Origin of the sequence: Thioalkalivibrio sp. AKL7 (assembly GCF_000381705.1) — a bacterium.
GTDB lineage: Bacteria > Pseudomonadota > Gammaproteobacteria > Ectothiorhodospirales > Ectothiorhodospiraceae > Thioalkalivibrio > Thioalkalivibrio versutus.
On the sequence record NZ_KB906950.1, the window covers coordinates 1 to 111,726 of the forward strand.

The following is a 111,726-nucleotide window of genomic DNA, read 5'->3' on the forward strand; positions in this document are numbered from 1 at the left end:
CTCCGTGTTCGGCAGGCTTAGCAGAAACTCGATCGCCTTCAGATCCGTGGCCCCGAGGTACGAGGTCGTCGCGATCCGCAGCCTGGGTGCGCCATCAGCGGTCGGGGTTTCGGTAAAGCGCTTCAGCGTTTCGCGCAGGGCGCGAATCCCGCTCCACTTGATGAAGGACACCAGCCAATCGGCCCGCTCCGCACTGGCCAGCTCCTTCTCGATCTGCGTCACCAGACTCGGCGTGCGATCGGACCCGGTGAGCAGGCTGGACAGCGCCAACGGTATGTCCGGCCGCGGTGTCTCCTGTTGCCCCACCTGGTCGGCAGCCGGAGAGCGCACCTCCAACAACTGCCGAAACGGCGGCCGGGGAAGGTCTTCCTCGATCCCGGATAGCGGATGCCCCGCCGCAGCCAGCGCATCCGCCAGCCCCTGCACGGCCCGGGTCCAGTCCTCGTGTCCCTTCTCGCGCAGCTCACCCGCGCGCTCCCCGAGCCGCTGGGCCAGCTCGGCGACCAGGCTCATCGCGAGATCGTCGCCCTCCAGGCCCTGGCTCCAGCGGGCGTGCTCCTCCAGCCCCAAGGCCTCCAGCGCCTGCCGTACCCGAGGCGTATCCAACCGTTCATGCAGACCGACCCATTGGGCACCGGACAGGGATTTGGCGGCGTTATCTCGGCTCATCCGGAACGTGCGGCAATAAAGGCTTCGAGCAATGGGATGTCCGCAGGCGCAAGCTCGAGCCCTTGAGCCTCCAATGGCGACAACCAGCACCAGTGATCGTGCACCGTCAGCACCGGGCTCTCATCTTCCGTCCACGCCCGCAGCGCCACCAGCTCAAGGCCCCCATTACCCGGAATCGGTGTGCGCCCGACCTCTTCCCCCACCCGTATCTCCATCGCGAGCTCTTCACGGAATTCGCGGCACAACGCAGCCTCCAGGCTTTCGCCCGGCTCTGCCTTGCCCCCGGGGAATTCCCAACATCCCGCCAGCGCCTGATCGGCCCCGCGACGCGCCAGAAAGATACGCCCCTGTGCATCCTCCAGAATGCCGCAGACCACCACCGCCTGATTCACTTCCGTGAGCGTTTCCAACACCGGCTCTCCGTTTACTCTAGCCGGATCGTACCAGGGAACGCCGCCACGGCTACTGCAGAACCCCCAACTCCCAGAGACCGCCTGCTCTCTCTTCCCGGTTACGCCAATTCCGGGATAACGGTGATATCCCGTTTCTGTCTAGGACCGTGCTATCTAACGCCCGTACCGCGGATATCCCCGTCTCGAGCCGAACCATTCCACCCGCAAACCTTCCCCTGAGTCTCACCCACGTTCGACCGACAGACCGATGTAAGACATCACCAAACGCCGATTAATCCTGGTCCGAGCGTGTGTGGCGCGCTACCACTCGACGCGACACTTACTACCATGATAAAAGAATGGTTTACCAATAACGCTTTACCTGAAACACGAGACCCCCGGGGCAACATGCAGAACCCGCATATCACCAATATGACTGACGCCCTCGAATCTAATGTTAGGGCGATAATCAGAGAATGAAAGGATACGCTCGAAAACATTGGAAGGACTTTAGAGACGAAGTCATTGAGCTAGATGGCAGCGTTTGTAGTGTCTGTGGGCGCGGCGAGCCAGACGTTTACTTGCAAGTTCATAACAAGCGCTATATTCCAAACAAACTCCCGTGGGAATATGCATACACGGACTGCGCTACGCTATGCAAGGGATGCCATGCGGCAGAGCATGGGATAATACCTCCTAGGTTCGGCTGGGAATACGTTGGTTATGATGATCTGGGCGATCTTATTGGCACCTGTGAGTTATGTGGCAGTAGTTTACGTCACCAATTCTTTGTGTTTCATGACAGATGGGGCACTATGAAGGTCGGAACATACTGTTGTGACTCCTCGACGGACACAGAGGTCGCTTCGAACCTCGCCGACTCAAAAAAACGCCATGAAGACAGAAAAAGACGATTCATTCAATCAAGCAGATGGAAATTAAGCGGAAATATACACAAAATCAAACAAAAAAGATTTCCGTCGTTATAATGTCAAGTGATGGCTCATATCGTATTGCGATGAATGGCGCCAAAGGAAAATTGGTTTTCTCCACTATTGACGAAGCGAAAGAACACATATTTGAGGCGATTGAGAGTGGCAAAGCCGGTGAGTATCTTGCGAAGCATAAACAATTGCCCCAACACGGCACTTCAGGTGACCGCTGGCGCAGCGCGACGATAGGAGCGACGCGCCAGCGGTCACCTGAGTTCGGACGTTAGGCCCAGACAGACGCGTTATCAAACATTTTCGGCAAGCTGTTCCGTGAAGTTTTGGACAGGCCCAGTCGTCCCTTTTATAGAAGGAAGGAAGCCATGGCAGATTCGACTGTCTGTGGGAATTGTGGTGAAACGCTCACTGAGCTGGGTAGCACTTCTGTCGAGAAGCGTCAGCCCTGTCCCAGGTGCGGCTCGACTCGCAGGAATTTTTCAGTTGAGATAACGGATTCGGTCACCGCTTCAGCTAGCGTTACCGCTACCGTCGTCACGTACCCAAACGCGCTGCTGACCATTGCTCGGAGCCTGATTGATCAGGGGCACTTCAACATTTCGATCGTGACGTTGCTAATGGCTTGTGAGGTTGCTGCCGAACGCGCTTTCGACGCTGCGTACTCGGCCAAGAATCTGGAGACCCTGGGCGAAGCCGTAGATGGCCTGATGAACGGACATAACCTTGCGAACGATAAGCACCGAAAGCTCTACAACGCGCTCACCGGTGTGGAACTCGAGGGACAGTACTTCTGGCCGCGGTTCAAAAGCGCTTCCGAGAAACGGAACTCTATAGTCCACAGGGGCGGACACGCGAACAAAGACGAGGCTGAGGCCGCCTTGCAGGCGGCCAGAGAGTTGATAACGTATCTGAAGCAGATCTGAACTTCGTGAACTTCGGGGTCGAACCTTGCCTTTTGCCCTTAGTGACAGTGCACTCTTCCCGTCGAATGATTTTTATGACAGCACTGGCCGGGCGGTGAACTCTTCCGACAACCGCCACCATGAAACACGGTGTCAGTCTGATAGCCAGACCCCATGGTTACAGGGCCAGACCCAGCCAATGCTGGAAGACTCATAAACACTGCTACAGCGGCTAGAATCAAGATCCTCATACTCATTCCCCCTTGAAATTCAATTTAACTGCCTTCGGCGGCCTACCTAGGGCTCTCCCCCCCTACGCGATAAACCAACCGTTAACCAGCATAAACCAAAACAGCCTCGTCATCTCGCTCTTTCGTCGTGCCAATCTGGTCTTCACGCCCTCGACGTGGCGCAGATCGAGGGCAACATCGGCCCGTCGGTGCAGCCGAATGTGGCCGCGCGCTTCACCTGGTAGCCCTGCGGCGCCTAAACGAGGGACGGTTGCGTATGCCAGTGAAGCCGCCCGATGGGGCGGTAACGGCGGGGATTCTTAGCATGGGCCCCGGCATCATCTGGAGGGAGGCCAGAGGAAGTCGCGGGTAACCTCCCGCTGGGCCGTCCCGGGGAGACTTCTTTGGACCTTTCTCACTGCCCGTAGCTAATCCCCTCCCTCAAGGTCCACAACTTAGTACCTCGAAAGACAAATCCCGTTCGGCCGCCAAACATCCCGGGGCTATCAGTGACGGTTACTTTTTGGCCTCCCTGCATGACCACGCAGCGCCCCTGTTCTATGTAGGCCTCGAAGCTGCCCATATCGTCTGCACCTACGAATGACACCATATCTTGGATCCATTGCTCCTGAAGGCATGCAACGTAACCTTCATTCGTAGTTCCTTGCATTCCCCAAGCAGGAAGTGCGGTAACCGAAAAAGAAAATACCACCAATGTCATTATACGCTTCACTTTTACCCCCCCCTTTGAAACTCAACAACCTGCTAGCGCGTGCACCCCTGGACGCTGCTACCGTGCTTCACACGTACAATCGATGCGTCACGAATCTCATAATCCACTGTAATCCCGATAGCCGGGTATTTGTTCGACTGAATGCAGTATCCTCTTTTCTGCATCATGCTCCCCGGGTAAAGCTCATCGGCTCTCGTCTTAAAGTCCGCATCACGATGCGAGTACCAGCGAGAAATGATGTTATTGATCATCATCAGATTAGTATCCATCCCCACGTCGTGTTCTGACATGCACCCCGGATCGTCAAAGGTAATTGTGCCAACTCGACCCGTTAATGTTTCGTGAAAGTATCTACTCTTGTGGTCGGTCGTCTGAATGTAGGTGCAGTTCTGACCACGATCGTTTTGTATATGACCTCTCGACTGAAACTCGTTTGCCGCGTGCAGTGGAGCTGACGCAGCAAGAAGCAAGGCGAGACCAACTGCTACAGGGGCCCGGTTTTTCATGCGATCTCCTAGGTTCTTTATGTGGGTCTCAATGGATGAACTCTCCATGAGAAAGCATACGCGTTGAAGCTAGAAAACCCGAGCAACCCGGTCTGCATGGAACTGATCCAGTCGTGCAACGGGTGTCCCGCCCAATGAACACTCGTGAACTGCCCGACAACGGGGAGCAGGAGCGACCGCCGTGGTGGACATGCTACCTATGGGGCTATGAGTGTGCCTTCGAGCTGGAATAGGGGCTGAGCGCATACGTGGACCACGGGGTCAAACCTTGCCTTTTGCCCTGCGGCGTCCCTCTCTGAAGCATCCCACCACGCCGTTCCCGGCTAATAGGGTCGGACCACAATAAGCTGCTGATCCATGAACGCAATCCATCCTTATCCCTTATTTCGGGCTTGCCAGCGATTTTAACCGCTTAAACGCCACGTCCTGGCTGACGGGTCACTCTCGCCGCATCTTGCGCGAAAAAACGGTCTTTCACCGGCTCCAGACCAGATTGTTAAGCCTTTTTGAGCGGCAAATCAGTTGCGTATAGAGATTCGTCCCGGAATCCAGGACGGAGTGGATGGTTCGCCTGGAAGTGCGAACGTAAAGCGGTAGCAGTTCATCATCCGCACCGTCAGTCAGCGGCGTGGAATTCGCGGTATTCGTCGAGGAAGGCGAGGCGCGTGGTGTCGGTGAGGCGGTCGATGTAGAGCTTGCCGTCGAGGTGGTCGATCTCGTGCTGGAAGACGGTGGCGAGAAAGCCTTCGGGCTCCAGATGGCACGGCGTTCCGTCCGGCTCGCGGTAGTCCACGGCAATGTGCCGCGGTCGCGCAACTTCGCCACGCAGGCCGGGTACGGAGAGGCAGCCTTCCCAGTAGCGCTGCGGCGTCGGGTCGAGCACGGTCACGGCCGGGTTGACGAGAACCAGGCGGCCGGTGGGCACAGCATCGGGGTAGCGGCTGTTACCGGGCTCGATCTCGATCACGGCAACGCGTTGAGGCACACCGATCTGGGCGGCGGCCAGGCCGAGCCCTTCGTTGGCGTGCATGGTGTCGACGAGGTCGTCCACCAGGGCGTGCAGGTCGGGCCTGTCAAAATCGGATTCGGGTACCGGGTCGCAGACGCGACGCAGGTCGGGGTGTCCCATGCGCAGGATATGGCGAACGCTCATGGGAAAGATGGTGCCACAAGGGGGAAATAATGGTGGCCGGGGACGGAATCGAACCGCCGACACGGGGATTTTCAATCCCCTGCTCTACCGACTGAGCTACCCGGCCATACTTCGGGGGAATCGTCCTGCGGACGAAGGGCGGTATTAAAGCCGTCCGGCGGCCCCACGTCAAGCGCGCGGGACCGCCAGATCGATACGAGCCGCGGAAAACTGCGACTCAGGAGGCGTTCGGGTCGACGAAACCTTCCGGCTTTTCCGAACCGTCGCCGAACAGGAACTTCTCCATTTCCTCTTCGAGGAACTTGCGCGCCTTGGGGTCGACCGGGGTCAGGCGGTATTCGTTGATCAGCATGGTCTGGTGGCTCAGCCAGGCCTGCCAGGCCTCCTTGGACACGTTCAGGTAGATCTTCTTGCCCATCTCGCCGGGATAGGGCGGGAAGTCGAGCCCGTCCGCCTCTTTGCCGAGTTTCACGCAGTTAACGGTTCGTGCCATTGCCGGGATCCTTGTCGTCGTGCAGATAACGCTGGATGGGGGCCGGGATGCCGACCGCCCGTGATGTGCCGGGTTTATACCAAATCACCCTGTTCCCTTCCATGATCCCACACGCGCCAGCCGGGAGGTCGAAGGGCCGGATGCGCAGATCCAGGCGGTAGTGGCTGAAGCTGTGCTGGAGCCCGTGATCGGCACCGGACGGGGTAGCACCGGGCCACTGAACGAGCACCCAGTCTTCCAGGGCCTCGGCGGTTTCGGCCTCGGGCAGGCTGTAGAGCCCGCCCCAGATACCGTCCTGTTCGCGCTGGATCAACGCGATACCCTCCGGCGCCCGCAGACAGGCGGCCCAACGCGTGCGTGTGGGCAGATCGCGGCGCGGCCGGGGCGAAGGCAGCATGCCGGTCAGGCCCTGCTGCGCGGCGCCGCAGTCCGCGTGCACCGGGCAGGCCTCACAGGCGGGGCGGCTGCGAGAACAGAGCAGGGCGCCCAGGTCCATGATCGCCTGGGTGTAATCCGCGCAGCGTGTGGCAGGGGTACGCGCCTCGGCCTCGGCCCACAGTTCGCGCTGGACGGCGGTACTGCCCGGCCAGCCGTGGATCGCCGCGTGACGGGCGAGTACGCGCTTGGCATTGCCATCCAGGATGGCCTCGGGCACGTCGTGCGCCTGGGCGATGATGGCGGCGGCGGTGGAGCGCCCGATGCCCGGCAGTTGTTCCAGGCCCGCGCGCTCGGCGGGGAATACGCCCCCGTGTTCCTCGACCACCACCTGTGCGGCGCGGTGCAGGTTGCGCGCACGGGCGTAATAGCCAAGCCCCGACCACTGGTGCAGCACAGCGTCCTGCGGGGCCGTGGCAAGGCTTTGCACGTCGGGGAACTGCTCCATGAAGCGCAGGAAGTAGGGGACGACGGTCTCCACCCGGGTCTGCTGCAGCATGATCTCGGAGACCCACACCCGATAGGGCGTGCGCGGATGCTGCCACGGCAGGTCCTGGCGGCCGTGGCGATCGAACCAGGCGAGCAGCCGCTCGGCGAAGGCGTTCATGGGCGAATCGACCATGGCGGCACCCGCACCGGGGGCGGGCGCCGCGGGTGATCAGCGACTGCGGAAGCGATCCAGGAGCCGGTCGGACTCCTGCTCAATGCGCTCGCGGGCGCGCTCTTCTTCCTCGTCCAGGCGTTCGCGGACACGATCCTCTTCCTCTTGCACGCGTTCGCGGACCTCGCCCTCGTAACGGTCCCGCAGGGCGTCCTCCAGGTCGAGACGGAAGCTCGGGTCGGTGAACGTGCCGCTGATGCGGATCGGCAGCGTCACGCCGCGTAGATCGTCGAGTTCCCGGCCACCCTGGCCCTCCAGCGTGCCGACCACGGTGCTGTTCACGCGGTAGTCGAGGGTGTCGTCGTTCAGGTCGGCCTGGCCTTCGCCGCTCACCCGCAGCAGGGGCGAGCTGGCCGCCAGGTCCTCGTTGCGCACGATGCCGTCGCGAATGGTGAAGCTGCCGGTCAGTTCGCTGAAATCGGTCTGGTTGGGTTCTTCCTCCTCCAGCGACTCCCCGCGCAGACGGGCCTCGGCCCGGCGGATGATCTGGGCCACGTTGATGCCGCGAACGGCGCCATCCTCGAAGCGCATGTTGCCGGAGCCGTTCAGGGCACCCTTCAGCTCGCTCAGAAGCTCGCCCCGGGTGGCAATGTCCAGCTCCAGGTTGCCAGTACCCATCAGGCGCGCATCGTCGCCCTGAAAGTCTTCCAGCAGGGCCCCGATATCCAGGGCCTGCAGGTCGGCTGCCAGCTCGTAGCGCGGGGCATCGTGGCGCGCGTCCAGGCGCAGGCGGCTGCTCAGCTCGCCGTCGTAGGCCGCGGCATTCAGGGGCTGGATATTCCAGTCGCCCGCCTCGGCGCGGATCTGCAGCTCGATGTTGCGCAGGACCATGCCCATCACGTCGAGGCGGCCCAGCGCCGCGCTGCCATCCACATCGACGCTGCGCAGGGCCTCCAGCGGCAACTCGATGGCGATATCCTCGTCGGCTTCGCCATTGCCATTGCCGTTTTCCGTGCGCGCCTCTTCCACTTCCGGCGGCAGGTAGCGGTCGAGATTCAGGCGCTCGCCGGAGACATCGAAGGTAATCAGCGGACGTTCGCCGCGGCCATCCCAGCCCGCGGAACCGCTCAGCATGGCGTCATCCACGGTGATCAGGAACGGGTCCATGTTCAACGCCTGGAAGCTGCCGTGGGCGGACAGGTCCAGGGCAACCCGGGCCAGGGCATCCGGATCGCTGGTTCTGGGGGCGTCCATTCCCAGGTCGGTCAACACGTCCTTGAGGTTGAAGGTGTTGGTGCGCATCTCGCTCCGGATCTGCGGCTGCTCGCCATCCAGCTCGGACAGCTCGGCAAACCCGGTCATGCGCACGCCGGCGACACCCAGCGTCAGACGCTCCAGGCGCAGGGACATCGCGTCGGCCATTTCCAGGGCGACATCGGTTTCCAGGGTCATGCCCACGGCGCGCGGCAAGCCACCACCGTCGAGGCCCAGGGTGGCGTTCAGACGACGCACGGAGTAGCGCTCGTTGAGCAGGTCGACGTTCATCAGCCCGCCGAGGTCGAGCGCGAGCTCCACGGGTTCGGCCAGATCGCCGCCCTCGGCGCGCACGACCGCTTCCAGATCCAGCCGCGTCTCGACGCCCGGGCGGAAGCGCCCAATCTGCAGCTCGAACGGGTCCAGGGTGGCCTGCATGCCGGTCTCGCGATCATCCCAGTGCACCCGGGCATTGGTCAGGGAGATTCCGGCCACGTCGATGCGCTGCAGGGCCAGCCGGGTCTCGGTCGTGGTGCGCTCGTCGTCATCCGCACCCACGGCCTCGTCGCGGGCGGCGCCCGCGTGATCCAGCAGGTCGTCCCAGTTGTTGCGGCCCTGTTCGTCACGCGCCAGGTTCAGACGCACGCCGTCGGCCTGCACGCGCTGGACCTCCAGCTCGCGGCGCAGCAGCGGCATCACCGCCACCGCGACATCCACCACGTCGACCTCGGCGAACGGCTCGTCGCCAAAGCCCTCGGCATTGCCGAAGCGCACCTCTTCCAGACGCAGCCCAAGGCTGGGGAACAGGGTCAGGCCGATCGGCCCGGAGAGGGTCAGCTCGCGCCCGGTCGCTTCCTGCACCTCCGCTTCGATGCGCTCCTTGTAATCATTGGCATCGAAGGTGATCAGCAGGTAGGCGGCCACGATGATGGCCAGCAGGATCAGTACGGCGATCAGGCCCAGCAGGCGCTTGATCCATTTCATTCGGAATCTCCTTTCGGTTCGGCCCGCCAGGTGCCACTGCGGCCCCCGCGTTTCTCGAGCAGGCGAACACCATCAATTTGCATGCCGCGATCCACGGCCTTGCACATGTCATAAACCGTCAGCAGCGCAGTGGATACGGCGGTCAGCGCCTCCATCTCCACCCCGGTCTGGGCGTGCACCTCGCAGGTGGCCTGCACGCGCACGGCGGTGTCTTCCGTCTCCAGATCCAGGGCCACCCGGGTCAGGCCGATCGGGTGGCAAAGCGGGATCAGGTCGCCGGTCTTCTTGGCCCCCATGATGCCAGCCACGCGGGCAATACCCAGGACGTCCCCTTTCGCATGGCGGCCTTCGCGGATGCGCTGCAGGGTGTCCGGCTGCATGTGGATCCGGCCCTCGGCGATCGCCACGCGATGGGTGACGGACTTTTCGCCAACATCGACCATGTGCGCATGGCCTTCGGCATCGAAGTGAGTGAATTCGTTCATGCCGGCTATAATGCTTGACTCGCAGTCATGTTTACAGGGGCCGGAATGACCGTAAGCGTTCACTATTTCGCGCGATTGCGCGAGGAACTGGGCCGCCAGGGCGAAGAAGTGGCCCTGCCCGGAGAAGGCCTGACCGTCGGCGAGCTGTGGCGGCACCTGCACCAGGATGCCCCCCCGGAACGCCTGATGGCCGCGGTCAACCAGGAACAGGCGAGCCTGGAGACCCCGGTGCGCGATGGCGACGAGGTCGCCTACTTCCCGCCGGTGACCGGGGGCTAGGGTGGCGGTCGAGATCCACACCCGCGACTTCGACCCCTGGGAGGTCGTCCGCCAGGCCGAGCAATCCATCCCGGCGAACGCCCGCGGCGCGGCCAGCGTTTTCGTCGGCCGCATGCGCGACTTCAACGAGGACGAGGACGTGACCGGCCTGTTCCTGGAGCACTATCCGGGGATGACCGAGCGCGAGCTGGAGCGCATCGTCGCCGAGGCCGAGGCGCGCTGGCCGCTGCTGGGCTGCCATGTGGCCCACCGCGTCGGCGATGTGCGTCCCGGCGATGCCCTGGTGCTGGTGGCCACCTGGTCCGCCCACCGCATCGCCGCCCGCGACGCCTGCAGTGACATCCTCGAACGCCTGAAGCACGAGGCCCCGTTCTGGAAACGCGAGACCCTCACCGACGGCAGCAGCCGCTGGGTGGAGAAAAACACCCCGGGCTTCTGACCCCACCGCCCTGTTCGCATCCCCGGTAGGAGCCTGCTTGCAGGCGAACGCCCCTGCCCGCGTCCGACTTTGGCAGGAGCATTCGCCTGCAAGCAGGCTCCCACGGGGCCCAGCTCAGGACATGGGGCATCCCGGCCACCCCCACATCGTCATCCCGGAAACCGCACAGCGGTTATCCGGGATCTCCACCGCCGGAGATGACCCGGGCGTCCGCGGAGGCTCCAGCGCGGGAGATCCCGCGCTCTCCGCTTCGCTCCGGCCGGGATGACGGGGGTGAGCCGGAGGATCAGGCCGGCTTAACAGTGGACACGGCGGTGTGCCGGGTGACGGAGCTGCGCGCGGGCGCACTGGAACACGGCCGGTCTTCAGCGCAGGGTGAGGAAGAGGGTCTGGTTGCCGCGACGCAGTTGCAGCTCCAGGGTCTGGTGTGCGGCCAGTTGTTGCGGCAGGTCGGACAGGCGCTGGATGCGATGGCGGTTGATGGCCAGCAGCACGTCGCCCGCGCGCAGGCCGGCGCGCGCCCCCGGGGTGCCGGGCTCGACCGCGATCACCGCCACGCGACTGCCCCCGTCGCGCCCGGTGGCCTCGGACAAGCGAACACCCTCCAGCCGCGGGTGCACGGCCGCGCCCTCGATGCGCCGCTCTTCGGGGCGATCCAGGCGGGCGACGATCCGCTGTTCGGCCCCGTCGCGCAGGACATCCAGGCGCACATCGGAACCGGCGCGCAGCAGGCCGAGCCGGTTGCGCAGGTCGCCGGCGCTGCGCACCGGCTGGTCGTCCGCCCGCAGCACGATATCTCCGCTCTGGAGGCCGGCGCGTTCGGCGGCGGATCCACGCACCACCCGCGTGATCACGGCGCCCTGGGAAATATCCAACTCAAAGGCCTGGGCCAGCGCCGGGGTCAGATCCTGCATCTCCACGCCCAGCGCGCCGCGTTCGACACGACCCTCCGCCAGCAAATGGTCGCGAATCTGGCTGGCCATGTTGGCGGGGATCGCGAAGCCGATGCCAATGTTGCCCCCGCCGCGCGCGAGAATGGCGGTATTGATTCCGACCAGCTCGCCACGCAGGTTGACCAGCGCCCCGCCGGAGTTGCCAGGGTTGATGGAGGCATCGGTCTGGATGAAGTCCTCGAAGCCGTCACCACCCAGTCCGCTGCGGCCCAGGGCACTGACGATGCCGCTGGTCACCGTCTGGCCGAGGCCGAAGGGGTTGCCGATGGCGACCACGAAGTCGCCCACGCGCAGGGCGTCGGAGTCCGCCAGCGGGATCGCCTGCAGGTCCTCCGCGTCGATGCGGATCACGGCGACGTCGGTGGCCGGGTCGGTGCCCACCACCTCGGCCTCGTACTGGCGGCCATCGAAGAGGGTGACCAGGATCGCGTCGGCGCGCGCGATCACGTGGCTGTTGGTCAGGATGGTGCCGGCCTCGGCGTCCACGATCACGCCGGAGCCCAGACCCTGGCGTTCCCGCTCACGCGAACGCTCGGGGACATCGAAGAACCGGCGGAAGAAGGGGTCGTCGAAGAGCGGGCTGACCGACTCCACCACCCGCGCGCGGGTGGCAATGTTCACCACCCCGGGGATGGTGCGCTCGAGCATGGGCGCCAGGGAGGGCAGGGGCTGACCGTCCACCGCGGCCGGGAGCTGGGCGGCGGCCGGTGCGGCCCCGAGCAGGGCCAGGGCCAGGATCAGAAGGGGAACCAGCCGACGCATGGGCGATCCTCGATCAGGGCGCCAGGTTGGCACGCGGGGCGAAGGACGACTCCTTGGCCATCTTGCGGTACCAGTCACCGGCCTCGTCCTCCGGCGGGACCTGCACCAGCAGCTTCAGGTAGAGATCACCCGGTGGCTTGCCCGGCAGTCCCTTGCCCTTCAGGCGCATCTGCTTGCCCGACTGGGTGCCGGCCGGGACCTTCAGGTTGACCCAGCCATGCGGCGTGGGCACCTCGATCGTCGCGCCCAGCGCGGCCTCCCAAGGGGTGATCGGGATGTCGCGGTAGAGGTTGCGACCGTCCAGCGTGTAGCGATTATCCGGCTTGACCCGGATCTCCAGCAGCAGGTCGCCGGCGCCACCACTGCCAACGCCCGGGTCGCCCTGGCCGCGCACCCGCAGGCGCGAGCCATCCTTGGCCCCGGCGGGGATGCGCACGCGCTGCACCCGACCCTCGGCATCCTGAACCGAGACCTCGGTGCCCTTGAGCGCCTGATCCAGGCTGATGTCCACGCGCCCCTCGCGGTCGGCGCCGCGCATGTTGAAGCCGGCCCCACCACGGCGACGCCCCCCACCCATGCCGCCACCGCCGAAGATCGAGTCGAAGAAGTCCGAGAAGCCACCGGCATCGGCGCCCCCACGGGCACCGCCGTATTGCGCCCGGCCGTCCCAGCCGGGCGGCGGACGAAAGTCCTGTCCCTGGCGCCAGTTAGAGCCCAGCTGGTCGTAGGCCTTGCGCTTTTCCGCGTCGCCCAGGGCCTCGTAGGCCTCGTTGACCTCCTTGATGCGGGTCTCGGCGTCCGGGTCCTTGCTGACATCCGGGTGGTACTTGCGCGCCAGCTTGCGGTAGGCCTTCTTGATCTCGTCCTGGCTCGCGTCGCGGCTCACACCGAGGACCTTGTAGTAGTCCTTGTATTCCATTGCTTTCCTCGAGCGGTTGCGGCTGCGTCCTCGGGTGACACCCGGATCCCGCCAGTGGGCATGATAGCCGGGATGCGGCTGTCACCCCGGGAGACAGGAGCCGCAGAAAAAGATCCGTGCCTCCCTAGGGAAACACTGATCAATGTACACGTTCGCGCTCGAGTCGCTTTTGCGTGCGAACAAGGCGCGGCGACTGCCGTGCAGTCATTCTGCACAAGGGAGCCGCAACGCCGTGCGCGCGCAAAAGCGGCCGAGCCCCGTCTTTCAATAGCTTGTGGGGTTGGCACCCCAGGTTCCCCGATCCTGCGTTGCGCCGCTTGCGGGTAGAACCACTACCCGCTGCACGACGCGCCTTGTCTCGGAAAACCTGGGGTGCCAACGCGAACGTGTACATTGATCAGTGTTTCCCTAGGTTCAAAAAAACGGGCGCCACCGCGGGTGGAACCCGGGGCAGCGCCCGTGTCTCGCCCGGTGGGCGAGCATCCCCACCGGGCACGTGAGGCCGGATCAGTTCTCGATCTGGATCCGACGCGGCTGCACGCGGGCCTGCTTCGGGATGCGCACCTCCAGCACGCCGTTCTCGCTGCGCGCGGAGATGTTTTCGGCATCCGCCGTATCCGGCAGCGAGAAGCGGCGGAAGAACGAGCCACGCACGCGTTCGATGCGCTTGTAGCCATCCTTCTCTTCCTCGCTTTCGTGCTTGCGCTCGCCGCGCAGGGTCAGCACGCCATTTTCCATGTGCAGTTCGATGTCCTTCGGGTCCACCCCGGGGATATCGGCATGCAGCACGTAGGCATCGGTCTCTTCGCGGATGTCCACTGCGGGGGCCCAGTCGGAGGTCGCGGCGGAGTCCTCGGTGCCGGGCATGTCCGGCATGCGCCCAAGTTCGCGCGACAGTTGACCGAGCAGGCTGAACGGTTCGTAGCGGGTCATGGTCATGGTGTTCCCTCCTGTGTGGGTGTCATCTGACTCACCCTTACAGTTAGGGGACACTTCCCGCGTTTTCAAGGGCCTGAGGGAGACGGCGCTCACTGTACTCGCCCGCACTCGCGCCGATTGTGCAGGCTGATGAACGCCTCCCTTACACACGGCGAAACTCCCTCAGCTTGTAGTCATCGTCGGTGATCAGTTCGAACACGCCATGCACGCCGCGCTGATCCAGATGGCTGCGCAGCAGCCGCGCCGGGAATTGCACGCTTTCGCCGCTGTCGGCCTGCGCAAAGACCACCGCGGCGCGGCCAGTGTAGTAGTCCTCCATCTCCTGGCGCGAGATCGCCAGGCGCAGGCGAAACCGGCGCATGGGCTATTCCAGGTTTTGCACCTGCTCGCGCAGCTGCTCGATCAGGACCTTCATTTCCACTGTGGCACGAGTGATCTCCAGATCGTGCGACTTGGAGGAGATGGTGTTGGCCTCGCGGTTGAACTCCTGCATCAGGAAGTCGAGCCGCCGACCGCTGGGCCCGCCCTGGTCCAGGATCTCGCGCACGGCCGCCACGTGACCGTCGATGCGATCCAGCTCCTCGGCGATATCCATGCGCTGGGCCAGCAACGCGACCTCCTGTTCCAGGCGTTTCGGGTCCAGGTGCAGGTCCAGTTCACGGATGCGCGCCAGGATGCGTTCGCGCTGCTCGTCGAGCATCGGCTGACGCCGCGAGTGGACCGTCCGGGCATGCTCCGCCAGGGCCTCCAGGCGCGTGCGCATGCCATCGGCCAGGGCCGCCCCCTCCGTCGTGCGCATCGCGACCAGGGCCTCCAGCGCGGTGTCGAAGCCGGCCAGTAGTGGCTCCGCCAGGACCTCGCCGGCATCCGAGGCGCCCTGCAGGACGCCGGGCCAGCTCAGCACGTCCAGTGGCGAGACCGGGGCCGGATCGCGCATCCTTCGCTCGATCGCCGCGCAGGCATCGATCAGCGCCTGCGCGCGCTCCTGATCGAAGGCCTCCGGGGCGTTGTCCGCCTGGCCCCGGTCACGCAGCACCACGTCCACCTTGCCGCGTGCCAGGTGGCCCTTGAGGCGTTTACGCACCTCGGCCTCCAGCGAGCGCAGGTGATCCGGCAGGTGGATCCGCAGCTCCAGGTAGCGGTGATTGACGCTCTTGAGCTCCCAGTCGAACACGCCCCCATCCAGGGTGATGGCGTGCCGGGAAAATCCGGTCATGCTGGTAATCATTATTCCCCCGTTGCGGTCCCTGCTGCGCAAGGCATGAGTGTAGTGCGTCGCCCCATCGGGCGACGCACTACACTCATGCCCGTATACTGCGCCCCTCTCAAATCTAGCAAGGATCACAGCATGCGACCCAGTGGCCGAGCAGCCGACGCGATGCGCCCCGTGCGTTTTACCCGCCATTTCACCCGTCACGCGGAGGGTTCCGTACTGGTGGAATTCGGGGACACGCGCGTGCTGTGCAACGCCACGGTGGAGTCGCGCGTGCCGCCGTGGTTGAAGAACAAGGGCCGCGGCTGGGTCACCGCCGAATACAGCATGCTGCCGCGCTCCACCCACGAGCGCATGGTGCGCGAGGCCGCCCGGGGCAAGCTGGGCGGTCGCACCATGGAGATCCAGCGCCTGATCGGCCGCTCGCTGCGTGCCGCGGTCGATCTCGAGGCCCTCGGCGAACGCCAGATCATCGTCGACTGCGACGTGATCCAGGCCGATGGCGGCACCCGCACGGCCGCGATTAGCGGGGCCTACGTCGCGCTGCGCGATGCCATCCGCAAGGCACGCGAACAGGGCCTGATCCGCAAGGACCCGCTGCACGGGCACCTGGCAGCGGTCTCGGTGGGCATCTTCAATGGCACGCCGGTGCTGGACCTCGATTACGACGAGGACTCCCAGGCCGAGACCGACCTGAACCTGGTGATGAACGAGGCCGGCGGGGTGATCGAGATCCAGGGCACGGCCGAGGGCCACGCCTTCCGCCGCGACGAGCTGGACCAGATGCTGGATCTGGGCGAGAAGGGCATCCGCGAGATCTGCGAGGCCCAGAGCGCCGTTTTGGCCGAAGGCTGATTTAGGCCATGGTCGGCGAACCCCGACGCGTGGTGCTGGCCACCGGCAACCCCGGCAAGCTGCGCGAGATCCGCGCCTTGCTGGAGCCACTGGGCCTGGCGATCGAGCCACAATCGGAGCATGGCGTGCCGGAGGCCGAAGAGACCGGCCTGACGTTTGTGGAGAACGCCATCCTGAAGGCGCGCAACGCCGCCCGGCATACCGGACTGCCGGCGATCGCCGACGACTCCGGGCTGGAGGTGGAGGCCCTGCGCGGCCAGCCGGGGATCTACTCCTCGCGCTACGCCGGTACGGACGCCGACGATGCCGCCAACAACGCGCGGCTGATGGAGGCGTTGCAAGGCGTGCCACCGGAACAGCGGGGTGCGCGTTTCCGCGCCGTGGTGGTGTACCTGGAACACGCCGAGGACCCGGCCCCGCTCATCGTCGAGGGCGTGTGGCCCGGACGCATCGCCGAGCAGGCCAGCGGCGCCGAGGGCTTCGGCTACGACCCGTTGTTCTTCGTTCCGGAGGAAGGCTGCACCTCGGCCGAACTGGACCCGGCAACCAAGAACCGCCTGAGCCACCGCGGCCAGGCCCTGCAACAGCTCGTGGCCAGCCTGCGCAACCGTATGGGCAACCCGACGGCCTGACACCCGGTCCTGCCTGGCTCCCGGGCCTGGCCCCGATGCGGGCCCGAACATGCGCCGGGGTGTCGTTGGGAGGTTACTCGCTGCGCTCGCCCTGCGGGCCGGCCTGCGGCCGTTCAACGCGCTTCGCGCTTTTGTGCCACGGCCCCTACGGAGCCTCGCAACGACGGGGACAAAAAACACCGTCATCGCGAGGCGCGCAGCGCCGTGGCGATCGGCGCGAAAACCCAGACGTCGGAGGCCGCAATGACGGGACTGGGTGCTTTCGACGCCACCCGGGGGCTCGCCTATGCTCCGCACATGAACTCCGCCCTGATCCATCCGCCGCCACTGGCGCTGTACGTCCACCTGCCCTGGTGCGTGCGCAAGTGCCCGTACTGCGACTTCAACTCCCACGAGCCCCGCGGCGAGGCGCCGTTCGACGACTACGTGGCGGCGCTGCTGCGGGATCTGGAGGGCCAGCTCCCGGATGTATGGGGGCGACGGCTGGAGAGTGTGTTCATCGGTGGCGGGACCCCGAGCCTGTTCCCGCCGGAGGCGCTGGACGCTCTCATGTCCGGTCTGCGTGCCCGGCTGCCGCTGCGCCCGGACTGCGAGGTGACCCTGGAGGCCAACCCTGGCACCGCCGATCGCGCCTACTTTCGCGGCTACCGCGAGGCCGGGGTCAATCGGCTGTCGCTGGGTGTCCAGAGCTTCGACGATGCGATGCTCGCCCGGCTGGGCCGCATCCACGGCGCCACCGAGGCCCGCGACGCGGTGGAACATGCCCGGGCCGCCGGCTTCGAGGCGATCAATCTGGATCTGATGTTCGGCCTGCCGGGTCAGTCGGTGGCGGCCGGGCTGGCGGACCTGCAGGCGGCCATCGAACAGGACCCGGGGCACATCTCCTGGTATCAGCTGACCCTCGAGCCGAACACCCTGTTCGCGGCGCGCCCACCCGAACTGCCGGAGGACGTCACAATCGAGGAATTGTTTACTCGCGGCCAGTCCTATCTGGCGGCGGCTGGCTATACTCGATACGAGATATCCGCCTATGCACGCGCGGGGCAGGAATGTCGCCACAACCGCAATTACTGGACCTTCGGCGACTATCTCGGCATTGGCGCCGGGGCCCACGGCAAGCTGACGCAGGTGCACGATGGCACAATCCTGCGGCGGATGAAGCCACGCCAGCCGGAGGCCTATCTCGCCGGGCCGCAGCAGCACAACGATCAGACCGTGCCGACGGCGGAGCGCCCCTTCGAGTTCATGCTGAACGCGCTGCGACTGGTGGAAGGTGTTCCGGCCGCGAGCTTCGAGGCGCATTGCCGCCTGCCGCTGGCGGCGCTCGAGCCGGCGCTTTCCGAACTGCGCGCGGACGGGCTGCTGGGGGCGGATACGGAGCGCCTGCAGGCCACGGAACGGGGCCTGGCGTTTCTCAATGACGTGCTGGAGCGTTTTCTTCCGGAAGGGACTCCGCAGGACTCGATCGCCACGCCGATAGCCTGGCCCGCGGGCCGGGAGGAGGGTCGATAATGCGTCCCGTCGAGTTTGTTGGTTTCGCCTGCCCCTGGTGCGGCGAGCCCGGCGAGATCACGGTGGACATGGTCAGCAATGACCGCGAATGGGTCGAGGACTGCGCGGTGTGCTGTGCCCCCATCGTGTTCCGCCGCGTGGATGCCGGCGACGAGGAGATTCCGCGCGTCGCTGCCCAGCGGGAGGGCGAGTGAGCGCGGCGCCACCGTATACCCCGATCGACTGCGAGCGCTATTCCGAGCTGGAGCTGGCCATCCTGCACGGTCAGTCCCTGCGCACGCACTGGCGCCGCGGGGAGATGGACCGCATCGCGATCGTGCGGCCGCTGGACTTGCGCACCCGGCGCAGCGCGGAGTACCTGATCCTGCGTGACGCCGAGGGCCGGCGGCAATGGTGGCGCCTGGACCGGCTGATCAGCTTCGAGCCGGTCCCGGGCTGAACGCCATCCGGGCTGCGGCCGGTGAGGTGGCTCGTCTGCTTGCGGCACCCCAGAAAACACGGGGGAAGGCGAAGAACCCCTTGGGGGGCATCTGTGACCGGTTCTTTCGGCGACTCGCCACCCCCGAGAACCCAATTCCGCTGAGCCAGAATAGCCTTCTCTATGCTCCCCGTGCCTTCTGTGGGGCAATCAGAAGGGCTCGCAGCGCCAGCCCGGGAAGGGGCCGGCTGCGTGGGGCGATCGCTTCGCTGACTCTCGCGATGACAGGGGCCGGGCGTAGCCCGGCCCCTGTCAGCTGCGCTTCATCTGGTCGAAGAACTCGGAATTGGTCTTGGACGACTGCATGCGGCCAAGCAGGAATTCCATGGCCTCGATGTCGTCCATGCCGTGGAGGAACTTGCGCAGGATCCAGAGCTTTTGCAGCTCGTCGGGTGCGGTCAGCAGCTCCTCGCGGCGGGTGCCGGAACGGTTCACGTTGATCGCCGGGTAGATACGCTTCTCCGCGATGCGCCGCTCCAGCTGGAGCTCCATGTTGCCGGTGCCCTTGAACTCCTCGTAGATCACCTCGTCCATCTTCGACCCGGTCTCGACCAGCGCGGTGGCGATGATGGTCAGGCTGCCGCCCTCTTCCACGTTGCGCGCGGCACCGAAGAAGCGCTTCGGGCGGTGCAGGGCGTTGGCATCCACACCACCGGTGAGCACCTTGCCGGAGCTGGGGGAGACGGTGTTGTAGGCACGCGCCAGGCGGGTGATGGAATCCAGCAGGATCACCACGTCGCGCTTGTGCTCGACCAGGCGCTTGGCCTTCTCGATCACCATCTCGGCGACCTGCACGTGGCGCTGGGCCGGCTCGTCGAAGGTGGAGGAGACGACCTCGCCCTGGACCATGCGGTCCATCTCGGTCACCTCTTCCGGGCGCTCGTCGATCAGCAGGACGATCAGATAGCACTCGGGGTAGTTGCCGGCGATGCTCTGGGCGATGTTCTGCAGCATCAGCGTCTTGCCCGCCTTGGGCGGGGAGACGATCAGGCCGCGCTGGCCCTTGCCGAACGGCGAGACGATGTCGATGATCCGCGCGGTGATGTCCTCGGTGGAGCCATTGCCGCGCTCCATGCGCATGCGCTTGTTGGCATGCAGCGGGGTGAGGTTCTCGAACAGCACCTTGTGCTTGGCGTTCTCCGGCGGCTCGAAGTTGATCTCCGAGACCTTCAACAGCGCGAAATAGCGCTCGTTGTCCTTGGGCGGGCGGATCTTGCCGGAGATGGTATCGCCGGTGCGCAATCCGAAGCGTCGGATCTGGCTGGGCGAGACATAGACGTCGTCCGGCCCGGCCTGATAGGAGCTGTCGGCACTGCGGAGAAAGCCAAAGCCGTCGGAGAGGATCTCGAGGACACCGTCGCCAAAGATGGCTTCGCCGCTCTTCGCGTGAGCCTTGAGCAGGGCGAAGATGATCTCCTGCTTGCGGGCACGGGACGTGTTCTCGATGCCTTGTTCTTCGGCAAAGGCCACGAGATCGGCAGCGGACATCCGCTTCAATTCGGTCAGATTCATGCGTGGGATGCTGTGTTCAACGTGGATGATCGGCGACCGGGGGTGGTCACTCGGATTGACTAGAAGGAGGCAGGGAATGGCCTGGCGGCCACTCGAACTGGTTCGATGGTAAGCGAGGCGGCGGCGCGGGGCAACCCCGGTGAAGCCGGGCGCCTGCGAGGCCTGGCGGTTAACCGCCAGGCCCAAGCATTAAAGGTGTTGGTCCAGGAACGCGGTCAGCTGCGACTTGGACAGGGCACCGACCTTGGTGGCCTCGACATCGCCGTTCTTGAACAGCATCAGCGTCGGGATCCCGCGGATGCCGTATTTCGGCGGCGTGGACGGGTTTTCGTCGATGTTCAGCTTGGCGACCTTGACCTTGCCGGCGTATTCTTCGGCGATTTCGTCCAGAATGGGGGCGATCATCTTGCAGGGCCCGCACCACTCGGCCCAGTAGTCCACCAGGACCGGCTGATCCGCCTTCAGGACGTCCTCGTCGAAACCGGCGTCCGATGTGTACACAATTTTCTCGCTCACTCCGAGCCCTCATGACTTGGGTTGGGGGAGCAGCCCGCACCGCCGGCTGCACGGCCCTTACTATCGACGATCAACGCCGGACAGTTCAAGTAATACGCAGGAACCGAGGAACCCCATGACCGAAACCGTGCAGGACACCCCCCGTTTCGACCAGCTCGATCTGCCCGAACCCGTCCAGGCGGGCATCCGCGCCACCGGTTTCGCAACCTGCACCCCGATCCAGGCACAGACCCTGCCGATCGCCCTGGCCGGCCACGACGTCGCCGGCCAGGCCCAGACCGGGACCGGCAAGACGGCCGCCTTCCTGATCGCGACCTTCAACCGCCTGCTGCGCCAGCAGCCGTCGCCCAACCGGCGGCCGACGGACGTGCGCGCCCTGATCCTGGCCCCGACCCGCGAACTGGCGATCCAGATCCACAAGGATGCCGAATCGCTGGGCGCCGAGACCGGGCTGAAGCTCGCGCTGGCCTACGGCGGCACCGGCTACGACAGCCAGCGCGAACAGCTGGAGGCCGGCGCCGACATCCTGATCGGCACGCCCGGACGCATCATCGACTACTTCAAGCAGAAGGTCTTCGGGCTCAAGCATACGGAGGTGGTGGTGCTGGACGAGGCGGATCGCATGTTCGATCTCGGCTTCATCAAGGATGTGCGCTTTCTGATGCGTGGCTGCGCGCCGGCCAGCGAACGCCTGTCGATGCTGTTCTCCGCCACACTGTCCTTCCGCGTGATGGAGCTGGCCTACGAGCACATGAACAATCCGGAAAAGGTCCAGGTCGAGGCCGAGACCCTGACTGCCGACCGCGTGCGCCAGGTGATTTACTACCCGGCCAATGACGAAAAGATCCCGCTGCTCCTCGGGCTCGCACGCGACCTCAAGCCGGAGCGCGCCATCGTGTTCGTGAACACCAAGCATGGCGCCGAGAAGGTCTGCGACTGGCTGAACGTGAACGACCAGAAGGCCGCGCTGCTGTCCGGCGACGTGCCGCAGAACAAGCGCTCGCAGCTGCTGGAACACTTCGCCGCTGGCGAATACACCTACCTGGTGGCGACCGACGTGGCCGCCCGCGGGCTGCACATCCCGGCGGTCACGCATGTCTTCAACTTCGATCTGCCGCAGTCCGGCGAGGACTACGTGCACCGTATCGGGCGCACCGCACGTGCGGGCGCCGAAGGTGACGCGATCAGCTTCGGCTGCGAGGACTCGGCCTTCTACCTGCCGGATATCGAGAGCTACCTGGGCGAGCGCATCCCCACCGCGAGCGTGGACCCGGCACGCCTGTTCCAGGATGCGGTCAAGCCGAAGCCACGCCCGCGCAAGCCGCGCGACGATCGCCGCGGTGGCCCGCGCTCCGGCGGAGGCGGCCGCCCCGGAGGCAGCCGCCCGCAGCGCAGCGGCAACCGGGGCTGAGCGGACGCGGGAAAACCACAGAAAAAGATGGTGCCGGCGAGAGGAGTCGAACCTCCGACCTATCGATTACGAATCGATTGCTCTACCAACTGAGCTACACCGGCGAAGCGCGACATGATAGCGAGGGCCGGTGCCGACCACAATCCGGCGAGCCCGGACAATCGACCGATCACCGGCTCAGGAGCGGCGGCGGCCCACGCGGAAGACGACGTCCACACCCTCGAGCTCCTTGCCTTCCGGCAGGGCGGGCAGATCGGAGATGTCGATCCGCGCCGGATCCACGTCTTCCAGTTGCCCGGTATCGGTATGGAACAGGTGGTGATGCGGATTCAGGTTGGAGTCGTAGAACAGCTTGGCCGGATCAATCACGACCTCGCGCACCAGCCCCTTCTCGGCGAACAGGTTCAGGGTGTTGTACACCGTGGCCTTGGACACCCGCGAGGCATGCCGCATTAGCTGCCCGAGGATTTGCTCGGCGCTGAGGTGCTGATGGCGGGCAAACATCACGCGGGCAATCTCGACGCGCTGCTCGGTCGGGGAGATCGCGTGCTCGCGCAGCATTTCGCGCGCGGCGTGGACCGAGAGCAGATCCGGGTTGTTGGAGTCGATGTTCATGATTCCGACGATATAACAGGGATCTGGAGCAAGTCCATATCCCGCTTTCCGGGGACCGGTGAGGCCGGGAAGCCTGATAGAATGGAGCGGGTGATGGGAATCGAACCCACATTAAGAGCTTGGGAAGCTCCCGTTCTACCATTGAACTACACCCGCTTGCGGCGCCGATTGTAGGCCTTGTCGGCCTCCGGCTCAACGGTAAACTGAGCAGTCGAAGAACCATGCAGATTCAGCTGAACGGCGAACCCATTGAACTCCCCGATGATCGCGAGGCCACCCTGGCCGCGCTGATCGAGGCACGCGGCCTTGGCGGCCGCCGTCTGGCGGTGGAGGTGAACGAAGAGCTGGTCCCGCGCAGCGAGCACGCGGCCCATCCTCTGAAACCCGGGGATCGCGTGGAGATCGTGCAGGCAATCGGGGGCGGCTAGATTGCCCAGCCGCCCGGCCTGCGACCACTTTTCAACGAAGGAATGACCATGACCGAATCGGCCGCGTCCGGCGACGACCTGTTCCGCGTAGGCACGCGCGAGTTCACCTCCCGCCTGCTCGTTGGGACCGGCAAGTACCGCGATCTTGACCAGACCCGCGACGCCATCGAGGCGAGCGGCGCGGAGATCGTGACCGTCGCCATCCGCCGCACCAACATCGGCCAGAACCCGGACGAACCCAACCTGCTGGACGTGATCTCGCCGGAGCGCTACACGCTGCTGCCGAATACTGCCGGCTGCTTCAATGCCGAGGATGCGATCCGCACCTGCCGCCTGGCGCGCGAGCTGCTCGACGGCCACAACCTGGTGAAGCTGGAGGTCCTGGGCGACGAGAAGACCCTGTACCCGGACGTCTTCGAGACCGTGAAGGCCGCCGAGACGCTGGTGGCCGAGGGCTTCGACGTGATGGTCTACACCACCGACGACCCGCTGCTGGCGAAGCGCCTGGAAGACATCGGCTGCCTGGCGATCATGCCGCTGGCCGCGCCGATCGGCTCGGGCCTGGGCATCCAGAATCGCTACAACATCCGCGAGATCGTGGAGAACGCCTCGGTTCCGGTGCTGGTGGATGCCGGAGTCGGCACCGCCTCGGACGCCGCGATCGCAATGGAGCTGGGCTGCGACGGCGTGCTGATGAACACCGCCATCGCCGCGGCCGATGACCCGGTGCTGATGGCCTCGGCCATGCGCCACGCGATCATCGGCGGGCGTCAGGCCTTCCGCGCCGGGCGCATGGCGCCGCGGCGCTACGCCTCGGCCTCCTCGCCGCAGACTGGCCTGTTCTTCAGCTGAGCATGAGCGACCACGCCAACGCCGAGACGGACGACAAGCCGTTCTACCGCCGCATCCGCAGCTTCGTGCGCCGCGAGGGCCGGCTGACGCCGGGCCAGCAGCGGGCCCTGGACGAACTGTCCCCGCGCTTTGGCCTGCAGCTACCGGAACCCGCGGCACCGCTGGACCTGACTTCCGTTTTCGGGCGCACGGCACCCGTGACGCTGGAGATCGGCTTCGGGGACGGCGAGAGCCTGGCCGAGCAGGCGGAAAACCAGCCGGAACGCGACTTCATCGGTACCGAGGTCCATCGACCGGGGGTCGGGCATCTGCTGCGCGAGGTGGAGCAGCTCGGCCTGACCAATGTGCGCGTCAGCGACGTCGATGCGGTGGAACTACTGGAGCACTACCTGACGCCCGCCAGCCTGGACTGCGTGCAGGTGTTCTTCCCCGACCCTTGGCACAAGAAGCGCCACCACAAGCGGCGCCTGATCCAGCCGGCCTTCGTGCGCCACCTGGCGACGCGCATCCGGCCGGGCGGGCGGCTGCATCTGGCAACCGACTGGGCCGAATATGCCGAACACATGATGGTGGTGCTGGAGGAATGCCGGCCATGGTTCGTGCCGGACGGCCCGATCCCGGCTCCCGGCCGGCCACCGGAGCGCCCGGTGACCAAGTTCGAACGGCGCGGGGAGCAACGCGGCCACCAGGTCGCCGATCTGCTCTACCGACGCACCGACGAACCCGCCTGATGATACCCGGCGCGATGCCGGGTCGGATCAGACGTTCTTGACCACCAGGACCGGGCAGTCAGCCCCGCCAATCACGCGCTCGGACACGCTGCCCATCAGCAGGCGCTTGAGCCCGGTACGCCCGTGGCTGCCGACCACCACCAGATCGCGATGGTCGCGCGCAGCGACCTCCAGCAGGGTAACCTCGGGGCGCCCCTCCTCGAAGGTCGCATCGGCCTCCAGCCCATTCTCGCGGGCCTCGCCCTGCAGACGCTGGATGGCCTGAACGCCCTCCTGACGCCGCTCCTCGTTCTGCCCCGGGACCGCCACGGACACGATCGTGATCGGAAGCTTGCAATAGCCGGCCAGCTCGATTGCGGCGCGCGCGGCCTGGTCCCCAAGGTCGGAGCCGTCGGTCCCCACCAGAAGCCCGCGATGCGGCGCCTGGGCGCCGCGCGGGACAATCATCACGTTGCAGGGTGCGAGTCCCACGACCTTGCGCGTGGCGTCACCCACCATCAGGCGCGAGAGGTCACCGCGATCGCGTCGGCCGATGACGATCAGCCCGGCCTTGAACTCCTCGGCAATGGCGACGATCTCCTGGTGCCGGTCGACCCCGTGGCGCAGGATCATGGAGGCATCGATGCCCACCTCGCGGGCGCGCTTTTCCAGTGCATCCAGATCGGTCTGGCCGGCAACGCTCGCCTCGTGGCTGCGCGGCGGAGACAACGCATCGTGCTGGGTATCGGTGCGGATAATCCGTGCGACGATCAGGCGCGCACCACAGCGCTGCGCCAGATCCAGCGCCACATTCTCGGCGGATTCGCTGAACTCGGAGCCATCCGTCGCCAGGACGATGGTCTCGAAACGGCACAGCGGGGCATCGGATTCGGACATGCTGGGGTCTCCACCTGGACTTTTTCCCAAGCATAACCGACATGCCGGCAAACGCCAGCACTCGGGGCCGCGCCGACCGAACCGCCAACCCGACGCCGGCGCATTTTTTGCGTCCGTGCCCGCGGGATGAAATAATCCCGCGCTTTCAAGGGAAAGGCGGAATCTGTTTCCTCCGACCCGCCTCGGCGCCTGCGCCCGGCGCGAGTCCCCTTTTTCGGCTTCTGGCCACGCGCCGTCCGGCGCGGGTCCTCAGGACACGACTGGAACATGGAAAACCTTACGCTGACCACCGAGATGATCGTGGTGCTTGCGCTGCTCGCGTTCACGATCTTCCTGTTTGTCTCCGAGATCATCCGGGTCGACCTGGCAGCGATCTCGGTGATGGTCCTGCTCGGCCTGCTGACGCTGGTGCCCGGACTCGGGATGCTGGTCGGCCAGGAAGAGCTGTTCAGCGGCTTCGCCTCCAATGCGGTGATCTCGATCATCGCGGTGATGATTATCGGCGCCGGCCTGGACAAGACCGGCGTGATGCACAAGGTGGCGGCGTTCATCATGCGCGTGGGTGGCACCACCGAAAAAAGCATCATCCCGACCGTCTCCGGAACCGTCGGCGTAATCTCCAGCTTCATGCAGAACATCGGCGCAGCCGCGCTGTTCATGCCGGTGATGAGCCGCATCTCCAATCGTCTGAACATCCCGCTGTCGCGCCTGCTGATGCCGATGGGCTTCGCCGCGATCGTCGGCGGCACCATCACCCTGGTCGGGTCCAGCCCGCTGATCCTGCTGAACGACCTGCTGCCGTCGGACATGGAACCGTTCCAGCTGTTCGACGTGACCCCGATCGGCCTGGCCCTACTGGCGACCGCCATCGTCTACTTCGTGCTGCTGGGCCGCTTCGTACTGCCGTCGGTCAAGAGCAAGGCCACCCAGCGCGAAAGTGCACAGGACTACTTCCAACGCGTGTACGGCCTGTCCTACGAGATCCATGAGCTGTTCGTCCCGGAGAACGACCCGATGGTTGGGCGCACGGTGGCCGAGATTGAGCGCGAGACCGGGATCGCGATCGTCGGCACCTACATGCGCGACGAGTTGCGCATGGCACCGTGGACCGGCTACGAGATCCAGGCCAACTCGCACCTGGCCGTGCTGGCCAGCCCGTCACGCATGGAAAAGCTGTGCGAGGGCACGCGCAAGCGTCCCAGCACCCATCTCGACGTGTTCGCCAACGCCCTGGACAGTGGGCGTTCCGGCGTCGCCGAGGTCGCCATCGCGCCGGGCTCGAACCTCGCCGGCAAGACGGTCACCGAACTGGCGATGCGCCAGACCTACGGCCTGTCGGTGATGCGCATCCAGCGCGGCAACGAGACCTACGGCGAGGGGCTGCGCGACATCCCCCTGGAACCGGGCGATATCCTGGTGGTGCACTGCACCTGGGAATCGCTGGCCCGGCTGGAGCAGGACCGCGATTTCGTGGTGATCACGTCGGACTATCCGCGCGAGGAACTGGTACCGTCCAAGGTGCCGCATGCACTGTTCTTCCTGGCGCTGACCGTGGGCCTGATCGTGTTCACCGACCTGATGCTCTCGGTCGCGCTACTGACCGGCGCACTGGGCATGATCCTGACCGGCGTCATCAGCCTCGACAACGCCTATCGCGCCGTCAGCTGGAAGACCGTCTTCCTGCTGGCGTCACTGATCCCGCTGGGCATGGCGGTGGAGAACACCGGAACCGCCGCCTGGATCGCGCAGAACACGCTGGAGATGCTGGGGACCGTACCGCCCTGGGTGCTGCAGGCGACGATCTTTGCCCTGGCCACGTTCTTCACGCTGGTCATGTCCAACGTCGGCGCGACCGTGCTGCTGGTGCCGCTGGCGATCAACTTCGCGATCGCCGCGCAGGCCGCGGGCATGGATGCCGACCCGCGCGTGTTCGCGCTGACCGTGGCGATCGCCACCTCGAATTCCTTCCTGATCCCGACCCACCAGGTGAACGCCCTGATCATGGGCCCCGGCGGCTATCGGGTGAAGGATTTCATGAAGGCGGGCGGCATCATGACCATCCTGTTCGCCGTGGTCGCCATGTTCATGCTCAACCTGATTTTCTAGTCTGTTAAACGCAACCTTTAGCAACCCGTTTGCAAGGAGAAATCCCATGTCCCAGAAGCATCCCGTGATTGCGGTGACCGGTTCCTCGGGTGCCGGCACCTCCACCGTCAAGCGCTCCTTCGAGTCCATCTTCCGTCGCGAGCAGATCAGCCCGGTTGTGATCGAGGGCGACAGCTTCCATCGCTATGACCGCAAGGCAATGAAGGAGGCGATGCAGAAGGCCGCCGCCGACGGCAACGATCACTTCTCGCACTTCGGCCCCGAAGCCAACCTGTTCGATCGCATCGAGGGGCTGTTCAAGACCTACGGCGAGACCGGCCAGGGCGAGAAGCGCTACTACCTGCACTCCGACGAAGAGGCCGCCGAGCACAACGAGCGCCTTGGCACCAACCTTGGACCGGGCGAGTTCACCCCCTGGGAAGAGATCCAGCCGGGCACCGATCTGATGTTCTACGAAGGCCTGCACGGCCTGGTCGTGAACGGCGAAGTCGACGCCGCGCAGCACGTGGACCTGGGTATCGGCGTGGTGCCGATCGTGAACCTCGAGTGGATCCAGAAGATCTTCCGCGACAACGCCGAGCGCGGCTATTCCGCCGAGGCGATCGTCGACACGATCCTGCGGCGCATGCCGGACTACGTGAACTACATCACCCCACAGTTCGGCTACACCGACATCAACTTCCAGCGCGTGCCGACGGTGGACACCTCCAACCCGTTCATCGCCCGCGCGGTGCCGACCCCAGACGAGTCGATGGTGGTGATCAGCTTCAAGGATCCGGCGAAGCTCGGCATCGACTTCCCGTACCTGCAGAACATGATCCCGGACTCCTTCATGTCCGATCCCAAGACCCTGGTGGTCCCGGGCGGCAAGATGAGCTTCGCGATGGAGGTCATTCTGGCCCCGATCATCCACGAGATGCTGTCGCGTCGCGGCTGATCCGCAAGCCCAAGAGAAGTTCCCAAGCCCCGCTCCGGCGGGGCTTTTTTCGTTCAAGGCCGGGCATTCCGCTAGGATTCGGGCTTTAACCAACAGGACGGAGTTGGCGTGTTCGGACTCTTCGGGCCACGGCCGGCCCAGCAAATGGAGCGCTTTCGCAGCCGTTACGACGGACGCTCGCTGATCGTGCACCAGGGTTTCAACGGAGACTGGCTGGAGGAGCTGATCAAGCAGCCGGGTGGCGGCGGGCACTTCCGCATGGACAGCCGGCCACTGCCGCGGCGGCGACCCACCCCGGTGGAATGGCTGGTACAGACCTACATCCTGCCGCTGGAGCTACCCCAGCCATTGTTTCTGGACGTACGCGAGGACGCCATCCTCGTGCGCCACCTGACGCGCGGGCAGCATGCCGTGCACCCCTCCGAGATCGCCTGGTTTCTGGAGGAACTGGACACTCGCCACCACGCCCGCCTGGTCTTCGCCGAAGACGGCGGCCTGCACGTGCACACCGGCCTGCCGGTCGACGACAACGAGGCCCTCAGCATGCTGGAGCATCTCGGTTTATGACCACACCCTTTCGCAGCGCGACCGCCCGTGGCGACGAGCCCGGGGCCCTGGCCACCACCCTGATCGCCGAGCTCGGCGAACAGCCGGTACGTGGCGATGATCAGGTACGCGTCGGCTTCATCTATCTCTCCGACCCCCTGAGCCGCCACGCCCGCAGCCTGCTGAAACACCTGCGCGAAGGCCTCGGGATCGATCACTTCGTCGGCGGCATGGCCATGGCGATCATCGGCCCGCGCGACGAGCTCTACGAGCAACCCGGTGTGACCCTGATGATCGGCGAGTTCCCGGCATCCAGTGTTCGGGTCATCTACCATCCGGTCCGTCGCTTCGAGGATCTGGTACAGGAACTGGACGGCTTCCTCGACCCGCAGACCCCGGGGCGTCTGATCCTGAATGCCGACCCCCAAACGGAGGGCCTGGAAGGCATACTGACCGAGATCGGCGAGCGGAGCGCCTGGTTCGCCACCGGGGGTGTCAACTCCGGCGAGCCCGGCGTGGTACAGATCGCCGACGGGGTCTCCGCCTCGGGCATCACCGGCCTGGCGCTGCGCGACGATGTCGCCATCGCCGCGCGCCACAGCCAGGGCTGCACACCATTGCCCGGCCAGCACGAGCTGACCGAGACCTGGCGCAACATCATCGTGCGCCTGGACGGGCAGCAGGCGCTGCCGGCATTCAAGGGCATCATCGGCGATGTCCTGTCGCGCGATCTGGAACGCGCGCTGGGCTACATCCTGGTCGGCTTTCCCATCGCCGGCTCGGATACCGGCGACTATCGCGTGCGCAACATCATCGGGGTGGACCTGGACCAGGAGGTCCTCGCGATCGGCGAGATGCTGGAACCGGGGTCGCAGATCCTGTTCGTGCGCCGCGACGGCCAGGCCGCCCGCGACGACCTCGAACGCATGCTGGAACAGGTGCGCGCCCAGGCACCCAACGGGATTCGCGGGGCGCTCTACGTCTCCTGTGTCGGGCGCGGACGCCACCAGTTCGGGCAGGAAGGCGCGGAGTTGGCTATCGTGCAAAAGGGACTGGGGGACGTACCCCTGGTCGGTTTCTTCGCCAATGGCGAGATCTTCGCCAACCGCCTGTACGGCTACACCGGGGTCCTGACCCTGTTCACCTGAAACGCACCCCACCACACCCCGGGAGAAGGCATGCAGTACCGCAAGCTGGGACATACCGATATCGAAGTCAGCCTGATCGGCCTGGGCACCATGACCTGGGGCGAGCAGAACACCGAGCGCGAGGCGCACGAGCAGCTCGACTACGCGCTGGGGCAGGGCGTGAACTTCATCGACGCCGCCGAAATGTACCCGGTGCCGCCGCGCGAAGACACCCAGGGCCTGACCGAGACCTATATTGGCAACTGGCTGGCGCAGCGCAAGAATCGCGGCCAGGTCGTGCTGGCCAGCAAGGTCGCCGGCCCCGGCATGATCGACTACCTGCGCGGCGGCCCCCAGCTGAACCGCGAGCACATCGAACAGGCCCTGAGCGACAGCCTCAAACGGCTGCAGACCGACTATCTGGACCTCTACCAGGTGCACTGGCCGGCGCGCGCGACCAACTTCTTCGGCCAGCTCGGTTACAGCCACCAGCCCGACGATAACGCCACGCCGATCGAGGAGACCGCCGCCGCCCTGAAGGCCATGGTCGACAGCGGCCGGGTGCGGACGATCGGCATCTCCAACGAGACCCCGTGGGGCTTCATGGAATGGATCCGCGCACATGACCGCGGCCTGTCCGAGCGCATTGTCTCCATCCAGAACCCCTACAACCTGCTCAACCGCAGTTTCGAGGCGGGCCTGGCCGAGATGGCCATCCGCGAGGACGCGGGGCTGCTGGCCTATTCGCCGCTGGCCTTCGGCATGCTCTCCGGCAAGTACCTGGACGGCGCCAAACCCGAGGGCGCGCGCCTGACCCTGTTCGAGCGCTTCCAGCGCTACAGCAACGAATCCGGCCTGGCCGCCACCGCCGAGTACGCCAGGCTCGCCGCCGAACACGGGCTGACCCCAACCCAGCTGGCACTGGCGTTCGTCAACCAGCAACCGTTCGTGACCAGCAACCTGGTCGGCGCGACCACTATGGAACAGCTGCGCGAGAACATCGCCACCGTCGACATCACCCTGTCCGACGCCGTGCTGGAGGCCATCGAGGCGATCCACGCCCGCTATACCTACCCCTGTCCGTAGGTCGGATCCGTTGCACCTGATCGATACGCACGTCCACCTGGACCTCGACGCGTTCGATCCGGACCGCCCGGCGGTGCTGGACCGGGCCCGCGCCGCCGGCGTGCGGGAGCTGGTCCTGCCCGGCGTCACGCGTGCCCGCTGGCCGGATCTGGACGCCCTGCACCGGCACTACGATGGTCTGCATGTCGCCTACGGTCTGCACCCAATCTTCCTGCAGGATCATGCCGATGACGACCTCGACGCGCTGGAGCCCTGGCTGGACGCGCACCCGGAGACCGTCGCCGTCGGCGAGATCGGACTGGACGGCTATCACCAGGAGCTCGACTGGGACCGTCAGTGGCGCTTCTATACGCGGCAACTGGCCATCGCCCGGGAACGCGAGCTGCCGGTGATCATCCACAGCCGCCGCGCGCTCGACGAGGTCCTGAAGGGCCTGCGCCAGCACCCGGGTATTACCGGCATCCTGCATGCCTTCATCGGGAGTCCGCAGCAGGCTCGGCAGGCGGCGGATCTCGGCTTTGCACTCGGGATCGGCGGACCCGTGACCTACGAGCGCGCGAAGAAACTGCACCGCGTGGTGCGCGACGCACCGCTGGAGGCGCTGGTGGTGGAGACGGACGCCCCGGACCAACCGCTGGCCGGACACCAGGGCGAGCGCAACGAACCGGCCATGACGGCCGAGGTCAACCGCCAGCTCGCGGCCCTGCGAGACATGGATCCGGCCGAGATGGCTATAATCACGTCACAAAACGCACGCCGGGTCCTCCGGCTCCCGACCGGTTCCGCTGCATGAGCTCGCCCGCCGACGCCCCGCACAATCCCTATACCGAACGCACGGATCTGCTGCTGGGGCATGACGTCACCGCGCGCCTGCGCGATCGGCATGTCTTCATCGCCGGACTGGGCGGTGTGGGCAGCTACGCGGCCGAGGCGATCGCGCGGGCCGGGGTCGGACGCATGACCTTGGCCGATCACGACGTGGTCGGGGCCTCCAACCTGAACCGCCAGCTCGTTGCGCTGCGCTCCACCGTGGACCGGCCCAAGACCGAGATCATGGCGAACCGCATCCGCGACATCGATCCCGGCATCGAGGTCACCATCCGCCAGGACTTCCTCCAGCCCGACACCATCGGCGACCTGGTCCCGGAGGATGCCGACTTCGTGCTGGACGCGATCGACTCCATCGTCTGCAAGGCCGCGCTGGTCGCGACCGCCCAGGCGCGCGGGCAGGGTGTGATCTCGAGCATGGGCGCGGGCGGGCGCATCGACCCGACGGCCGTGCGCGTGGGGCCGCTGGCCGATACCCGCGTGTGCCCGCTCGCGCGGCAGATGCGCAAGCGCCTGCGACGCCTGGGCGCGCACCTGGACTACCCCGTGGTGTTTTCCATCGAGCAGCCGCGCAAGGGCACCGAACACCGGCCGGTCGGCGACGGCGGGCGCCCGCGCTCGGTCAACGGCACCATCTCCTACCTGCCCGCGATCTTCGGCCTGACCGCCGCCGGCCACGTGATCCAGACCCTAATCACCCGCAGCTGACGCACACGAATCGAGTACAGCAACCCGTATCGACTCGTCATTGCGAGGCGCAACGCGCCGCGGCAACCGGCGAGGGGTACCCCCCCAGCCGCACCGCACCCGCAAGCCCTGGACAGCACCGCTACTCGTCGAACACGGCCTCGATGCGGGCCTGGATGTGCTGGTCAGCGTCCGGGCCGAACTGCGTAGTGGCGGGATCAAAGCGGTCGCAGAAGGCGTAGGCAAACTTCAGGTCTTTCACTCCGAGGGCACCGAACAGGCGTGCCTCGAAGGAATGATCCTCAGGGTTCTGGATCAGCGTAGGCCAGCCGTCCGCGCCCGGGGCCAGGGCAGGGCCGAAGAAGACCACGCCGGGCAGATTCTTCAGGCGCAGTGCACAGGTGCCATCGGTTACGCCGGCCATCGGGAGGAAGTCGATGGTGCGCGACAGGCGCTGCTTGCGGTTGAAGGCGATGTCGATCTCGCCCCCCGCCGCGCGGATCGCCGGGGCCTCGGCCTCGAACGTGAGGGTCTCCAGCCCCGCAGCGCGCCAGGCATCCAGATCCTGCGCCCCATGCCGGCTGGGCAGGAACAGGTACGCGGGCTTGCTGATGGCCCGGATCGCCTCCAGGAGCGACTCGGAATAGATCGGCGCGTTCACCAGGATGCCGCCGAGCTCGAGGTCGTCGATCAGCCACACGGCCGGTTCCGAATCGCCGATCCGGTAGATGGTCCGGTCACGCAGTTCGACCAGTGGGGCACTGATCACGGGTTCACTGGCCATCGGGCTTCTCCTTCGACAGGGTGGCGGGGCGAGGTTCGATCTCGGTCATGGTGGTCTCGATCCAGCTCTCGGCCTCGGACAGCACCTCGACCGGCTTGCGACCGGCGGTCTCGATTGGCGCCCCGATCACTACCTCGACGGTGCCGGGATAGCGCCGCAGACCCTTTTTCGGCCAGAAGCTCCCGCTGTTCAGCGCCACCGGCAGGACCGGGTAGCCGGTGCGCACTGCGAGCATCGCGCCGCCCTGACGGTAGCGCCCGTGTTCGCCCGGGGCCACGCGCGTGCCCTCGGGAAACACGATCACCCAGCGGCCCTGGTCCAGGCGCTGCTTGCCTTCGGCCACCAGGTTCTCCAGGGCCTGGCGTCCGCCCTCGCGATCAATCGGTACCGGATCGAGCATGGACAACGTCCAGCCGAACAGGGGGATCCGCATCAGTTCACGCTTGAGCACCCAGGTCTGCATGGGAAAGATCGCGACGAAGGCCACCGTCTCCCAGGCCGACTGGTGCTTGGACAGCACCACATGCGGGCGCGAGGGGTCGATGTGCTCGCGCCCGTGCACCCGGTAATCGATGCCGCAACTGACACGCAGCCACCAGATGTTGAACCGGCCCCACAGGGTCAGGACACGGTAGCGGACGGGGCGGGAAAACGGCCAGATCAGCGGCGGTACCAGCAGCCCGAAGACCAGGATGGAGCCGACGAGCCCCAGCTGGAACAGCAGACCTCGGATCAGGGGCAGCATCGCCCGGCCCTACCCCGTCGCCAGGCGGCCGATGTCGGCCACGGTCTCGAACGCGCGACGCAGTTCACGCAGCAGGGCCAGGCGGTTGCGCCGCTCGGCGGCGTCCTCGGCCATCACCATCACCTGGTCGAAAAAGGTGTCCACCCGATCGCGCAGGCCTGCCAGTTCGCCGAGGGCATGCAGGTAGTCACCATCGGCCACCGCCTGCTCGACCCCCGGGCGCACGGCCTGCAGGCCCTGGTACAGCTGACGCTCCTCGTCCAGCGCCAGGGCCTCCGGATCGAGTTCCGCCTCGGCCTCCTCGCCGGCCTTGCGCAGCAGGTTGTGGATCCGCTTGTTCGCGGCGGCCAGGGCCTCGGCCTCCGGGCGCTCGCGGAACAGGCTGACCGCGCGCACGCGGCGCACGAAATCCAGCGGGGCATCCGGCGCGACCGCGGCCACCGCCTCGATGGTCTCGTGCGCCTGCCCCTGTTCCAGCAGGTACCCGCGCAGGCGCTCGAGGATGTACTCGCGTACCGGTTCCACGGCCTGATCGGCCTCCGGAACGCGTTCGCGGATGGGCTCGGCGGCGGCCTGCAGCAAAGGGGTCAGGGCCAGCGGCAGTTCGCGCTCGACCAGGATGCGCACCAGCCCCAGCGCGGCGCGGCGCAGGGCGAACGGGTCCTTGGTGCCACTGGGCTGCTTGCCGATGGCGAAGATGCCGACCAGGGTGTCGAGACGATCGGCCAGCGCCAGCGCCTGGGCGAGCGGGGCGTCCGGCAGCTCGGAACCGGACTGACGCGGCCAGTAGTGCTGCTCGATCGCGGCGGCGACGGTCTCGTCCTCGCGATCGTGCAGGGCGTAATAGCGCCCCATGGTGCCCTGCAACTCGGTGAACTCGAACACCATCTGGGTGACCAGGTCGCACTTGGCCAGACGTGCGGCGCGCGCCGCGAGGGGCGCGTCCAGGCCCATCAGGCCGGCCAGGCGCTGCATCAGGGCCTCCAGCCGCATGGACTTGTCGCGCAGCGTACCCAGGCGCTTCTCGAACACGACCGAGTCCAGCGCCTCCAGGCGTTCCTCCAGGCGCTTCTTGCGGTCCTGCTGCCAGAAGAATTCGGCATCCGCGAAGCGCGGGCGCAACACGCGCTCGTTGCCGTCGCGCACCGCGTGCGGGTCGCGCGACTCGATGTTGCTGATCACGATGAAGTGCGGCTGCATGCGGCCGGCCTCGTCGACCACCGGGAAGTATTTCTGGTTGTCCTGCATGGTGGAGATCAGCGCCTCCTGCGGGACATCCAGGAAACGCGGATCAAAGCCGCCGGTCAGCGCCACCGGCCACTCGACCAGCGCGGTCACCTCGTCCAGCAGGTCCGCATCCACCAGCGCGCGCCCCCCCAGGGCCTTCGCCTGCTCGTGGACCTGCTCGAGGATGCGCTCGCGGCGCGCCTCGAAAGACGGCTCGACAAACCCCGGGCGACGCAGCCGCTCGGCGTAGTCGTTCCCGCGCTTGAGCTCCAGGGCGCCGGGCTGATGGAAGCGGTGGCCGTGGGTCTCCCGACCCGCTGTTTGTTCCAGCACGGTCATCTCCAGCACCTCGGGCCCGTGCAGTACGACCAGCCAGTGTGCGGGCCGCACGAACTCGGTACGGCTGCTGCCCCAGCGCATGCGCTTGGGTGTGGGCAGGGCGTCCAGCGCGGCCTCCAGCATCTCCGGCAGCAGTTCGCCGAGGGCGCGCCCCGGCTGCAGCTGGCGAAACACCAGGTAATCGCCCTTGTCGGTGGTCTCGCGCTCCAGGCGCTCGACCTCGACACCACAGGATCGGGCAAAGCCCAGTACCGCCTTGGTCGGCTCGCCGGCGTCGTCGAAGGCCGCGGCCACGGCCGGGCCGCGGCGCTCCTGCAGCTGGTCCGGCTGGCGCGCGGGTACGCTCGGGAACAACACGGCCAGGCGCCGCGGGGTGGCGAAGGCCTCGGGCTCGCCCGGCTCCAGCCCGGCCTCGCGCAGGCGGGTGGTCAGGCCCTCGGCCAGGGCGTCGCGCAGGCGCGCGAGGGCGGTCGGGGGCAGCTCCTCGGTGCCAAGTTCGATCAGGAGTTCGCGGGCTTCGGCCATGTCGGGTCCAGGTTGGGTCCAGTACGCGCCGCGCGGCCCAGGGGGCCCCCCGGCGCGGGATTGCGGGATTCAGGCGGCGTCGGGCTTGTTCGCGTCGTCTTCGGCACACAGCGGGAAGCCCAGGGCCTCGCGCGACTCGTAGTATTTCCGGGCGACGTTCCGCGACAGCTCACGCACGCGCAGGATATAGCGCTGGCGCTCGGTGACCGAGATCGCGCCACGCGCATCCAGCAGGTTGAAGCTGTGCGAGGCGCGCAGCATCTGCTCGTAGGCCGGCAATGGCAGGCCCAGCTCGATCATGCGATCGCTCTCGGTCGCGTGCTGATCGAACGCGGCGAACAGGGCGTCGCGGTCGGCGTGCTCGAAGTTGTAGGTGGACTGCTCCACCTCGTTCTGGTGGTAGACGTCACCATAGGTGATCGCGCGGCCGTCCGGGCCGTTGGTCCAGACCAGGTCGTAGACGCTCTCCACACCCTGCAGGTACATCGCCAGGCGCTCGAGGCCGTAGGTGATCTCGCCGGAGACCGGGTGGCAGTCGAGCCCGCCGACCTGCTGGAAGTAGGTGAACTGGGTCACCTCCATGCCGTTGAGCCAGACCTCCCAGCCCAGCCCCCAGGCGCCCAGCGTCGGGGACTCCCAGTTGTCCTCGACGAAGCGGACGTCGTGGGTCAGGGTGTCGAACCCGAGCGCCTCCAGCGAGCCCAGGTAGAGCGCCTGGATGTCCGGCGGCGAGGGCTTCAGCAGGACCTGAAACTGGTAGTAGTGCTGCAGACGGTTGGGGTTGTCGCCGTAGCGCCCGTCGGTCGGGCGGCGGCTCGGCTGCACGTAGGCCGCACGCCACGGCTCCGGCCCGATGGAGCGCAGGAAGGTTGCCGGATGGAAGGTCCCCGCGCCCATCTCCATGTCGTAGGGCTGCAGGACCACGCAGCCATGATCGTTCCAGTAGTCCTGCAGGCGGCGGATCAGGTCCTGGAAGGTCGGACTGCTGGGCGGGGTGCGTTCTTGCGACATGCGGGATCCCGGGTCAGGGCAAAGCCGACAGTATATCGGCCCGGCTTCGGCCACGGCCACCGCTCGCGTTGGCGCGGGCGTTTTGCATGCAGCCGAAGCGCGCCCATACTGGGGCCTTGATTCTGTTCGGGAGAGCGGCCCTGAGCGACCCCCTCGCCAATTCCGGACCTTCGGACACGCCGGAGAACGACCAACGCTATCGCGATACCCGCCGGGTCACGCTAGTGGGCGCGGCCGTGAACGGCTTCCTCGCCGTGGCGCAGCTCGTCAGTGGCTGGCTGCTGAACTCGCAGGCCCTGGTGGCGGACGGCGTGCATACCCTGTCGGACCTGATCACCGACGGGGTGGTGCTGTTCGCGGCGAGCAAGGCGGCCGCCTCCCCCGATCAGGAACACCCCTACGGTCACGCGCGGATCGAGACCCTGGCCACGGTGATCGTCGGGGTCTTTCTGGCGCTCGCGGGTCTGGCGATTGCCTGGGCTGCCGGCAACCGCCTGGTCGAGCCCGAGGCCATGACCGGCCCCGCAAACATGGCGATCGCCTTTGCCCTGCTGACCCTGGTGGCCAAGGAAGGCCTGTATCAGTACACCCACCGGGTGGCCAAGCGCCTGCGCTCGCGGATGCTGGATGCCAATGCCTGGCACCATCGCACGGACGCGATCTCGTCGCTGTTCGTGCTGGTCGGGGTCGGTGCGGCGGTAGCCGGGTTCCCGTGGGCGGATGCCCTGGCCGCGCTGATCGTCGCGCTGTTCATCCTGCATATCGCCGGGCGCCTGATCGTGCGTAGCGCGGCGGAGCTGATCGACACGGCCCTGGAGCCGGAGAAGGTCGAGCGCATCCACCGCACGATCATGGATGTGCCCGGGGTCAAGGATGCGCACATGCTGCGCACCCGCCGCCACGGCAGCGAAGTCGTCGTGGACGTGCATATCCAGGTCGCGCCGATGATCTCGGTCTCCGAGGGTCATCGGATCGCCGATGCGGTGTTCCACGCGGTGACCGACGAACACGAGCGGGTGAACGACATCACCGTGCACGTGGATCCGGAAAACGACGCGGAACAGGCCCGGAGTTCCATGCTGCCGCTGCGCCCGACGCTGGTGGAGGCCCTGCGCGAGGCCTGGGCCGATACCCCGGAGCTGGATGCGGTGGAGCACATGTCGCTGCATTATCTCGGCGGTCGGGTACACATGACGCTGACCCTGCGCCTTGACGGGGCAGCCGCCCCGGCAGACCTCGAGGCCCGCGCCCAGGCCCTGGCCGACCGGCTACACCGCCATCCCGGGGTAGGCGACATGCTGGGCGAGGTCACGCTACTCTATCGGCCCTGCACCCATTAGGTGCGCGCCAACAACAATGCGCACGAAACTTGTGCAGACAAAGCACCAGATTGGTGCACCCAGGATGCGGCGGGGCGCCCCGGGTGCCCGTTTTTCGCGCGCCCGGGCCAAACAGGACCGGATGGCATGATGCCTGCATAATGAACCGCGACGCCGCGCAAGCGCCCGACGGGCCGGCCGGCCACCTTTGAATACCCAAGTAAAGACCAAGGAGATCCCCATGTCCGCAGCCGACGTGCTGAACCAGATCAAGGAAAAGGAAGTTCGCTTCATCGACTTCCGTTTTACCGACTCCAAGGGCAAGGAACAGCATGTGACCGTGCCGGCCCACGACATCGACGAAGAGACCTTCGAGGAAGGCAAGATGTTCGACGGCTCGTCGATCGCCGGCTGGAAGGGGATCAACGAGTCCGACATGATCCTGATGCCGGACGCCGAGTCCGCGGTCCTCGATCCGTTCTTCGAAGACATGACCATGAACATCCGCTGCGACGTGGTCGAACCGGCCACCATGCAGGGCTACGACCGCTGCCCGCGCTCCCTGGCGCGCCGCGCCGAGGCCTACCTGCAGAGCACCGGCATCGCCGACACCGCGCTGTTCGGACCGGAGAACGAATTCTTCATCTTTGACGATGTGAAGTGGGGCACCACCCTGTCCGGCTCCTACTGCCGCGTGGATTCCCAGGAGGCCTCCTGGAACTCCGAGCGTGTCTACGAGGACGGCAACATCGGTCACCGCCCGGGCGTGAAGGGCGGCTACTTCCCGGTCCCGCCGGTCGACAGCCTGCACGACATCCGCTCCACCATGTGCGAAGTGATGACCGAGATGGGCCTCGAGACCGAGGTGCACCACCACGAGGTGGCGACCGCCGGCCAGTGCGAGATTGGCGTGGGTCCCGCGACCCTGACGCAGAAGGCCGACGAGGTGCAGATCCTGAAGTACGTGATCCAGAACGTGGCCCACGTCCACGGCAAGACCGCGACCTTCATGCCCAAGCCGATCGTCGGTGACAACGGCTCCGGCATGCACGTGCACCAGTCGCTGTCCAAGGACGGCAAGAATCTGTTCTCCGGTGACCTGTATGGCGGCCTGTCCGAGACCGCGCTGTACTACATCGGCGGGATCATCAAGCACGCCCGCTCGCTGAATGCCTTCACCAACCCGTCCACCAACAGCTACAAGCGTCTGGTACCGGGCTTCGAGGCGCCGGTCATGCTGGCCTACTCCGCCCGCAACCGCTCCGCCTCGCTGCGTATCCCGTTCGTGATGAACCCGAAGGGCCGTCGCGTCGAGCTGCGCTTCCCGGACTCCACCGCCAACCCGTATCTCGCCTTCGCGGCGATGCTGATGGCCGGCCTGGATGGCATCCAGAACAAGATCCACCCGGGCGACGCGATGGACAAGAACCTCTACGACCTGCCGCCGGAAGAAGAGAAGGGCATCCCGCAGGTCTGCCATTCGCTGGACCAGGCGCTGGAAGCCCTGAACCAGGATCGCGAGTACCTGACCCAGGGTGGCGTGTTCACCGACGACATGATCGATGCCTACATCGACCTGAAGATGGAAGACGTCACGCAGATGCGCATGACCACCCATCCGATCGAGTTCGACATGTACTACAGCCTGTAAGGCCGCCGCTTCCGGCCCCTCGGGGCCGCGAAGCTATCAGCCGCCCCCGGCCCCTGGCCGCGGGCGGCTTTTTTGTGGCTGTCGCGCACGATCCGTGCGCAGCCGGTAACGGATGAGGGCGTCCACCGCCTGTCGAGACCCCGACCGGCCCTGTTGGCCAGAACGAAAAAGGCCCCACGGATCCTGGTCCGCGGGGCCTTCTGGGTCACTCGAGGCTTGCGCCCGTGATCAGGCGTGCCAGCCGAACTCCTCGGCCTTTTGCCGCGCCAGCGCCGGGATGTCGGTGGCGACGAACTGGGCGTGCAGCACCTGGACCCCGATCATGTGGTTGATCACCGCGTCCAGCTGAACCTGGGTGGCGGCCGGCGTGTCCTCGGACTCGTGCAGCTCGAACACCTGACGCACGCCCTCCGGGTCCAGCAACCCGGCCTCGGCGACCTTCTCCGGGGACAGATAGCGATCGGCCAGGGCCTTCATCGCCGCCCACTTGACCGGGTCGGTGTGCGCGGGCGGCGCCATGAAGGCGAACTTCTCGCGCTCGTAGAGCACCTTCGGCAACAGGCCCTTCATCGATTCGCGCAACACGTACTTCTCGGTGGAGCCCTTGATGCGCATGGTCGGCGGCAGGTGGGCGGCGAACTCGGCCAGGTGGTGATCGAGGAACGGCGGACGCGCCTCCATCGAATTGGCCATGTCCATGCGGTCGCCGCCCCAGGTCAGGATCTGGCCCTCCAGCATGGTCTTGATCCAGACGTACTGAGCCTTGTCCAGCGGATGCCGGCCTTCCAGCATGTCGTCATCCAGGGCGTTGGCGATCGCCTTGCCCGGCTTGTAGTCCTGCATGCGCTCGCGGCGCTTCGGGTGCAGCAGGCCCGGCACGTGGTCGGCCGCGGCCAGCCACGGCTGCAGGCAGGACGGGGTGAAGCCCATCATCTGCGTGAAGTCGGGGTCGTTGACCTCGTCCTCGGCCAGCATCGCACCAGAGACCAGCTCGTTGGACTCGTTCAGCATCTGCTGCCAGGCCTGGCGGTCGGCCTCCGGCAGGGTATCCAGGCCGTGCAGGAACATGTCGCGGCGGAAGGCCGGATAGCCGCCGAACAGCTCGTCCGAACCCTCGCCGGTGACGACGACCTTGTAGCCGGCCTTGTTCACGTGGCGGCTCATCAGCAACTTGGCGACACCCAGGGTGTTGTAGATGGTGCGCTCGGCGTGCCAGAGGGCCTCTTCGAAGTTGTCGTAGAGGTGGTTGGCGTCCAGGGTCATGATGTCCTGGTCGGCACCCACGCTCTCGGCCATCTCGCGGGCGATCGCGGTCTCGTCATAGTCGTCGTTGTCGAAGCCGATGGTGAAGGCCTTGACCGGCGCCTGCTGGCTGGCCGAGGCCAGCCCCAGGGTGATGCAGGAGTCGATCCCGCCGGAGAGGTAACAGGCGACCGGCACGTCGGCCTCCAGGCGCAACTGCACCGCCTCCATGAGCTGGTCGCGCACGCCCTCGATCCAGTACGCCTCGTCGGTCTCGCTCTCGGGCGGGCGCTCGGAGGCCAGCGGGAAGTCCATGTCCCAGTACTTCTCCTGGCGGATCTTCAGCTTCCCGTGGGCGCGCTCGACGATCACCATGTGGCCGGGCTTCACCTGCTGGATGTCCTCGAAGGCGGTGGTGCCGGGCACCATGGTCTGCATCAGCTGGTGGTAGAGGCCGTCATCGGAAAACTGGCGCGGCACATCGGGGTTGGCGAACAGCACCTTCAGCTCGGAGCCAAACACGAAGCTGCCGTTGGCCTCGGTGAAGTACAGCGGCTTGATGCCGAAGCGGTCGCGGATCAGTATCAGCCGGTCGTGCTTGCGGTCGTACAGCGAGATCGCGAACTCGCCACGGAAATGCTTGACCGCGTCCTCCAGCCCTTCGCGCTGGTACAGGTGCATGACCATCTCGGAGTCGCTCTTGGTGCGGAACTTCACCCCGCGCGAGGTGAGATCGGTGCGGATGCGCTTGTAGTCGTACAGCTCGCCGTTGACCGCGGTCATGATCTCGCCGCTGTCCATGCAGAACGGCTGACGGCCGCGGTTCTCGTCCAGGTCGATGATCGACAGACGCGCATGGGAAAAGCCCACACCGCGGTCATCCTGGGTGCGGTAACCGAAGCCGTCGGGGCCGCGGTGATACTGGATCGCGGCCATGTTGACCAGGGTTTGCGGGTCGACCTTGCGGGTCGGGTCGGCGTGAAAGATTCCTGCAATGCCACACATGGCATGTCTCCTTGGTTATCCGTTCGGGGCGAGCGGGGCGCGGGCCGGGCAGGCCCGGCGCGCCACGCCGCTCGCGGTTCAACTAAAAGGCGGCGTCAGCCGTCCGGGGTATCCATCACCGCGCTGATGCGGCGTACCACCGTGGTCAGCAGCGCCATGCGCACGAATACGGCCCCGCGGGCCTGGGCGAAATACCAGTTGTGCGGGGTGGCATCGAGGTCGGTGGAGAGCTCTTCACCTCGCGCCAGCGGATGCAGAACCACTGCGCCCTCCTTCAGCGGGGAGTGGCGATCCAACTTCAGCCCCTCGCCCATCGCCTCGAAGGTGTCACCCACCCAGGCGATCGCGTTGATGTACACGACATCCAGATCCGGCAGCGCCGGGTCCAGGTCGTGCACCACGCGTAGCGAGATCCCGGCCTCTTCCAGTTCCTCGCGCTGACCCGGATCGAAATTCTCGTCCTCGCGCGAGACGAGCACGATCTCGTCGATCGCCTGCGGGAACAGGCTCAACAGGCGCAGCAGGGAGCGCACCGTGCGCATGCGCGAGGGCACCCCGATGATGCCGACCTTGATGCGCTGCTCCGGGGCCACCTCGCCGGTGAACAGCTCCGGGCGCCACTTGGCCAGGGCGTAGACGTCCGCCAGCGCCTGGGTCGGGTGTTCGTCGATCCCGTTGCCGGCGTTCACCAGCGGGATGCGCAGGTTCTCCAGCATGTTGTGCGCGGCCTCGCCGTCGGAGGAGCGCAGGACCAGCACATCACCGTAGTTGTTGAACATCTCGGCGATGTCCGCCAGCGATTCGCCCTTGGCAATACCGGTGCTCTTGGGGTCGGTAATCGACATGACCGAGCCGCCCAGGCGGTGCCAGGCACTCTCGAACGACAGCCGCGTGCGCGTGGACGGCTCGTAGAACGCGCTGATCAGGATCTTGCCCGCCAGCGGCAGGTGCATCAGCGCCGGCGTGGTCTCGTACTGCGCCGCCAGGCGGAACAGCTGCAGCAGCTCGTCGCGCGAGAACTGCTGGCTGGAGACCACATGCGAGGCCGCCAGCTTGAGAAGCGGGTCCGGGTCTTCCTCCACCGCCGCCAGCAACGCCTTCGGCCGGTCGGTACCGGCGGCGCCGTCTTTCGGGTGGAGCACATGCAGGGGATCTTCGGTGTAGTTCACCAGAGGCATCCTTTTTTCCAGTCGCGGATAAACAGGGCAATCAGCAGGATCGGGGTCAGCGTCGCCACCAGTGTGGCGATGATCACGATCACGGACAGGGCTGTAATGGAGATCGTCATGCGACCACCTCGCCGTCCGGACGGGCCAGGCGGCCCCAGTCGAATGGCCGCGGCATCAACCAGGTGCTCAGCACCATCACGGCCAGCGAGACAGCGGCCCCGACCAGCGCGGCCACATAGAACCCAATCAGGAAGTAGCTGGCCAGGCCAATGCCCGACCCCAGTATCATCGACCAGGCCGCGCCCTGCGGGTTCGCCCGCTGCCAGTACAGCCCGGCAACGATCGGCCAGATCGCGGAGGCCACGAAGGCGCCGGTGAAGTACAGAAGCTCGGCCAGCGAGCCGACGATCGGCAGCTCGCCGCGGTAACTGGCCGCCAGCCAGGTCACGAGGCCCAGGAGCACCACGATCACCTTGGTCGCGTGGAACTGGTGCTGTTCGCTGGCCTGCGGGCGGATGTGGCCGCGGTAAATGTCGCGGGTCACCAGGTCCGAGGTGGCCGCCAGCAGCGAGTCGAGACTGGAAGCGAGCGCGGCGAACACCACGATGAACACCACGATCGCCCCGGTCAGGCCCAGCACCTCGGCGGCCACCAGCGGCCCGACCATGTCCGCGGCGGGCACGTTGAGGCCCAGCGCTGGCGTGGCCAGGGCGATGAAGCCGGCCACGATCGGGATTGGCAGCCACAGCAGGCCGCCAAAGAGGTAGGCCCGGAAGCCCACGTTGCGGCCGAAGGCGAAGGCGCGCGACCACCAGACATTGGAGTGGAAGATCTCGCCGACGCCAAACAGCAGATTGTTGAACAGGAACATGATCGCGGCCGGGAACAGCAGGTTCAGCAGCTCCGGGCGCTCTTCCATCAGGTTGAAGTGGATCGCCTCGAAGCCGACCTTGTCGATGGTCAGCCAGGCGATGAACGCCGCACCGGCGATGATGATGACGGTCTGGATGAAGTCGGTCCCGATCACCGCGCGCAGGCCGCCCAGCAGGGTGTAGAGCACGCAGACGGTCAAAATCACGGTCATGCCCACGCGGTAGTCGATGCCGGCCAGGGCGTTGATCAGCACCCCGCCAGCCATCGCCATCGAGACCAGCCAGCCGAAGGCGTAGATCAGTGACACCACCAGGAACACCCGCCAGGTGAATTTGCCGTAGCGCAGCCGGATGAAGTCGCCGGAGGTAAAGCCCTCGGGCATCAGTTCGCGGATGCGCCGCGCCAGCGGCGCGAACAGGATCAGGCCCAGCGCACCCAGCGAGTAGCCGAGCATGCCCCAGACGCCCAGTTGCAGCGCCAGCTGCGGGGCCGTCATCGTGGTGTTGGCGGTGACCCAGGTGGCCATCGCGGTGGCGGTGGCCAGCGCCAGGCCAACGTTGCGCCCCGCCAGCATGTGATCCTCGGCGGTCTTGTTGCGACGACCCAACCACCAGCCCAGCACCACCCAGAGGACGCTGAACGCCGCCAGCAGCCCCCAGGCGATGGAGGTCGGGAGGATCGGGTCGTCGAGACCGGTCACGAAGCCTCCTGCACCTTCTTGATCTCGCGGATCGCCTCGTCGGTGGTCATCACGCGGGCGTAGCGGTCCTTGATGGTCGTGAGCGTGGCCTTCTGCATCTCCGGCGTCACCGTGGCCGTGGCGTCGTCCATCAGGGTGACATAAAAGCCCAGGTCGCAGGCATCCCGCACGGCGGTGGAGACGCACTCGTTGGAATACACGCCCACGATGAACAGCGCGCTGATGTTCAGGTTGCGCAGGATGTAGTGGAGGTTGGTGGAGTTGAAGACCCCGCTGGCGGTCTTGTCCAGCACGATCTCGTCCCCGACCGGGGCCACCTGCTCGACGAACTCGGCATCCTTGGAGCCGGGGGCCGCATGCAGGTTCAGGCGCTTGTGGCCCGGGCTGCGGTCGCGGCCATCATGCGTCAGCGAGCGGATGCGGGTATGGATCACCTCCAGCCCCTCTTCGCGGAAGGCGTCCTGCAGGCGGCGCACATTGGGCAGCACCGTCTGCTCCAGGCGATTGAAGTAATACTCCTGGGCCTCCAGCGGCACGCCAGAGTCGGCGGAGTTCGCGAACACGCCGTGGCCGCGCGCGGCATCCAGATACTGCAAGTCGATGCACAGCAGGGCGACATGGTGCTCCCGCAACTCCTGACGCAGCACCGGCGTGGTGATCAGGCTTTCCTGGTACTGCTCGCGCAGCGGATCCAGGGAGTCGTAGTCGGTCAACTGGGTGACGTTGTCGTGTTCGGCCATTCCGGGCGCTTCCTCTCGTCGCGATTTATTGCCGAGCGGCCAACGCCAGGGCACTTTGCAGGGTCAGATTGGCGCCGGTCTCGATGTCTTCCCAGTTTGTCCATTCCGCGGCGGAATGGCTACGCCCCTGCAGGCTCGGCACGAAGATCATGCCGGTGCGGGTGATGCGGCTCATGCTCTGGGTATCGTGGGCTGCACCGCTGGGCATGGTGATGTACTCCAGCCCCATGCGTTCGGCCTGCGCCTCGATGGTCTGCACAACGCCGGGGTCACAGCGCACCGGATCGATCTCGGAGAGGACGTCGAACTCGAACATCAGGTCGCGTCGGCGCGCCAGACTGGACAGGGTGCGCCGGGCCGCATGGGCCAGCGCGGTCAGGACCTTCTCGTCGGTGTCGCGCACCTCGAAGGAGAAGGTCGCCATGCCCGGCACGGTATTCGCCGCCCCCGGTGCCAGCTCCACGCGGCCGATGGTGGCGCGCGAGTTCGGGCTGCCGTGCTCCTCGATCAGGCGATTGATCTCGCCGCCGAACTCCGCCAGGCCCTGGAAGGGATCGATACGCATGTCCATCGGCGTGGTGCCGGCGTGGTTGGGCTGGCCCTTCAGGCGCACCTCCCACTTGAACAAGCCGGTGATCGCCTCGACCACCCCGACACTGAGGCCGCGCCGGTCCAGCACCGGGCCCTGCTCGATGTGGGTCTCGATGAAGGCATGCAGGCTGTGCGGATCGCGCCGCGCGGCCAGCGCGTCGTCGGCGTTCAGCCCCCAGTTGGCCATGGCCTCGACCAGGGTCACGCCTTCGAGATCCCGCGCATGGCTGATGCTCTCCGGGGTCAGCTTGCCGGCCATTGCCTGCGAGCCGAACATGCCGCCGAAACGGCCCTCCTCGTCGGTGAAGTCGATCACCTCGAGCGGGTACGCGAGGTCGACCGCGTTCTCCTTGGCGGTGCGCAGCACCTCCAGCCCGATCAGCACGCCCAGCGCCCCGTCCAGCGGACCCCCACCGGGCACCGTATCCAGGTGCGAACCCATGGCCACTACCGGGCGCTTGCCGTCGTAGTCGAGGCGCCCGTGCAGGTTGGCGGCACCGTCCTGCCAGACATCCAGGCCGGCGGCCTCGAGGCGCCCGCGAAACCACTCGCGCCCGGCGCGGTCGCCGTCGCTGAACGCGCGACGATGCAGGCCCCGGTCGGCATCGCGGCCGATCTGCGCGAGATCGTTGATGTCCTGCTGCAGGCGCTGCATGTTGATCTTGAGATCCGTCATGGATACCTCCGAAAGCGGGCCCACCCCGGATCACGCGAGAACGTTAGCTCGACACGGATCGGCAGGGCTGGACCAAGTGAATCAGCTGCGCGGACGCCCGCGCAGGATGGCCCCGATCAGGACCAGAAAGACGACCGCGCCCACGGCAAAAAAACCGAAGGCTCGGGCCAGGCTGTGATGCTCCACCGACACCATGGCTTGATCGGCCCAGGCGTCCGGATCGGCATCCGCGGCGCGCAGGCGAAACCGGTAGTCACCATCGGGCAGGCCGCTGATGACCGTGCTGCTATCGCCGCCCTGATAGAGGATGCGCGCATCCGCGTGGTCGGGACCCGAGGCCTGCTCCAGTACCACGGGCGCATCTGCCTCCCACGCCAGGGTGAAGCCGCCATCCGTTGAGCGCTCGGGTGGCGCATCAAACGTGGGCTGCGCACCCGCCGCCAGTGGAAGGCAGAGAAGAAACGGCAGCAGCACGCGAAACAATCGCATCAGGGCCTCCGCGGCAGACGGTTCAGGACTTGCCGTCGAACGGCTGCAGGCCGGCCTTGGGCTCGGTGGTATTCATCGCCTCGACCAGCAGGTCCAGGCCCTGGTCCAGGTCCACGAGACGTCCCTTCGGCAACGACTGCAGGGCGCGGTTCAGTTCGCCCTGCGGGGCGGCCGGCGCCCTCTCCAGCAGTTCCAGCCCGGCATCGGTGACGTAGAGCCGGACGATGCGCTGGTCCTTTTCCGGGCGCCGGCGCTCGATCAGACCCCGGTGTTCCAGCTTGTCCAGAAGATTGGACGTGGTGGAGGCATGCACCGATAGCCGGCGCGACAGGTCGCTGACGTTCAGTCCCGGCGTGCGCTGCAACTCCCACAACGCCCACAGCTGCGAGGCGCTGATGCCACAGGCGCGCTCCACCGACCGCGAATGCCCCTGCAGGGCGCGGATGATCACGCGCAGCTGGCGGATCACCGACCGCGCGACATCCGGCTCGGCCGGCGCACCGGCAGGGGTGCCGGATTCATCCTGGGGTGCCTGGTGCACGGCTTGGGTGGAGGTCATGAAAACTTCTCGCAATAAATCATTCGTCTATTTATTTTTGTACAAAAATAGTTTTATTGCAACTCGAGGTCGAACTGGCGAAATCGCGCCACGGGCTCTAAACAAGTGAGTTGGGGTGCCTGCCCCGGCGAGAAACCCGCCTCCCCGCCGGGTGCGAGACGCGCGACCGAAGGGCCCCGAACCCTCGGGGCCACAAGGAGGAACACGGGACGGGTGTGGTGGTCACACCACAGTGCGCCGAGCTCGCGTATCTTGTTTACAACGAATTAGAAACTGCTTATAAACGTTGCCGGCTACGATCAAGACGCACAAACGCGCATTCCGTGTCCGCCCAGGATGGCCTCTGGCGCCACCCGAACCGCCCGACCAGAGAGGATCGCAATGAAGAAGACGATGAGCTGGACCCTGGCACCCCTTTCCGGTGCCGTCGCCCTGGCCCTGTTCCTGGGCCCGAATGTCGCTGCCGCGGAATACGACAGCATCCAGGTCGGCAACCTGTCGATCGGCGGCGCCCTGCGCGCAAACTATGTGGTCGGTGACTACCCCGACTCTGATCGCCGCTCGTGGGACAAGGGCGGCAACTTCCTGCTGGACACCGCCCGGATCAATCTCGATTACGAAAATGGCCCCTGGCTCGGGAAACTGGAGTACCGCTGGTACGACGGCTACAACATGCTGCACACCGGCTGGGCGGGCTACAACTTCGAGAACGAGAGCCAGCTGCAGGTCGGCGTGAACCGCGTCCCCTTCGGCCCGGGGCCCTACGGTGTCTCCCAGAGCTGGTTCTTCGACCAGCATTACTATGTCGGCCTGTCCGATGACATGGACCTCGGCGTGAAGTACTCCATGCCGATGGGTGACTGGACCTGGGACTTCGGCTACTACGCACGGGATGAAGGAAACTATTCCGGCGATACCGAGGACAGCTCGCGGTACTCCTACGATGTCGTCAACGAATCCGGTGACGGCTACGAAGAACGCAACCAGTTCAATGTCCGCGGTATCTACAGCATCCCGAACGCCAATGCCGATGTCGGCTTCTCGGCGCAGTACGGCGAGCTGAAGAGCAGGGGCCCGCAAAGTGACGGGGACCACTACGCAGTCTCCGGCCATATGGTCAACAACTGGGGCAACTGGACCCTGGCCAGCCAGCTGACCTATTACAAGTTTGACGTCGACGAGAACCAGCCGCTGGGCACAGACAAGCTCGTTCAGATGGGCGCCTACGACTTCCCTAACACCGTGGCTGCCGAGGGCTGGATTCCGGCCGTTTCGCTCAGCTACTACAAGGAAACCAGCAACATCCCATGGCTGGATTACGTGATCCCCTACGCCGAGGTCTCCTCCATCGTGAAGAGCGAGAGCGACTTCAACAACAGCGATCTACTGGTTCTAGGGGCGGCCTGGGCGCGGGGTAACTGGTACATCTACACCGACCTGGCCTACTCCAACGGTAACGAGTTCGTGGGCGGTAACCGTCGCGGCGACAACCCGTTTGGCGATCGCCTTGGGGCCAACGAGGAAGACAACTGGGAAGCCCGAGTGAACATCAACTTTGGTTACTACTTCTAAGCCGTACGGGCAAGGCCGTCACCAGGCGGCCATCCGCCGAACCCGAGCCCGTGCCGTCTGGTGCGGGCTTTTTTGTGCCCGCCGAAAGCCACTCGGATCAGGTGCGGCTACTCGCGAGCGGACGCCGGCGAGGTGTCTGGTCGACCGGGCTGGGGCATACGGTCGGGGTTGGCCCAGCGCATCAGGGCGAAGGCGAGCAGGATGGTGGGGATGCCGATCAGGGCGGAGCTGGCGAAGAACCAGACCCAGCCGATGTGTTCGGCCAGCACCCCGGTGAAGCCGGCGAGGAATTGCCCCGGCAGGGTCATGATGGAGCTGAACAGGGCGTACTGGGTGGCGGTGTAGGCGCTATTGGTCAGACTGGAGAGATAGGCGATGAACACCGAAATCGCCATGCCACCGGAGAGGTTGTCGGCCATGATCGCGAACACCAGCCCATAGGTCTCGGGCCCGAGCGTCGCCAGCCAGGAGAAGGTGAGGTTGGTCAGCGGCGCCAGGATCGCGGTCGCGATCAGCATGCGCATGATGCCGAAGCGCACCACCAGCAATCCGCCCAGGGCCGCACCGGCCAGGGTCATGGCCAGGCCGAAGGCGGCGGCAATATTGGCGATCTCTTCCTTGGTGAATCCGATGTCCAGATAGAACGGGTTGGCCATCACCCCCATGAAGATGTCGCTGATGCGAAAGACCGCGATAAACGCGATAACAACGAGGGCGATGCGGCCGAAACGCTGCCAGAACTCGACAAAGGGGCAGACCACCGCGCCGATGACCCAGGCCTTGAGGTCCCGCCACCAGCCGGTATCCGAGGTGTTGTTGAGGTAATGGACCACGCGATCCTCGAGCCGGGCCGTGGCAGCATCGCGTTTCGCGACCTCGGGCTCGCGCACGATCAACGTGCAGACGACACCTACCAGCATCAACGCGGCCATGGCGGCATAGGACAGGCTCCAGCTACCGACGGCGGCGATGTGCAGCGCCCCGGCCCCCGCGGTCAGCAGTGCGACGCGATAGCCGAACACGTAGGCCGCCGCCATGGCGCCCTGGCGCTCCTGGCTGACGGCCTCGATGCGATAGGCGTCGATGGCGATGTCCTGGGTGGCGGCGCCAAAGGCGGTGAGCACGGCCAGGACCGCAACCAGCCAGAGCTGTTCGACCGGGTCGGTCAGGGCGATGCCGACCAGCCCGAGGATGATCACGGCCTGGGCGAACAGCATCCACGCGCGGCGGCGCCCGAATACGCGGGTCAGGAGCGGCAGGGCCAGGCGGTCGACCACCGGTGCCCAGAACACCTTGATACTGTAGGCCATGCCGACCCAGGACAGGAAGCCGATGGAGGCCAGCTCCACCCCGAGATCGCGCAGCCAGGCGGTGAAGGTCCCGCCGGTCAGCAGCAGCGGCAACCCCGCGGCGAAGCCGAGGAACAGCATCCCGATGACCCGTGGGTGGCGGTAGACCGCCAGCGCCGCGCGCCAGTCGCGGCTCGGGGGACGCTGCGCTTCAGCGACTCCGGTCATGCGCGAACGTCACCGAATGCGAGGAACATGCCCCGATCAGGGCTGGTAGTCATAGTCGATCCAGAACGGCGCGTGGTCGGAGAAGCGATCGTCGGTATGGATGTACGGGTGATGCGCGGTGGCCGCGATGCCCGGCGTGGCGATCTGATAGTCGATGCGCCAGCCCACGTTCTTGGCCCAGGCCTGGCCGCGGTTGGACCACCAGGTGTACTGCTCCGGGCGTTCGTCCAGCCGGCGGAACACGTCCACCATGCCAATCTCGTCGAACAGGTGGTCCAGCCAGGCGCGCTCTTCCGGCAGGAAGCCCGAATTCTTGCGGTTCGACTTGTAGTTGGTCAGGTCAATCTCGCGGTGGGCGATGTTCCAGTCGCCGCAGATGACCCATTCGCGCCCGTCGTGCATGCGCTCGGTCAGCCAGGGCCGGAAGAACTCCAGGAAACGCCACTTGGAATCCTGGCGATGATCGCCGGAGGAGCCGGACGGCAGGTACAACGAGACCACCGACAGATTGCCGAAACGCATCTCGGCATAACGGCCCTCGTTGTCCGCCTCCTCGAAGCCGATACGCGTAATGACCTCGTCCGGCTGGCGGCGGCTGTACAGGGCCACGCCGCTGTAGCCGGGCTTTACGGCATCGACATAGACACTGTGGTACCCGGGTGGATGGAAGGGCTCGCCCTGGATCTGGTGGATCTGGGCCTTGGTCTCCTGGATGCAGACCACGTCGGCCTCGGTCCCCGGGAGCCAGTCGAAGAAACCCTTGCGGGCGGCGGCGCGGATGCCGTTGGCGTTCATCGAGAGTATGCGCATGGCGAGGAACGATACCGGCGCGCGCACGCGCAGGAAAGGGCCTGGCTGCGGAATCCAGGTGTCCCTGTGTCAGAATACGGCGTTTTACGACCGGAGCACCCCGATGACCGCCCACGCCTTCCTGGAATACGCCCTGCAACGCGACGTCCTGCGCTTTGGCGAGTTCACGCTGAAGTCCGGGCGGACCAGTCCGTACTTCTTCAACGCGGGCCTGTTCAACCGCGGCTCCGACCTGGCCCGCCTGGGCGAGTTCTACGCCCGTGCGATCGTGGACTCCGGCATCGAATTCGACCTGGTGTTCGGCCCGGCCTACAAGGGCATCCCGCTGGCGGCGGCGGTCACCGAAGCGCTGTTCCGCGACCACGGCATGGACCGCCCCTGGGCCTTCAACCGCAAGGAGGCGAAGGACCACGGCGAGGGCGGGAACATCGTCGGCGCGCCGCTGCAGGGCCGGGTGCTGATCGTGGACGACGTGATCACCGCCGGCACCGCCATCCGCGAATCGGTGGACCTGATCCGCGCGGCCGGGGCAACGCCTGTGGGCGTGGCGATTGCGCTGGACCGCGAGGAGCGCGGACGCGGCGAGCGCTCGGCGATCCAGGAGGTCGAGGCCGACCTGGGCCTGCAGGTCATCCGCGTCGCGCGGCTGACCGATCTCGTGACCATGCTGGAGGATACGGGCCGCGCGCCCGAACACCTGGAGGCCCTGCGCGCGTACCGCGCCGAGTACGGCGTTTAGGGGACACGTACCGCAGCATCGACCCCTGCCCCGTCATTGCTTCGTCGGCTACGCCTCCTCGCAATGACGGGGCAGGGGTTTACGCGGGGTGGCGGCATGTGCGCCGAGCGGCGCTACAGCAGTTCGGTATCGTCGTGCGAGTAAGCCGGGGAGCAGCTGCAGAGGATGTGCAGCGGCTCGGTGCCCGTATTGAGGATGTTGTGCGGCGTGCCGGGATGGATACAGACGGTGTCACCCACGGCCACCGAGAAGGTCTCCTCACCCAGACGCATCTCGCCCTGCCCGCGGGTCACGTGATAGATCTCCTCGGTGCGGGCATGGCGATGCAGGCGCGTGACGGCACCCGGCTCGACCACCGCCTCGGCCAGGCTCTGGGCCGCATTGCCGTGCACGTCAGGGTGCATCAGCTCGCGGATCTCGGAGCCGTCCTTCGTATCGTAGGCCGGTGTGTCGCTGTAGCGTGTGTGCATTGCGCGCTCCCTCAGGCCGAGGCCGGCACTTCCTCGAACAGGAGGCTGCGCCCGCCCATTGCAGAGGGCTTGGGCACGCCCATCAGCTCCAGCACGGTCGGGGCCACATCGGCCAGGCCGCCGCCGGTGCGCAGACGCCAGCGCTGCGAGTCGGTAATCATGCACATCACCGGATAGATGGTGTGCTGGGTGTGCGGGGCCCCGGTCACCGGATCCACGTATTCGTCGCAGTTGCCATGGTCCGCGGTGACGATCGCCGAATATTCGAGCCTCTTCGCCGCATCCAGCACCCGCCCGACCTCACGATCCAGGACCTGGACGGCCTCGATCAGGGCCTCGCGCTTGGCCGTATGGCCCACCATGTCGCCATTGGCGAAGTTGACCAGGACGAACCCGTAGCGCCCGCTCTCCATCGCCTGGATGGTCTGGTCGGCGACCTCGGCCGCGCTCATCTCCGGCTGCTCGTCGTAGGTATCCACCGACGGCGAGGGGACCATCACGCGCTGCTCGCCGGCGTAGGGCTCTTCCTTGCCGCCGTTGAAAAAGAAGGTCACGTGGGCGTACTTCTCGGTCTCCGCACAGTGGAACTGCGGGATGCCGGCGGAGGCGATGGTGCTGCCCAGAGTCGTCGACGGGCGTTCCGGCGGGAACGCGATCGGCGACAGGAAGCGCGGGTCGTACTCGGTCAGGCAGGTCTCGGACACCGGGTGAAAGTCACCGCGGTCGAAGCCGTCGAAGTCGTCCATGCCCAGGGCCGCGGTCAGCTGACGCGGACGGTCATTACGGAAATTGAACAGCACGCAGACCGCATCCTGTCCCAGCGGCTCGCCACCGTTGATGATGCGCGGGTTGATGAACTCATCGTCCTCGCCCGCCGCATAGGCCGCCTCGATCGCCTCGCGCGCGGAACCGGCGGCCTCCCCCTCGGCGTAGGCCATCGCGCGGAAGGCCTTTTCCGTGCGCTTCCAGCGCTTGTCACGGTCCATCGCATAGTAACGCCCGCACACGGTGGCGATGGCGCCGCCAGCGTTCGCCAGCTCTTCCTCCAGCGGATCGAGGTAGTGGAGCGCGGAACGGGGTGCGGTATCGCGGCCGTCGGTGATCATGTGCACCATCGGGCGCGCGCCCTCGCGCTGGCAGATCTCCACCAGGGCGCGCAGGTGGCGGATATGCGAGTGCACGCCACCATCGGACACCAGACCAATCAAATGCAGCGGCTGATCCTTCGCGGCCGCGGCGCGCGCAGCACTGACCAGGGCGTCGTTCTCGTAGAAGCTGCCATCGGTGATCGAGTCGTCGATACGCACCAGGTCCTGGTTGATCACGGTACCCGCACCCAGGGTCAGATGCCCGACCTCGGAGTTGCCCATCTGCCCATCCGGCAGCCCGACGGCGCGACCACAGGCGTCCAGTGTCGTGTGGGTATGAGTGGAGAGGTACTCGTCGAGGCGCGGCGTATCGGCCTCGGCGTAGGCATTGTTCAGCTTGGACGGGTTCACGCCCACCCCGTCCATGATGATCAGCAGGACAGGGCGGCGGGGGGTGGGACGCGGGTGTGCCATCGCGGGATCATTACCTGGGTCAATGGGTTACCCGGGTATTTTAGCAACTTCCGATGCTTGGCGGGGGCGCAGGCCTGCACAAATACGGCCGCCGGCGCGGTGACTCAGCGATCGCGCCCCGTATTGCCATCCTCCTGCGATGCTTCCGCGTCGGGCTGGCCGTCGTCAGCTGGGCCCTCGCCACCCTGGCCCTCGGCCACCTCGGGCGCCGGCTCGGCGGGGGTGTCAGTGGCGAGTGTGCTCGCGGACCCGCGCTGGCGACGCAGTTCGGCCTGCTCTTCCTCGATGCGGTCGAGCTCGGCGTCCATCTCGTCGTCGGTCAATGGCGTGTACCCGGTGCGCGCGGCGGCGCTGGCGCCCCCGCCGGCGGATGCGGCCGCCGTGGACGAGGCGGCCCGCGTGGTGCCGGACGCCTTGCCCGAACCACCGGGTCCACCGCGCGGCGTACCACCGCCGCCACCCGGTCCATCGTCGTCCGGACCATCATCGGCGTCGGCCGCATCGTCACCGCCCGCAGTCGCGCGGCGTTGCGCCTTCTTGCGCTCCATGATGCGCGACAGGATCAGGCCAATCTCGAACAGCAGCCACATCGGTAGCGCCAGCAGCGTCTGCGAGATGATGTCCGGCGGGGTCAGCACCATGCCGACCAGAAACACGCCGACGATCACATAGGGGCGCTTCTGCGACAGCTTGGCCGGGGTCGTGGCCCCCATGGAGACCAGCAGGATCGTTGCCACCGGCACCTCGAAGGCAATGCCAAAGGCGATGAACAGCATGATGACGAACGACAGATAGCGCGAGATATCGGTCATCACGGCCACGCCCTCGGGCGCCGTGGCCGTGAAGAACGCGAAAATCAGCGGGAAGACCACGAAGTAGGCGAACGCCATCCCCAGATAGAACAGCGCGGTGGACGACGCCACCAGCGGCAGCGCCATGCTCTTTTCGTGCGAGTAAAGCCCGGGTGCCACGAAGGACCAGACCTGATACAGCAGGTAGGGGATGCTGAGCACCACCGCCAGCAGCAGGGTCAGCTTGAACGGGATCAGGAACGGCGCGGCCACGTCGATCGCGATCATGCTGGTGCCTTCCGGCAGGTGCTGCATCAGCGGGCCGGCCAGCCAGGTGTAGATCGGGTTGGCGAACGGGAACAGGATCAGGAACATCACCAGGATGGCGATGAACATCCTGAGGATACGGTCGCGCAGCTCGATCAGGTGCGTGAGCAGGGTCTCGGTCGCTTCCGGACTCGGCTCGACCCCCGGTTTGGTCTTGCTCATGAGTGCTTGTCAGGGGTCGGGTCGTTGTGGGTGGTATCCGCTTCGGGATCAGAGGCCTCGCCCCCCCGTGACTCGGCAGGGTCCGGGGTGCGCCGTTCGCGCACCGCCGGTTTCGTCCGCTCCGGACGCGGGCCATCGGAGGCGCGCGCCTTTTGCTCGGCGGCCAGCGCCGGGTCGTCGGTCATCAAGTTGCCATCCAGATCGCCCTGGGTGGGTACCCGCCGAACCTCGGGCGCATCCGCGTCGTCGGGTGCCTCCGGCGCACCCGGGTCCGAAGCACGCGCCGCCGCATCCGGGCTGCGCATGGATGGCTTGTCCCGCACCGCGGGCTTGGCCTGGTTCTCGGCCAGGGCCTTTTGCTCCTTGCCGGAGAGATCCTTGCGGGTCTTCGGCTTGCCCTCGATATCTTCGCGCAGGTCCCGCTCGGTATCCTCGATATCCTCGCGCAGACTGGTCTCGGTCTCGTCCATCATGTTCTTGAGCTGGCGGATCTCGCGATCCTGGCTCTTCAGCATGTTGCGCAGTTCGTCGGTCTGCAGCTCCTGCTCGAAGTCCGATCGCACGCTATGGACGAAACGCCGGGTCTTGCCGACCCAGCGCCCGATCTCGCGCGCAAGCCCGGGCAGACGCTCCGGCCCCACGACCAGAAGCGCCACCAGCACGATGATGATGATTTCCCAGAAGCCGATGTCGAACATGGGCTATCGCTCGAGCCTGGCCGCCGCGCAGGGCGCGAGGCTCAGGACTTCTTGTCCGATTGCGAGGCGTCGGAATCCTTTTCGCTGCTCTTCTTCACCTCGGCGTCGACCACCCGGCCTTCGCTGTCGGTCTGGTTCTCGACCTCGCGCGGCTCTTCGTCTTCTTCGCCTTCCTTCTTCTCGGCGTCGGGATCCTTGACCGCCTGGCGGAAGTTTTTCATCGCCGAGCCGATATCCCCACCCATGTTGCGCAGCTTCTTCGTGCCGAACAGCAGCACGACGATGAGCAGGACGATGAGGAGCTGCCAAATGCTGATACCACCAATACCCATGGACTCTGTTCTCCAGTCATACAACTTTGGGGTTAGCCTGAACGGCGCCAGGCCCATAATCAACTCTGGGGCACACCGGCCACTGTGGGCGTTCGTGCTGGAGTCGCTGTTTCTTCGCGGACAGGGCGCGGTGATTGCAGTGTAGCCGCGCCACATGAACGAACGCTTTACAGCCGGCGACTCAATGCGGCCCCCGGGGAAAGACCGATCAATGTACACGCTACGAGTGGTCGGACCGGCGACCACTGATTTCGCGCGCGGCCTTCTCGGCGACGCCCGACAGACCGAAACGCCGACCCAGTTCATCGAGGACATCGTCCGGGTGCCGTCCGCGGGCCGCGAGCACCACCAGGGCATGAAACCACAGGTCGGCCATTTCCGACACAAGGGCGTCGGTATCGTCGTTCTTGGCGGCAATCAGCGTCTCCGCCGATTCCTCGCCCAGTTTCTTGAGCATCTCGTCCAGCCCGCGCGCGTGAAGCCTGGCCACGTAGGACTGCTCCGGGTCGGCCTGGCGGCGCTGCTCGATCACCTCGGCGAGCGCGGAAAGCACCTCGGCACCACCCGGACGAGCGGGAGTCGAATCGGTCATTGCGCGGCCACCTCGGCATCGTTCGGCCGCACCGGGACACCGGCCGCCGCCATCGCGTCCTTGGCCTCGCCCACCGTGTGCTGACCAAAGTGAAAGATACTGGCCGCCAGCACGGCATCGGCATGGCCCTCGGTCACGCCCTCCACCAGATGCTGCAGCTCACCGACCCCGCCCGAAGCAATCACCGGCACGCCGACCGCATCGCTGACCGCGCGGGTCAGGGGCAGGTCGAAGCCGATACGGGTGCCGTCACGATCCATGCTCGTCAGCAGAATCTCGCCGGCCCCCAGGGACTCCATGCGCTGCGCCCACTCGACCACGTCCAGCCCGGTCTCGCGGCGGCCTCCGTGGGTAAAGACCTCCCAGCGCGGTGGTTCATTCCCCGTGCTGACCTGCTTGGCGTCGATCGCGACCACGATGCACTGGCTGCCGACCCAGTCGGCGGCCTCGCGCACCAGCTCGGGCCGGTGCACCGCGGCGGTGTTGATGGAGACCTTGTCGGCCCCGGCGTTCAGCAGGCGGCGGATGTCTTCGACCGCGCGCACGCCACCACCCACAGTCAGCGGGATGAACACCTCGCGCGCGACGGCCTCGACCACGTGCACGATGGTCTCGCGGTCGTCGCTGGAGGCGGTGATGTCGAGGAAGGTGATCTCGTCCGCACCCTGGGTGTTGTAGCGCCGGGCGATCTCCACCGGGTCCCCGGCATCGCGGATGCCGACGAAGTTGACACCCTTGACCACGCGGCCGGCGTCGACATCCAGACAGGGAATGATGCGCTTGGCGAGCATCTCAGGTTGCGAGGGCCTTGCGGGCCTCCTCCAGGGTAAAGGCGCCGTCGTACAAGGCCCGGCCGACGATGGCGCCGGTAATGCCCTCGTCCTCGCGGGCGGCGAGGTTGCGCAGGTCGTCCAGCGAACTGATGCCGCCGGAGGCGATCACCGGCACGCGCACGTTGCTCGCCAGGCGCGCGGTAGCCTCCACGTTGGGGCCCTTCATCATCCCGTCGCGGGCGATGTCGGTGTAGACGAAGGCCACCACGCCGTCCGCCTCGAAGTGCTGGGCCAGGTCGATCACGTCGTGGTGCGACAGCTTGGACCAGCCATCCACCGCCAGCTTGCCGTCCTTGGCATCCAGCCCGACGATGATACGGCCGGGGAATTCCAGACACAGGTCGTTCACGAAGTGCGGCGCGCTGACCGCGCGGGTACCGATGATCACGTATTCGACCCCGGCATCCAGATAGGCCTGAACCGTGTCCTCGTCGCGCACGCCACCGCCGATCTGGATCGGCAGGTCGGGGAAGGCCTTGGCAATCGCGTGCACCGCCTTGGCATTGCGCGGCTGACCGGCAAAGGCGCCGTCGAGATCAACGATATGCAACCGCTCGGCCCCGGCATCGACCCAGCGCTTCGCCATCTCCACCGGGTCCTCGCCGAACACGGTGGAATCGTCCATGTTCCCCTGGCGCAGGCGAACGCACTTGCCTTCCTTCAGATCGATTGCGGGAATGACCAGCATCTTCGACTCCTCACGACGCCCCGGGACCGTCACCGTCCCAGCGCAGAAAGTTATGCAGCAGACGCAGCCCGCAGGCGGCGCTCTTCTCCGGATGGCACTGCATGGTGAACAACGAGCCCCGCGCCAGTGCCGAGGCAAAGGTCTCGCCATAATCGGTGCGCCCGGCGACATCGGCCTCGCGCTCGGGCTGCACCCGGTAACTATGGACGAAATAAAACCACGGGGTCTCCGGCAGGCCGTGCCACAGGGGATGCTCCTGCGCCGGCAGCACGCGGTTCCAGCCCATGTGCGGGATCTTCAGGCGCCGGCCATCCGGGCCCTGCATGGCGGGAAAGCGCGCGACCCGGCCCGGCAGGATGCCCAGCAGGTCGACGCCGCCGCTCTCCTCGCTGGCGTCCATCAGGATCTGCTGGCCCAAGCAGAGGCCCAGGAACGGGCGGTCGGCCGCCAGCTCCGGCAGCAGCCGGTCGAGCCCGCGATTCGACAGCGCCTGCATGGCGTCCCCGGCCGCGCCCTGGCCGGGAAACACCAACCGGTCGGCCTCGCGCAAGGTCTCGGGGTCGTCGGTCAGCAGTACGCGCTGGTCGCCCGCGGCCTCGTGCTCCAGTGCACGCACGACCGAGTGCAGATTCCCCATGCCGTAATCGATGACGGCAACAGTTTCCATGGCCGGGTCTCGTCCGTTGGTCCGTTACAGACTGCCCTTGGTGGACGGCGTGATCCCCGCGGAGCGCGGATCGAACTCCGCCGCCACACGCAGGGCGCGCCCGAAGGCCTTGAAGATGGTCTCGGCGACATGATGCGCGTTGTCGCCACGCAGGCAGTCGATGTGCAGGGTCATCCAGCTGTGGTTGACCAGGCCCTGGAAGAACTCGTGGAACAAGTCCACATCAAATTCGCCGATGTGCGAACGGCGGAAATCCGCGTGCATCTCCAGCCCCGGACGCCCGGAGAAGTCGATGACCACCCGTGAAAGGGCCTCGTCCAGCGGGACATAGGCATGGCCATAGCGGCGGATACCCTTCTTGTCCCCCAGGGCCTTGGCCAGCGCCTGCCCCAGGGTGATCCCGACGTCCTCCACCGTGTGATGGGCATCGATATGCAGATCGCCCTCGGCGCGCACGTCGAGATCCACCAGGCCGTGACGGGCCACCTGGTCCAGCATGTGGTCGAGGAACGGGATGCCGGTCTCAAGATGGCTTTGGCCGGTGCCGTCGAGGTTCAACTCGACGGCGATCCGGGTCTCCAGGGTGTCGCGGCGGACAGATGCAGTACGTTCAGTCATGTTCCGGTTCGGGCACGGTAAAAGGTCAGTGTAGCAAGGCTGGCCGTCGCCCGGTATGACACAGGGAAACACGGGCCTATTCACGCTAGGGAAACACTGATCAATGTACACACTCGCGTTGGCACCCCAGGTTTTCCGAGACAAGGCGCGCCGTGCAACGGGTAGGGTTCTACCCGCAAGCGGTGCAACGCAGGATCGGGGAACCTGGGGTGCCAACCCCACAAGCCATTGAAAGCAGGGGCTCGGCCGCTTTTGCGCGCGCACAGCGTTACGGCTCCCTTGTGCAGAATGACTGCACGGCAGTCACCGCGCCTTGTTCGCACGCAAAAGCGACTCGAGCGCGAGCGTGCACATTAATCAGTGTTTCCCTAGAGCAGCGTCGGGGCGGACAGCGGCCTCACCCCCGCCACTACATGCCGGAGGTCAGCTTCGGCCCCACCAATAACGCCTCGGGCACCACCGCCTGGATCGCCCCCGGCACTTCAGTGCAAAGCCCTGGCCGCGCGGTCAACGAGACCCACAGGGTGTTCAGCTTCAGGTTCAGCTCGACGAACGCGATATCGTCCCCATAGCTGTTCAGCACGCGCTCGATGGCGCGCGCCCGGGCATGGAGTTCGGAGCGCGGACGCTGGCGCAGCCCGGGGATCAGCATCATGAAGTCCGCCAGCCGGCGGCCTGCGGCGTCGCGCCGGGGCAGGCGTTGCCACAGGGGCTGGTGGGGCTCGAGGAGCAGCGCCGGGCGCAGGGCCGGATCGGCTTCACGGGGCGCGGGGATATCCGGGGACATGGCGGTGCGCTCGGCATGGACCTGTCTGGAGTGTAGTCCACGCCAGAGAGACGCTGACCACAGACACCCGATGACCGGACACAAAAAAGCCGGGGACCAGCCCCGGCTTCTTCAAAGAGAGTGGGAACCCTCTTTTTACCGCACTTCGACGTCGGTCGAGTCGGATTCACCCTTGTTGTCCGTCCAGGAGACGGTCACGGTGTCACCGGCGGCGCCGTCGATCTCGCACTGCAGGAACGGGTTGCGGGAGACGGTGTAGTTCCAGTTGGCGGTAATGGCGGTGTCGCCATTGCGCGCAATTTCCACGGTTTCGATGAAGTGCGGGCCACCGTCGTCGTCGGGGACGAGCATGTCGTGGCTCATCAGCGCACGGATGTTGATAACGCCGTTGCTTTCTTGGGCGCGAACTCGGATAGACATATCTTAAACCTCCAGTAGTGTTCGGATCAGCGGTTGGGGGTCGGCGTTAGCCGCCGCAGCCACCGACCGTGACCTTCACTTCTTGAACCGTCTTGTACCAGGTGTCGCCGGACTTCACGGCGGCGATCACGTTGGAGGACTCGCCCATGCGGATACGGCCAGAGATGTTCGCATGCGCGCCATCGGCCAGCACGTAATGTGCGACCAGCGGCAGGTTGTTCAGCTCGACGAACACGGCCATTTCGGTCACGTTGTCCAGGCTGGATTCGACCGACACCGGAACCACGGCGCCGTTCTCGGCGATTTCCGGGGCGCTCAGGGTGACGTCGCCATCGGCAATGTCGCTGGAGCCGGTGACGGCTTCAAAGGCGGCTTCGAGGCCTTCGGCGCCGAAGGCCTCGGACGGCCAGGCGGCGAGCAGCTTGCTCGGGGCGAGCAGACCGGCCCCGACGGCGACACCGACAGTACCGGCGGCGAGAGTGCCTTTCAGGAAGACACGGCGCTTGGTGCTAATCATGGATGATCTCCTCTCATCTTGTGGGTCAGATCCGGATTATCCGGGACGTCTTGGCGGCGAACCGCGGTGACGCCTGTTGCTTTGGACGGCGAGCGGCAGGTCTCTATTCCCTGCGGATCGGGCTCCGCCCCCTGACCAGCTTCAGTGGTCTTTTGCTGGTCTCGCAGATGCATCGTCCCAAACCTGGCTGAATCATTGATGAACGAATCATCGCCGTTCACGATCGGGTAAATTTCGTCGGACAGATACCGCAGCATCTATCGCTAGCACCTGAAGCCAGGGGCGTATCAATGGCACACTATCGCCTCTTGATGCAACGAACCCCGGATCCGACCATGTTCTCCTGCAAGGCCCAGTGGCTCCTGATTGCCGTGATCGTCGTGCTCGGCACGATGCAGATGCTCTCCGCCTGTGGTCAGAAGGGCGATCTCTATCTGCCCGATGACGACGAAACCGAGGAGCGGCGCTGAATGGACTACTTCGATTACCACCGCGGCACCCTGTTCTGCGAAGGCGTAGCAATGGACCGCCTTGCAGAGCTGGTCGGCACCCCCGCGTACGTGTATTCCCGCGCCACGCTGGAGCGCCACTTCCGCGCATTCAGCGAGGCCCTGATCGGCACCCCGCACCAGGTCTGCTTCGCGGTCAAGGCGAACTCCGCGCTGGGCGTACTGAATGTGCTGGCGCGCATGGGCGCCGGTTTCGACATCGTCTCCGGCGGCGAACTGGAGCGCGTGCTGCGCGCCGGGGGCGATCCGGCGAAGATCGTGTTCTCCGGGGTCGGCAAGACCGCCGCCGAGATGCGCCGGGCGCTGGAGGTCGGCATCCACTGTTTCAATGTCGAATCCGCCCCGGAGCTGGACCGGCTGGAGGCCGTCGCCATGGAGATGGGTGTCCAGGCCCCGGTGTCGATCCGGGTAAACCCGGACGTCGACGCCGAGACCCATCCCTATATCGCCACCGGGCTGCGCGAGAACAAGTTCGGCGTCGCCATCGAGGAGGCACCGGCGCTGTATGCCCGGGTGCGCGACAGCCAGCACCTGGAAGCAACCGGCGTCGACTTCCACATCGGCTCGCAGCTGACCCGCATCGACCCATTCACCGACGCGCTCAAGCGCGTACTGGCACTGGTCGACGAACTGGCCGCAGACGGCGTCGAGCTGGAACATATCGATGTCGGCGGCGGGCTGGGCGTGCGCTACCGCGACGAGACCCCGCCGGAACCGGATGCCTGGGCCAGCGCCCTGCGCGAGGTCCTGGGCGATCGCCCGCTGAAGGTCCTGCTGGAACCGGGGCGCGCAATCGCCGCGAATGCCGGCGTGTTCCTGACCCGGGTGGAATACCTGAAACACACCGAGGCCCATGACTTCGCGATCGTCGACGGCGCGATGAACGACCTGCTGCGCCCGGCCCTGTACGGCGCCTGGCAGGAAATCGTCCCGGTGGTACCGCGCAGCGACACCGAAACCCGCACCTACGACATCGTCGGCCCGGTCTGCGAGACCGGCGACTTCCTCGGCCGCGAACGCGAGCTTGCGCTGGCTGCCGGCGACCTGCTCGCGGTGCGCTCGGCCGGCGCCTACGGCTACGTGATGTCCGGCAACTACAACTCGCGCCCGCGCCCGCCGGAGGTAATGGTCGACGGCGACCACTTCCAGATCATCAACCGCCGCGAGCAGGTCGATCACCTGATGATGCGCGAAAGCATGCTGCCCCGGGATCCGGAGGACCAGGACCCGTCAGGGAGCGTCGAGCCGTGATCCCGCGGCGCCCGGAGCCGGAGTTGATGCTGGAGCCGGAGCAGGCCCGTGCCTATGCCGAGGCCGACTTCGCCGCCCCGCACGAGGGCTTCGTCGACGCCTTCGCCGAGGCCTTCCCCGGGCCCGTGACCGGGCCGGTGCTGGACCTGGGCTGCGGCCCGGGCGATGTCTCGCTGCGCTTCGCCACGCGCTACCCCGACTGCGAGGTCGACGGCCTCGACGGCGCCCCGGCAATGCTGGCGGCCGGCGACGCGCTGATGGCCGGGCACCCAGCCGCGGACCGGGTGCATCTGGCCGCAGGATGCCTGCCAGAGGCGCGCGGACCGCGCGCGCCATATGCCACGATCATCAGCAACTCCCTGCTGCATCACCTGCATGACCCGGCCGCTCTGTGGCAAACCATTGCGCGTGACGGCGCGCCCGGCGCGGCGGTGTTCATCATGGACCTGCGACGGCCGGATACGACCGAGACCGTCCGGGCCCTGGTCGCGGAGTACGCCGCCGACGCGCCGCCGGTGCTGCGCCACGACTTCGAGCACTCCCTGCATGCCGCCTTCACCCCGGATGAGGTGCAGCAACAACTGGCCGCGGCCGAGCTCGAGGGCTTCACAGTAACCGTCACCTCGGATCGCCACATGACCATTTTCGGCCGGCTGCCGGAGACCTCCTGATGCGCCTGGAATTCACCAAGATGCACGGCCTGGGCAATGACTTCGTGGTCATCGACGGCATACGTCAGAACGTGCGGTTCGACGAGCCAACGCTGCGTCACCTGGCCGATCGCCACTTCGGCATCGGCTGCGATCAGATCCTGCTGGTGGAGCCACCGGGCGATCCGGCGCAGGCGCTGTTCCGCTACCGCATCTTCAATGCCGATGGCTCCGAGGTGGAGCAGTGCGGCAACGGCGCGCGCTGCTTCGCCCGCTTCGTCCGCGAGCAGGGCCTGACCGAGGCCCGCGAGATCCCGGTCGAGACCCTCGGCGGGCGCATCGTGCTGCATGTCGAGGACGACGAGCAGGTGCGCGTGGATATGGGGCGGCCGGAGTTCGCACCGGCGCGCATCCCGCTGCTCGCCGAGGCCGAGGCCGATGCCTACACGCTGGATGTGCAGGGCCACTCGATCACCCTGGGCGCGGTCTCCATGGGCAACCCGCATGCGGTGATCCTGGTCGACGACGTGGCCAGCGCACCGGTCCACGAGATCGGCCCGATCATCGAACGCCACGCAAGCTTCCCGCGCCGCGTCAATGTCGGGTTCGCCGCACTGCGCGACCGCGGACATGTCGACCTGCGGGTGTTCGAACGCGGGGTCGGCGAGACACTCGCCTGTGGCAGCGGCGCGGCCGCCGCGATGGCCGTATTGCGCCGCCGCGGACTGGTCGACGACAACCTCGAAGTGACCCTGCCGGGCGGGACCCTTGTGCTAAGCTGGACCGGACAGGCCGAGGCTCCGGTTTGGCTGACCGGGCCGGCCACCACGGTATTCAACGGCTGGATCGATCTATGACTGGGCAGCAATCCTCCAACGCCTCTGCGGCAAAAACCAAGACCCCCAAGACCCGGGCCCCGGAAGACCGCACGATCAGCGCGGCCGACGTCGAGGCCTACCTGCGCGAGCATCCCGACTTCTTCCAGGGCCACCTGCCGCTGCTGGACATCCTGCGCCTGCCGCACCCGACCGGTGGCGCGGTGTCCCTGCTGGAACGCCAGGTCGCTCTGCTGCGCGAGAAGCACCGCGCCATGGAACAGCACATGGGCGAGCTGGTCGAGCGTGCCCGCGACAACGAGCGCATGGGCCAGCACCTGCACGAACTGGCCAAGACCCTGATGCGCGCCGAGAACCTGGACGCCGTGCTGGCGCTGACCCAGGACGCCCTGCGCAACGAGCTGGGCGCGGAACGCGTCAGCATCCGCCTGGCCCACCGCGAGGTCGACGACCTGCATGCGCTAACCACCAGCGAGCTGGCCACCTTCGACCCGCTGTTCAGCCGCGGCAAGGCCCAATGCGGTCGCGTCCCGGCCGAGATGCTCGACGTGCTGTTCGACGACGCCGAGGAGATCGGTTCGGCCATCCTGATGCCATTGGGCAATGAATCCGACCATATCGGGGTACTCGGCCTGGCCAGCGAATCCGCGGACCGTTTCGAGCCCGACATGGGCACCTACTTCGTCACCCACATCGGCGACCTGCTGGCCGAATCGATCCGCTGCCATGTCGAGCGGGCCCACGCCGCTGCCTGACGCACCCGAGCAGGATGCGGATATCGCGGCCTTTCTGGCCCATTTGAGCGATATTCGCGGCCATTCGCCGCATACCGTACAGGCCTATCGACGCGACCTGGCCCGCCTGCGCGGGCTGCATAACGGCCCCTGGGGTGCCCTCAAGGCAGCCGACATGCGGCGCATCGCCGGACAGCTGGCCCGCCAGGGCCGCCACCCGCGCTCGATCCAGCGCTTCCTGTCCGCCGTGCGCGGCTTCTTCGCCTATCAGGTCGAACAGCGGCGCATGCCGGCCAATCCGGCCGCCGGCATGCGCGGCCCGCGTGCCGGGCGCCCCCTGCCGCGCGATCTCGATGTCGATCAGACCCAGCGGGCGCTGACCCCGGCGGAGGGCATCGAGCCGAATCTGGCGGCACGCGACCAGGCGATGCTGGAGCTGCTGTATTCGTCCGGGCTGCGCCTGTCGGAACTGACCGGACTGGATCTGACGGACCTTGACCTGGATTCCGGGCTGGTGCGCGTGCTCGGCAAGGGCCGGCGCGAGCGCAGCGTCCCGGTGGGACATGTGGCGCGCGATGCGCTGCGCACCTGGCTGAGATGCCGGGGCGACTGGGCCACAGCGGACGAGCGCGCCGTGTTCGTCAGCGGACGAGGCCAGCGCCTCGGCAACCGCGCGGTGCAACGCCGGGTCGCCGAGGCCGGCCGTCGCGCCGGGCTGGATGTGCGCCTGCACCCGCACCGTCTGCGCCATGCCTTCGCCAGTCACCTGCTGGAGTCGAGTGGCGATCTGCGGGCGATCCAGGAACTTCTCGGCCACGCCAACCTTGAAACCACCCAGATCTATACCCATCTCGACTATCAGCACCTGGCACAGGTGTATGATGCCGCCCATCCGCGGGCCCGCCGGAGAGACTGATTCGGCGACGATCGCACCCACCAGGTGAACGATCCCGGGCCATCGCAACCCAACACCGTGCCCCATGACACTCAGCCGTAACAGGAGAGATCCGTGGAACAGTTTCGCGGCACCACCATCGTATGCGTCCGCAAGGGCGGCGCCGTCACCCTCGGGGGCGACGGCCAGGTTTCCCTTGGCAACACCGTGATGAAGGGCAACGCGCGCAAGGTGCGCCGCGTCTACCATGATCGCATCCTCGCCGGTTTTGCCGGCGGCACCGCCGATGCCTTCACCCTGTTCGAACGCTTCGAAGGGATGCTGGAGAAACACTCCGGCAACATTACCCGCGCCGCCGTCGAGCTGGCCAAGGACTGGCGTACCGACCGCGCCCTGCGCAAGCTGGAGGCATTGCTGGCGGTCTCCGACCGCGAAAACTCCTTCGTGATCTCCGGCAATGGCGACGTGATCGAGCCCGAGCATGCACTGATCGCAATCGGGTCCGGCGGCCCCTACGCCCAGGCCTCCGCCCAGGCCCTGCTGCAGAACACGGATCTGCCAGCCCGCGATATCGTGGAGAAGTCCCTGAACATCGCCGCCGATATCTGCGTGTACACCAATCACAACATCACCCTGGAGAGCCTGGACGCGGAGTAACGCGACCCGGCGCCAAGCGATTCGACCAAGGCCCATTTGCCATGACCGACATGACCCCCCGCGAGATCGTCCAGGAACTGGACCGCTACATCATCGGCCAGGACGACGCCAAGCGCTCCGTCGCCGTTGCCCTGCGCAACCGCTGGCGCCGCCGCCAGCTGCCGCCGGAGCTGCAACCGGAGGTCACACCCAAGAACATCCTGATGATCGGCCCGACCGGTGTGGGCAAGACCGAGATCGCCCGGCGTCTGGCGAAGCTGGCCCACGCCCCGTTCATCAAGATCGAGGCGACCAAGTTCACCGAAGTCGGTTATGTCGGGCGCGATGTCGAGTCGATCATCCGCGATCTTGCCGAGGCCGCGGTGAAGCAGCTGCGCGACGAGGCGATCAAGGAAAACCGCCTGAAGGCCGAGGACGCCGCCGAGGAGCGCATCCTCGACGCCCTGCTGCCAAGCCCGCGCAATGCCGGCTTCACCGAGTCCGAGCCGGACCACGGCAACAGCGAGACCCGCCAGAAGCTGCGCAAGCGCCTGCGCGAGGGGGACATGGACGAACGCGAGATCGACATCGAGGTCTCGCAGAACCCGCAGGGCGTGGAGATCATGACCCCCCCGGGCATGGAAGAGATGGCCAGCCAGTTGCAGTCGATGTTCCAGAATCTCGGCGGGCAGAAGACCCGCTCGCGGCGGCTGAAGATCGCCGAGGCGCGCAAGCTGCTGATCGAGGAAGAGGCCGCGCGCCTGGTCAATGAAGAAGAGCTGAAGCTGAAGGCGATCGAACGCGTGGAACAAAGCGGCATCGTGTTCCTCGACGAGATCGACAAGGTCGCCAAGGGCAGCGAGAAGACCGGCGGTGGCGAGGTCTCCCGCGAGGGCGTGCAGCGCGACCTGCTGCCGCTGATCGAGGGCACCACCGTCTCCACCAAGCTGGGCATGGTGCGCACCGACCACATCCTGTTCATCGCCTCCGGCGCCTTCCACCTGTCCAAGCCGTCCGACCTGGTGCCGGAGCTGCAGGGCCGGCTGCCCATCCGCGTGGAGCTGGACGCCCTGTCGGCCGATGCCTTCGTGCGCATCCTGACCGAGCCCACCGCCTCGCTGACCGAGCAGTACACCGCGCTGATGAAGACCGAGGGCGTGGAGCTGCGCTTCGAGGAAGAAGGCGTGCGCCGTCTGGCCGAAATCGCCTTTGACGTGAACGCACGTACCGAGAATATCGGCGCCCGCCGTCTGCATACCGTGCTGGAGCGCCTGCTGCAGGACGTCGCCTACCGCGCCCCGGATGTCGAAGGCCCGGTGATTGTGGACCGCGCCTTCGTCGACGAACGCCTCGGCGACCTGGCGGAAGACGAGGACCTGTCCCGCTACATCCTCTGACGCGACCCGCCCAGCGGGCCGGCCATGCGCGGGGAGGTACCGCGCGGGAGGTTACTCGGGCGCCCTCCGGCGATAGGGATCGGGCCAGCCCTCGGGCGGTGGGTTGAAGCGCTTGTAGGCCCAGTTGTATTGCTCGGGGCAGCGCCGGACCAGGGTCTCCACATGGAGGTTGATCGCCGCGGCCGCCCGGGCAAAATCGCGATCGGCCACCTCCGGGCCGGCCACGACCTCGTGATAGCGATAGCCCCGCCCCCCGGGCAGACGCTCGGCAAACAGGAATACCACGTGATCCGCGCGCCCGCGCAGCAGACGCGGGAGCAGGGTCATGGTCAGGGCCGGACGCCCGAAAAACGAGGCGTGCTGGCCCGAGGCGCCCTTGGGGCTCTGGTCCGGCAGGATGCCGATGATCTCGCCGCGGTCGCGGGCCTGCTGCAGGATGCGCAGGCCACTGCGATCGGCCGGTGCCAGCTCGGCCCCGGTGGAGGCACGGGCCTCGCGCACCCAGCGGTCCACCTCCGGCGTCTTGAACGGGCTGTACAGCGTGGCCATCGGCCCGTGGCAAGCGGCATGCAGTCCGGCGAATTCCCAGGAACCGAGATGCGGGGCGCACAGGAACAACGCCCGACCGGCGGAGCGCTCGCGCAGGCGCGCGTACTGCGGCGGCTGGACGGCCAGGGTCTCGAGGCTCTCCGGAGGCGACTGCCACAGCCAGGGGGACTCGGTCAGGGCCCGGCCCATCGCCATCAGGGAGCGCCGCCCCACCCGCCGCCGCCACGCCGGGTCCTTTTCCGGAAAGCACAGCGCCAGGTTGACGCGGGTGATGCGGGCCGCGCGGGTGGGCAGGTACCACACCAGCGCCCCGACCGCGCCGCCCAGGGCGTGGTTCACGCGCAGCGGGAGGCGCGCGAGCAGGCGCAGGCCCACCCCGATCAGGCGATCACGCAGATGCCGACGTCGGGCCATGTTCGGACACTGCGGATTCGGTGGTTGCGGACGCGCTCGGCGGTGGATCGCGCGGAGGAATGCCACCCTCGGTCATCAGGGGCTTGAGGGTGGTGCGCAGGTTACGGAACAGTCGCGGGTGCTGCGCCTCCTCCTGCGCCAGCAGCTGTTTCATGTGCTCGCGCTGGGTGGGCATGGCGAAGCAGGCGGGGCAGTTGTCGAGGATCACCGGGAGCCCCGCGGCGTCGGCAAAGTCGCGGGTCTGGCGTTCGCGCACGTAGACCAGCGGGCGAATGACCCGCAGGTCGCCGGCGTCGATCGCGTAGTGGGCCTTCATGGTGCGCAGCTGGCCACCGTGAAAGGCACTCATCATGAAGCTCTCGGCCAGGTCGTCCAGGTGCTGGCCCAGCGCCAGTACGTTGTAGCCGTGTTCGCGCGCCGTGCGATACATCAGGCCGCGCTTCATGCGCGAGCAGAAGGAGCAGAACGAGTCGTTGTCCATGTGCGCATCGGCCAGCTCGGCGATGGGCTCGGACACGAAGTGATAGGGGATGCCATACGCGGCGAGGTAGTCCATCAGCCGCTGCGGCTCGAATCCCTCGATCTCGGGGTTGATGGTGACCGCCCCCACCTCGAAGCGTACCGGGGCCCGCCGAGCGAGGTTGTGCAGCAGCCACAGCAGGGTCAGCGAATCCTTGCCACCGGACAGGCCGACCAGGATGCGGTCGCCCTCGCGGACCATGTCGAAGTCGGCGATGGCACGCCCGGCGAGGCGGCGGATCGAGGCGGGAACGGCGGGTGTCTCCATGGGCCCGCAACATAGGCCGGCGGTCGGCTGCACGCAAGCCCAACCCGCAATGGTGGAGCAGGATTTCGGTGCACACCGCGCCTCCCGTGCACCAGAGATGAACACCCATCGCTCTCGCACAGGGCAGGGGTTGCGACCTGGGGGCACCGGGGCAGCGAATGGCGGGCGTGTCTCGCCGTGGCACCCCGCTTGCATGAAGCCGGAGAAACCTACGTCCACCCGGGGGACCCGATGCACGACCGCAAGAGCCTCAGCCTGGCCGCCGAACTTCGGCGAAACCTGCGCGCCGAATTCCCCGCGGTAGCACGGCTGTCGGTCAGCGACCCGGATTTCATGGAGGCCATCCTTGATTACGCGGCCCGCTCGCAGTCGAGCATGGTCGAGGCGGCGGCGCTGACCCTGCGCAGTCAGCTGGAGGGAACGGGATATCTGCGAACACCCTCACCCGCGAAGACACAACCGGAAGACGGGGCGCAGGGAGAACACCGGCCTGGGCACAAGCGGCGTGTCTATCGCGGGCGGGTAATCGAGGACCCGGAGTAGGGCCGGATCGGCGATTGCGGGAAGAGCCCGAAGGGTTTCGCCCACGCTGCGTTTTGGCGACACTCGGGGTTTTGCCCGGAGGGCTTCCATGGACGCGCTGTATCCCGAGATCGAGCCCCACGGTATGGGGCGCCTGCAGGTTGGCGACGGCCACGAACTGTACTTCGAGGAATGCGGCAATCCGGAGGGGATACCCGTTGTGTTTCTGCATGGCGGGCCCGGCTCGGGTTGCGAAAGCTGGCACCGCCGCTTCTACGATCCGGAGCGCTACCGCATCGTGTTGTTCGACCAGCGCGGCTGCGGACGCTCGACCCCGCACGCAAGCCTCGAGGCGAACACGACCTGGCACGCGGTCGCGGACATCGAGCGCCTGCGCGAGCACCTGGGGGTCGAACGCTGGGTGGTGTTCGGCGGATCCTGGGGCTCCACGCTCGGACTGGCGTATGCGCAGACACATCCGGAGCGGGTCCTGGGCCTGGTGCTGCGCGGGATCTTCCTTTGCCGTCCGCAGGATATCCAGTGGTTTTACCAGTCGGGGGCCGATCGGTTGTTTCCGGAGGCCTGGGCCGACTACGAAGCGCAGATCCCCGCAGGCGAGCGGGACGACATGGTAGGTGCCTATTACCAGCGGCTGACCGCCGACGACCGGGCGGTGCGCGAGGCGGCGGCCCGGGCCTGGTCCGGCTGGGAGGGGCACACGTCCTGTCTGATTCCGAACGACGACGTGATCGCGCACTTCGAGGAGCCGGATGTGGCCGTGAGCCTGGCCCGGCTGGAGTGCCACTACTTCGTTCACGAGACGTTCCTGGAACCCGACCAGCTGCTGCGCGATGCCGGCCGGCTGCAGGGGATTCCCGGCACCATTGTGCACGGCCGCTACGACGTGGTGTGTCCGGTGAATCAGGCGGTGGCCCTGCACCAGGCCTGGCCGCAGGCGCAGCTGGAGGTCGTACCGGACGCCGGCCACTCGGCGGCGGAGCCGGGCATCGTGCGCCGACTGGTCGCAGCCACGGACCGACTGGCAGGGGAACTGTCCAGGCACATCGAGCCCGGCACTGGAAGGGAGCAGGCGTGATCGCACTGATCCAGCGCGCAAGCGCGGCGCGGGTCACCATCGACGGGGAGGACGTCGGGGCGATCGGAAGCGGCCTGGTGGCTCTGGTGGCCGTGGAGCCGAACGATACCGAGGCGAGCGCGGAACGGATGCTCGACCGGCTATTGGGCTACCGGGTATTCGCGGACTCGGCGGGCCGAATGAACCGGAGCCTGGGCGAGACCGGTGGCGGGCTGCTGCTGGTGCCCCAGTTCACCCTGGCAGCCGATACGCGCAAGGGGATGCGACCGAGCTTTTCCGGATCGGCGAGCCCCGAGCATGGCGCAGCGCTGTTCGATTGGCTGGTACGGCGGGCAGGCCAACGCCATGAACCCGTGGCCAGCGGGCGTTTCGGGGCGGACATGCAGGTCAGTCTGACCAACGACGGCCCGGTGACCTTCTGGCTGGAGGCGCGCGGTCAATAAGCGGCGAAGGACGACCGAATCCAAAAGCCGATCAAGGGCGAAGGAACCACAGCGTACGCGGAGGCTACAGAGGAGGTCTTCGTTGGCTTGCGGGAAGCGCCACCGTCCAGGTGGGGGTCGTCCGGCAGCGACCGGGGGTCGGCGAGAATGCCGTCGCGGGCGGCATTACTCACTGCCTTGTACCTTTACTTTTCCTGATTAGTAACGAGCTTCAGCCCATTGCAGGGAGCGTTCTCCCAAGGGCTGGTTCCCTCCGCCACGGTAGGGTGCTGTTGAGCGCAGCGAAACGCACCATTTCCCGCGTTGTGCCCGTTCCTTGATGGGATTCGCTGCGCTCTTCCCATCCTACGACCCTTTCCTGCGTTTCGCCGTGTCCCCTGTGTCCTCTGTGTCCTCTGTGTTGCATCACTCGGGTTTCCCGGGCCGCAAACGAAAAGACCCGGCACGAGGCCGGGTCCATGAAGGCAACGCCGAGTGCGCTGGGGACGCGGATCAGGCTGCGCGGCGCAGGAACGGACGCTGGCCGGACTGGACCGCGCGACGGATGAAGTCGGCGCGGCCGGCCTCGCGCTGGTTCAGGTTGTCGGCGCATTTCGACGGCTCGTAGGCTGCGGCGGAGAGCATGACCTCCAGCTCGCACAGGTCGACCTTCGGCTCTGTCAGTTCGTCCGGGTTCGTGTTCAGCTTGCGGCCGACTTCCCAGAACATGCGGGGGTTCCACAGCTTGGTCTGGATTCGCGGGGACTGGAACAGGGTGACGCAGCGGTTGTTGAGCTCTTGCTGATCCATAAGGTGCTCCTGTGAAAGGTTATTCAAGCGCACCAAAATCTAGCGAACCCGGGGCACGAATACAAGCGTCTCCTGATGGAATGAACGCTTGGGGCGCCGCACACTATTCCACGGTCACCGATTTGGCGAGGTTGCGCGGCTGATCCACATCGGTGCCCTTCAGCACGGCCGTATGGTAAGCGAGCAACTGTAGCGGGACCGTGAACAGAACCGGAGCCAGCCACGGGCTGAGGGCCTCGTTCTGCGGGAGACCGACCCAGGTGTCCTCGGGTTCCAGCGCGCGCGCGGCGTTGGATTCGCCAATGACGATCAGCTGCCCGCCCCGGGCCCGTACCTCCTGCAGGTTGCTGGAAAGTTTCTCCAGCTGGGCATCGTCCGGGGCGACGGCCACGACCGGCATCTCGGTATCCACGAGTGCCAACGGACCGTGTTTCAGCTCGCCGGAGGGGTAGGCCTCGGCGTGGATATAGGAGATTTCCTTCAGCTTCAGCGCGCCTTCCAGGGCAATCGGGAAATAGGCCCCACGCCCGAGAAACAACGCATGCTGGCGCTCCAGGAGATCCTCGGCGATCCGCGCAATCGGCGTGTCGAGCGCGAGGATACGGGCCACTTGGTCGGGGAGACTGCGCAGGGCGGCGACTGCATCGGCCCGCGCGGCGGCGGGCATACGGGCGGCGGTGGCGACCTGACCCAGCAGCAGGACCAGGATGGCCAGGGCCGCCAGCTGGGTGGTAAACGCCTTGGTGGATGCGACGCCGATCTCGGGTCCGGCATGGGTCATCAGGACCAGGTCGGCCGCCCGTGCCATCGTGCTCTCGGGCACGTTGCAGATCGCCAGCCGCGCCAGGAACGGCTCGTCCTGGGACTGACGCAGGACCGCCAGGGTATCGGCGGTCTCGCCGGACTGCGAAATCACCACCAGCAGGGTGCCCGGGGCGAGGACGTGGCGCCGGTAGCGATACTCACTGGCGACTTCGACTCGCGCCGGAAGGCCCAGGTGCTCCTCGATCCAATGGGCCGCGACCATGCCGGCGTGATAACTCGTTCCGCAGGCAACGATCTGCACGGCGGCGACATCGGCCAAGCGTTCGTCGCTGCCCGGTCCGAGGATGTTCTCGAGGATGCCGGCTTCGCCCAGGCGCCCCGACAGGGTTTCTTCCAGGGCATGGGGTTGCTCGTAGATCTCCTTGAGCATGAAATGGCGGTACTCGCCCCGGTCCGCGATGCTCGCCTGGCAACGACTCTCGCGGATACCGCGCTCGACCCGTTCTCCGGCGGCGTCGTGGATCTCGATGCCGTCGCGCGTGAGCCGGGCAATGTCTCCATCTTCCAGGTCGACGAAACGCTGGGTGACCGGAAGTAGCGCCTGCACGTCGGAGGCGGCGAAGGTCTCGCCAATGCCCAGGCCCAGGAGGACCGGGCTCCCGGAGCGGGCAACAATCAATTCGTCGGGGAAGTCCGCAAACACCGCCGCGATCGCGTAGGCACCTTGAAGCTCGGCACAGGCGCTGCGCATCGCATCCAGCGGCGACGAACCCAGTGCCAGGGCCTGCTCGAGACGATGGGCGATCACCTCGCTGTCAGTCGCGGATACGCAGGGCCAGCCGGCGGCGTCGAGCCGGGAGCGCAGGTCGCCGTGATTCTCGATGATGCCGTTGTGCACGATGGCCACGCGGCCGTCGCGCGAACGGTGGGGATGGGCATTCTCTTCTGTGGGAGCCCCGTGCGTCGCCCAGCGCGTGTGAGCGATGCCCACCGGCCCCTCCAGCCCAGCGGCGTCGATCCGTTGCTCCAGGGCCGCAACCTTGCCGATGGCACGCAGGTCCGAGAGGCCACAGTCGTTGACCACGGCCACGCCAGCGGAGTCATACCCCCGGTATTCCAGGCGATGCAGACCCTCGACCAGGACGGGGACCAGGTTTCGTTCGCCAATGCCTGCAACCAGACCGCACATCGATTACTTCTCCTTGTCGTTACCGCTCTTCTTCGGGCGCGGCCAGTCGCGAATCGTGCGGGCTCGGGCGCGAGTCAGCGCGAGAGCGCCCGCCTCGACGTCGTCGGACAGGGTTGACCCTGCGCCCACGGTCGCGTCGTCCCCGATGCGTATCGGAGCCACCAATGCCGTATTGGAGCCGATAAAGGCGCGCTCGCCGATCTCGGTGCGATGCTTGTTGGCGCCATCATAGTTGCACGTAATGGTGCCCGCGCCCAGATTGGCGCCAGCGCCAATCTGGGCGTCGCCGACGTATGTCAGGTGGTTCGCCTTGGCCCCGGCACCCAGGGTGGCATTCTTGATCTCGACGAAGTTGCCGACGCGCGCCCCGGTCCCCAGTTCGGTGCCGGGCCGCAGGCGCGCGAACGGTCCAATCCGCGCATCGGCATGAACCCGCACCCCCTCGAGCACACTATGCGCCGCGATCTGCGTGCCGGAACCGATGTCGCAGTCCCGCAGCACACAACCGGGTCCAATATAAACATCGTCCGAGAGCGTCACCGTGCCCTCGATCACGACGTTCACATCGATCTGGCAGTCGCGCCCGAAGGTGAGAACACCGCGCACATCCAGCCGCGCGGGGTCGGCAAGGCCCAGACCCTCGCGCATCATCCCCGCACCCAGCGCCGCCTGGTACAGCCGTTCCTGAACCGCCAGTTGCTCGCGGTCATTCACCCCGAGGACTGCCGCGGAGTCGCCGCTTTCCACCACGTCCACGGCATATCCGTCAGCGCGCGCTGCCGCCACGACATCGGTAAGGTACCACTCGCGTGGTCCGGTCACCCGTGGTTCACAGGCGGCCAGCCATCGGCGAAGCTCACCCGCTGGGGCAGCAAGGACACCCGTGTTGATCAGGTCCACGGCACGTTCACGTGCAGTGGCCTCCTTGTCCTCGACGATCCGCTCCAGTTGCCCCGACGAATCCAGAATCAAGCGCCCATAACCGCTCGGATCCACGACCCGGGCGGCCAGCACCGTAACACCGTCGCCGTCCGCACAGGCCACCAGGTCAGCAATCGGAATGCGGGGCACATCGCCATAGGTCACCAGGACACGTGCCGCGTCCGGGATGGCTTGAAGGGCTTGAAACACCGCGTGGCCGGTCCCGCGGGGCTCCCCCTGGTCGACCCAGGTCAAGGCTTGCGGGGAGTCGGCGAACGCCGCGCGCACCCGCTCCTGCTCGTGACTTACCACCACGTGGCAGGCGGCGGCGTCCAGCGCCGCTACTCTTTCCAGGACATGGGCCAGCAGGGGACGGCCGGCGAGGGCTTGCAGGACTTTCGGACGCCGCGAACGCATGCGCGTCCCCTTGCCGGCTGCAAGTATTGCGATATGAAGGGGCTTGGATTCAGGCATGGGTACAATGATAAAGGGCCAACCGAGATGGTTGGCCCTTAGCGTAAGTCATCCGTCGCAGTTTGCCGGATTATTTCCGGCGCAGCTTCTGGATCATCTGCAGGCGCGCCGCCGCCTCGACCAGCTCGGCCTGGGCCTTGGCGTAGTCGAAATCGGCCTTGGAGTTGGCCAGCGCCTCCTCCGCACGCTTCTTCGCCTCGATGGCCTCGGCCTCGTCAAGATCCTTCGCGCGCACCGCAGTGTCCGCCAGAACGGTCACATGGTACGGCTGCACCTCGAGGATGCCGCCGGACACGAACACCGGCTGCGGCTCCGCGCCTTCCTTTTCCAGGATGCGCAGTTCACCCGGATTCAGCCGGGCGAGCATCTGCGTATGCCCGGCATACACGCCGACCTCGCCCCCTTCGGCGGGTGCGGCGATCATCAGGGCCGTACCGGAGTAGATCGACTCCTCCGCACTGACCACATCCACATGCATATTCATGGGCATAACGCCTTGCTCCTTAGCCGAGCTTCTCGGCCTTCTCGACAGCTTCTTCGATCGTGCCGACCATGTAGAAGGCCTGCTCCGGCAGATGATCGTATTCGCCGTCCACGATGGCCTTGAACGCCCGGATGGTGTCCTTCAGGGAGACGTACTTACCCGGGGCTCCGGTGAAGACTTCCGCAACGAAGAACGGCTGCGACAGGTAGCGCTGGATCTTTCGCGCACGGGCCACGGCCAGCTTGTCGTCTTCAGACAGCTCGTCCATGCCGAGGATCGCGATGATGTCCTTCAGCTCCTTGTAGCGCTGCAGGGTACCCTGCACGGCGCGCGCGGTGTCGTAGTGTTCCTGCCCGATGATCTGCGGGTCCAGCTGACGCGAGGTCGAGTCCAGCGGGTCCACTGCCGGGTAGATGCCCAGCTCGGCGATCTGGCGGGACAGCACGACCGTGGCATCCAGGTGCGCGAAGGTGGTGGCGGGGGACGGGTCGGTCAAGTCATCCGCCGGCACGTAGACGGCCTGGATGGAAGTGATCGAGCCTTTCTTGGTCGAGGTGATGCGCTCCTGCAGCACACCCATCTCTTCCGCGAGGGTCGGCTGGTAGCCCACCGCGGAGGGCATACGACCCAGCAGCGCCGAGACCTCGGTACCGGCCAGGGTGTAACGGTAGATGTTGTCAATGAACATCAGCACGTCACGGCCTTCGTCACGGAAGAACTCGGCCATGGTCAGACCGGTCAGCGCTACGCGCAGACGGTTACCCGGCGGCTCGTTCATCTGGCCATAGACCAGGGCCACCTTGTCGAGGACGTTGGAGTCCTTCATCTCGTGGTAGAAGTCGTTGCCCTCACGAGTACGCTCCCCGACACCCGCAAACACCGAATAACCGGAGTGCTCGATCGCGATATTACGGATCAGCTCCATCATGTTGACGGTCTTGCCCACGCCGGCTCCACCAAACAGGCCGACCTTGCCGCCCTTCGCGAAGGGGCACAGCAGGTCGATGACCTTGATGCCGGTTTCCAGCAGCTCGGTCGAGCCCGCCTGCTCGTCAAAGGTCGGGGCGGCGCGGTGAATCGACCAGGTTTCCTGGGCCTCCACATCACCGGCGTTGTCCACCGGACGACCGAGGACATCCATCACCCGACCCAGCGTGCCCTTGCCGACCGGCACGGAGATCGGCTTGCCCGTGGCGGTAACCGCGGTCTGACGCTTCACGCCCTCGGTCGTGCCCATGGCAATGGTACGTACCACGCCGTCGCCCAGCTGCTGCTGGACTTCCAGGGTCAGACCGTTTTCCAGGGTCAGCGCGTCGTAGATCTTGGGCACTTCGCCGTGGGGGAATTCCACGTCCACGACGGCGCCGATGATTTCGACAATCTTTCCAGAACTCATTTGTTCATCCTCGTAAGTCGTAATTCGTGCCGAGTCGACCGATTCGTGCCGGTGGGCGCTAGACCGCAGCCGCGCCGCCGACGATCTCGGAGATCTCCTGGGTGATCGCAGCCTGGCGCGCCTTGTTGTAGACGAGCTGCAGGTCCTTGATCATCGTGCCGGCGTTGTCGGAGGCCGACTTCATCGCGACCATGCGTGCGGCCATCTCGCAGGCCACGTTCTCGACCACCGCCTGATAGATCAGGGACTCGACATAGCGCTCGAGCAGCGTATCCATCACCGGATGCGTGTCGGGCTCGTAGATGTAATCCCAGTGGTGCTTGAGCGATTCGTCCCTGCTCGGCGCCGTCGGCAGCAACTGCGTGGCCTCGGCCTGCTGCGTCATGGTGTTGACGAACTTGTTCTCGAGCAGCACCACGCGATCGACCTTGCCGTCGCGGAAGTTGTCCAGCACCACCTTGATCGAACCGATCAGGTCGTTGATGTGCGGACGGTCCCCGAGATCCTTGGACTCGGCCACGATGTTCCCGCCCAGGCGCTTGAAGAACTGCAGCGCCTTGCTCCCGATCACGCACAGATCGACCTCGACGCCCTCGTCGCGGTAGCGACGCATCTCGATCACGGCCTTCTTGAACAGGTTGGTGTTCAACCCGCCGCAAAGACCACGGTCAGTCGACACGATGATCAGCGCGACGCGCTTGACCTCGCGTTCCACCATGAACGGATGCTTGTACTCCGCATTCGCCATCGCGACGTGACCGATCACGTCGTGGATCTTCTGTGCGTAAGGCCGGGACTCCTGCATGCGGTCCTGGGCCTTGCGCATCTTGGACGCGGCGACCATTTCCATCGCCTTGGTGATCTTCTGAGTATTCTTGATACTCTTGATCTGCGTCCGGATCTCCTTAGTGCCCGCCATTGCGTGCTCCCGTTACCAGCTGTGCTTGGCCTTGAACTCTTCCAGGGCGCTTTTCAGCTTTTCCTGAATGGAGTCGTTGTAATCGCCAGTGCTGTTGATTTCGTCCAGGAGCTCCTTCTGGGAGGAACGCGCGTAGGCGATCAGTTCCTTCTCGAAGCTCACGATCTTGTCGGCCTCGACGTCGTCGAGGAAGCCTTCGTTCGCGGCGTACAGCGAAAAGGCCATCTCGCCGATGGACATGGGCTGGTACTGACCCTGCTTCATCAGCTCGGTCACGCGCTTGCCGCGATCCAGCTGCTTGCGGGTCAGTTCGTCCAGATCGGAGGCAAACTGCGAGAACGCCGCCAGCTCACGATACTGCGCCAGTGCCAGACGCACGCCGCCACCCAGCTTCTTGATGATCTTGGTCTGGGCGGCACCACCGACTCGGGACACCGACAGACCGGCGTTGATCGCCGGGCGAATACCGGAGTTGAACAGGTCGGTCTCGAGGAAGATCTGACCGTCGGTGATCGAGATCACGTTGGTCGGAACGAACGCGGAGACGTCACCCGCCTGGGTCTCGATGATCGGCAACGCGGTCAGAGAACCGGTCTTGCCCTTCACTTCACCGTTGGTCTTCTCTTCGACGTACTCGGCGTTCACACGCGAGGCACGCTCCAGCAGACGCGAATGCAGGTAGAAGACATCACCCGGGTAGGCCTCACGACCCGGCGGACGACGCAGGAGCAGGGAGACCTGACGGTAGGCCCAGGCCTGTTTGGTGAGGTCATCGTAGACGATCAGCGCGTCTTCGCCGCGATCGCGGAAGTATTCGCCCATCGCGCAGCCGGCGTACGGGGCGATGAACTGCATCGCCGCCGACTCCGACGCATTGGCGGCAACAATGATGGTGTTCTGCATCGCGCCCGCTTCTTCCAGCTTGGCCACCACGGAGGCGACCGAGGAGGCCTTCTGGCCAACCGCGACGTAGACGCACTTAACGCCGGAGTCCTTCTGGTTAATGATCGCATCGATCGCGACGGCGGTCTTGCCGGTCTGGCGGTCGCCGATGATCAGCTCGCGCTGGCCGCGACCGACCGGGACCATGGCGTCGATCGCCTTGATACCGGACTGCAGCGGCTGGTCGACCGACTTGCGCTCGATAACACCGGGCGCGATCTTTTCGATCGGGCTGGTGATGTCGCTTTCGATCGGGCCCTTGCCGTCGATCGGACGACCCAGGGAATCGACTACCCGACCCAGCAGCGCTTCGCCAACCGGCACTTCGAGGATGCGGCCGGTGCACTTGACCGTCTGGCCCTCGGAGATGTGCTTGTAGTCGCCCAGGATCACGACACCCACAGAGTCGCGTTCAAGGTTAAGCGCCATGCCGAAGGTGTCGCCCGGGAACTCGAGCATCTCGCCCTGCATGACGTCACCGAGACCGTGGACGCGGGCGATACCGTCGGTCACGCTGACCACGGTGCCCTCGTTGGAGGCCTCGGACGAGGCATCGAATTTCTCGATGCGCTGTTTGATCAGATCACTGATCTCGGAGGGATTCAGTTGCATGTTAAATATCCTCTTAGCGACTCAAATTGGCAGCCAGGCGGTTCAGCTGGCCTCGCACGGAGCCGTCGATTACCAGGTCGCCGGCGCGGATGATGGCCCCTCCAAGAAGGGCGCTGTCGACCGAATGCTCGAGATCGACTTCGCAGCCCAGGCCCTGGGCCAGGGCGTCGTGGATCTCTTTCTCCTGCGCCTGGGTGAGCTTGCGAAAGGCGATCACGTCGGCATGGACGCGGTGCTCGGCCGCGGCCTTCAATTCGGCAAAGGCATCGCTCACGGCGGGGAGGGCGGGCAGCCGGCCGTTTTCGGCCAGCAGGCGAACCAGGTTCCCCGCCTCGGGCCCCACCTTGTCACCGGCCACGTCGAGCACGAGCTGTGCCCGGTCCGGCCGCGGGACCCGCGGGTTGGAGAGGAGACTGTGCATCTGCGAATCGCGGGCGATCGCCGCCAGCAATTCGAGCTGCTCGGCCCAGCCGGCGAGATCCTTGGCCTCGCGGGCCCGCTCGAAAGCTGCGCGAGCGTAGGGTCGGGCGACCGAAATCAGGTCTGACATAACGTCTCCTTACAGCTTGGCCGAGAGCTTCTTGAGCAGATCGCCGTGCGCCTTGGCGTCGATTTCCTTGGCCAGGATCTGCTCGGCACCGGCAACCGCCAGCTCGGAGACCTGCTTGCGCAGCTCTTCCTTCGCGCGGTTGATCTCCTGCTCGATCTCGGCGTGCGCCGCCTGCTTGATGCGTTCGCCTTCTTCGTGGGCCGTGGACTTGCTTTCCTCAACCACGTCGTTGGCGCGCTTCTGCGCAGAGGCCACGATCTCGTTGGCCTGCTGCTTGGCCTCCTTGAGGACCTCGGTCGCACGCTCCTGGGCGAGCTCCTGCTCTTTCTCGCCACGTTCCGCGGCTGCCAGGCCGTCGGCAATTTTCTTGCGACGTTCTTCCAGGGCGGCGGACATGGGCGGCCAGACGTAGCGCATCGTGAACCACACGAAGACGCTGAACGCGAGCAGCTGGCCAATGATGGTCAGATTGATATTCATCCTGCTACCTCAGGTTGGACGAGTGGAGGGGACCTCGGGACTCGCTCAGCCTTATTAACCCAGGGCGAACAGGACGTACAGGCCGATACCCACGCCGATCATCGGCACGGCGTCAGTCAGACCCATCACGATGAAGAACTGGGTGCGCAGCATCGGGATCAGTTCCGGCTGACGCGCGGCGCCTTCCAGGAAGCGACCACCCAGGGTACCCACGCCGATGGCGGCGCCGACAGCGGCCAGACCCAGAAGCAGCGAGCCAGCCAGGACGATCAGAGCGTTAGCCATTTCCATTTTTGTATCTCCAGTCGAGTGTTGAAACAGTCAGTTGAGTAGGGAAGTCGAAATCAGTGGTCTTCGCTGTACGCCATGTCGAGATAGACGACGGTCAGCACCATGAAGATGAAGGCCTGCAGCGGTACCACCAGGATGTGGAAGATTGCCCAGCCCACGTGCAGCACACCACCGGCCAGACCCATGATCAGGCCCGCAGAGTACATGACACCGATCAGGATGAAGATCATCTCCGCGGCGTACAGGTTGCCGAACAGTCGCAGGGCGAGCGAGGCCGGCTTGGCCAGCAGGTTGATGAACTCCAGGACGAAGTTGATCACCCAGAAAAACGGCTTGATGTACACGATGTTGGTCTGGAACGGGATGCCCGTCAGTTCCTTGATGAAACCCACCGGGCCCTTGATCTTGAGCGAGTAGTAGATGATCAGGATGAACACACCGAGCGCCAGGCCCGCGGTCACGTTGATATCCGTAGTCGGCACGATCTTGAAGTACGGGATACCCAGCAGATAGGCGATGTGCGGGATCAGGTCGACCGGCACGAGGTCCATCAGGTTGAGCAGGAATATCCAGACGAAGATGGTCAGCGCGAGCGGCGCGACCATGTCGTTCTTGTGCTTGAACGAACCGCGGACGTTGTCGTTGACAAAGTCCATGAGCATCTCGACGAAGTTCTGCCAGCCGCCCGGGACGCCAGCGGTGACCTTCTTGGCCGCGGCGCGGAACGTGAGGACAAACAGCAGGCCGAGGGCGATCGACCACAGCATGGAGTCGACGTGGATCGCCCAGAAGCCCATTTCGGCGGCTTCGGTGCTGGTGGTGGCGAAGCTCATCCCCTTCTCGGGGTGGAGTCCGAAGGTAAGATTCGTCAGATGGTGAGCAATGTGCTCTTCCATCGTGGGCAGTCCGCTTTCTGAAGCCATGCAGTTATCTCGTCATTGCTTGATCAGAAACCCGGTGCAGCCACCACAAGGGGGCCAGGTGCACCAGGAGGAAGATGCCGAACAACGCCAGTAAATCCGGCTCGTCCAGGTAAGCGAACGCCACCCCGAATGCCACCGCGATGATTGCCAGTCGTCCCATCTGGGCGCCCATCATGCGGGCGGTCAGCGAGCCCACCTGATCGGAACGGTAGGCCCGAAACACAACAACCGCGGCCACGGCATTGCCGAGCGTCGCGGTGATGCCGCCCACCGCAGCCGAGATCGCCACGATCGGGGGGAACAGGGCCAGAAGCAGGCCCGACAGTATCAGCGTTAAGGCGAGCTGCAGACCTAGCGATTGTAAAGCGTGTCTGAAGCGTCGCGGTGTCATTCAGCGGATGGGCACACCCACCCCTCTCCCAAAAAGTGCGCGTAGTATAAGAGCGCCCTTCTACTGCGTCAAACGGCGTTCAGGGCCATCCGGCTGTCCGCTCAGGGAGTTACTGGATGTGGGCGAGGATGCCATCGAGCTCGTCGAGGCTGTTGTATTCGATAACCAGACGGCCTTTGCCCTGGCGGTTGTAGCGAACCTGGACCGCGGCGCCCAGCTGGTCGGAGAGACGGCTCTCCAGTTGCCGCACCTCGGGCGAGGGTCCGGCATCCTTCTTGGGCTCCGGGGTCGCGGCGAGGATCTTCTTTACCAGCTGCTCGGTCGCGCGGACCGAGAGCCCGCGCTTGACCACGGTCGCGGCCACCCCGGGCTGGTCGTCCAGCGGCACCGCCAGGAGACAGCGGGCATGGCCCATCTCCAGGCGCCCCTCGTTGACGTGGTCCTTCACCGTGTCGTGGAGTTCCAGCAGGCGCAGCAGGTTGGTGACCGCAGTGCGCGAGCGGCCGACCGCGTCGGCCGCGGCCTGGTGCGTCATCTCGAATTCGCCGATCAGGCGGCGGATGGCCTGCGCCTCTTCCAGTGGGTTCAGGTCCTCGCGCTGGATGTTCTCGATCAGTGCCATCGCCGCGGCGGCCTGATCGGGGATGTCGCGGACCACCGCCGGGACGGTCTCCAGGCCCGCGATCTGGGCTGCACGCCAGCGGCGCTCGCCGGCGATCAGCTCATAGCCCTCGTCCAGGCGCCGCACGACGACCGGCTGCACGATGCCCTGGGCTCGGATCGAGTCTGCCAGCTCGGCCAGCGCCGCCTCCGCCATGTGGACCCGGGGCTGATACTTGCCACGCCGGATCTGCTCGATCGGGAGCTGCTCCAAACTGTCGCTGTCGTCACCACCGGCCTGGGCGCCGGAGAGCAGGGCATCCAGGCCTCGGCCCAGTCCTCGTTTCGCCATGGTTGATCGTTCCTGCAGGCAGTCGGTAAGGGGGTAACAGGCGGCGGTCAGCGCCGCAACATCTCGCCGGCCAGGGCCAGGTACGCCACGGCCCCGCGCGAGGAGGCATCATACAACAAGGCCGGCTGGCCAAAACTGGGTGCCTCGGCCAGGCGGATGTTGCGCGGGATCACGGTTCGGAACACGCGATCGCCGAAGTGGCCGGTGAGCTGTGCCGAGACATCCCCGGAAAGACGATTGCGTGGATCGAACATCGTGCGCAGCAGGCCCGAGATACGCAGCTTGGGGTTGGGACCGCGCTGGATGCTCTCGATGGTGCGCATCAGGGCGGTCAACCCCTCCAGTGCGTAGTACTCGCACTGCATCGGGATCACCACACCATCGGCCGCGACCAGGCCGTTGACGGTCAAAAGGTTCAGCGACGGCGGGCAGTCGACCAGGATGTGGTCGTAGTTTGCCCGGGCCGGTGCCAGCGCCTCCTGCAACCGGTATTCACGGCGCTCGGCCTCCATCAGCCGCACCTCGGCCACGGTCAGGTCGCCGTTGGCCGGGACCAGGTCATAGCCGGCCTCCACTCGGTGGGCGGCCTCGGCCACCGTGGCCTGGCCAAGCAGGACCTCGCAGGAGGTTGGGTCATCGGCGTGCTTGTCGACGCCCGAACCGGTGGTCGCGTTGCCCTGCGGGTCCATGTCCACCACCAGCACGCGCTTGCCCAGCCGGGCGAGCGAGGCGGCAAGGTTCACGCAGGTGGTGGTCTTGCCCACTCCGCCCTTCTGATTGGTGATAGCCAGCGTATCGGTCACGGGTCGGCTCTCTCGATAATGGCGATGTGCCGCTCGGCAGTCTCGCCGGGAATGGTAACCGGGTCCACGCTTCGGTACGACCACGGAGCCGGGAGCGGTTCGGCGACGACCGAGCGCTGACCCAGCATGGCCAGCACGCGGCCCCCCTCGGCCACCTGTGGCGCGACCCGCGAGACCATGTCGGCCGGGGCCTTGAACGCCCGTGCCAGCACCGTGGTGTAGGGCGCGGAGGGCTGGAAATCCTCGATCCGCACATGCACGGCCTCGACCCCGGACAGCCGAGCGAGCCCGATCACGTTACGCAGGAAGCGGATGCGCTTGGCCGCGCTGTCGAGCAGGCAGAATTCGCGTTCGCGCTCGGTAGCCGCGAGCACGAAACCAGGCAGCCCGGCGCCAGTCCCGACATCCAGCACCCGGTCCCCACGAAGATACGGGCGCAACGTCAGGCTGTCGAGGATATGCCGGCGAATCCACTGCGCGGGGTCACGCACCGCGGTCAGGTTGTGCACGCGGTTCCAGCGCCCGAGCTGTTCCAGATAAATCGCCAGGGCCTCGATGGCCGGTGGGTCCAGCGACCAGTCCCCGGCCACGGCGGCCAGGGCCGCGCGCCAGTCGTTACTCGCCACTGGCGCGCTGCTTTAAGGAAACACTAATCCATGTACACACTCGCGCTCGAGTCGCTTTTGCGCGGGAACAAGGCGCGGTGACTGCCGTGCAGTCGTTCTGCACAAGGGAGCCGCAACGCCGTGCGCGCGCAAAAGCGGCCGAGCCCCTTCGGGGTTGGCACCCCAGGTTCCCCGATCCTGCGTTGCGCCGCTTGCGGGTAGAACCACTACCCGCTGCACGACGCGCCTTGTCTCGGAAAACCTGGGGTGCCAACGCGAGTGTGTACATGGATTAGTGTTTCCTTAAGTGCACAGCCAAAGCTGACAGCGCGGCCGGGGTCACGCCCGGGATGCGCTGCGCCTGGGCCAGGGTATGGGGGCGGAATTCCGCCAGCTTCTGGCGGATCTCGTTCGACAGCCCGTGGACCCGGGCGTAGTCGAGGCTGTCCGGGAGGGCGGTCTGCTCGGCCTTCGCCTGGCGGTCGATCTCGGCCTGCTGGCGCTCGATGTAGCCGGCGTACTTGGCCTGGATCTCCGCCTGTTCGCGCACGTCGGGCGTGCAGCCTGCATCCAGTTCGGGCAGCGCATGCATCAAGCCATCGTAATCGGCCTCGGGGCGGCGCAGCAGGTCGAGCAGCGTGGCATCCGGATCCGGCGCCTTGCCTAGCAACTCGATCAGGGCCGGGTGGTTCCGCTGGTCGCGGTCCGGGCGGGTTTGTCCGAGTCGGGTCATCTCGGTCTCGAGGGCCGCGGCACGGATCTCGAAGCGCGCCCAGCGGGCGTCGTCGACCAGCCCGTACTCGCGCCCGACCGGGGTCAGGCGCAGATCGGCGTTGTCCTCGCGCAGCAACAGCCGGTACTCGGCGCGCGAGGTGAACATGCGGTAGGGCTCCTGGGTGCCGCGGGTCACCAGGTCGTCGATCAGCACGCCGATGTAGGCCTCGGAGCGCTGCGGGATCCACGGCGCGGCGTCCTGCACCAGCCGCGCCGCGTTGAGCCCCGCGACCAGACCCTGGGCGGCGGCCTCCTCGTAGCCGGTGGTGCCGTTGATCTGGCCGGCGAAAAACAGGTTGCCGATCTCGCGCGTGGCCAGCGTCGGGCGCAGGCCGCGGGGATCGAAGTAGTCGTATTCGATGGCGTAGCCGGGGCGTGTGATGCGCGCGTTCTCGAACCCGGCAATGCTCTGGACCAGGGGGACCTGGATCGCATACGGCAGCGAGGTGGAGATCCCGTTGGGATACAGCTCGTGGGTGCTGAGGCCTTCCGGCTCGACAAAGACCTGGTGACTGGTCTTGTCGGCGAACCGCACCACCTTATCCTCGATCGACGGGCAATAGCGCGGGCCGGTGCTGTCGATCTGGCCGCTGTACATCGGCGCCTGGTCCAGGTTCGCCCGGATCAGGTCGTGGGTCTTCTCGCTGGTGCGCGCGATATGGCAGGGGCGCTGCGCCGGGTGGTCGTCGGTCGAGCCGATGAAGGAAAAGACCGGGCGCGGGTCATCGCCCGGCTGCGGCTCGAGCCGCGAGAAATCCACGCTGCGTCCGTCGATGCGTGGCGGCGTGCCGGTCTTGAGCCGCCCGACGGCAAAGGCCATCTCGCGCAGGCGCGCCGCCAGGCGGGTGCTCGGCGGATCACCCGCGCGCCCGCCGGGCTGCCGGGTGAGCCCGGTGTGCATCTGGCCATTGAGGAAGGTACCCACGGTCAGCACCACGGCGCGGGCGTTGAACGCGATGCCGGCCTCGGTGACCACGCCGGTCACGCGCTGGCCGTCCTGGGTGATGTCGGCCACCGGCTGCTGAAAGATCTGCAGGTTCGGCTCGGCCTCGACGAACTGGCGGATGGCCTGGCGGTAGAGCTGCCGGTCGGACTGCGCGCGGGTCGCGCGCACGGCCGGGCCCTTGCGTCGGTTGAGGATGCGGAAATGGATGCCGGCGGCGTCCGCCGCGCGGCCCATCACGCCGCCCAGGGCATCGATCTCCTTGACTAGGTGGCCCTTGCCGATCCCCCCGATGGCCGGGTTGCAGCTCATTTGGCCGATGGTCTCGATGTTGTGGGTCAGCAGCAGTGTGCGCGCACCGCCGCGCGCCGCGGCCAGCGCGGCCTCGGTGCCGGCGTGCCCGCCGCCAATCACGATGACATCAAAGGAGTTCGCCATGGTCCTGCTATCCCGGCCGACGGTCCGGCCTGTGAGTGCAATTCGCGCCGCTTATGGTCCGGGCACGAAAATCGGAATTCTAGCAGGGAGTTACGCGAGCGCGAAGCGGCCCCCGGGCCAAATGGTTTTCCGGGCGTGCCGCGCCGGCCTGTTCGCCTGGTTCGTTGCGCCGCGGCGGCTTCGGCCGTGATGGGCAGCAGAGGCCGCATCCAGCGCCCGCCGTCATTGCGAGCAAAGCGAAGCAATCTCCGGAAGCTGGCAGGACGTCGGGCCGCGAAATCCGGTGGTCGCGGCGGGCGATTGCCGCGGCCCCTTTCGGGGCCTCGCAATGACGGGGACTACTTGCCGATGCAGAAGCCGGCGAAGATCTCGCCCAGCAGGGCCTCGTGGTCCTGGCGGCCAAGGAGCGCGTCCAGGGCGCGTTCGGCCAGACGCAACTCCTCGGCGATCAGGTCCGGGGGCGCGGCGGCGCCGATCGCGGCGAGATGCGTGGCCGTCGTACGCAGGCCGTCCAGATGGCGCGCGCGCACGCTGAAGCGTTGCTGGCCACCCTCGCTCACGCCCAGGCGCTCGACGATCGCCTGTTTGAGCGCGTCGACTCCTGCCCCGGTCCGTGCAGAGATCCTGAGCCCGTGGTCCGCTCGGGTGGAGTCGGCGACGCAGTCCATCTTGTTCCAGACGGTCAGTCGCGGGATTTCCGCCGGGGCCGCCAAGTCGGGAGCCGCATCCGGACGCGTGAGATCGCGCAGCTCCAGGATCAAGTCAGCCCCGGTGGCCGCCTCCCGCGCCCGCTCCATGCCGATCTTCTCCACCGGATCCTCACTCGCGTGCAGCCCGGCGGTGTCGATCAGTTCGACCGGTATCCCGTGGATCGCAATCGGCGAACGCAGGACGTCGCGCGTGGTCCCGGGGCGATCGGTGACGATCGCGACCTCGCTCTCAGCCAAACGGTTCATCAAACTGGACTTGCCGACATTCGGGGCGCCGACCAGGGCCAGGCGCAAGCCCTGGGCAAAGTAACGCGCCGGACGCAGTCGTTCGAGGAGTTCGCGGATGGTCGTGTGGAGGGTGTCGGCACGGCGTGCGATATCCGCTGCGGCCTCCGACTCGAGGTCGGTCTCGCCGAAATCAATCTCTGCCTCGATAATCACGCGCAGGTCGCGGATCGCGCGCGAGACCGGTTCGAGTTCGGTCGCCAGGGCTCCGTCGAGGCTGGATCGCGCAAGCCTCGCGGCCTGCTCGGTCTGGGCGTGGATCAGATCGGCCACCGCCTCCGCCTGCGCCAGGTCGAGACGGCCGTTGAGGAAGGCCTGCTCGGTAAACTCCCCCGGTCGGGCACGACGCGCGCCGAGATCCACCGCGGCGGCGACGATCGCCTCCAGCAAGACCGGGCTGCCGTGGCCCTGCAACTCGATCACGTCCTCGCCGGTGTAGGAGTGCGGGCCCGGGAAGGACAGGATCAGACCGTCGTCCAGCGACTCGCCAGTCGCCGGATCAATGAAGCTGCCGTAGTGGGCGTGGCGTGGAAGCAGCTGCGCGCGGCGGGTCAGGCGCCGCGCGATGGGCAGGGCCTGGGGACCCGACAGGCGGACCACACCGATACCGCCAACCCCCGGCGGGGTGGCGACCGCGACAATGGTGTCCGTCACGGTCACGGAGCGTCAGCTCTTCTGCTTGTCCGGGTCCTCGCCGCTCTCGATCTTGCGCGTGATGTACCACTGCTGGGCGATGGAGAACAGGTTGTTGGTGAACCAGTACAGCACCAGACCCGCCGGGAAGAAGGCGAAGAACACGGTGAACACGAACGGCAGCGCCATGAAGATCTTCTGCTGCACCGGGTCCATCGGCGGCGGGTTCAGCTTGTACTGCACGAACATCGAGACGCCCATCAGGATCGGCAGGATGAAGTACGGATCGCGCGAGGACAGATCCTGCACCCACAGCCACCAGGGCGCCTGGCGCAGTTCGACACTCTCCAGAAGCACCCAGTACAGGGCGATGAACACCGGGATTTGCACCAGGATCGGGAGACAGCCACCCAGCGGGTTGATCTTCTCCTTCTTGTACAGGTCCATCAGCGCCTGGTTCATGCGCTGCTTGTCGTCCTTGTAGCGTTCCTTCAGAGCCTGCAACTTGGGCGCGACCTTGCGCATGCGCGCCATGGAACGGTAGCTGGTCGCGGAGAGCTTGAAGAAGGCCAACTTGATCAGGATGGTCAGGATTACGATCGACCAACCCCAGTTGCCCACGAAGGCGTGGATCTTGTCCAGCAGCCAGAACAACGGCTTGGACAGGAACGTGAAGATGCCGTAGTCGGCCGTAAGCTCCAGCCCCTGGGCGATCTCGGAGAGCTCTGCCTGGAGCTTGGGTCCGACCCACAACCGGGTGGAGAACTCGCCGCTGCTCCCCGCTGGGATCTGGCGCGATTCGGAGTGCAAACCAATCAGGTACTCGTCACCCAGATCGCTGGGTACGGCACGCGCGTACAGCGCATTGACCTCGTCTTCACCCGGAACCCAGGTGGAAACGAAGTAGTGCTGAATCATCGCGATCCAGCCCCCCTGGATGCGTGCCTGAATGGGGTCGTCGCGGAACGATTCGAAGCTTTCGCGTTGGTAGCTGCCATCAAAATAGGCCGCTCCGGTAAAGGTGTACAGCCACCAGGACTCCCGATCCGGCGTCGGCCCGTGGCGGAGCTGTCGGTACTGGCGACCGCTCCAGGTGGAATCGGACCGGTTGTGGACCTCGTAGTCCAGCTCGATCAGATGCGAGCCACGGGTAAAGGTGTAGGTCTTGGTGACCTCGATCTCGCCATCGTCGGAGACCCAGCGCAGCGGGACCTCGAGCTGTTCCTGCCCGTCGGCGAGCTCGAAGCGGTCCTGGTCGACCTGGAAATTGGCGTGGTGCGACGGGGCACGCCCCTCCATCGACTGGTCGTTCACCCGATCGTGGGTCAGACCACTCTGGGCGACATAGCCGCGCACGCGATGGTCGAACAGGCGGACCGGCACCAGCGGATCGTCCTGCAGGTCCCGTGGATACTGCAGCAGGTCGGCGCGCAGCAGCGTGCCCCCGCGAGTGTCAATCAGGATCTCGTGGGTATCGGTACGCACGGTGATCTGCTGACGGTCCGGCTCCTGCAGGGTGCTCACTTGCGGGGCGTCTGCCGCCCGCGTGTCCGGTTCCGACTCGAATTGCGGCGCATCCGGCACGTCCTCCGGACGGGCATCGGGATCCTCCGCGGCGCGCTCGGCGGCGGTGTCCGGCTGGGATGTGCTGCCGTAATCCTGGTTCCAGGCCTGCCACATCAGGAACAGGACAAAGGCCAGGGTCAGCCACAAAAGGGGGCGAAGGTTATCCATGAGCGCGACTACTTTGAGGGTCGAGTGCTGGGAGTATCGGAACGCGGGTGCGGGACCGGGTCATAGCCACCGGGCGACCAGGGATGGCAGCGCAGGATGCGGCGCAAACCGAGCCAAAAGCCCCGCAGGACCCCGTGAGTCTCGACCGCCTCGACGGTATAGGCCGAGCACGTAGGGTAATGCCGACAATGGGGTGCCATGAACGGCGAGATGCCGTACTGGTAGGCCCGGACGGGCAACAGGGCGATCTTGCGTGGCAGAGTCATTGCAGACGTTCCAGCAGGCTGTCGATCTCGGCGCGCAGGGCGCGGCGGTCCATGGTCGCCGCGCCGCCTCGGGCCAGCACGATCATGTCGACCGGTGGCAGGTGGGCCCGCCGCCGGCGGAAGGCCTCGCGCACGATGCGCTTGATCCGGTTGCGGTCCGATGCCTGGCGGACATGCCGCTTGCCAATCGCAAGGCCCAGGCGTGCCTCGCCGGATTCCGAATGGCGATAGAGCAGGGTCAGCTCGCGACCGCGCTGGCGCCGGGCATCCTTGAAGACGCGCTGATAGTCCGCACCGGTCAACAGACGGACGCGGCGCGGAAAGGTCTCGCTAGCTGGCGCCGCGGTCACGGGAGCCGGCGCGCCGCCCGGACTACGGGCAGAGGCGCTTGCGGCCCTTGGCGCGACGGGCGTTCAGGACCTTGCGACCACCACGGGTGGCCATGCGGGCCCGGAAGCCGTGCGTGCGGGCGCGAACGAGCCGGCTGGGTTGAAAAGTGCGCTTCATGAGAGTTCCCGTGACGCTTGGTTAAAGGGCGGTGAAAACTAGCGCCATCCGGACGCAAAGTCAATCTCGAGGGTCGGCAAGTCGCTGGCACCGGGTACCCCCATCGGCGTAGACTCGGTGGCTTCCAATTCCCCCGTCGCCCCGGAGACGAACGCGTGTCAGCCAATGCCCTGTGGACAGCCTGTCTGGATCGCCTGCAGGGGAAGGTCAGCGAACAGCAACTCAATACCTGGCTGCGGCCGCTGCATGCCGAAGAGTCCGAAGGCGGGCTGCGACTGCTCGCGCCGAACCAGTTTGTGTTCGAGCACGTGCGCGATCACCTGCTGGAATCGATCGAGCAGACCGTGGGCGAGCTGCAGCCGGTGGGTGACCAGGACGGACGCCGCGTGCGACTCGGGATTGGCGGTGCGCAGCTTCCGGTCCCGCCGACCCCCAGTGGTCGCGAGTCCCGCCATGATCGCGGTGCTGCAGACAAGAGCGCCAGCACTGCGCCACGCCCCCAGGGGCCCGTGAGTAACCTGAACCCGGCCTTCACCTTCGACAGCTTCGTCGAGGGCAAGTCGAACCAGCTCGCGCGCGCAGCCAGCCTCCAGGTCGCGGAAAACCCCGGGGTGGCCTACAACCCGTTGTTCATCTATGGCGGGGTCGGGCTCGGCAAGACCCACTTGATGCATGCCATCGGGCACAGCATCCTGGCCCGGCACCCCGAAGGGCGGATCATCTATCTGCACTCCGAGCGCTTCGTGGCGGACATGATCAAGGCGCTGCAGCACAACGCGATCGACGAGTTCAAGCAGCACTACCGCTCCGCCGACGCACTGCTGATCGACGACATTCAGTTCTTTGCCGGCAAGGAGCGTTCCCAGGAGGAGTTCTTCCACACCTTCAACGCGCTGCTGGAGGGCCAGCAGCAGATCATCCTGACCTCGGATCGCTACCCGAAAGAGGTCGAGGGGCTGGAGGAACGCCTGAAGTCACGCTTCGGCTGGGGGCTGACGATCGCGATCGAGCCGCCAGAACTGGAGACCCGGGTGGCCATCCTCCAGCGCAAGGCGGAGCAGGCGGGGATCGAGCTCCCGTCCGAGGTCGCATTCTTCATGGGCAAGCGGATCCGTTCCAACATCCGCGAACTGGAAGGCTCGCTGCGGCGGGTGATCGCCAACGCGCACTTTACCGGGAAACCGATCACCGTCGAGTTTGCCAAGGACGCGCTGCGCGACCTTCTCGCGGTACAGAACAAACTGATTACACTTGAGAATATCCAGAAGACGGTCGCGGACTACTATCGCGTGAAGGTGGCCGATCTGCTGTCGAGCCGGCGCAGCCGATCGATTGCCCGTCCGCGGCAGATCGCGATGGCCCTGGCAAAGGAACTGACCCAGCACAGCCTGCCGGAGATCGGACAGGCCTTCGGCGGTCGCGATCACACCACGGTAATCCATGCCTGCCGGAAGGTCGCCGAACTCCGCGAGGCGGACGCCAGCCTGGACGAGGACTACTCGAATCTTCTGCGGACTCTCAGTAGCTGAAGTGGCTGTCCAATGCTCGGCAAAGCTGTGGATAAGCTGGGTGCAACTCCGGTATGGAAAGGTGGAAAACGCGGACCGCGAAACTGTCCACAGGTTGGGAACAGGCTTCACAGAGGTTCGGGAGAGCCAAAAATTGTCGATAAATAACTGAATTTAAAATGAAATCGGGGTTTCCTGCACAGGTCGACGTGCCCCTTATTACTACTATTTAAATATCTAAACACTAGATACAGGACATCGCCATGGAACTGTCTTTCAATCGCGAGACGATGACCGAAGCGCTGCAACGGATTGTGGGCGCGGCCGAAAAACGATTGACGATGCCGATTCTCGGGAATGTGCGTCTGCGACCGGACGACAACGGCGCGATCCGGATGGATACCACGGATCTCGAACTCGCCTGGCAGGCGGATGCGGAAGGCACCATCCCTGGCGAATGCGATGTCACCGTATCGGTGCGCAAGCTGTTGGACGTCGTGAAGGCGGCCCCGGGGGACAGCGAGATTCGGGCTCGGGTGGAAGGCGAACGCATGACCGTGGGATTCGCCGGTTCGCGCTTCAGCCTGGCGACCCTGCCCGGCGCGGACTTCCCCGACTGGGAGGCGCGAGGGTCGGAGGTCGTGCTCGATGTACCCCAGAACCGGCTGCGACGTCTGCTGGAAGCGACGATGTTTTCGATGGCGCAGCAGGACGTGCGTTACTACCTCCAGGGTTTGCTCCTGGTAGCCAGCGGGACCAGTCTGCGGGCGGTCGCGACGGACGGGCATCGCTTGGCGCTGGCCGAGGTGGAACTCGAGCATCCGGTCGAGGGCCGAGTTGAACGCATTGTCCCGCGCAAGGCCGTGGCGGAGTTGCGACGAAATCTGGCCGACGACGAATCGACGGTCCGGATTGGATTCGGGGAAGACCAGGTCGTATTCGAACTCGGGAAAGCGGTCCTGCGCAGCAAGGTGATCGAGGGGCGCTTCCCGGACTACGAACGGGTCATCCCCTCGGACCTGCCCTCCACGTTGCGGGTCGACCGGGAAGTTCTGAAACAGGCGTTGGGCCGGGTCGCGATTGTGGCGAGTGACAAGTATCGCGGCGTACGCATGGCCCTGGGGGAGAACGGTTGCCAGGTGATGACCCACAACGCCGATCGCGAAGAGGCCCAGGAGTCGGTCGAGGCGGAATACGACGGGGGGCCAATGGAGATCGGGTTCAACCTTGGTTACCTGGCGGACGTGCTGAATGTCCTGGAGACCGAGCAGGTTCGCATCGGGTTGCGTGACGGGAACTCGTCGATCCTGATTCAGGCGGAACCACCGGGCGGGGCGCGCTACGTGGTGATGCCGATGCGCCTGTAGTTCCGGGGTCTGCGTGCTGGAGTCGCTGTGGTGGCAGGGGGTCCGCAACCTTGAGGAACAGGCCTTGACGTTGGGGCCGGGAATCAACCGGCTGGTCGGGCCGAATGGTGCAGGGAAGACCTCCATTCTCGAAGCAGTGCATATCCTCGCGGCTGGGCGCTCATTCCGTACTCAGCAATTACGTCGTGTTGGCCGGAGCGGAGCCGAAGGGTTGTGGATTGGGGCGGTAGTGAAGGACCCGGCTGGGGGCTCCCATCGGCTGGGGATTAGCTGGGATGGTGCGCGCCGGTCGCGGCTCGATGGCCGCTGGATGGAAGGCCATGCGGCGGTCGCTGAGTGGTTGCCGGCGCGAACGCTGCATGCGGGCTCCTTCGAATTGTTGACGGGTGGACCGGAAGAACGCAGGCGCTTGCTGGACTGGGGCTGCTTCCATGCGATCCCGGGGTATCGGGGGCAGTGGCAGCGCTGGAAGCGGGCCCATGACCAACGTAATGCCGCCTTGCGCGCGGGGGACCGCGCGGGGGCTCGCGAGTTTGAGCGACCCTGGCTGGAATTCGGCGAGGCGATCAGTGACGCGCGCCGTCGTTACGTGGAATCCTGGCAGGCGGCGACCATGGAGGCCGCCCGGCAGTTCGGATTCGGCGAGCGGTTAGCCGATTTGAACTTGAATCCGCGGATGGGCTGGGATCGGGAAAGGAGCCTGAGCGAGGCCCTGGAGCGTAGCCGGGAGGGCGACGAAGAACGCGGCTTCGCGCAGGCGGGGCCGCAGCGGGCCGACATCGATTTGCGGCTATCGGGTCGTCTCGCCGCCGAGGCCTCCCGGGGCGAGCAAAAGCGCCTGGTTACGGCTCTCGTGGGCGGGCAGGCATGGATGCTCGAGACCGAGACCGGGCGGACGCCGGTGATGTTGCTGGACGATGTGGTCTCGGAGCTGGATCGCGAGGCAGTGGAGGGATTGATGTCCGGGTTGTGTGCGTCGGGCTGGCAGATCCTGGTGACCGCTGTGGGAGATGACATCCCGGGGCTGGCAGGGGATACCGCAGGGCAATTGTTCCACGTGAAACATGGTCGCGTAACACCCGAATCCCCAGCCTGATGCGCCCGGGCCTTGGGTCTCTTGGCCCTCCTGGACCCCCGTACGTGACCTCACCGGTGCCCCCCGCCTTTGCGCTATACTGGCGTGTCTGCAACTGGCCGGATGACTGACCCGCATGTCCGAAACTGAAGCCCAAGATCCCTCCGTCTACGATTCCTCTCAGATCCGCGTCCTCAAGGGCCTGGATGCCGTTCGCAAGCGACCGGGCATGTACATCGGTGACACCGATGACGGCACAGGCCTTCACCACATGGTCTTCGAGGTGGTCGATAACTCGATCGACGAAGCGCTGGCGGGTCACTGCGACAGTATTGAGGTCACGATCCACGAGGACAATGCGGTCTCCGTTACGGACAACGGTCGCGGCATTCCCGTGGATATCCACGAAGAAGAGGGTATGTCGGCTGCCGAGGTCATCCTCACTGTCCTGCATGCAGGCGGGAAGTTCGACAACAACTCCTACAAGGTCTCCGGCGGCCTGCACGGCGTGGGTGTCTCGGTCGTGAATGCCCTGTCGGAAGAGCTCCGCCTGGAGATCCACCGGGATGGTCAGCGCCACGAACAGATCTATCACCTCGGCGTCCCGGATGCGCCGCTGGCGGTGACCGGCACCACGGAGCGCAACGGAACGAAGATCTGGTTTCGCCCCAGCCCGACCATCTTCACCGACATCAATTTTCACTACGAGATCCTCGCCAAGCGCCTGCGGGAGCTGTCGTTCCTCAACTCGGGCGTGCGCATCACGCTGCGCGACCACCGGGACAACCGCGAGGAGACCTTTGTCTTCGAAGGCGGTATCCGTGCCTTCGTCGAACACCTGAACCAGAAGAAAACCGCGCTGCATCCCACGGTCGTCTACGCCGACCAGATGCGCGAGGACTACGCAGTCGAAATCGCCCTGCAGTGGAATGACTCCTACCAGGAGAACATCTTCTGCTACACCAACAACATTCCGCAGCGCGACGGTGGCTCGCACATGGCGGGCTTTCGCGCCGCGCTGACGCGCACGATCAATCAGTACCTGGAGAACGAGGGGCTGATCAAGAAGGCCAAGGTCGCCACGGCGGGCGACGACATGCGCGAAGGCCTCACGGCCGTGCTCTCGGTCAAGGTGCCGGATCCCAAGTTCTCCTCGCAGACCAAGGACAAGCTGGTTTCCTCCGAGGTCAAGCCGATCGTCGAAAGCGTGCTGTCGGACGCCCTCAACAACTTCCTGCTGGAACACCCGCAGGAAGCCAAGGCCATCACCGAGAAGGTGCTGGATGCCGCGCGAGCGCGCGAGGCCGCCCGCAAGGCGCGTGAGGTCACCCGCCGCAAGGGCGCGCTGGATATTGCCGGCCTGCCGGGCAAGCTGGCCGACTGTCAGGAGAAGGACCCGGCTCAGTCCGAGCTCTACCTGGTCGAGGGTGACTCCGCCGGAGGTTCGGCCAAGCAGGGCCGTGACCGCCATTTCCAGGCGATCCTGCCGCTCAAGGGCAAGATCCTGAATGTCGAGCGGGCGCGCTTTGACCGTATGCTGGGTTCGGCCGAGGTGGGCACGCTCATCACGGCGCTGGGCTGCGGTATTGGCAAGGAAGAGTACGATCCGGACAAGCTGCGTTATCACCGCATTATCATCATGACTGACGCGGACGTGGACGGCTCCCATATCCGTACCCTGCTTCTGACCTTCTTCTTCCGCCAGATGCCGGAACTGATCGAGCGCGGCCACGTGTATATCGCGCAGCCGCCGCTGTACAAGATCAAGCGTGGCAAGCGCGAGCAGTACGTGCGCGACGAGGCCGAAATGGGCGAGATCGTGATCTCCCTCGCCCTGGACGGCGCCGCGCTCTATCCCAGCCCGGATGCACCTCCGATTACCGGCGAGGCCTTCGAAGACCTGGTGAAGGGCTATCAAAAGGCCGCGCGCGCCGTGCAGCGCCTGGGCCGGATGTACGACTCGCGCATCCTCTGGGCGATGCTCGAGGCCGATGCGATCCCCGAGCCCCGAAGCGTAACCAACGCTGCGGTTCAGGCATGGTTTGCCCGCATCCTGGAGAATCTATCCAGCGACAAGGCGGGTGCAACCCGCTACAGCCTGGGGCCGGTGACCCAGCATGAAGGCACGGCGCAGCTGAGCCTGGACCGCATCGAACACGGCGCCGCCCTGTCGCAGTACATCACCGATGACACCCTCGCATCGCGTGATTTTCAGGCAGTACTTGACCTGTCCGCCCGTCTTAACGCCCTTCTCGACGAAGGTGCGTACATGAAGCGCGGGGAACGCGTCCACGTGATCGAGGGCTTTTCCGAAGCCATGGAATGGCTCCTGCAGGAAGGCCGCCGCGGGCTGGCAACCCAGCGCTACAAGGGCCTAGGCGAGATGAATCCCGACCAGCTTTGGGACACCACGATGAACCCCGAATCCCGCCGCCTGCTCCAGGTCCGGGTCGAAGATGCCATCCGTGCCGACGAAATCTTCACCACCCTGATGGGCGATCAGGTCGAGCCGCGTCGCGAATTTATCGAGTCGCGAGCCCTCAGTGCCGAGAACGTCGATATCTGACGTTCTTGCTGCCAAGGTACGGATCCCGCCGGCACCATGCAGGTCCTGGCCGCACTCCTGGTCCTGGTGATTCTGGCGCTGGTCGCGTTTCGCCTGTACACCCATCTTGCAGTCCATGAACGCCGCGTCGTCGCGGCCTGGGCTCGACTCGATACCCTGCTCACCCAGCGCAATGGGCTGCTGGAGCGGGCTTGGTCCGCGACCCGGACCGATCCGCCCCTGGACCTGCGGGCGCTCCAACGGGTGGTCCAGGAACAGGAGCGAGCGCGACGCTGCGGCGATCTTCCCGGTCTGGCCCGGGGCGAACGCGCCATCCGCGCCGAATGGGACCATATACGAACGCAAATCCTTGATAAATATAATAATTTATCGGATTCGACCGATCGACTGCCCCCTCGCGTAGCGGCACTGGACCAAGCAATTACTGAGGCCCTCGGCCGCTACAATGCCGCTGTGGATGCCTATGCCGGGCTGCGCCGCCAGTGGGCCTACGGACTCCTCGCCCGCCTCGCTGGCCATGCCGTCTTTCACCCCGTTCGCCCGCCGAGCCCGTAAGCTTCGCCCGGACGACCCCGTTGCCGGGAACACCCTGCCGGACATTCTGTCCGAATGGCATAATCCACTGCTGGCCCGACCCCTGGAGATACCGTGTCCAACCCCTTGCTGCAGACCGACCGGCTGCCCGCCTTTCGTGCCATCGAGCCTCAACATGTGCTGCCCGCGGTGGAAACCGTCCTGGTGGAGAATCGCGCGGAGATTGACCGGCTGGTCGCGGCCGTCGGGGATCACCCGACTTGGGCCACGCTGATCCGGCCATTGCAAGCGCTGGACACGCGCCTGGATGCCGTCTGGTCTCCGGTCGGACACCTCAATGCGGTCATGAACGGTCCCGAGATTCGCGAGGCATACAACGCCAGCCTCCCCCTGTTGTCGGATTACGGCAGCTGGGTCTCGCAGCATCAGGGCCTGTACCGGGCGGTCCGTCGCCTGGCAGACAGTGAAGAGTACGCGCAGCTTTCGCCCCAGCGGCGCAAGGTGCTGGATGACATTCTGCGTGATTTCCATCTGAGCGGCGTCGACCTCCCCGAGGCCGAGCGCGAACGCCTGCGCGCCATCAACGCCCGCCTTTCGGAGCTGACTGCACGTTTCGAAGAGAACGTGCTGGACGCCACTCAGGCCTGGACTTGGCAGACCGATGATGCGGCCGCGCTCGCCGGCATCTCCGAGTCCGATCGGGCCATGCTCGCGCAGAACGCTCGCGATCACGACCAGACGGGCTTTGTCGTGACCCTGGACATCCCCAGCTACCTCGCAGTCATGACCCACGCCGAGGATCGCGACCTGCGTTACCGTGTGTACGAGGCCTTCACGACGCGTGCGTCTGACCTCGGGCCCGGCGCCGGCAATCACGACAACAGCGAGATCATGGTCGAGATCCTCCAGTTGCGGGAGGAGAAAGCGCATCTGACGGGCTTTCGCCACTACGCCGAGCGCTCGCTCGCGACCAAGATGGCTGATAGCGCCGAGCAGGTCGAAGGCTTCCTCCAGGATCTGGCGCACCGCGCGCGCCCCCGGGCCGAGCGCGACCTGGACGAGTTGCGCGCCTTTGCCCGCGACGAGCTCGACCTCGGAACCCTGGAGGCCTGGGATATGGCCTTCGCGGCCGAGAAGATGCGTGAGCGACGCCTGGGCCTCAGCCAGGAGATGTTGAAGCCCTACTTCCCCGCTGACCGCGCGGTCAGCGGCTTGTTCGGTCTGGTCCAGCGCCTGTTCCAGGTCCGCTTCGAGCCCGACGACAGCATCGAGACCTGGCACGACGACGTCCGGTTCTATCGCATCTTTGACGCGAATGGCATCGAACGCGCTGGCTTTTACTTCGATCTCTACGCACGCAAGAACAAGCGCGGCGGCGCCTGGATGGATGTCTGCCGCAACCGTTTCATCTCCGAGGACCGAGCCCAGCTGCCGGTCGCCTACATGACCTGCAACTCCACCCCGCCGGTGGACGGCAAGGCCGCCCTTTTCACTCATGACGAAGTGATTACGCTGTTCCATGAGTTCGGTCACGGCCTGCATCACATGCTGACCCGGGTGGACGAACCCGACATCGCCGGCATCAACGGCGTGGAATGGGATGCGGTCGAACTGCCCAGTCAGTTCATGGAGAACTGGTGCTGGGAACGCGAGGCGCTGGATCTGTTCGCGCGCCATCACGAGACCGGCGAGGCGATGCCCGAGGACCTGTTCCAGCGCCTGCAGGGGACGCGCCACTTCCACACGGCGTTACAGCTATTGCGCCAGGTCGAGTTCTCCCTCTTCGACATGCGCCTGCATGCCGGGCCCGCCCCTGCGAATGCGGCGGACATCCAGCGGCTCCTGGAGACCGTGCGTCAGGAGATCGCGGTGGTCCATCCGCCGGCGTTCAATCGCTTCGCCCACGGCTTCGGCCACATCTTCGCCGGCGGCTACGCCGCGGGGTACTACAGCTACCAGTGGGCCGAGGTCCTGTCGGCTGACGCATTCGGGCGCTTCGAAGAGGAAGGTCTGTTTTCGTCCGAGGTGGGGGCGGCCTACCTGCGCGAGATTCTCGAGGCCGGTGCCTCGCGCCCGGCCGCGGACTCCTTCCGTGCCTTCCGCGGGCGCGATCCGCAGATCGACGCCCTGTTGCGCCATAGCGGCCTGGAGGAGAAAGCCGCGTGAAGATCGCCAGCTGGAACGTCAATTCGCTCAAGGTGCGTCTGCCGCAGGTCCTCGATTGGCTGGGGAGCTCGCGGACCGACGTCCTGGCCCTGCAGGAGACCAAGCTGACCGACGAGAACTTTCCGGCCGCGGCCATCCGCGATGCGGGCTATCAGGTCGTGTTCTCCGGACAGAAGACCTACAACGGCGTGGCCATCATCTCCCGCAGCGAGGCCACCGACGTGGTCACCGACCCGGCGGGGCTCGAGGACGCCCAGCGCCGTATCCTCGCCGCCACCATCGGCGACGTTCGCGTGGTCAACCTGTATGTCGTGAACGGCGAGAACGTCGGTACCGAGAAATACGCCTACAAGCTGGACTGGCTAGCGCGGCTGCACGCCTGGTTGGCCGACGAGCTTGCGCAGCACCCGAATCTGGTGGTCCTCGGTGACTTCAACATCGCCCCGGATGATCGCGACGTGCACGACCCCGAGGCCTGGCACGAGCGCATCCTTTGCTCCACGCCGGAACGCGAGGCCCTGGCCGCGCTGACCGATCTCGGCCTCACGGATACCTTCCGCACCTTCGAGCAGCCCGCGGAGGAGTATTCCTGGTTCGATTATCGGGCCGCGTCCTTCCGTCGCAATCGGGGCCTGCGCATCGACCTGGTCCTCGCCAGCGCTCCCTTGCAGGCCCGTCTGCAGGCCGCGGGCATCGACCGCGAACCGCGTGCCTGGGAGCGTCCGTCCGACCATGCCCCGGTCTGGGCGGAATTCTCCGCCTAACCCTGGCCCGGGTCGCACCAACCGGCCATTCCCGAGGGAGACCCCGTGAAGTACAAGGATCTGCGCGATTTCATTGATGGCCTCGAACAGCGCGGCGAGCTGCGCCGCATCACCCGCGAGGTGGACCCGAACCTGGAGATGACCGAGATCGCCGACCGCGTCCTGCGCGCCGGCGGCCCGGCCCTGCTGTTCGAAAACCCCACCGGCTCCGACATCCCGGTGCTCGCCAACCTGTTTGGCACCCCGGAGCGGGTGGCCATGGGCATGGGCGAGGACTCTGTCGAAGCCCTGCGCGAGGTCGGGCGCCTGCTCGCCTTCCTGAAGCAGCCGGATCCGCCCAAGGGATTCAAGGCGGCCTGGGAACAGCTGCCGATCTTTCGCAAGGTGCTGGACATGGCGCCCAAGAAGATCCGCGGGGCGCCGTGTCAGCGCCATGTAATAGAAGGCGATGCGGTCGATCTCGGCCAACTCCCGGTCCAGACCTGCTGGCCGGAAGACGCCGGTCCCCTGATTACCTGGGGCCTGGTGGTCACCCGTGGCCCGGAGAAGTCGCGCCAGAATCTTGGTATTTATCGCCAGCAGGTCATTGGGCGCAATCGCGTGATCATGCGCTGGCTGTCCCATCGCGGCGGGGCCCTCGATTTTCGCGAGTGGTGCCAGGCCCACCCCGGCGAGCCGTTTCCCATCGCGGTTGCCCTGGGTGCCGATCCGGCCACCATCCTCGGCGCCGTGACCCCGGTGCCGGATACCCTGTCCGAATATGCCTTCGCCGGATTGCTGCGTGGCAGTCGAACCGAGGTCACCCGCTGCATCGGTTCCGACCTGGAGGTCCCGGCCTCCGCCGAGTTCGTGCTCGAGGGGCATATCCACCCGGGTGACACCGCGCCGGAAGGCCCGTTCGGGGACCACACGGGTTACTACAACGAGGTGGACGAGTTCCCGGTCTTCACCATCGACCGCATCACCCATCGTGATCAGCCGATCTACCATTCCACCTACACCGGTCGCCCGCCGGACGAGCCCGCCGTGCTCGGGGTGGCCCTGAACGAGGTCTTCATCCCAATCCTGCAGAAGCAGTTCCCGGAGATCGTGGACTTCTATCTGCCCCCCGAGGGCTGCTCCTACCGCATGGCCGTCGTCTCCATGCGCAAGCAGTACCCGGGCCACGCCAAGCGCGTCATGATGGGCGTATGGTCCTTCCTGCGTCAGTTCATGTACACCAAGTTCGTGATCGTGGTCGACGACGACGTGAATACCCGCGACTGGAAAGACGTGATCTGGGCCATCACCACCCGCATGGACCCGGCCCGCGACACCACCCTGGTGGAGAACACCCCGATCGACTATCTCGATTTCGCTTCCCCAGTCTCCGGACTGGGCTCGAAGATGGGCATGGATGCGACCTCCAAATGGCCGGGCGAGACCGATCGCGAGTGGGGCCGGCCGATCGCCATGGACGAGGCGGTCAAACGCCGCGTGGACGAGATCTGGGATGAACTGGGGATATGAGGCGTGACGCGCCGCCGAATCCCGGGCGCGGTCGGGCTCCTGGCTGTACTGCTGCTGGCCTTGACCGCCTGTGCGGCCGCCCCGGAGCGTGAAACCGTGCGCGCGGCGGGGACCCCAGTGAAGGAAGCTCCTGCGGGCGCAGCGATCGCCCCCGATCGCGTCCGCCGCTGGTCGGCCGCAGAACCCGTCGCCGTGGTGATCGCCCTGCACAGCTTCCGCGATCACGCCGGTGCCTATGAAGCCCTGGGTCCCTGGCTGGCCGATCGCGGCTACAGTGTCCAGGCGCTGGATCAGCGCGGCCATGGCACGAGCGAGCAACACGGCCGCTGGCCGGGTGCCGAACCCCTGATCAGCGACGTGGCTGCCATGGTCCGCGCGGTGCAAGCGGAGTACCCCGAGCGGCCGGTTTTCCTGCTGGGCGAGAGCATGGGCGGATCCGCCGCACTGGCAAGCCTCGCCACTCATCCGGAACTGGAGGTCGCCGGGGTTATGGCCATTGCCCCGGGCCTGCGTGGCGGGATCCCCGCTCGGGGTTTCTGGGATGCCGCCGTGCGTACCAGCGAGGTCCTCGCCGGCGGGCTCACGCTGACCATCGACCCCGACTACTCCGACAGCCTCGCGCCCGCCGCGGTCGAACGCTTCTCCACGGATCCGCGCATCATTCGCCGCGTGCGCATGGATACCTATGCCGGCGTGGTCTGGCTGGCCCAGTACGCCACGGATCATATCGGCCACGTCACAGCCCCGGTGGTGTACCTGTGGGGCGAGCAGGACGGGACGATCCAGCGCGAGTCGGTCTACATGGCCGCCCGTGCCCATCCACAGGGCCAGGCCGAGGTCTGGACCGACCCCGACTGGCCGCATCTCATTCTGCACGCCCCCGACTGGCCGACCACGGCCACCCGCCTGGTCGACTGGATGCAGCGGGTTACGACCGATCCGGCGGGCTCGCCTGCGGTATTGGCTCCCAACCCCCGCCACGACCCGTAGCCGAGGCCGCCGACCCGGTCGGACTGCGGTTGCTTGCGTTCGGGGCGGCAGCGGCGAGAATAACGGCCTTTCCGCGACCGAGGGTTTCCGATGGCGTTCGATGTCACCATTCAGCCCAGTGGCCATGTATTCGAGGTCGAAGACGACGAGACCGTCCTCGAGGCCGGCCTGCGCCAGGGCTTCGCCTTTCCCTACGGCTGCCGCAATGGCGCCTGTGGCTCCTGCAAGGGGCGGGTGCTGCAGGGCGAGGTCGATCACGGGCCGAACAAGCCACCGGGCATCAGCGAGGCGGAACTGGCCGACGGCATGGCCTTGTTCTGCCAGGCGGTCCCGGTGGACGACCTCGAGATCGAGGTGAAAGAGATCGGCGCAGCCAGGGACATCGTGGTCAAGACCCTGCCGTGTCGCGTGGCGGCCCTGAACCGCCTGGCCGACGACGTGATGGAGCTGCGTCTGCAGCTCCCGGCCGCCGAGCGCCTCCAGTTCCTCGCAGGGCAGTACCTGGACATCCTGCTCAAGGGGGGTGAGCGCCGCAGCTACTCCCTGGCCAACGCCCCGCACGACGATGCCCAGCTGTCCCTGCATGTCCGGCACATGCCGGGCGGGCGTTTCTCCGCCATGGTGTTCGAGGAGCTCAAGCCCAAGGCGCTGCTGCGTATCGAGGGGCCGCTGGGCAGCTTCTTCGTCGACGAGGAATCCCCGCGCCCGCGCCTGTTCGTTGGCGGGGGCACCGGTTTTGGTCCGTTGAAAGGCATGCTGGACCATCTGGCTGCCGAGGGACTGGATCGACCGCACCACCTGTTCTGGGGCGCCCGCGGCGCCGATGGCATCTATGCCCCGGACTGGCTGCAGCAGATGACCGCCGAGCACGCCGGACAGTTCCGTTTCACGCCGGTGCTGTCGGATACCCCGGCCGAGACCGCCGCCGGCTTTGCCGCCGTCAGCGGCTGGCCTCACGATGCGGTGCTGTCGGAGTACCCGGACCTGTCCGGCTTTGATGTCTACATGGCCGGGCCACCGGCGATGATCCACGCCGCGCGCGAGGCCTTCCGCGCCGCCGGGCTGCCACCCGAGCAGCTGTACTACGACAGCTTCGAGCCCGCCACCCCGGCCGAGTGACACCGCCGGTGCCCGCGTCGCTTATTCACCACGAAGGGCACGAAGACACGAAGAAGGGCAAGGTCACAATCATTTGAACCACAGAGGAGACAGAGGTCACGGAGAAAACCGGGAATGGCGTCATAAGGACGTAGGATGCGGATGAGCGCAGCGAATCGCATCAGTTCCTCTGCGAGCCGCTGATCCCGACCTCGATGCCTGGCTCGGTCTGTTCACCGACGAGTTGGTGCCCCGCACGGGGACGACGCGCCAACTCTGTGGTGTAACCGCCTTTCTTCCTGTATTCGAGCCCTTTGTGGTAGAAAAACCTAGGCCCCATTCGCGCGCAGGCGTTCCCCCAGGCGGTGGACCGCCGCCAGCATGGCGGCATCGGTGGGATCCTCGGCGGTCTCCACTGCAGCCTTGAAGCCCAGCTCCTGCGCGATCTCCGCGATGCGTTCGCTGCCGACCACCAGCGGGGTCTTGCGCAGCCACATGCGCCCCAGCTTGCCGACCATCTCGTACAGGTTGCGCAGCCCCTCGCCACTGGTGATGGTGATCACGCCGATCTGCCCGCGCGAGAAGGCGTACATCAGCTCGCCGGTATCGCCCTCGGGGCGCCCGCGGCGGTAGGCCTCGGCAAAGGTCACCTCGGCGCCGCGGGCCTTCAAGGTGTCGCCCAGCAATTCGCGGCCGCCATCGCCGCGGAAGATCACCACGCGCTTGCCGGCCACGTCCTGCATCGCCTCCTGCGCCAGCAGGGCCTCGCTGTCGAAGCGTCGCGGCGGCAGGATGTCCGCCGGGCGCCCGAAGCCCTTCAGTTCCTGTGCCGTGCGGTTGCCGATCGCCGCGATCTTTGTGGTGGCGGGCCATGAATGTTCCGCCAGGGCCAGATTGAGCACGCGCTGGACGGCGTTCGGGCTGATGAACACGGCGATATCGAAGTCCGCCAGCCGGTCCAGGACCTCGCGCAGGTTGGTGGGATCACTGGGGGCCAGGATCTCCAGCACGGGAAAGCGGATCACGCTCGCGCCCTCGGCCGTCAAGGCGGTACAGAACGGCTCTGCCTGGGCGGCCGGCCGGGTGACCAGGATGCCAAGGCCGGCCAGCGGGCCGTGGGCCTCGTCGACCACCGTGTTGTCGTCTGCGGATGCGGTCATGCGTCTACCCCTTCGTGTCCTGGCCGTGTTCGCGATGGGCGGCCGCGAGCAGTTCGCCTGCCCCGAGTTCCAGCAGCATGTCCGCCAGGCGGATCCCGAGGGCCTGGGCGTCGCTGCGCGGCCCCTCGACCTGGCGGCGCAACAGGCGACTGCCATCCACCGCGCCGACCAGGCCGTCCAGGTGCAGCTGATCCCCGACCAGCGTCGCATGGGCTGCCAGTGGGACCTGACAGCCGCCTTCCAGGCGACGGTTGAAGGCCCGCTCGGCGCGCACGCGGTCGGCGGTATCCGTATCGTTCAATGGTGCGATCAGCGCGCCGATGGCGGTATCGCCGGCGCGACACTCGATGGCGATGGCACCCTGACCAACCGCCGGCAGGCTGACGTCCGGCTCCAGGCAGCTGCGAATCCGCTCATGGAACCCGAGGCGTTTGAGCCCGGCTGCGGCGAGCAGGATGGCGTCGTATTCGCCGGCATCCAGCTTGGCTAGGCGGGTATTCACGTTGCCGCGCAGGTCACGGACCTCCAGGTCCGGTCGCCGCGCGCGCAGCTGGCACTGCCGGCGCAGGCTAGAGGAGCCAACCCGGGCCCCCTGCGGAAGCTCGTCGACATGTGCGTACTGGTTGGACACGAACGCGTCCAGTGGATCCTCGCGGTCGAGGATCACCGGCAGTTCGAGCTGCTCGGGAAGCTCCATCGGCACGTCCTTCACCGAGTGCACCGCGATGTCGGCGCGGTCCTCCAGCAGCGCGATCTCCAGCTCCTTCACGAACAGGCCCTTGCCGCCGATCCGCGCCAGCGGGGAGTCCAGGACACGGTCGCCCTGGGTGGTCATGCCCACCAGTTCAACCGGGCGTTCCGGCTCACGGGCGCGCAGACGGGCGGCGACGTGTTCGGCCTGCCACATGGCAAGCGGGCTCTTTCGGGTGGCGATGCGTACAGGCTTCATGGATTGTCCGGGCGAGCCACGGCGCGAGCGGCCGGGCGTTCAAACGGACTAGTATAACGGCGAATGCTTCGCGCCCCGAATCCCGCAGGGGTGTGCGGCCCTCTCAGGTCCCGTTGCGCAGGTAATCGCGCACTCGTGGCAGCTGGCGGCGGCTGATGGGGATGGGGTCCAGGTCGTCGTGGAACAGCAGGCGGTGGTCGGTCTGGCCGAGGCTTTCGACGCCCTTGACCGAGGCCTTCACCGCCAGGCAGCCGCGGTGCACCCGCAACAGGGCGGGGCCGTACAGGCCCTCCAGTTCGCGCAGGCGGGTGTCGACGAAGCCGGCCAGGCGTGCCGAGCGCGCCATGACGTAACCGCCCTCCGCGATGAAGATGTCCACCTGTTCCAGCGGTACGCGTTCCTCGCGCCGGCCGACGGTGATGTGGACCTCGTTCGGGAAGGTCTCGGGCCGGTCCTGTTTTTGCTGCACCGCACGCTGCAACGCCTGTTCCAGCCGTTCGCGGCGCACCGGCTTCAGCACGTAGTCGCGCACCCCGGCCTCGAACGCCTCCAGCGGAAAGCGGTCGTGTGCGGTGACCAGGATCACCGTCAGCGCGGGATCTTCCGCATGCAGACGCCGCGCGAGTTCCAGCCCGGTTTCCCCGGGCATGTTGATATCCAGCAGCAGGGCATCCGGCGCGTGGTCCTGCAATTGCATCTCGACCTCGCCGGCATGCGCAGCTTGCGCCACCACCCGATGCCCCAACTCCTGGACGAGCGCGGTCAGGCGTTGACGGGCAATCGGTTCGTCGTCGGCAATCAATAACTCCAGTCGAGCGTTGTTCATGTAGTTTCCCCCCGGTTCGCGAGCGGCAAACGGATCCGGACCTCGAACCGCTCGACCTCGGCCTCGGCCTCGAAGTGTACCTGCCCGCCGAAGGCGTGCTGCAGCCGCAGGCGTACCGCATCGGTGGCGGTGCCGGTCCCCTCGCCGCGTGCGTGTGGATCCACGGTGTTGCCGATGGTCACCGTGACCCGTCCGGAATCCATGCGGCAGCGCACCCATATGCGCCCTGCGCCGCGTGCGGGTGCGATCCCGTGCTGGATCGCGTTCTCCGCCAGCGGTTGCAGGATCAGCGTGGGCACATCGAGATCCAGGCCCGGGTGGTCGGGGCAGTCCCAGTCGAGGACCAGGCGTTCGCCGAAACGGGTCTGTTCGATCTCGAGGAACGCGCGGACCAGGTCCAGCTCCTCACGCAGCGAGTGGCGGTCGCCGGTGGCGAATGTGGCGCGGAACAGATCCGCCAGATCCAGGGTGACCTGTTCCGCACGCGCAGGATCACTGCGACACAGCCCGGCGATGGTGTTCATGCTGTTGTAGAGAAAATGCGGGCGCAGGCGGGCGCGCATGGCCTGCTCCCGGGCCGCTGCCACGGCCCGGGTTTCGCGTTGCCAGGCCGCCTGCAGGTACAGGTAGTGCATGGCCATCAGGCTGAGGATGGTGGCGACACCGATCACCGGCCAGCGCAGCGCCGGGTCGGCCAGCACCAGTTCCTCCGCGAGGCGATAGACGATGGCGGTGTTGGCGATGGGAACCAAGGGCGGCAGCACGATCTGGGCGGTCAGCGGCAGTCGCTGCAGCGGTCTCTTGAGCCCGCACAGGATCAACAGGCTGGTCAGTGCCACCCAGAAGATGAACAGCGCGTGCAGCGCCAGGGCCGAGAGCCAGTCCTGACCGCCGCCGCGCAACAGGGCCACGGCCAGTGCCAGCAGCACGGCCACCATGAGCACGCGCAGCAATGTCTCCGCGCTGCAGAAATCGGGCAGCGGCGAGAGCCCACTGGTGGTGTCCCTGATGGTTTCCCCCTGGGCCATGCGTAACACTCCCCCTGTTGCCGTGCACAAACGGGCGCCGGATCGCGCCATGTTCACTCCCCGGCTGTGCCCGTATACTTCCGTGTCTTTCCCCACCCGCTTCAGGATGCACCATGACGCAGGATTCCCCGCACGACAAGCCAGCCGCCACGCCTGCCGCCCCCGGTGAGGCCAAGCTGTGGGGCGGGCGCTTTTCCGAACCGACCGATGCCTTCGTCGAGCGCTTCACCGCGTCGGTGGATTTCGACCGGCGTCTGTACCGCGAAGACATCCAGGGCTCACAGGCGCATGCGCGCATGCTGGCCAAGGTCGGGGTGCTGACGCAGGCCGAGGCGGAGCAGATCCTTGCGGGGCTCGATGCGATCCGCGACGAGATCGCCGCCGGCGAGTTCGACTGGCAGGTCGGGCGCGAGGACGTGCACATGAACATCGAGGCGCGCCTGATCGAACGCATCGGCGATGTCGGCAAGAAACTGCATACCGGGCGTTCGCGCAATGACCAGATTGCGACCGACATCCGCCTGTGGCTGCGCGCGGCCATCGACGATGTCCTGCGCCTGATCCGCGGCTATCAGGATGGCCTGGTGGCCCTGGCCGAGCGTGAGGCGGATACCGTGATGCCCGGCTTTACCCACCTGCAGACCGCGCAGCCGGTCACCTTCGGCCATCACATGCTGGCCTGGTACGAGATGCTGGAGCGCGATGCCGAGCGTCTGCGGGATACGCGGCGCCGGGTGAACATCCTGCCGCTGGGCGCCGCCGCGCTGGCCGGTACGCCGTATCCGCTGGATCGTGAATACACCGCCGAGCTGCTGGGTTTCGACAGTGTCACCCGCAACTCCCTGGACGCGGTCTCCGATCGTGACTTCGCCATCGAATTCACCGCGGCCGCCGCGACCCTGATGATGCACCTGTCGCGTC

The 111,726-nt window shown here is 66.1% G+C and carries 117 protein-coding genes, 3 tRNA genes and 1 pseudogene (1 of these 121 only partly in view); 46 read left to right on the top strand and 75 right to left on the bottom strand.

The genetic code is table 11. The annotated features are described in order from the left end of the window. Window positions 1–669, bottom strand: a pseudogene (locus tag G315_RS14160) (DUF3427 domain-containing protein); the annotation flags it as partial. Beyond that, window positions 666–1,079, bottom strand: coding sequence for a (deoxy)nucleoside triphosphate pyrophosphohydrolase (locus G315_RS0106980; RefSeq protein WP_026304726.1), 414 nt, complete (start codon window positions 1,077–1,079; stop codon window positions 666–668). The gene G315_RS0106980 and the pseudogene G315_RS14160, both read right to left, overlap by 4 nt. 913 nt (window positions 1,080–1,992) lie before the next feature. On the opposite strand from G315_RS0106980, the gene G315_RS14545 reads away from it, so the two are divergent. Together G315_RS14545 and G315_RS0106985 are read left to right on the top strand one after the other, a co-directional pair. Further along, complete coding sequence (locus G315_RS14545) at window positions 1,993–2,280, top strand: hypothetical protein (protein ID WP_155986091.1); 288 nt, start codon at window positions 1,993–1,995, stop codon at window positions 2,278–2,280. 93 nt (window positions 2,281–2,373) lie between these two features. Further along, window positions 2,374–2,931, top strand: coding sequence for a zinc ribbon domain-containing protein (locus tag G315_RS0106985; RefSeq protein WP_018175533.1), 558 nt, complete (start codon window positions 2,374–2,376; stop codon window positions 2,929–2,931). A gap of 974 nt (window positions 2,932–3,905) precedes the next feature. Here the strand turns inward: G315_RS0106985 and G315_RS14550 are convergent. From G315_RS14550 to moaC, 7 genes are all read right to left on the bottom strand, one after another. After that, window positions 3,906–4,379: a hypothetical protein gene (locus tag G315_RS14550; protein ID WP_155986092.1), complete on the bottom strand. Its 474-nt coding sequence runs from the start codon at window positions 4,377–4,379 to the stop codon at window positions 3,906–3,908. A gap of 616 nt (window positions 4,380–4,995) precedes the next feature. Then, window positions 4,996–5,532, bottom strand: a complete 537-nt coding sequence (def, locus tag G315_RS0107000; RefSeq protein ID WP_018175530.1) for a peptide deformylase — start codon at window positions 5,530–5,532, stop codon at window positions 4,996–4,998. Between the two features lie 30 nt (window positions 5,533–5,562). After that, window positions 5,563–5,638, bottom strand: a tRNA-Phe gene (locus G315_RS0107005). A 111-nt stretch (window positions 5,639–5,749) separates the two neighbouring features. Then, window positions 5,750–6,025 carry an oxidative damage protection protein gene (locus G315_RS0107010; RefSeq protein ID WP_038032041.1) on the bottom strand — a complete coding sequence of 92 codons (276 nt, stop codon included), beginning with the start codon at window positions 6,023–6,025 and terminating at the stop codon, window positions 5,750–5,752. Beyond that, window positions 6,009–7,067, bottom strand: coding sequence for an A/G-specific adenine glycosylase (mutY, locus tag G315_RS0107015; protein ID WP_018175529.1), 1,059 nt, complete (start codon window positions 7,065–7,067; stop codon window positions 6,009–6,011). Before mutY ends, G315_RS0107010 begins: the two co-directional genes overlap by 17 nt. 51 nt (window positions 7,068–7,118) lie before the next feature. Then, window positions 7,119–9,299 (bottom strand): AsmA family protein, encoded by a 2,181-nt coding sequence (locus G315_RS0107020; RefSeq protein ID WP_018175528.1) that lies wholly within the window; start codon window positions 9,297–9,299, stop codon window positions 7,119–7,121. Then, window positions 9,296–9,784, bottom strand: a complete 489-nt coding sequence (moaC, locus tag G315_RS0107025; RefSeq protein ID WP_018144867.1) for a cyclic pyranopterin monophosphate synthase MoaC — start codon at window positions 9,782–9,784, stop codon at window positions 9,296–9,298. Before moaC ends, G315_RS0107020 begins: the two co-directional genes overlap by 4 nt. 45 nt (window positions 9,785–9,829) lie before the next feature. Here moaC and moaD point away from each other — a divergent pair, with 45 nt between their 5' ends. Then, a complete protein-coding gene (moaD, locus tag G315_RS0107030; protein WP_018144868.1) occupies window positions 9,830–10,063 on the top strand; it encodes a molybdopterin converting factor subunit 1 in 234 nt (77 codons plus the stop codon). A 1-nt stretch (window position 10,064) separates the two neighbouring features. Next, window positions 10,065–10,502, top strand: coding sequence for a molybdenum cofactor biosynthesis protein MoaE (locus G315_RS0107035; RefSeq protein WP_018175527.1), 438 nt, complete (start codon window positions 10,065–10,067; stop codon window positions 10,500–10,502). Between the two features lie 365 nt (window positions 10,503–10,867). Here the strand turns inward: G315_RS0107035 and G315_RS0107040 are convergent, their stop codons facing one another. The 5 genes from G315_RS0107040 to G315_RS0107060 all read right to left on the bottom strand — a co-directional run bounded on the left by G315_RS0107040 (window position 10,868) and on the right by G315_RS0107060 (window position 15,303). Continuing rightward, a complete protein-coding gene (locus G315_RS0107040) occupies window positions 10,868–12,217 on the bottom strand; it encodes a Do family serine endopeptidase (RefSeq protein ID WP_018175883.1) in 1,350 nt (449 codons plus the stop codon). Between the two features lie 13 nt (window positions 12,218–12,230). After that, complete coding sequence (locus G315_RS0107045) at window positions 12,231–13,136, bottom strand: DnaJ C-terminal domain-containing protein (RefSeq protein ID WP_018144871.1); 906 nt, start codon at window positions 13,134–13,136, stop codon at window positions 12,231–12,233. Between the two features lie 507 nt (window positions 13,137–13,643). After that, window positions 13,644–14,075 (bottom strand): Hsp20/alpha crystallin family protein, encoded by a 432-nt coding sequence (locus tag G315_RS0107050; RefSeq protein ID WP_018175884.1) that lies wholly within the window; start codon window positions 14,073–14,075, stop codon window positions 13,644–13,646. A gap of 142 nt (window positions 14,076–14,217) precedes the next feature. After that, window positions 14,218–14,436 (bottom strand): DUF2835 family protein, encoded by a 219-nt coding sequence (locus G315_RS0107055; RefSeq protein WP_018144873.1) that lies wholly within the window; start codon window positions 14,434–14,436, stop codon window positions 14,218–14,220. A gap of 3 nt (window positions 14,437–14,439) precedes the next feature. Beyond that, on the bottom strand, window positions 14,440–15,303 hold the full coding sequence (locus tag G315_RS0107060; protein ID WP_026182059.1) for a YicC/YloC family endoribonuclease: 864 nt from the start codon (window positions 15,301–15,303) through the stop codon (window positions 14,440–14,442). A gap of 120 nt (window positions 15,304–15,423) precedes the next feature. Here G315_RS0107060 and rph point away from each other — a divergent pair, with 120 nt between their 5' ends. The 5 genes from rph (at window position 15,424) to G315_RS0107085 (ending at window position 18,726) form a co-directional block, all read left to right on the top strand. Then, window positions 15,424–16,143, top strand: a complete 720-nt coding sequence (rph, locus tag G315_RS0107065; protein WP_018948416.1) for a ribonuclease PH — start codon at window positions 15,424–15,426, stop codon at window positions 16,141–16,143. Between the two features lie 8 nt (window positions 16,144–16,151). Beyond that, the gene (gene rdgB / locus G315_RS0107070) at window positions 16,152–16,775 is read left to right on the top strand and encodes an RdgB/HAM1 family non-canonical purine NTP pyrophosphatase (RefSeq protein WP_018175886.1); all 624 of its coding nucleotides are present in this window, start codon (window positions 16,152–16,154) and stop codon (window positions 16,773–16,775) included. Between the two features lie 243 nt (window positions 16,776–17,018). Beyond that, a complete protein-coding gene (gene hemW / locus G315_RS0107075; protein WP_019612208.1) occupies window positions 17,019–18,287 on the top strand; it encodes a radical SAM family heme chaperone HemW in 1,269 nt (422 codons plus the stop codon). Beyond that, a complete protein-coding gene (locus G315_RS0107080) occupies window positions 18,287–18,481 on the top strand; it encodes a CPXCG motif-containing cysteine-rich protein (protein ID WP_018144878.1) in 195 nt (64 codons plus the stop codon). The genes hemW and G315_RS0107080 overlap by 1 nt, the downstream gene beginning before the upstream one ends. Beyond that, window positions 18,478–18,726, top strand: coding sequence for a transcriptional antiterminator, Rof (locus G315_RS0107085; RefSeq protein WP_018144879.1), 249 nt, complete (start codon window positions 18,478–18,480; stop codon window positions 18,724–18,726). The genes G315_RS0107080 and G315_RS0107085 overlap by 4 nt, the downstream gene beginning before the upstream one ends. Before the next feature lie 291 nt (window positions 18,727–19,017). Here the strand turns inward: G315_RS0107085 and rho are convergent, their stop codons facing one another. Further along, window positions 19,018–20,277 carry a transcription termination factor Rho gene (rho, locus tag G315_RS0107090; protein ID WP_018144880.1) on the bottom strand — a complete coding sequence of 420 codons (1,260 nt, stop codon included), beginning with the start codon at window positions 20,275–20,277 and terminating at the stop codon, window positions 19,018–19,020. A gap of 189 nt (window positions 20,278–20,466) precedes the next feature. Further along, window positions 20,467–20,793 carry a thioredoxin TrxA gene (gene trxA, locus G315_RS0107095; RefSeq protein ID WP_018144881.1) on the bottom strand — a complete coding sequence of 109 codons (327 nt, stop codon included), beginning with the start codon at window positions 20,791–20,793 and terminating at the stop codon, window positions 20,467–20,469. Between the two features lie 115 nt (window positions 20,794–20,908). Between trxA and G315_RS0107100 the strand changes: the two genes are divergently transcribed. Next, on the top strand, window positions 20,909–22,204 hold the full coding sequence (locus G315_RS0107100) for a DEAD/DEAH box helicase (RefSeq protein WP_018144882.1): 1,296 nt from the start codon (window positions 20,909–20,911) through the stop codon (window positions 22,202–22,204). Window positions 22,205–22,232: 28 nt separating this feature from the next. Here G315_RS0107100 and G315_RS0107105 read toward each other — a convergent pair. The 3 genes from G315_RS0107105 to G315_RS0107115 all read right to left on the bottom strand — a co-directional run bounded on the left by G315_RS0107105 (window position 22,233) and on the right by G315_RS0107115 (window position 22,975). Further along, window positions 22,233–22,308: transfer RNA gene (locus G315_RS0107105), tRNA-Thr, on the bottom strand. Between the two features lie 73 nt (window positions 22,309–22,381). Continuing rightward, window positions 22,382–22,819: a Fur family transcriptional regulator gene (locus G315_RS0107110; protein ID WP_018144889.1), complete on the bottom strand. Its 438-nt coding sequence runs from the start codon at window positions 22,817–22,819 to the stop codon at window positions 22,382–22,384. Between the two features lie 82 nt (window positions 22,820–22,901). Further along, window positions 22,902–22,975: transfer RNA gene (locus tag G315_RS0107115), tRNA-Gly, on the bottom strand. Between the two features lie 65 nt (window positions 22,976–23,040). Here G315_RS0107115 and thiS point away from each other — a divergent pair. From thiS to trmB, 3 genes are read left to right on the top strand one after another with little or no spacing between them, the layout of a single operon-like run. Continuing rightward, window positions 23,041–23,247: a sulfur carrier protein ThiS gene (gene thiS, locus G315_RS0107120; RefSeq protein ID WP_018144890.1), complete on the top strand. Its 207-nt coding sequence runs from the start codon at window positions 23,041–23,043 to the stop codon at window positions 23,245–23,247. A gap of 48 nt (window positions 23,248–23,295) precedes the next feature. Further along, entirely contained in the window at window positions 23,296–24,099 is an 804-nt protein-coding gene (locus G315_RS0107125; protein WP_018144891.1) for a thiazole synthase, read from the top strand. A gap of 2 nt (window positions 24,100–24,101) precedes the next feature. Continuing rightward, on the top strand, window positions 24,102–24,830 hold the full coding sequence (trmB, locus tag G315_RS0107130) for a tRNA (guanosine(46)-N7)-methyltransferase TrmB (protein WP_018144892.1): 729 nt from the start codon (window positions 24,102–24,104) through the stop codon (window positions 24,828–24,830). Between the two features lie 27 nt (window positions 24,831–24,857). Here trmB and G315_RS0107135 read toward each other — a convergent pair whose 3' ends face one another. Then, entirely contained in the window at window positions 24,858–25,706 is an 849-nt protein-coding gene (locus tag G315_RS0107135; RefSeq protein WP_018144893.1) for a universal stress protein, read from the bottom strand. A 267-nt stretch (window positions 25,707–25,973) separates the two neighbouring features. Between G315_RS0107135 and G315_RS0107140 the strand changes: the two genes are divergently transcribed. The 7 genes from G315_RS0107140 (at window position 25,974) to G315_RS0107170 (ending at window position 33,044) form a co-directional block, all read left to right on the top strand. Continuing rightward, window positions 25,974–27,812, top strand: a complete 1,839-nt coding sequence (locus G315_RS0107140) for an SLC13 family permease (protein ID WP_018144894.1) — start codon at window positions 25,974–25,976, stop codon at window positions 27,810–27,812. A gap of 46 nt (window positions 27,813–27,858) precedes the next feature. After that, a complete protein-coding gene (locus tag G315_RS0107145) occupies window positions 27,859–28,749 on the top strand; it encodes a phosphoribulokinase (protein ID WP_018144895.1) in 891 nt (296 codons plus the stop codon). Window positions 28,750–28,857: 108 nt separating this feature from the next. Next, the gene (locus G315_RS0107150) at window positions 28,858–29,316 is read left to right on the top strand and encodes a hypothetical protein (protein ID WP_018175893.1); all 459 of its coding nucleotides are present in this window, start codon (window positions 28,858–28,860) and stop codon (window positions 29,314–29,316) included. Then, complete coding sequence (locus G315_RS0107155) at window positions 29,313–30,443, top strand: FIST C-terminal domain-containing protein (RefSeq protein WP_019612209.1); 1,131 nt, start codon at window positions 29,313–29,315, stop codon at window positions 30,441–30,443. The genes G315_RS0107150 and G315_RS0107155 overlap by 4 nt, the downstream gene beginning before the upstream one ends. 30 nt (window positions 30,444–30,473) lie before the next feature. Next, window positions 30,474–31,508, top strand: a complete 1,035-nt coding sequence (locus G315_RS0107160; RefSeq protein WP_019612210.1) for an NADP(H)-dependent aldo-keto reductase — start codon at window positions 30,474–30,476, stop codon at window positions 31,506–31,508. A gap of 10 nt (window positions 31,509–31,518) precedes the next feature. After that, on the top strand, window positions 31,519–32,301 hold the full coding sequence (locus G315_RS0107165; protein ID WP_019612211.1) for a TatD family hydrolase: 783 nt from the start codon (window positions 31,519–31,521) through the stop codon (window positions 32,299–32,301). After that, the gene (locus G315_RS0107170) at window positions 32,298–33,044 is read left to right on the top strand and encodes a ThiF family adenylyltransferase (protein WP_019612212.1); all 747 of its coding nucleotides are present in this window, start codon (window positions 32,298–32,300) and stop codon (window positions 33,042–33,044) included. The genes G315_RS0107165 and G315_RS0107170 overlap by 4 nt, the downstream gene beginning before the upstream one ends. A gap of 121 nt (window positions 33,045–33,165) precedes the next feature. On the opposite strand, the gene G315_RS0107175 is transcribed toward G315_RS0107170, so the two are convergent. The 4 genes from G315_RS0107175 to glyQ form a co-directional block, all read right to left on the bottom strand. Further along, window positions 33,166–33,807 carry a hypothetical protein gene (locus G315_RS0107175; protein WP_019612213.1) on the bottom strand — a complete coding sequence of 214 codons (642 nt, stop codon included), beginning with the start codon at window positions 33,805–33,807 and terminating at the stop codon, window positions 33,166–33,168. Further along, a complete protein-coding gene (locus G315_RS0107180; protein WP_019612214.1) occupies window positions 33,797–34,552 on the bottom strand; it encodes a 1-acyl-sn-glycerol-3-phosphate acyltransferase in 756 nt (251 codons plus the stop codon). Before G315_RS0107180 ends, G315_RS0107175 begins: the two co-directional genes overlap by 11 nt. 9 nt (window positions 34,553–34,561) lie before the next feature. Continuing rightward, window positions 34,562–36,643 (bottom strand): glycine--tRNA ligase subunit beta, encoded by a 2,082-nt coding sequence (gene glyS, locus G315_RS0107185; protein ID WP_019612215.1) that lies wholly within the window; start codon window positions 36,641–36,643, stop codon window positions 34,562–34,564. 69 nt (window positions 36,644–36,712) lie between these two features. After that, a complete protein-coding gene (gene glyQ / locus G315_RS0107190) occupies window positions 36,713–37,654 on the bottom strand; it encodes a glycine--tRNA ligase subunit alpha (protein ID WP_018175901.1) in 942 nt (313 codons plus the stop codon). Between the two features lie 86 nt (window positions 37,655–37,740). Between glyQ and G315_RS0107195 the strand changes: the two genes are divergently transcribed. Both G315_RS0107195 and glnA read left to right on the top strand, forming a co-directional pair. Continuing rightward, entirely contained in the window at window positions 37,741–38,994 is a 1,254-nt protein-coding gene (locus G315_RS0107195) for a cation diffusion facilitator family transporter (protein ID WP_018144905.1), read from the top strand. Window positions 38,995–39,214: 220 nt separating this feature from the next. Then, the gene (glnA, locus tag G315_RS0107200) at window positions 39,215–40,624 is read left to right on the top strand and encodes a glutamate--ammonia ligase (RefSeq protein ID WP_018144906.1); all 1,410 of its coding nucleotides are present in this window, start codon (window positions 39,215–39,217) and stop codon (window positions 40,622–40,624) included. 228 nt (window positions 40,625–40,852) lie between these two features. On the opposite strand, the gene asnB is transcribed toward glnA, so the two are convergent. From asnB to G315_RS0107240, 8 genes are all read right to left on the bottom strand, one after another. Next, window positions 40,853–42,871: an asparagine synthase (glutamine-hydrolyzing) gene (gene asnB / locus G315_RS0107205; protein ID WP_018144907.1), complete on the bottom strand. Its 2,019-nt coding sequence runs from the start codon at window positions 42,869–42,871 to the stop codon at window positions 40,853–40,855. A 95-nt stretch (window positions 42,872–42,966) separates the two neighbouring features. Further along, window positions 42,967–44,049: an aspartate carbamoyltransferase gene (locus G315_RS0107210; protein WP_018144908.1), complete on the bottom strand. Its 1,083-nt coding sequence runs from the start codon at window positions 44,047–44,049 to the stop codon at window positions 42,967–42,969. Continuing rightward, window positions 44,037–44,159: a hypothetical protein gene (locus G315_RS14795; protein WP_018144909.1), complete on the bottom strand. Its 123-nt coding sequence runs from the start codon at window positions 44,157–44,159 to the stop codon at window positions 44,037–44,039. The genes G315_RS0107210 and G315_RS14795 overlap by 13 nt, the downstream gene beginning before the upstream one ends. Next, window positions 44,156–45,613 carry a sodium:solute symporter family protein gene (locus G315_RS0107220; RefSeq protein WP_018144910.1) on the bottom strand — a complete coding sequence of 486 codons (1,458 nt, stop codon included), beginning with the start codon at window positions 45,611–45,613 and terminating at the stop codon, window positions 44,156–44,158. Before G315_RS0107220 ends, G315_RS14795 begins: the two co-directional genes overlap by 4 nt. After that, window positions 45,610–46,353: a cysteine hydrolase family protein gene (locus G315_RS0107225; RefSeq protein WP_018144911.1), complete on the bottom strand. Its 744-nt coding sequence runs from the start codon at window positions 46,351–46,353 to the stop codon at window positions 45,610–45,612. Before G315_RS0107225 ends, G315_RS0107220 begins: the two co-directional genes overlap by 4 nt. Before the next feature lie 25 nt (window positions 46,354–46,378). Next, on the bottom strand, window positions 46,379–47,620 hold the full coding sequence (locus G315_RS0107230) for a Zn-dependent hydrolase (protein WP_018144912.1): 1,242 nt from the start codon (window positions 47,618–47,620) through the stop codon (window positions 46,379–46,381). Window positions 47,621–47,701: 81 nt separating this feature from the next. Then, window positions 47,702–48,109: a hypothetical protein gene (locus G315_RS0107235; RefSeq protein ID WP_018144913.1), complete on the bottom strand. Its 408-nt coding sequence runs from the start codon at window positions 48,107–48,109 to the stop codon at window positions 47,702–47,704. A 22-nt stretch (window positions 48,110–48,131) separates the two neighbouring features. Beyond that, on the bottom strand, window positions 48,132–48,668 hold the full coding sequence (locus tag G315_RS0107240; protein WP_018144914.1) for a MarR family winged helix-turn-helix transcriptional regulator: 537 nt from the start codon (window positions 48,666–48,668) through the stop codon (window positions 48,132–48,134). Between the two features lie 381 nt (window positions 48,669–49,049). Here G315_RS0107240 and G315_RS0107245 point away from each other — a divergent pair, with 381 nt between their 5' ends. Then, on the top strand, window positions 49,050–50,240 hold the full coding sequence (locus G315_RS0107245; protein WP_018144915.1) for a hypothetical protein: 1,191 nt from the start codon (window positions 49,050–49,052) through the stop codon (window positions 50,238–50,240). Window positions 50,241–50,347: 107 nt separating this feature from the next. Here the strand turns inward: G315_RS0107245 and G315_RS0107250 are convergent, their stop codons facing one another. Both G315_RS0107250 and G315_RS0107255 read right to left on the bottom strand, forming a co-directional pair. Then, window positions 50,348–51,757: an MFS transporter gene (locus G315_RS0107250; RefSeq protein ID WP_018144916.1), complete on the bottom strand. Its 1,410-nt coding sequence runs from the start codon at window positions 51,755–51,757 to the stop codon at window positions 50,348–50,350. A gap of 36 nt (window positions 51,758–51,793) precedes the next feature. Further along, complete coding sequence (locus G315_RS0107255; protein WP_255349313.1) at window positions 51,794–52,567, bottom strand: exodeoxyribonuclease III; 774 nt, start codon at window positions 52,565–52,567, stop codon at window positions 51,794–51,796. A 103-nt stretch (window positions 52,568–52,670) separates the two neighbouring features. On the opposite strand from G315_RS0107255, the gene pyrE reads away from it, so the two are divergent. Continuing rightward, window positions 52,671–53,306 carry an orotate phosphoribosyltransferase gene (pyrE, locus tag G315_RS0107260; protein ID WP_018144918.1) on the top strand — a complete coding sequence of 212 codons (636 nt, stop codon included), beginning with the start codon at window positions 52,671–52,673 and terminating at the stop codon, window positions 53,304–53,306. A 113-nt stretch (window positions 53,307–53,419) separates the two neighbouring features. Here pyrE and G315_RS0107265 read toward each other — a convergent pair whose 3' ends face one another. The 14 genes from G315_RS0107265 to G315_RS14640 all read right to left on the bottom strand — a co-directional run bounded on the left by G315_RS0107265 (window position 53,420) and on the right by G315_RS14640 (window position 63,027). After that, window positions 53,420–53,776 carry a cupin domain-containing protein gene (locus tag G315_RS0107265; protein WP_018144919.1) on the bottom strand — a complete coding sequence of 119 codons (357 nt, stop codon included), beginning with the start codon at window positions 53,774–53,776 and terminating at the stop codon, window positions 53,420–53,422. An 11-nt stretch (window positions 53,777–53,787) separates the two neighbouring features. After that, the gene (gene gpmI / locus G315_RS0107270) at window positions 53,788–55,338 is read right to left on the bottom strand and encodes a 2,3-bisphosphoglycerate-independent phosphoglycerate mutase (protein ID WP_018144920.1); all 1,551 of its coding nucleotides are present in this window, start codon (window positions 55,336–55,338) and stop codon (window positions 53,788–53,790) included. 104 nt (window positions 55,339–55,442) lie between these two features. Beyond that, complete coding sequence (gene tatC, locus G315_RS0107275) at window positions 55,443–56,618, bottom strand: twin-arginine translocase subunit TatC (protein ID WP_018144921.1); 1,176 nt, start codon at window positions 56,616–56,618, stop codon at window positions 55,443–55,445. Beyond that, entirely contained in the window at window positions 56,615–57,316 is a 702-nt protein-coding gene (gene tatB / locus G315_RS0107280) for a Sec-independent protein translocase protein TatB (RefSeq protein ID WP_018144922.1), read from the bottom strand. Before tatB ends, tatC begins: the two co-directional genes overlap by 4 nt. A 41-nt stretch (window positions 57,317–57,357) precedes the next feature. Further along, a complete protein-coding gene (gene tatA, locus G315_RS0107285; protein WP_018144923.1) occupies window positions 57,358–57,648 on the bottom strand; it encodes a twin-arginine translocase TatA/TatE family subunit in 291 nt (96 codons plus the stop codon). Window positions 57,649–57,868: 220 nt separating this feature from the next. Continuing rightward, entirely contained in the window at window positions 57,869–58,240 is a 372-nt protein-coding gene (locus tag G315_RS0107290) for a phosphoribosyl-ATP diphosphatase (protein WP_018144924.1), read from the bottom strand. After that, entirely contained in the window at window positions 58,237–59,031 is a 795-nt protein-coding gene (gene hisF / locus G315_RS0107295; RefSeq protein ID WP_018144925.1) for an imidazole glycerol phosphate synthase subunit HisF, read from the bottom strand. Before hisF ends, G315_RS0107290 begins: the two co-directional genes overlap by 4 nt. 1 nt (window position 59,032) lies before the next feature. After that, the gene (gene hisA / locus G315_RS0107300) at window positions 59,033–59,761 is read right to left on the bottom strand and encodes a 1-(5-phosphoribosyl)-5-[(5-phosphoribosylamino)methylideneamino]imidazole-4-carboxamide isomerase (protein ID WP_018144926.1); all 729 of its coding nucleotides are present in this window, start codon (window positions 59,759–59,761) and stop codon (window positions 59,033–59,035) included. A 10-nt stretch (window positions 59,762–59,771) separates the two neighbouring features. Next, window positions 59,772–60,428 (bottom strand): imidazole glycerol phosphate synthase subunit HisH, encoded by a 657-nt coding sequence (gene hisH / locus G315_RS0107305; RefSeq protein WP_018175911.1) that lies wholly within the window; start codon window positions 60,426–60,428, stop codon window positions 59,772–59,774. A 24-nt stretch (window positions 60,429–60,452) separates the two neighbouring features. Continuing rightward, window positions 60,453–61,046 carry an imidazoleglycerol-phosphate dehydratase HisB gene (gene hisB, locus G315_RS0107310; RefSeq protein ID WP_018144928.1) on the bottom strand — a complete coding sequence of 198 codons (594 nt, stop codon included), beginning with the start codon at window positions 61,044–61,046 and terminating at the stop codon, window positions 60,453–60,455. A gap of 409 nt (window positions 61,047–61,455) precedes the next feature. Continuing rightward, a complete protein-coding gene (locus tag G315_RS0107315; protein WP_018168775.1) occupies window positions 61,456–61,833 on the bottom strand; it encodes a hypothetical protein in 378 nt (125 codons plus the stop codon). A gap of 135 nt (window positions 61,834–61,968) precedes the next feature. Further along, window positions 61,969–62,253 carry a thiosulfate oxidation carrier complex protein SoxZ gene (soxZ, locus tag G315_RS13775; protein ID WP_018168776.1) on the bottom strand — a complete coding sequence of 95 codons (285 nt, stop codon included), beginning with the start codon at window positions 62,251–62,253 and terminating at the stop codon, window positions 61,969–61,971. Window positions 62,254–62,299: 46 nt separating this feature from the next. Next, entirely contained in the window at window positions 62,300–62,770 is a 471-nt protein-coding gene (soxY, locus tag G315_RS0107325; protein WP_018144931.1) for a thiosulfate oxidation carrier protein SoxY, read from the bottom strand. Beyond that, entirely contained in the window at window positions 62,767–63,027 is a 261-nt protein-coding gene (locus G315_RS14640) for a hypothetical protein (protein ID WP_196799401.1), read from the bottom strand. Before G315_RS14640 ends, soxY begins: the two co-directional genes overlap by 4 nt. 78 nt (window positions 63,028–63,105) lie before the next feature. Here G315_RS14640 and G315_RS14175 point away from each other — a divergent pair, with 78 nt between their 5' ends. The 8 genes from G315_RS14175 to hslU all read left to right on the top strand — a co-directional run bounded on the left by G315_RS14175 (window position 63,106) and on the right by hslU (window position 69,678). After that, window positions 63,106–63,240, top strand: a complete 135-nt coding sequence (locus G315_RS14175; protein ID WP_018144932.1) for a lipoprotein — start codon at window positions 63,106–63,108, stop codon at window positions 63,238–63,240. Then, window positions 63,241–64,530, top strand: a complete 1,290-nt coding sequence (lysA, locus tag G315_RS0107335; protein WP_019612216.1) for a diaminopimelate decarboxylase — start codon at window positions 63,241–63,243, stop codon at window positions 64,528–64,530. Beyond that, window positions 64,527–65,201: a trans-aconitate 2-methyltransferase gene (locus G315_RS0107340; protein WP_018144934.1), complete on the top strand. Its 675-nt coding sequence runs from the start codon at window positions 64,527–64,529 to the stop codon at window positions 65,199–65,201. Before lysA ends, G315_RS0107340 begins: the two co-directional genes overlap by 4 nt. Continuing rightward, window positions 65,201–66,037 (top strand): diaminopimelate epimerase, encoded by an 837-nt coding sequence (gene dapF, locus G315_RS0107345; RefSeq protein ID WP_018144935.1) that lies wholly within the window; start codon window positions 65,201–65,203, stop codon window positions 66,035–66,037. Before G315_RS0107340 ends, dapF begins: the two co-directional genes overlap by 1 nt. After that, window positions 66,034–66,771: a DUF484 family protein gene (locus G315_RS0107350; protein WP_019612217.1), complete on the top strand. Its 738-nt coding sequence runs from the start codon at window positions 66,034–66,036 to the stop codon at window positions 66,769–66,771. Before dapF ends, G315_RS0107350 begins: the two co-directional genes overlap by 4 nt. Then, on the top strand, window positions 66,743–67,666 hold the full coding sequence (gene xerC, locus G315_RS0107355; RefSeq protein ID WP_019612218.1) for a tyrosine recombinase XerC: 924 nt from the start codon (window positions 66,743–66,745) through the stop codon (window positions 67,664–67,666). Before G315_RS0107350 ends, xerC begins: the two co-directional genes overlap by 29 nt. A 93-nt stretch (window positions 67,667–67,759) precedes the next feature. Beyond that, a complete protein-coding gene (gene hslV / locus G315_RS0107360) occupies window positions 67,760–68,302 on the top strand; it encodes an ATP-dependent protease subunit HslV (RefSeq protein ID WP_018168781.1) in 543 nt (180 codons plus the stop codon). A 41-nt stretch (window positions 68,303–68,343) separates the two neighbouring features. Next, window positions 68,344–69,678, top strand: a complete 1,335-nt coding sequence (gene hslU / locus G315_RS0107365; protein WP_018144939.1) for an ATP-dependent protease ATPase subunit HslU — start codon at window positions 68,344–68,346, stop codon at window positions 69,676–69,678. A 51-nt stretch (window positions 69,679–69,729) separates the two neighbouring features. On the opposite strand, the gene G315_RS0107370 is transcribed toward hslU, so the two are convergent. Both G315_RS0107370 and G315_RS0107375 read right to left on the bottom strand, forming a co-directional pair. Continuing rightward, the gene (locus tag G315_RS0107370; RefSeq protein ID WP_019612219.1) at window positions 69,730–70,641 is read right to left on the bottom strand and encodes a lysophospholipid acyltransferase family protein; all 912 of its coding nucleotides are present in this window, start codon (window positions 70,639–70,641) and stop codon (window positions 69,730–69,732) included. Next, window positions 70,616–71,428, bottom strand: a complete 813-nt coding sequence (locus tag G315_RS0107375; RefSeq protein ID WP_018144941.1) for a tRNA 2-thiocytidine(32) synthetase TtcA — start codon at window positions 71,426–71,428, stop codon at window positions 70,616–70,618. The genes G315_RS0107370 and G315_RS0107375 overlap by 26 nt, the downstream gene beginning before the upstream one ends. Before the next feature lie 231 nt (window positions 71,429–71,659). Here G315_RS0107375 and G315_RS0107380 point away from each other — a divergent pair, with 231 nt between their 5' ends. The 3 genes from G315_RS0107380 (at window position 71,660) to dtd (ending at window position 73,489) form a co-directional block, all read left to right on the top strand. Further along, window positions 71,660–71,971 (top strand): hypothetical protein, encoded by a 312-nt coding sequence (locus G315_RS0107380; RefSeq protein ID WP_018144942.1) that lies wholly within the window; start codon window positions 71,660–71,662, stop codon window positions 71,969–71,971. A gap of 88 nt (window positions 71,972–72,059) precedes the next feature. Then, window positions 72,060–73,046: a prolyl aminopeptidase gene (gene pip / locus G315_RS0107385; RefSeq protein WP_018144943.1), complete on the top strand. Its 987-nt coding sequence runs from the start codon at window positions 72,060–72,062 to the stop codon at window positions 73,044–73,046. Further along, on the top strand, window positions 73,043–73,489 hold the full coding sequence (gene dtd / locus G315_RS0107390) for a D-aminoacyl-tRNA deacylase (protein ID WP_018144944.1): 447 nt from the start codon (window positions 73,043–73,045) through the stop codon (window positions 73,487–73,489). Before pip ends, dtd begins: the two co-directional genes overlap by 4 nt. Window positions 73,490–73,981: 492 nt before the next feature. Here the strand turns inward: dtd and G315_RS0107395 are convergent, their stop codons facing one another. The 21 genes from G315_RS0107395 to rpmH all read right to left on the bottom strand — a co-directional run bounded on the left by G315_RS0107395 (window position 73,982) and on the right by rpmH (window position 93,265). Beyond that, window positions 73,982–74,278: a hypothetical protein gene (locus G315_RS0107395; protein ID WP_018144945.1), complete on the bottom strand. Its 297-nt coding sequence runs from the start codon at window positions 74,276–74,278 to the stop codon at window positions 73,982–73,984. Between the two features lie 103 nt (window positions 74,279–74,381). Further along, window positions 74,382–76,232 (bottom strand): glutamine--fructose-6-phosphate transaminase (isomerizing), encoded by a 1,851-nt coding sequence (glmS, locus tag G315_RS0107400; RefSeq protein ID WP_018144946.1) that lies wholly within the window; start codon window positions 76,230–76,232, stop codon window positions 74,382–74,384. Window positions 76,233–76,235: 3 nt separating this feature from the next. Beyond that, window positions 76,236–77,570 carry a bifunctional UDP-N-acetylglucosamine diphosphorylase/glucosamine-1-phosphate N-acetyltransferase GlmU gene (gene glmU / locus G315_RS0107405; protein ID WP_019612220.1) on the bottom strand — a complete coding sequence of 445 codons (1,335 nt, stop codon included), beginning with the start codon at window positions 77,568–77,570 and terminating at the stop codon, window positions 76,236–76,238. Window positions 77,571–77,697: 127 nt separating this feature from the next. Next, window positions 77,698–78,117, bottom strand: a complete 420-nt coding sequence (locus G315_RS0107410; protein WP_018144948.1) for a F0F1 ATP synthase subunit epsilon — start codon at window positions 78,115–78,117, stop codon at window positions 77,698–77,700. A gap of 13 nt (window positions 78,118–78,130) precedes the next feature. Continuing rightward, window positions 78,131–79,507, bottom strand: a complete 1,377-nt coding sequence (gene atpD / locus G315_RS0107415; RefSeq protein ID WP_018144949.1) for a F0F1 ATP synthase subunit beta — start codon at window positions 79,505–79,507, stop codon at window positions 78,131–78,133. Window positions 79,508–79,565: 58 nt separating this feature from the next. Next, entirely contained in the window at window positions 79,566–80,426 is an 861-nt protein-coding gene (gene atpG, locus G315_RS0107420; protein WP_018938630.1) for a F0F1 ATP synthase subunit gamma, read from the bottom strand. A 12-nt stretch (window positions 80,427–80,438) separates the two neighbouring features. Further along, the gene (gene atpA / locus G315_RS0107425) at window positions 80,439–81,980 is read right to left on the bottom strand and encodes a F0F1 ATP synthase subunit alpha (protein WP_018144951.1); all 1,542 of its coding nucleotides are present in this window, start codon (window positions 81,978–81,980) and stop codon (window positions 80,439–80,441) included. A gap of 13 nt (window positions 81,981–81,993) precedes the next feature. Continuing rightward, on the bottom strand, window positions 81,994–82,530 hold the full coding sequence (locus tag G315_RS0107430; protein ID WP_018144952.1) for a F0F1 ATP synthase subunit delta: 537 nt from the start codon (window positions 82,528–82,530) through the stop codon (window positions 81,994–81,996). A 9-nt stretch (window positions 82,531–82,539) separates the two neighbouring features. Further along, window positions 82,540–83,010, bottom strand: coding sequence for a F0F1 ATP synthase subunit B (locus G315_RS0107435; protein WP_018144953.1), 471 nt, complete (start codon window positions 83,008–83,010; stop codon window positions 82,540–82,542). 54 nt (window positions 83,011–83,064) lie between these two features. Further along, complete coding sequence (atpE, locus tag G315_RS0107440) at window positions 83,065–83,301, bottom strand: F0F1 ATP synthase subunit C (protein ID WP_012983953.1); 237 nt, start codon at window positions 83,299–83,301, stop codon at window positions 83,065–83,067. A gap of 53 nt (window positions 83,302–83,354) precedes the next feature. Then, window positions 83,355–84,197, bottom strand: a complete 843-nt coding sequence (gene atpB, locus G315_RS0107445; protein ID WP_026182062.1) for a F0F1 ATP synthase subunit A — start codon at window positions 84,195–84,197, stop codon at window positions 83,355–83,357. Between the two features lie 31 nt (window positions 84,198–84,228). Beyond that, window positions 84,229–84,615 carry an ATP synthase subunit I gene (locus G315_RS0107450; protein WP_018144955.1) on the bottom strand — a complete coding sequence of 129 codons (387 nt, stop codon included), beginning with the start codon at window positions 84,613–84,615 and terminating at the stop codon, window positions 84,229–84,231. A gap of 109 nt (window positions 84,616–84,724) precedes the next feature. Further along, window positions 84,725–85,567: a ParB/RepB/Spo0J family partition protein gene (locus tag G315_RS0107455; protein ID WP_018168792.1), complete on the bottom strand. Its 843-nt coding sequence runs from the start codon at window positions 85,565–85,567 to the stop codon at window positions 84,725–84,727. A 47-nt stretch (window positions 85,568–85,614) separates the two neighbouring features. After that, window positions 85,615–86,370, bottom strand: a complete 756-nt coding sequence (locus G315_RS0107460) for a ParA family protein (protein WP_018168793.1) — start codon at window positions 86,368–86,370, stop codon at window positions 85,615–85,617. Beyond that, complete coding sequence (rsmG, locus tag G315_RS0107465; RefSeq protein ID WP_019612221.1) at window positions 86,367–86,996, bottom strand: 16S rRNA (guanine(527)-N(7))-methyltransferase RsmG; 630 nt, start codon at window positions 86,994–86,996, stop codon at window positions 86,367–86,369. The genes G315_RS0107460 and rsmG overlap by 4 nt, the downstream gene beginning before the upstream one ends. A 271-nt stretch (window positions 86,997–87,267) precedes the next feature. Beyond that, on the bottom strand, window positions 87,268–89,130 hold the full coding sequence (mnmG, locus tag G315_RS0107470; protein WP_019612222.1) for a tRNA uridine-5-carboxymethylaminomethyl(34) synthesis enzyme MnmG: 1,863 nt from the start codon (window positions 89,128–89,130) through the stop codon (window positions 87,268–87,270). Between the two features lie 338 nt (window positions 89,131–89,468). Next, window positions 89,469–90,785 (bottom strand): tRNA uridine-5-carboxymethylaminomethyl(34) synthesis GTPase MnmE, encoded by a 1,317-nt coding sequence (gene mnmE, locus G315_RS0107475; RefSeq protein WP_019612223.1) that lies wholly within the window; start codon window positions 90,783–90,785, stop codon window positions 89,469–89,471. Between the two features lie 6 nt (window positions 90,786–90,791). Beyond that, window positions 90,792–92,492: a membrane protein insertase YidC gene (gene yidC, locus G315_RS0107480; protein ID WP_038032059.1), complete on the bottom strand. Its 1,701-nt coding sequence runs from the start codon at window positions 92,490–92,492 to the stop codon at window positions 90,792–90,794. A gap of 8 nt (window positions 92,493–92,500) precedes the next feature. Next, window positions 92,501–92,758: a membrane protein insertion efficiency factor YidD gene (gene yidD, locus G315_RS14185; protein WP_047251849.1), complete on the bottom strand. Its 258-nt coding sequence runs from the start codon at window positions 92,756–92,758 to the stop codon at window positions 92,501–92,503. Then, window positions 92,755–93,108 carry a ribonuclease P protein component gene (gene rnpA / locus G315_RS0107485; protein WP_038032062.1) on the bottom strand — a complete coding sequence of 118 codons (354 nt, stop codon included), beginning with the start codon at window positions 93,106–93,108 and terminating at the stop codon, window positions 92,755–92,757. The genes yidD and rnpA overlap by 4 nt, the downstream gene beginning before the upstream one ends. Window positions 93,109–93,130: 22 nt before the next feature. Next, window positions 93,131–93,265: a 50S ribosomal protein L34 gene (gene rpmH, locus G315_RS0107490; RefSeq protein WP_018141118.1), complete on the bottom strand. Its 135-nt coding sequence runs from the start codon at window positions 93,263–93,265 to the stop codon at window positions 93,131–93,133. A gap of 155 nt (window positions 93,266–93,420) precedes the next feature. Between rpmH and dnaA the strand changes: the two genes are divergently transcribed. From dnaA to G315_RS0107540, 10 genes are all read left to right on the top strand, one after another. Next, the gene (dnaA, locus tag G315_RS0107495; protein WP_019612224.1) at window positions 93,421–94,794 is read left to right on the top strand and encodes a chromosomal replication initiator protein DnaA; all 1,374 of its coding nucleotides are present in this window, start codon (window positions 93,421–93,423) and stop codon (window positions 94,792–94,794) included. Window positions 94,795–95,036: 242 nt separating this feature from the next. After that, on the top strand, window positions 95,037–96,140 hold the full coding sequence (dnaN, locus tag G315_RS0107500) for a DNA polymerase III subunit beta (RefSeq protein WP_018144964.1): 1,104 nt from the start codon (window positions 95,037–95,039) through the stop codon (window positions 96,138–96,140). 13 nt (window positions 96,141–96,153) lie between these two features. Beyond that, complete coding sequence (locus tag G315_RS0107505) at window positions 96,154–97,236, top strand: DNA replication/repair protein RecF (RefSeq protein ID WP_081624460.1); 1,083 nt, start codon at window positions 96,154–96,156, stop codon at window positions 97,234–97,236. Between the two features lie 115 nt (window positions 97,237–97,351). Beyond that, on the top strand, window positions 97,352–99,781 hold the full coding sequence (gene gyrB, locus G315_RS0107510; RefSeq protein WP_018168802.1) for a DNA topoisomerase (ATP-hydrolyzing) subunit B: 2,430 nt from the start codon (window positions 97,352–97,354) through the stop codon (window positions 99,779–99,781). A gap of 36 nt (window positions 99,782–99,817) precedes the next feature. After that, window positions 99,818–100,336, top strand: a complete 519-nt coding sequence (locus tag G315_RS0107515; RefSeq protein WP_019612226.1) for a hypothetical protein — start codon at window positions 99,818–99,820, stop codon at window positions 100,334–100,336. 93 nt (window positions 100,337–100,429) lie between these two features. Continuing rightward, window positions 100,430–102,481 (top strand): M3 family metallopeptidase, encoded by a 2,052-nt coding sequence (locus G315_RS0107520; protein ID WP_019612227.1) that lies wholly within the window; start codon window positions 100,430–100,432, stop codon window positions 102,479–102,481. Next, entirely contained in the window at window positions 102,478–103,245 is a 768-nt protein-coding gene (xth, locus tag G315_RS0107525) for an exodeoxyribonuclease III (RefSeq protein WP_018144969.1), read from the top strand. Before G315_RS0107520 ends, xth begins: the two co-directional genes overlap by 4 nt. A 45-nt stretch (window positions 103,246–103,290) precedes the next feature. After that, window positions 103,291–104,754, top strand: coding sequence for a 4-hydroxy-3-polyprenylbenzoate decarboxylase (gene ubiD / locus G315_RS0107530; protein ID WP_018144970.1), 1,464 nt, complete (start codon window positions 103,291–103,293; stop codon window positions 104,752–104,754). 3 nt (window positions 104,755–104,757) lie between these two features. Further along, entirely contained in the window at window positions 104,758–105,744 is a 987-nt protein-coding gene (locus G315_RS0107535; RefSeq protein WP_019612228.1) for an alpha/beta fold hydrolase, read from the top strand. Window positions 105,745–105,834: 90 nt separating this feature from the next. Then, window positions 105,835–106,863, top strand: a complete 1,029-nt coding sequence (locus tag G315_RS0107540) for a CDP-6-deoxy-delta-3,4-glucoseen reductase (protein ID WP_019612229.1) — start codon at window positions 105,835–105,837, stop codon at window positions 106,861–106,863. A 308-nt stretch (window positions 106,864–107,171) separates the two neighbouring features. Here the strand turns inward: G315_RS0107540 and G315_RS0107550 are convergent, their stop codons facing one another. From G315_RS0107550 to G315_RS0107565, 4 genes are all read right to left on the bottom strand, one after another. Beyond that, window positions 107,172–108,002 (bottom strand): uroporphyrinogen-III synthase, encoded by an 831-nt coding sequence (locus G315_RS0107550; protein WP_018144974.1) that lies wholly within the window; start codon window positions 108,000–108,002, stop codon window positions 107,172–107,174. A 4-nt stretch (window positions 108,003–108,006) separates the two neighbouring features. After that, window positions 108,007–108,951, bottom strand: a complete 945-nt coding sequence (gene hemC, locus G315_RS0107555) for a hydroxymethylbilane synthase (protein ID WP_081624461.1) — start codon at window positions 108,949–108,951, stop codon at window positions 108,007–108,009. 103 nt (window positions 108,952–109,054) lie between these two features. Further along, window positions 109,055–109,777 (bottom strand): LytTR family DNA-binding domain-containing protein, encoded by a 723-nt coding sequence (locus G315_RS0107560; protein WP_019612232.1) that lies wholly within the window; start codon window positions 109,775–109,777, stop codon window positions 109,055–109,057. Then, on the bottom strand, window positions 109,774–110,805 hold the full coding sequence (locus tag G315_RS0107565) for a sensor histidine kinase (RefSeq protein ID WP_018144977.1): 1,032 nt from the start codon (window positions 110,803–110,805) through the stop codon (window positions 109,774–109,776). The genes G315_RS0107560 and G315_RS0107565 overlap by 4 nt, the downstream gene beginning before the upstream one ends. A 113-nt stretch (window positions 110,806–110,918) precedes the next feature. On the opposite strand from G315_RS0107565, the gene argH reads away from it, so the two are divergent. Beyond that, window positions 110,919–111,726 carry the 5' portion of an argininosuccinate lyase gene (argH, locus tag G315_RS0107570; RefSeq protein WP_018144978.1) on the top strand. It continues 641 nt past the right edge of the window, so only the first 808 of its 1,449 coding nucleotides appear in the window; the start codon lies at window positions 110,919–110,921; its stop codon lies beyond the right edge, outside the window.

Bases quoted from the DNA above. Each gene is read 5' to 3' on its own strand.
- hisB (WP_018144928.1), bottom strand. From the start codon at position 61,046: ATGACTGAACGTACTGCATCTGTCCGCCGCGACACCCTGGAGACCCGG.
- def (WP_018175530.1), bottom strand. From the start codon at position 5,532: ATGAGCGTTCGCCATATCCTGCGCATGGGACACCCCGACCTGCGTCGC.
- glnA (WP_018144906.1), top strand. From the start codon at position 39,215: ATGTCCGCAGCCGACGTGCTGAACCAGATCAAGGAAAAGGAAGTTCGC.
- moaD (WP_018144868.1), top strand. From the start codon at position 9,830: ATGACCGTAAGCGTTCACTATTTCGCGCGATTGCGCGAGGAACTGGGC.
- gpmI (WP_018144920.1), bottom strand. From the start codon at position 55,338: ATGGCACACCCGCGTCCCACCCCCCGCCGCCCTGTCCTGCTGATCATC.
- G315_RS0107100 (WP_018144882.1), top strand. From the start codon at position 20,909: ATGACCGAAACCGTGCAGGACACCCCCCGTTTCGACCAGCTCGATCTG.
- G315_RS0107290 (WP_018144924.1), bottom strand. From the start codon at position 58,240: ATGACCGATTCGACTCCCGCTCGTCCGGGTGGTGCCGAGGTGCTTTCC.
- G315_RS0107455 (WP_018168792.1), bottom strand. From the start codon at position 85,567: ATGGCGAAACGAGGACTGGGCCGAGGCCTGGATGCCCTGCTCTCCGGC.
- G315_RS0107350 (WP_019612217.1), top strand. From the start codon at position 66,034: ATGACTGGGCAGCAATCCTCCAACGCCTCTGCGGCAAAAACCAAGACC.
- G315_RS0107255 (WP_255349313.1), bottom strand. From the start codon at position 52,567: ATGCGCATACTCTCGATGAACGCCAACGGCATCCGCGCCGCCGCCCGC.
- xerC (WP_019612218.1), top strand. From the start codon at position 66,743: ATGTCGAGCGGGCCCACGCCGCTGCCTGACGCACCCGAGCAGGATGCG.
- G315_RS0107145 (WP_018144895.1), top strand. From the start codon at position 27,859: ATGTCCCAGAAGCATCCCGTGATTGCGGTGACCGGTTCCTCGGGTGCC.
- tatC (WP_018144921.1), bottom strand. From the start codon at position 56,618: ATGAGCAAGACCAAACCGGGGGTCGAGCCGAGTCCGGAAGCGACCGAG.
- G315_RS0107050 (WP_018175884.1), bottom strand. From the start codon at position 14,075: ATGACCATGACCCGCTACGAACCGTTCAGCCTGCTCGGTCAACTGTCG.
- pip (WP_018144943.1), top strand. From the start codon at position 72,060: ATGGACGCGCTGTATCCCGAGATCGAGCCCCACGGTATGGGGCGCCTG.
- hisH (WP_018175911.1), bottom strand. From the start codon at position 60,428: ATGGAAACTGTTGCCGTCATCGATTACGGCATGGGGAATCTGCACTCG.
- yidD (WP_047251849.1), bottom strand. From the start codon at position 92,758: ATGACTCTGCCACGCAAGATCGCCCTGTTGCCCGTCCGGGCCTACCAG.
- G315_RS14640 (WP_196799401.1), bottom strand. From the start codon at position 63,027: ATGCTGCGGTATCTGTCCGACGAAATTTACCCGATCGTGAACGGCGAT.
- atpA (WP_018144951.1), bottom strand. From the start codon at position 81,980: ATGCAACTGAATCCCTCCGAGATCAGTGATCTGATCAAACAGCGCATC.
- G315_RS0107395 (WP_018144945.1), bottom strand. From the start codon at position 74,278: ATGGATCAGCAAGAGCTCAACAACCGCTGCGTCACCCTGTTCCAGTCC.
- glmU (WP_019612220.1), bottom strand. From the start codon at position 77,570: ATGCGTTCGCGGCGTCCGAAAGTCCTGCAAGCCCTCGCCGGCCGTCCC.
- G315_RS14175 (WP_018144932.1), top strand. From the start codon at position 63,106: ATGTTCTCCTGCAAGGCCCAGTGGCTCCTGATTGCCGTGATCGTCGTG.
- G315_RS0107550 (WP_018144974.1), bottom strand. From the start codon at position 108,002: ATGACCGCATCCGCAGACGACAACACGGTGGTCGACGAGGCCCACGGC.
- asnB (WP_018144907.1), bottom strand. From the start codon at position 42,871: ATGTGTGGCATTGCAGGAATCTTTCACGCCGACCCGACCCGCAAGGTC.
- G315_RS0107240 (WP_018144914.1), bottom strand. From the start codon at position 48,668: ATGACCTCCACCCAAGCCGTGCACCAGGCACCCCAGGATGAATCCGGC.
- G315_RS0107435 (WP_018144953.1), bottom strand. From the start codon at position 83,010: ATGAATATCAATCTGACCATCATTGGCCAGCTGCTCGCGTTCAGCGTC.
- glyQ (WP_018175901.1), bottom strand. From the start codon at position 37,654: ATGTCGCAAGAACGCACCCCGCCCAGCAGTCCGACCTTCCAGGACCTG.
- G315_RS0107155 (WP_019612209.1), top strand. From the start codon at position 29,313: ATGACCACACCCTTTCGCAGCGCGACCGCCCGTGGCGACGAGCCCGGG.
- G315_RS0107040 (WP_018175883.1), bottom strand. From the start codon at position 12,217: ATGCGTCGGCTGGTTCCCCTTCTGATCCTGGCCCTGGCCCTGCTCGGG.
- G315_RS0107315 (WP_018168775.1), bottom strand. From the start codon at position 61,833: ATGTCCCCGGATATCCCCGCGCCCCGTGAAGCCGATCCGGCCCTGCGC.
- tatB (WP_018144922.1), bottom strand. From the start codon at position 57,316: ATGTTCGACATCGGCTTCTGGGAAATCATCATCATCGTGCTGGTGGCG.
- rho (WP_018144880.1), bottom strand. From the start codon at position 20,277: ATGAATCTGACCGAATTGAAGCGGATGTCCGCTGCCGATCTCGTGGCC.
- atpE (WP_012983953.1), bottom strand. From the start codon at position 83,301: ATGGAAATGGCTAACGCTCTGATCGTCCTGGCTGGCTCGCTGCTTCTG.
- hemW (WP_019612208.1), top strand. From the start codon at position 17,019: ATGACGGGACTGGGTGCTTTCGACGCCACCCGGGGGCTCGCCTATGCT.
- G315_RS14795 (WP_018144909.1), bottom strand. From the start codon at position 44,159: ATGACGATCTCCATTACAGCCCTGTCCGTGATCGTGATCATCGCCACA.
- G315_RS0107540 (WP_019612229.1), top strand. From the start codon at position 105,835: ATGGCGTTCGATGTCACCATTCAGCCCAGTGGCCATGTATTCGAGGTC.
- G315_RS0107020 (WP_018175528.1), bottom strand. From the start codon at position 9,299: ATGAAATGGATCAAGCGCCTGCTGGGCCTGATCGCCGTACTGATCCTG.
- G315_RS0107560 (WP_019612232.1), bottom strand. From the start codon at position 109,777: ATGAACAACGCTCGACTGGAGTTATTGATTGCCGACGACGAACCGATT.
- G315_RS0107175 (WP_019612213.1), bottom strand. From the start codon at position 33,807: ATGGCCAGTGAACCCGTGATCAGTGCCCCACTGGTCGAACTGCGTGAC.
- tatA (WP_018144923.1), bottom strand. From the start codon at position 57,648: ATGGGTATTGGTGGTATCAGCATTTGGCAGCTCCTCATCGTCCTGCTC.
- G315_RS0107080 (WP_018144878.1), top strand. From the start codon at position 18,287: ATGCGTCCCGTCGAGTTTGTTGGTTTCGCCTGCCCCTGGTGCGGCGAG.
- G315_RS0107125 (WP_018144891.1), top strand. From the start codon at position 23,296: ATGACCGAATCGGCCGCGTCCGGCGACGACCTGTTCCGCGTAGGCACG.
- G315_RS0107045 (WP_018144871.1), bottom strand. From the start codon at position 13,136: ATGGAATACAAGGACTACTACAAGGTCCTCGGTGTGAGCCGCGACGCG.
- dapF (WP_018144935.1), top strand. From the start codon at position 65,201: ATGCGCCTGGAATTCACCAAGATGCACGGCCTGGGCAATGACTTCGTG.
- G315_RS0107265 (WP_018144919.1), bottom strand. From the start codon at position 53,776: ATGCACACACGCTACAGCGACACACCGGCCTACGATACGAAGGACGGC.
- G315_RS0107210 (WP_018144908.1), bottom strand. From the start codon at position 44,049: ATGCCTCTGGTGAACTACACCGAAGATCCCCTGCATGTGCTCCACCCG.
- G315_RS0107010 (WP_038032041.1), bottom strand. From the start codon at position 6,025: ATGGCACGAACCGTTAACTGCGTGAAACTCGGCAAAGAGGCGGACGGG.
- G315_RS0107410 (WP_018144948.1), bottom strand. From the start codon at position 78,117: ATGCCCATGAATATGCATGTGGATGTGGTCAGTGCGGAGGAGTCGATC.
- hisA (WP_018144926.1), bottom strand. From the start codon at position 59,761: ATGCTGGTCATTCCCGCAATCGATCTGAAGGAAGGCAAGTGCGTTCGC.
- G315_RS0107250 (WP_018144916.1), bottom strand. From the start codon at position 51,757: ATGACCGGAGTCGCTGAAGCGCAGCGTCCCCCGAGCCGCGACTGGCGC.
- G315_RS0107450 (WP_018144955.1), bottom strand. From the start codon at position 84,615: ATGACACCGCGACGCTTCAGACACGCTTTACAATCGCTAGGTCTGCAG.
- glyS (WP_019612215.1), bottom strand. From the start codon at position 36,643: ATGGCCGAAGCCCGCGAACTCCTGATCGAACTTGGCACCGAGGAGCTG.
- G315_RS0107430 (WP_018144952.1), bottom strand. From the start codon at position 82,530: ATGTCAGACCTGATTTCGGTCGCCCGACCCTACGCTCGCGCAGCTTTC.
- G315_RS0107375 (WP_018144941.1), bottom strand. From the start codon at position 71,428: ATGGAGACACCCGCCGTTCCCGCCTCGATCCGCCGCCTCGCCGGGCGT.
- G315_RS0107565 (WP_018144977.1), bottom strand. From the start codon at position 110,805: ATGGCCCAGGGGGAAACCATCAGGGACACCACCAGTGGGCTCTCGCCG.
- pyrE (WP_018144918.1), top strand. From the start codon at position 52,671: ATGACCGCCCACGCCTTCCTGGAATACGCCCTGCAACGCGACGTCCTG.
- G315_RS0107230 (WP_018144912.1), bottom strand. From the start codon at position 47,620: ATGACGGATCTCAAGATCAACATGCAGCGCCTGCAGCAGGACATCAAC.
- mnmG (WP_019612222.1), bottom strand. From the start codon at position 89,130: ATGGCGAACTCCTTTGATGTCATCGTGATTGGCGGCGGGCACGCCGGC.
- soxZ (WP_018168776.1), bottom strand. From the start codon at position 62,253: ATGTCTATCCGAGTTCGCGCCCAAGAAAGCAACGGCGTTATCAACATC.
- atpD (WP_018144949.1), bottom strand. From the start codon at position 79,507: ATGAGTTCTGGAAAGATTGTCGAAATCATCGGCGCCGTCGTGGACGTG.
- G315_RS0107060 (WP_026182059.1), bottom strand. From the start codon at position 15,303: ATGATTACCAGCATGACCGGATTTTCCCGGCACGCCATCACCCTGGAT.
- G315_RS0106985 (WP_018175533.1), top strand. From the start codon at position 2,374: ATGGCAGATTCGACTGTCTGTGGGAATTGTGGTGAAACGCTCACTGAG.
- hslU (WP_018144939.1), top strand. From the start codon at position 68,344: ATGACCGACATGACCCCCCGCGAGATCGTCCAGGAACTGGACCGCTAC.
- G315_RS0107110 (WP_018144889.1), bottom strand. From the start codon at position 22,819: ATGAACATCGACTCCAACAACCCGGATCTGCTCTCGGTCCACGCCGCG.
- atpG (WP_018938630.1), bottom strand. From the start codon at position 80,426: ATGGCGGGCACTAAGGAGATCCGGACGCAGATCAAGAGTATCAAGAAT.
- G315_RS0107055 (WP_018144873.1), bottom strand. From the start codon at position 14,436: ATGCGCCGGTTTCGCCTGCGCCTGGCGATCTCGCGCCAGGAGATGGAG.
- atpB (WP_026182062.1), bottom strand. From the start codon at position 84,197: ATGGAAGAGCACATTGCTCACCATCTGACGAATCTTACCTTCGGACTC.
- G315_RS0107195 (WP_018144905.1), top strand. From the start codon at position 37,741: ATGCAGCCGAAGCGCGCCCATACTGGGGCCTTGATTCTGTTCGGGAGA.
- G315_RS0107380 (WP_018144942.1), top strand. From the start codon at position 71,660: ATGCACGACCGCAAGAGCCTCAGCCTGGCCGCCGAACTTCGGCGAAAC.
- G315_RS0107245 (WP_018144915.1), top strand. From the start codon at position 49,050: ATGAAGAAGACGATGAGCTGGACCCTGGCACCCCTTTCCGGTGCCGTC.
- G315_RS0107370 (WP_019612219.1), bottom strand. From the start codon at position 70,641: ATGGCCCGACGTCGGCATCTGCGTGATCGCCTGATCGGGGTGGGCCTG.
- yidC (WP_038032059.1), bottom strand. From the start codon at position 92,492: ATGGATAACCTTCGCCCCCTTTTGTGGCTGACCCTGGCCTTTGTCCTG.
- gyrB (WP_018168802.1), top strand. From the start codon at position 97,352: ATGTCCGAAACTGAAGCCCAAGATCCCTCCGTCTACGATTCCTCTCAG.
- rdgB (WP_018175886.1), top strand. From the start codon at position 16,152: ATGGTCGGCGAACCCCGACGCGTGGTGCTGGCCACCGGCAACCCCGGC.
- trmB (WP_018144892.1), top strand. From the start codon at position 24,102: ATGAGCGACCACGCCAACGCCGAGACGGACGACAAGCCGTTCTACCGC.
- thiS (WP_018144890.1), top strand. From the start codon at position 23,041: ATGCAGATTCAGCTGAACGGCGAACCCATTGAACTCCCCGATGATCGC.
- G315_RS0107225 (WP_018144911.1), bottom strand. From the start codon at position 46,353: ATGGCCGAACACGACAACGTCACCCAGTTGACCGACTACGACTCCCTG.
- G315_RS0107170 (WP_019612212.1), top strand. From the start codon at position 32,298: ATGAGCTCGCCCGCCGACGCCCCGCACAATCCCTATACCGAACGCACG.
- G315_RS0107160 (WP_019612210.1), top strand. From the start codon at position 30,474: ATGCAGTACCGCAAGCTGGGACATACCGATATCGAAGTCAGCCTGATC.
- G315_RS0107135 (WP_018144893.1), bottom strand. From the start codon at position 25,706: ATGTCCGAATCCGATGCCCCGCTGTGCCGTTTCGAGACCATCGTCCTG.
- G315_RS0107515 (WP_019612226.1), top strand. From the start codon at position 99,818: ATGCAGGTCCTGGCCGCACTCCTGGTCCTGGTGATTCTGGCGCTGGTC.
- hemC (WP_081624461.1), bottom strand. From the start codon at position 108,951: ATGAAGCCTGTACGCATCGCCACCCGAAAGAGCCCGCTTGCCATGTGG.
- glmS (WP_018144946.1), bottom strand. From the start codon at position 76,232: ATGTGCGGTCTGGTTGCAGGCATTGGCGAACGAAACCTGGTCCCCGTC.
- G315_RS14545 (WP_155986091.1), top strand. From the start codon at position 1,993: ATGGAAATTAAGCGGAAATATACACAAAATCAAACAAAAAAGATTTCC.
- G315_RS0107140 (WP_018144894.1), top strand. From the start codon at position 25,974: ATGGAAAACCTTACGCTGACCACCGAGATGATCGTGGTGCTTGCGCTG.
- rpmH (WP_018141118.1), bottom strand. From the start codon at position 93,265: ATGAAGCGCACTTTTCAACCCAGCCGGCTCGTTCGCGCCCGCACGCAC.
- dnaN (WP_018144964.1), top strand. From the start codon at position 95,037: ATGGAACTGTCTTTCAATCGCGAGACGATGACCGAAGCGCTGCAACGG.
- G315_RS0107180 (WP_019612214.1), bottom strand. From the start codon at position 34,552: ATGCTGCCCCTGATCCGAGGTCTGCTGTTCCAGCTGGGGCTCGTCGGC.
- mutY (WP_018175529.1), bottom strand. From the start codon at position 7,067: ATGAACGCCTTCGCCGAGCGGCTGCTCGCCTGGTTCGATCGCCACGGC.
- hisF (WP_018144925.1), bottom strand. From the start codon at position 59,031: ATGCTCGCCAAGCGCATCATTCCCTGTCTGGATGTCGACGCCGGCCGC.
- rph (WP_018948416.1), top strand. From the start codon at position 15,424: ATGCGACCCAGTGGCCGAGCAGCCGACGCGATGCGCCCCGTGCGTTTT.
- G315_RS14550 (WP_155986092.1), bottom strand. From the start codon at position 4,379: ATGAAAAACCGGGCCCCTGTAGCAGTTGGTCTCGCCTTGCTTCTTGCT.
- G315_RS0107235 (WP_018144913.1), bottom strand. From the start codon at position 48,109: ATGCGATTGTTTCGCGTGCTGCTGCCGTTTCTTCTCTGCCTTCCACTG.
- moaC (WP_018144867.1), bottom strand. From the start codon at position 9,784: ATGAACGAATTCACTCACTTCGATGCCGAAGGCCATGCGCACATGGTC.
- soxY (WP_018144931.1), bottom strand. From the start codon at position 62,770: ATGATTAGCACCAAGCGCCGTGTCTTCCTGAAAGGCACTCTCGCCGCC.
- lysA (WP_019612216.1), top strand. From the start codon at position 63,241: ATGGACTACTTCGATTACCACCGCGGCACCCTGTTCTGCGAAGGCGTA.